This is a genomic window from Solidesulfovibrio sp. DCME (genome assembly GCF_049995385.1).
Taxonomy (GTDB): Bacteria; Desulfobacterota; Desulfovibrionia; order Desulfovibrionales; family Desulfovibrionaceae; genus Solidesulfovibrio.
Genome location: NZ_CP188261.1, coordinates 3,616,978 through 3,732,320, shown reverse-complemented (window position 1 = coordinate 3,732,320; position 115,343 = coordinate 3,616,978). Strand labels below are relative to the sequence as shown.

General features: G+C 67.0%; 83 protein-coding genes (1 of these 83 running past the window's edge). 25 read left to right on the top strand and 58 right to left on the bottom strand.

Annotation, left to right across the window (positions count from 1 at the left end; translation table 11 throughout):
• Positions 1–390: 390 nt before the first annotated feature.
• The gene (locus ACP59X_RS16430) at positions 391–1,005 is read left to right on the top strand and encodes a DNA adenine methylase (protein WP_428560370.1); all 615 of its coding nucleotides are present in this window, start codon (positions 391–393) and stop codon (positions 1,003–1,005) included.
• Positions 1,006–1,017: 12 nt separating this feature from the next.
• Here the strand turns inward: ACP59X_RS16430 and ACP59X_RS16425 are convergent, their stop codons facing one another.
• Positions 1,018–2,226, bottom strand: a complete 1,209-nt coding sequence (locus ACP59X_RS16425) for an IS256 family transposase (RefSeq protein ID WP_428558936.1) — start codon at positions 2,224–2,226, stop codon at positions 1,018–1,020.
• A 177-nt stretch (positions 2,227–2,403) separates the two neighbouring features.
• On the opposite strand from ACP59X_RS16425, the gene ltrA (ACP59X_RS16420) reads away from it, so the two are divergent.
• The 4 genes from ltrA (ACP59X_RS16420) (at position 2,404) to ACP59X_RS16405 (ending at position 4,692) form a co-directional block, all read left to right on the top strand.
• The gene (gene ltrA / locus ACP59X_RS16420) at positions 2,404–3,660 is read left to right on the top strand and encodes a group II intron reverse transcriptase/maturase (protein ID WP_428560368.1); all 1,257 of its coding nucleotides are present in this window, start codon (positions 2,404–2,406) and stop codon (positions 3,658–3,660) included.
• Positions 3,657–3,887 (top strand): integrase core domain-containing protein, encoded by a 231-nt coding sequence (locus ACP59X_RS16415; protein WP_428560366.1) that lies wholly within the window; start codon positions 3,657–3,659, stop codon positions 3,885–3,887. Before ltrA (ACP59X_RS16420) ends, ACP59X_RS16415 begins: the two co-directional genes overlap by 4 nt.
• Before the next feature lie 23 nt (positions 3,888–3,910).
• A complete protein-coding gene (locus ACP59X_RS16410; RefSeq protein WP_428569940.1) occupies positions 3,911–4,141 on the top strand; it encodes an ATP-binding protein in 231 nt (76 codons plus the stop codon).
• 326 nt (positions 4,142–4,467) lie between these two features.
• Positions 4,468–4,692, top strand: coding sequence for a hypothetical protein (locus ACP59X_RS16405; RefSeq protein WP_428560364.1), 225 nt, complete (start codon positions 4,468–4,470; stop codon positions 4,690–4,692).
• A gap of 184 nt (positions 4,693–4,876) precedes the next feature.
• Here ACP59X_RS16405 and ACP59X_RS16400 read toward each other — a convergent pair whose 3' ends face one another.
• From ACP59X_RS16400 to ACP59X_RS16360, 10 genes are all read right to left on the bottom strand, one after another.
• Positions 4,877–5,947 (bottom strand): AI-2E family transporter, encoded by a 1,071-nt coding sequence (locus ACP59X_RS16400; RefSeq protein ID WP_428560362.1) that lies wholly within the window; start codon positions 5,945–5,947, stop codon positions 4,877–4,879.
• Between the two features lie 93 nt (positions 5,948–6,040).
• Positions 6,041–6,403, bottom strand: a complete 363-nt coding sequence (locus tag ACP59X_RS16395) for a hypothetical protein (protein WP_428560360.1) — start codon at positions 6,401–6,403, stop codon at positions 6,041–6,043.
• A 224-nt stretch (positions 6,404–6,627) separates the two neighbouring features.
• A complete protein-coding gene (locus ACP59X_RS16390; RefSeq protein WP_428560357.1) occupies positions 6,628–15,282 on the bottom strand; it encodes a GH36-type glycosyl hydrolase domain-containing protein in 8,655 nt (2,884 codons plus the stop codon).
• 218 nt (positions 15,283–15,500) lie between these two features.
• The gene (locus ACP59X_RS16385; protein WP_428560354.1) at positions 15,501–17,027 is read right to left on the bottom strand and encodes a B12-binding domain-containing radical SAM protein; all 1,527 of its coding nucleotides are present in this window, start codon (positions 17,025–17,027) and stop codon (positions 15,501–15,503) included.
• Positions 17,028–17,557: 530 nt separating this feature from the next.
• Positions 17,558–17,833, bottom strand: a complete 276-nt coding sequence (locus tag ACP59X_RS23800) for a transposase (RefSeq protein WP_465250185.1) — start codon at positions 17,831–17,833, stop codon at positions 17,558–17,560.
• A gap of 754 nt (positions 17,834–18,587) precedes the next feature.
• Entirely contained in the window at positions 18,588–18,998 is a 411-nt protein-coding gene (gene gcvH, locus ACP59X_RS16380; RefSeq protein ID WP_428560351.1) for a glycine cleavage system protein GcvH, read from the bottom strand.
• 74 nt (positions 18,999–19,072) lie between these two features.
• The gene (locus ACP59X_RS16375) at positions 19,073–19,519 is read right to left on the bottom strand and encodes an OsmC family protein (RefSeq protein WP_428560349.1); all 447 of its coding nucleotides are present in this window, start codon (positions 19,517–19,519) and stop codon (positions 19,073–19,075) included.
• A 46-nt stretch (positions 19,520–19,565) separates the two neighbouring features.
• Positions 19,566–21,176 carry a sodium:solute symporter family protein gene (locus tag ACP59X_RS16370; RefSeq protein ID WP_428560347.1) on the bottom strand — a complete coding sequence of 537 codons (1,611 nt, stop codon included), beginning with the start codon at positions 21,174–21,176 and terminating at the stop codon, positions 19,566–19,568.
• A gap of 29 nt (positions 21,177–21,205) precedes the next feature.
• Positions 21,206–22,600: a dihydrolipoyl dehydrogenase gene (gene lpdA / locus ACP59X_RS16365; RefSeq protein WP_428560345.1), complete on the bottom strand. Its 1,395-nt coding sequence runs from the start codon at positions 22,598–22,600 to the stop codon at positions 21,206–21,208.
• Between the two features lie 234 nt (positions 22,601–22,834).
• A complete protein-coding gene (locus ACP59X_RS16360) occupies positions 22,835–24,568 on the bottom strand; it encodes a sigma 54-interacting transcriptional regulator (RefSeq protein ID WP_428560343.1) in 1,734 nt (577 codons plus the stop codon).
• Positions 24,569–25,336: 768 nt separating this feature from the next.
• Between ACP59X_RS16360 and ltrA (ACP59X_RS16355) the strand changes: the two genes are divergently transcribed.
• Positions 25,337–26,692: a group II intron reverse transcriptase/maturase gene (ltrA, locus tag ACP59X_RS16355; protein WP_428558878.1), complete on the top strand. Its 1,356-nt coding sequence runs from the start codon at positions 25,337–25,339 to the stop codon at positions 26,690–26,692.
• A 420-nt stretch (positions 26,693–27,112) separates the two neighbouring features.
• Here the strand turns inward: ltrA (ACP59X_RS16355) and ACP59X_RS16350 are convergent, their stop codons facing one another.
• The 5 genes from ACP59X_RS16350 to ACP59X_RS16330 form a co-directional block, all read right to left on the bottom strand.
• Positions 27,113–28,705, bottom strand: a complete 1,593-nt coding sequence (locus ACP59X_RS16350; RefSeq protein WP_428560341.1) for a hypothetical protein — start codon at positions 28,703–28,705, stop codon at positions 27,113–27,115.
• 249 nt (positions 28,706–28,954) lie between these two features.
• Positions 28,955–30,151 (bottom strand): hybrid sensor histidine kinase/response regulator, encoded by a 1,197-nt coding sequence (locus ACP59X_RS16345; protein ID WP_428560339.1) that lies wholly within the window; start codon positions 30,149–30,151, stop codon positions 28,955–28,957.
• Positions 30,152–30,162: 11 nt separating this feature from the next.
• Positions 30,163–30,648 carry an HD-GYP domain-containing protein gene (locus ACP59X_RS16340; RefSeq protein ID WP_428569937.1) on the bottom strand — a complete coding sequence of 162 codons (486 nt, stop codon included), beginning with the start codon at positions 30,646–30,648 and terminating at the stop codon, positions 30,163–30,165.
• A 205-nt stretch (positions 30,649–30,853) separates the two neighbouring features.
• Positions 30,854–31,276 (bottom strand): type IV pili methyl-accepting chemotaxis transducer N-terminal domain-containing protein, encoded by a 423-nt coding sequence (locus ACP59X_RS16335; RefSeq protein ID WP_428560337.1) that lies wholly within the window; start codon positions 31,274–31,276, stop codon positions 30,854–30,856.
• An 86-nt stretch (positions 31,277–31,362) separates the two neighbouring features.
• Positions 31,363–34,953: a response regulator gene (locus tag ACP59X_RS16330; protein ID WP_428560335.1), complete on the bottom strand. Its 3,591-nt coding sequence runs from the start codon at positions 34,951–34,953 to the stop codon at positions 31,363–31,365.
• A 796-nt stretch (positions 34,954–35,749) separates the two neighbouring features.
• Here ACP59X_RS16330 and ACP59X_RS16325 point away from each other — a divergent pair.
• Entirely contained in the window at positions 35,750–36,985 is a 1,236-nt protein-coding gene (locus tag ACP59X_RS16325; RefSeq protein ID WP_428560332.1) for a hypothetical protein, read from the top strand.
• Between the two features lie 168 nt (positions 36,986–37,153).
• Here ACP59X_RS16325 and ACP59X_RS16320 read toward each other — a convergent pair whose 3' ends face one another.
• From ACP59X_RS16320 to ACP59X_RS16310, 3 genes are all read right to left on the bottom strand, one after another.
• Entirely contained in the window at positions 37,154–38,878 is a 1,725-nt protein-coding gene (locus tag ACP59X_RS16320; RefSeq protein WP_428560330.1) for a LysM peptidoglycan-binding domain-containing protein, read from the bottom strand.
• A gap of 393 nt (positions 38,879–39,271) precedes the next feature.
• Positions 39,272–40,069 carry a hypothetical protein gene (locus ACP59X_RS16315; protein WP_428560327.1) on the bottom strand — a complete coding sequence of 266 codons (798 nt, stop codon included), beginning with the start codon at positions 40,067–40,069 and terminating at the stop codon, positions 39,272–39,274.
• The gene (locus ACP59X_RS16310; protein ID WP_428560324.1) at positions 40,062–42,113 is read right to left on the bottom strand and encodes a hypothetical protein; all 2,052 of its coding nucleotides are present in this window, start codon (positions 42,111–42,113) and stop codon (positions 40,062–40,064) included. The genes ACP59X_RS16315 and ACP59X_RS16310 overlap by 8 nt, the downstream gene beginning before the upstream one ends.
• Before the next feature lie 275 nt (positions 42,114–42,388).
• On the opposite strand from ACP59X_RS16310, the gene ACP59X_RS16305 reads away from it, so the two are divergent.
• Positions 42,389–43,990 (top strand): type VI secretion system contractile sheath domain-containing protein, encoded by a 1,602-nt coding sequence (locus ACP59X_RS16305; RefSeq protein ID WP_428560321.1) that lies wholly within the window; start codon positions 42,389–42,391, stop codon positions 43,988–43,990.
• Between the two features lie 21 nt (positions 43,991–44,011).
• Here the strand turns inward: ACP59X_RS16305 and ACP59X_RS16300 are convergent, their stop codons facing one another.
• The 20 genes from ACP59X_RS16300 to tssJ form a co-directional block, all read right to left on the bottom strand.
• Positions 44,012–44,785, bottom strand: coding sequence for a hypothetical protein (locus tag ACP59X_RS16300; protein WP_428560319.1), 774 nt, complete (start codon positions 44,783–44,785; stop codon positions 44,012–44,014).
• 30 nt (positions 44,786–44,815) lie between these two features.
• Complete coding sequence (locus ACP59X_RS16295; RefSeq protein ID WP_428560317.1) at positions 44,816–45,226, bottom strand: DUF4150 domain-containing protein; 411 nt, start codon at positions 45,224–45,226, stop codon at positions 44,816–44,818.
• A gap of 26 nt (positions 45,227–45,252) precedes the next feature.
• Positions 45,253–45,960 (bottom strand): DUF3540 domain-containing protein, encoded by a 708-nt coding sequence (locus ACP59X_RS16290; protein WP_428560315.1) that lies wholly within the window; start codon positions 45,958–45,960, stop codon positions 45,253–45,255.
• A gap of 41 nt (positions 45,961–46,001) precedes the next feature.
• On the bottom strand, positions 46,002–47,057 hold the full coding sequence (locus tag ACP59X_RS16285; RefSeq protein WP_428560313.1) for a pentapeptide repeat-containing protein: 1,056 nt from the start codon (positions 47,055–47,057) through the stop codon (positions 46,002–46,004).
• Positions 47,054–50,863 (bottom strand): DUF2169 family type VI secretion system accessory protein, encoded by a 3,810-nt coding sequence (locus ACP59X_RS16280; protein ID WP_428560311.1) that lies wholly within the window; start codon positions 50,861–50,863, stop codon positions 47,054–47,056. Before ACP59X_RS16280 ends, ACP59X_RS16285 begins: the two co-directional genes overlap by 4 nt.
• A gap of 4 nt (positions 50,864–50,867) precedes the next feature.
• A complete protein-coding gene (gene tssI, locus ACP59X_RS16275; protein ID WP_428560309.1) occupies positions 50,868–53,111 on the bottom strand; it encodes a type VI secretion system tip protein TssI/VgrG in 2,244 nt (747 codons plus the stop codon).
• Positions 53,112–53,158: 47 nt separating this feature from the next.
• The gene (gene tssI / locus ACP59X_RS16270; RefSeq protein WP_428560306.1) at positions 53,159–55,420 is read right to left on the bottom strand and encodes a type VI secretion system tip protein TssI/VgrG; all 2,262 of its coding nucleotides are present in this window, start codon (positions 55,418–55,420) and stop codon (positions 53,159–53,161) included.
• Between the two features lie 49 nt (positions 55,421–55,469).
• Positions 55,470–57,731 carry a type VI secretion system Vgr family protein gene (locus ACP59X_RS16265; RefSeq protein WP_428560304.1) on the bottom strand — a complete coding sequence of 754 codons (2,262 nt, stop codon included), beginning with the start codon at positions 57,729–57,731 and terminating at the stop codon, positions 55,470–55,472.
• 3 nt (positions 57,732–57,734) lie between these two features.
• Entirely contained in the window at positions 57,735–60,644 is a 2,910-nt protein-coding gene (gene tssH, locus ACP59X_RS16260) for a type VI secretion system ATPase TssH (RefSeq protein WP_428560302.1), read from the bottom strand.
• Positions 60,625–61,668: a type VI secretion system baseplate subunit TssG gene (gene tssG, locus ACP59X_RS16255; RefSeq protein ID WP_428560300.1), complete on the bottom strand. Its 1,044-nt coding sequence runs from the start codon at positions 61,666–61,668 to the stop codon at positions 60,625–60,627. The genes tssH and tssG overlap by 20 nt, the downstream gene beginning before the upstream one ends.
• Complete coding sequence (gene tssF, locus ACP59X_RS16250; protein ID WP_428560298.1) at positions 61,632–63,362, bottom strand: type VI secretion system baseplate subunit TssF; 1,731 nt, start codon at positions 63,360–63,362, stop codon at positions 61,632–61,634. Before tssF ends, tssG begins: the two co-directional genes overlap by 37 nt.
• 16 nt (positions 63,363–63,378) lie before the next feature.
• Entirely contained in the window at positions 63,379–63,795 is a 417-nt protein-coding gene (tssE, locus tag ACP59X_RS16245; protein ID WP_428560296.1) for a type VI secretion system baseplate subunit TssE, read from the bottom strand.
• An 86-nt stretch (positions 63,796–63,881) separates the two neighbouring features.
• Positions 63,882–64,364: a type VI secretion system tube protein TssD gene (tssD, locus tag ACP59X_RS16240; protein ID WP_428560294.1), complete on the bottom strand. Its 483-nt coding sequence runs from the start codon at positions 64,362–64,364 to the stop codon at positions 63,882–63,884.
• 70 nt (positions 64,365–64,434) lie between these two features.
• Positions 64,435–65,928: a type VI secretion system contractile sheath large subunit gene (tssC, locus tag ACP59X_RS16235; protein WP_428560292.1), complete on the bottom strand. Its 1,494-nt coding sequence runs from the start codon at positions 65,926–65,928 to the stop codon at positions 64,435–64,437.
• Between the two features lie 12 nt (positions 65,929–65,940).
• Entirely contained in the window at positions 65,941–66,444 is a 504-nt protein-coding gene (gene tssB / locus ACP59X_RS16230; RefSeq protein WP_428560290.1) for a type VI secretion system contractile sheath small subunit, read from the bottom strand.
• Between the two features lie 104 nt (positions 66,445–66,548).
• Positions 66,549–68,255, bottom strand: coding sequence for a type VI secretion system protein TssA (tssA, locus tag ACP59X_RS16225; protein ID WP_428560288.1), 1,707 nt, complete (start codon positions 68,253–68,255; stop codon positions 66,549–66,551).
• A 112-nt stretch (positions 68,256–68,367) separates the two neighbouring features.
• Complete coding sequence (locus ACP59X_RS16220) at positions 68,368–72,039, bottom strand: type VI secretion protein IcmF/TssM N-terminal domain-containing protein (protein WP_428560286.1); 3,672 nt, start codon at positions 72,037–72,039, stop codon at positions 68,368–68,370.
• Between the two features lie 18 nt (positions 72,040–72,057).
• Positions 72,058–72,732, bottom strand: a complete 675-nt coding sequence (locus tag ACP59X_RS16215; RefSeq protein ID WP_428560284.1) for a DotU/TssL family secretion system protein — start codon at positions 72,730–72,732, stop codon at positions 72,058–72,060.
• Positions 72,729–74,117, bottom strand: coding sequence for a type VI secretion system baseplate subunit TssK (gene tssK / locus ACP59X_RS16210; protein ID WP_428560282.1), 1,389 nt, complete (start codon positions 74,115–74,117; stop codon positions 72,729–72,731). Before tssK ends, ACP59X_RS16215 begins: the two co-directional genes overlap by 4 nt.
• A 1-nt stretch (position 74,118) precedes the next feature.
• Entirely contained in the window at positions 74,119–74,667 is a 549-nt protein-coding gene (gene tssJ / locus ACP59X_RS16205) for a type VI secretion system lipoprotein TssJ (protein WP_428560279.1), read from the bottom strand.
• A gap of 308 nt (positions 74,668–74,975) precedes the next feature.
• Here tssJ and ACP59X_RS16200 point away from each other — a divergent pair, with 308 nt between their 5' ends.
• On the top strand, positions 74,976–75,248 hold the full coding sequence (locus ACP59X_RS16200) for an EF-hand domain-containing protein (RefSeq protein ID WP_428560277.1): 273 nt from the start codon (positions 74,976–74,978) through the stop codon (positions 75,246–75,248).
• A gap of 411 nt (positions 75,249–75,659) precedes the next feature.
• Positions 75,660–75,899 (top strand): hypothetical protein, encoded by a 240-nt coding sequence (locus tag ACP59X_RS16195; protein ID WP_428560274.1) that lies wholly within the window; start codon positions 75,660–75,662, stop codon positions 75,897–75,899.
• 96 nt (positions 75,900–75,995) lie between these two features.
• On the opposite strand, the gene ACP59X_RS16190 is transcribed toward ACP59X_RS16195, so the two are convergent.
• The 8 genes from ACP59X_RS16190 to ACP59X_RS16155 form a co-directional block, all read right to left on the bottom strand.
• On the bottom strand, positions 75,996–76,724 hold the full coding sequence (locus ACP59X_RS16190; RefSeq protein WP_428560272.1) for a response regulator: 729 nt from the start codon (positions 76,722–76,724) through the stop codon (positions 75,996–75,998).
• Positions 76,721–79,408 carry a DUF4118 domain-containing protein gene (locus ACP59X_RS16185; protein ID WP_428560270.1) on the bottom strand — a complete coding sequence of 896 codons (2,688 nt, stop codon included), beginning with the start codon at positions 79,406–79,408 and terminating at the stop codon, positions 76,721–76,723. Before ACP59X_RS16185 ends, ACP59X_RS16190 begins: the two co-directional genes overlap by 4 nt.
• A 230-nt stretch (positions 79,409–79,638) precedes the next feature.
• Entirely contained in the window at positions 79,639–80,232 is a 594-nt protein-coding gene (gene kdpC / locus ACP59X_RS16180; protein ID WP_428560268.1) for a potassium-transporting ATPase subunit KdpC, read from the bottom strand.
• A 19-nt stretch (positions 80,233–80,251) separates the two neighbouring features.
• Positions 80,252–82,327 carry a potassium-transporting ATPase subunit KdpB gene (gene kdpB / locus ACP59X_RS16175; RefSeq protein WP_428560266.1) on the bottom strand — a complete coding sequence of 692 codons (2,076 nt, stop codon included), beginning with the start codon at positions 82,325–82,327 and terminating at the stop codon, positions 80,252–80,254.
• Positions 82,328–82,351: 24 nt separating this feature from the next.
• Positions 82,352–84,166, bottom strand: a complete 1,815-nt coding sequence (gene kdpA / locus ACP59X_RS16170; protein ID WP_428560264.1) for a potassium-transporting ATPase subunit KdpA — start codon at positions 84,164–84,166, stop codon at positions 82,352–82,354.
• On the bottom strand, positions 84,163–84,246 hold the full coding sequence (kdpF, locus tag ACP59X_RS16165) for a K(+)-transporting ATPase subunit F (protein WP_428569934.1): 84 nt from the start codon (positions 84,244–84,246) through the stop codon (positions 84,163–84,165). Before kdpF ends, kdpA begins: the two co-directional genes overlap by 4 nt.
• 186 nt (positions 84,247–84,432) lie before the next feature.
• The gene (locus tag ACP59X_RS16160) at positions 84,433–85,392 is read right to left on the bottom strand and encodes a hypothetical protein (protein WP_428560262.1); all 960 of its coding nucleotides are present in this window, start codon (positions 85,390–85,392) and stop codon (positions 84,433–84,435) included.
• A gap of 112 nt (positions 85,393–85,504) precedes the next feature.
• Complete coding sequence (locus tag ACP59X_RS16155; protein WP_428560260.1) at positions 85,505–85,918, bottom strand: hypothetical protein; 414 nt, start codon at positions 85,916–85,918, stop codon at positions 85,505–85,507.
• A gap of 309 nt (positions 85,919–86,227) precedes the next feature.
• Between ACP59X_RS16155 and ACP59X_RS16150 the strand changes: the two genes are divergently transcribed.
• The 7 genes from ACP59X_RS16150 (at position 86,228) to ACP59X_RS16120 (ending at position 95,651) form a co-directional block, all read left to right on the top strand.
• Positions 86,228–86,593 (top strand): translation initiation factor Sui1, encoded by a 366-nt coding sequence (locus ACP59X_RS16150; protein WP_428560257.1) that lies wholly within the window; start codon positions 86,228–86,230, stop codon positions 86,591–86,593.
• Between the two features lie 390 nt (positions 86,594–86,983).
• Complete coding sequence (locus tag ACP59X_RS16145; protein ID WP_428560254.1) at positions 86,984–89,398, top strand: glycyl radical protein; 2,415 nt, start codon at positions 86,984–86,986, stop codon at positions 89,396–89,398.
• A gap of 118 nt (positions 89,399–89,516) precedes the next feature.
• A complete protein-coding gene (locus tag ACP59X_RS16140; protein WP_428560252.1) occupies positions 89,517–90,485 on the top strand; it encodes a glycyl-radical enzyme activating protein in 969 nt (322 codons plus the stop codon).
• A gap of 103 nt (positions 90,486–90,588) precedes the next feature.
• On the top strand, positions 90,589–91,248 hold the full coding sequence (locus ACP59X_RS16135) for a response regulator (protein WP_428560249.1): 660 nt from the start codon (positions 90,589–90,591) through the stop codon (positions 91,246–91,248).
• 36 nt (positions 91,249–91,284) lie between these two features.
• The gene (locus ACP59X_RS16130) at positions 91,285–92,976 is read left to right on the top strand and encodes a PocR ligand-binding domain-containing protein (RefSeq protein WP_428560247.1); all 1,692 of its coding nucleotides are present in this window, start codon (positions 91,285–91,287) and stop codon (positions 92,974–92,976) included.
• Positions 92,977–93,323: 347 nt separating this feature from the next.
• The gene (locus ACP59X_RS16125) at positions 93,324–94,790 is read left to right on the top strand and encodes a DUF1254 domain-containing protein (RefSeq protein ID WP_428560245.1); all 1,467 of its coding nucleotides are present in this window, start codon (positions 93,324–93,326) and stop codon (positions 94,788–94,790) included.
• Between the two features lie 222 nt (positions 94,791–95,012).
• A complete protein-coding gene (locus tag ACP59X_RS16120; RefSeq protein ID WP_428560243.1) occupies positions 95,013–95,651 on the top strand; it encodes a LysE family translocator in 639 nt (212 codons plus the stop codon).
• Positions 95,652–95,740: 89 nt separating this feature from the next.
• Here ACP59X_RS16120 and bioB read toward each other — a convergent pair whose 3' ends face one another.
• Positions 95,741–96,739 (bottom strand): biotin synthase BioB, encoded by a 999-nt coding sequence (gene bioB, locus ACP59X_RS16115; protein WP_428560241.1) that lies wholly within the window; start codon positions 96,737–96,739, stop codon positions 95,741–95,743.
• Between the two features lie 279 nt (positions 96,740–97,018).
• Between bioB and phnX the strand changes: the two genes are divergently transcribed.
• The 5 genes from phnX to eutC all read left to right on the top strand — a co-directional run bounded on the left by phnX (position 97,019) and on the right by eutC (position 102,664).
• Positions 97,019–97,849 carry a phosphonoacetaldehyde hydrolase gene (gene phnX / locus ACP59X_RS16110; protein ID WP_428560239.1) on the top strand — a complete coding sequence of 277 codons (831 nt, stop codon included), beginning with the start codon at positions 97,019–97,021 and terminating at the stop codon, positions 97,847–97,849.
• On the top strand, positions 97,846–99,282 hold the full coding sequence (pbfA, locus tag ACP59X_RS16105; protein ID WP_428560237.1) for a (R)-1-hydroxy-2-aminoethylphosphonate ammonia-lyase: 1,437 nt from the start codon (positions 97,846–97,848) through the stop codon (positions 99,280–99,282). Before phnX ends, pbfA begins: the two co-directional genes overlap by 4 nt.
• A 4-nt stretch (positions 99,283–99,286) precedes the next feature.
• Entirely contained in the window at positions 99,287–100,402 is a 1,116-nt protein-coding gene (gene phnW / locus ACP59X_RS16100; RefSeq protein ID WP_428560235.1) for a 2-aminoethylphosphonate--pyruvate transaminase, read from the top strand.
• Between the two features lie 65 nt (positions 100,403–100,467).
• Positions 100,468–101,850: an ethanolamine ammonia-lyase subunit EutB gene (locus ACP59X_RS16095; RefSeq protein WP_428560233.1), complete on the top strand. Its 1,383-nt coding sequence runs from the start codon at positions 100,468–100,470 to the stop codon at positions 101,848–101,850.
• A complete protein-coding gene (gene eutC, locus ACP59X_RS16090) occupies positions 101,843–102,664 on the top strand; it encodes an ethanolamine ammonia-lyase subunit EutC (RefSeq protein ID WP_428560231.1) in 822 nt (273 codons plus the stop codon). The genes ACP59X_RS16095 and eutC overlap by 8 nt, the downstream gene beginning before the upstream one ends.
• Positions 102,665–102,676: 12 nt before the next feature.
• Here the strand turns inward: eutC and larB are convergent, their stop codons facing one another.
• The 8 genes from larB to ACP59X_RS16050 form a co-directional block, all read right to left on the bottom strand.
• Entirely contained in the window at positions 102,677–103,453 is a 777-nt protein-coding gene (gene larB / locus ACP59X_RS16085; RefSeq protein ID WP_428560229.1) for a nickel pincer cofactor biosynthesis protein LarB, read from the bottom strand.
• A 27-nt stretch (positions 103,454–103,480) separates the two neighbouring features.
• The gene (gene larE, locus ACP59X_RS16080) at positions 103,481–104,305 is read right to left on the bottom strand and encodes an ATP-dependent sacrificial sulfur transferase LarE (protein ID WP_428560226.1); all 825 of its coding nucleotides are present in this window, start codon (positions 104,303–104,305) and stop codon (positions 103,481–103,483) included.
• Entirely contained in the window at positions 104,302–105,849 is a 1,548-nt protein-coding gene (gene larC / locus ACP59X_RS16075) for a nickel pincer cofactor biosynthesis protein LarC (protein WP_428560223.1), read from the bottom strand. The genes larE and larC overlap by 4 nt, the downstream gene beginning before the upstream one ends.
• A 136-nt stretch (positions 105,850–105,985) precedes the next feature.
• Positions 105,986–107,194 (bottom strand): aldo/keto reductase, encoded by a 1,209-nt coding sequence (locus ACP59X_RS16070; protein ID WP_428560221.1) that lies wholly within the window; start codon positions 107,192–107,194, stop codon positions 105,986–105,988.
• A 402-nt stretch (positions 107,195–107,596) separates the two neighbouring features.
• Positions 107,597–109,120, bottom strand: coding sequence for a sigma-54-dependent Fis family transcriptional regulator (locus ACP59X_RS16065; RefSeq protein ID WP_428560219.1), 1,524 nt, complete (start codon positions 109,118–109,120; stop codon positions 107,597–107,599).
• A gap of 155 nt (positions 109,121–109,275) precedes the next feature.
• Positions 109,276–109,593: a hypothetical protein gene (locus ACP59X_RS16060; RefSeq protein ID WP_428560217.1), complete on the bottom strand. Its 318-nt coding sequence runs from the start codon at positions 109,591–109,593 to the stop codon at positions 109,276–109,278.
• A 418-nt stretch (positions 109,594–110,011) separates the two neighbouring features.
• Positions 110,012–110,620, bottom strand: coding sequence for a transglutaminase-like domain-containing protein (locus tag ACP59X_RS16055; protein WP_428560215.1), 609 nt, complete (start codon positions 110,618–110,620; stop codon positions 110,012–110,014).
• A gap of 13 nt (positions 110,621–110,633) precedes the next feature.
• Positions 110,634–111,173, bottom strand: coding sequence for a class IV adenylate cyclase (locus ACP59X_RS16050; protein ID WP_428560213.1), 540 nt, complete (start codon positions 111,171–111,173; stop codon positions 110,634–110,636).
• Between the two features lie 107 nt (positions 111,174–111,280).
• Here ACP59X_RS16050 and ACP59X_RS16045 point away from each other — a divergent pair, with 107 nt between their 5' ends.
• Complete coding sequence (locus ACP59X_RS16045) at positions 111,281–112,135, top strand: DMT family transporter (protein WP_428560211.1); 855 nt, start codon at positions 111,281–111,283, stop codon at positions 112,133–112,135.
• Here the strand turns inward: ACP59X_RS16045 and ACP59X_RS16040 are convergent.
• The gene (locus ACP59X_RS16040; RefSeq protein ID WP_428560209.1) at positions 112,132–112,299 is read right to left on the bottom strand and encodes a hypothetical protein; all 168 of its coding nucleotides are present in this window, start codon (positions 112,297–112,299) and stop codon (positions 112,132–112,134) included. The two genes, ACP59X_RS16045 and ACP59X_RS16040, sit on opposite strands and share 4 nt — an antisense overlap.
• Positions 112,299–112,850, bottom strand: coding sequence for a hypothetical protein (locus tag ACP59X_RS16035; RefSeq protein ID WP_428560207.1), 552 nt, complete (start codon positions 112,848–112,850; stop codon positions 112,299–112,301). Before ACP59X_RS16035 ends, ACP59X_RS16040 begins: the two co-directional genes overlap by 1 nt.
• 235 nt (positions 112,851–113,085) lie before the next feature.
• Between ACP59X_RS16035 and ACP59X_RS16030 the strand changes: the two genes are divergently transcribed.
• Positions 113,086–114,726: a glutamate synthase-related protein gene (locus tag ACP59X_RS16030; RefSeq protein WP_428560205.1), complete on the top strand. Its 1,641-nt coding sequence runs from the start codon at positions 113,086–113,088 to the stop codon at positions 114,724–114,726.
• A 128-nt stretch (positions 114,727–114,854) separates the two neighbouring features.
• Positions 114,855–115,343: the 5' portion of a sensor histidine kinase gene (locus ACP59X_RS16025; RefSeq protein ID WP_428560203.1), read on the top strand. Its footprint extends 660 nt past the window's final position; 489 of the gene's 1,149 nt are visible here — the first part of the coding sequence; the start codon lies at positions 114,855–114,857; its stop codon lies beyond the right edge, outside the window.

The following is a 115,343-nucleotide window of genomic DNA, read 5'->3' as shown; positions in this document are numbered from 1 at the left end:
GCCCGGCCCTCTGGAGACTCCTCGGATTCGCGTCCTACGGCCCCGTCCTGGGGCTTTCCCCCTTTGGGATGGGTTGCCCTGGTCCCTGGCCCCGGAATCGCGAGGGTGGGCCGCCTAGGCCCAATGTCCGATTCAAACGGCGGTGCTGCCAATTGCCCTGGCCTTAGCTGAAACCACACAACCCGCCCTAATGGAGGATCAGCTTTTGACGGCTCCAGGGGGCTACTTCCTGATGTTGTTTGACATTCGTCCCGCCCACTTCCACGAATATTCTTGCAGGGCCATCGTTCCCTTTAAGCCGCCAGTTCTAACGAACCAGTTAGACAAACGGTATCTTGCTTATTCTGAATTTGCCTTGACATCATCGCCAAATCTGGCGATGATCGTGTCATGCGATTTGCTGGCGGCAAAGAGGTTTGCTTTGCGCAAATCATTAATCTTATTCCTCCCCATAAGAGGTACATCGAGACTCATTTGGGTGGCGGTGCCGTTATGAGGAATAAAAGACCAGCACTTGAACAGATTGGAATCGATATTGATCCAACAGTGATAAATAAATGGAAATCAAGTAAAACGAAATACTGCACATTAATTAATGAAGACGCAATATTAGTATTGAAGAGAGTTAAATTAGATAACGACACTGTCGTTTATGTTGATCCGCCGTATTTGCCGACGACTCGCAGAAGGTCTAAGGTTTACAAATTTGATTATACAATTGATGATCATATTGGCATGCTTAAATTTTTAGCTTCTTTGGCATGTAAGGTTATAATTTCAGGGTACTATTCTGAGCTTTATGTAGATCTACTTAGGGGTTGGAATACATATTCCTACAAAGCTCAATCGCATAGTGGAATACGTGATGAATATCTTTGGTATAACTTTGTAAAGCCAGATGTATTACATGACTCTCGATATGTTGGAAGCAATTTTCGAGAGAGAGAGGTCATTCGTAGGAGAGGGTCACGTCCGTCAACGTGGTGTAAATTCTGGTGTGCTTGAGGTGGCCCTCGGTCAGGCTGCTCTTGGTGGAATTTGGGCTGGCTGCGCCTCGTTTGGTTGGGTGTTGAGTTCGGCCATGGCCTCGACCTGCATGTAGCGGCTTTGCAGCTGCCACTCGTCGTTTTGCTCCAGTAAGATGGCCCCGATGAGCCGGATGATGGACTGTTCGTTGGGGAAGATGCCGACTACGTCCGCCCGCCGCTTCACTTCTTTATTGAGCCTTTCCAGCGGATTGGTGCTGTGCAGCTTGACCCGATGCTGCGCCGGGAAGGTCATGTAGGCCAGCACGTCGTGCTCGGTTTCGTCCATGAAGCTGGCGAGCCGTGGCCATTTTCCACGAAGCTGATCGGCGACATGCCGCCAGGTCTGGCTGGCGTTGGCCGCATCCGGCTGTAAAAAGGCCTGGCGCAGGGCGGCCGAGACCATGGCGTGCTGGGACTTGGGAACCCGGGCCAAGGCGTTTCGCATCCAGTGGACCCGGCAGCGTTGCCACGTGGCCCCGAACGTCTTGGCCATGGCGGCCTTGAGGCCTTCATGGGCGTCGGAGACGACAAGCCTCACGCCGCCAAGTCCCCGACGAAGAAGGCTTTTGAGGAAAAAAGACCAGAACGGCTCGGCCTCGCTGGGGCCGATGTGCAGTCCCACGATTTCTCTGCGGCCTTCGGTGTTCGCCGCCACGGCGATTATGGCGGCGACGCTGACCACCCGGCCGCCTTCGCGCTGCTTGAGGTAGGTTGCGTCCAGCCACAAATAGGGCCATTCGCCGGTCAGCGGCCGAGAAAGAAAGGCATGGACCCGTTCATCAATGTCCTTGCACAGCTTGGACACCTGGGACTTGGAGATGCCGGAAAGGCCCATGGCCTGGACCAGATCATCCACGCGCCGCGTGGAGATGCCGCCGATCCAGGCTTCCTGGATGACGGCCACCAAGGCGCGTTCGCTGGTCTTGCGTGGCTCCAGGAAGGGCGGAAAGTAGCTGCCCTGGCGCAGCTTGGGGATGCGCAGTTGCAAGGAGCCGATGCGGGTATCAAGGCTGCGGTCACGGTAGCCGTTGCGGTAGCTGACTCGCTCGGGGCTTCGCTCGTGGCGGCTGGCCCCGATGAGGCCGTCCACATCGGCTTCCATGAGAAGCTGCAGGACGGCTTCCGCCAGGGAGCGGAGAAAATCGCCGCCGTCGGCCTTTTGCATCAGCTCGATTAATGCCATGCTGTCCTCGGCCATCGTGGTCTCCTTTGGTTGCAGGTGCGGCGTCGTAACTTCACCTTACAGCCAATTGACCCGATGGCCACCTCGCCCATTCCGTCCGGGCCGGAGGCTCTCCCCCGGCCTGGACGACTTCAGAATTTACACCACCTCCGTGGACGCTACCTAGCGGAGCTGGCCAAGCAAGCACCGGATATGGTCTTTACGACGTTGGCCCACGATGTTGATGTCATCCTTCTGAAGGAGGCATTCCACCTCACCAGAAAGGATGGGGCATCAGGTGTGGATCAGCAGACAGCAGCGGAGTATGAGGGACAGCTGGATGAGAACCTGACATCCCTCTTGGATCGCTTCAAGGGCGGGACGTACAAGGCTCCTCCGGTCAAGCGGGCGTATATCCCCAAGGCAAGCGGGGCCGCCCGCCCAATCGGCATCCCGACCATCGAGGACAAGGTGCTGCAACGCGCAGTGGCCATGGTTCTGGGGGCGGTCTATGAGCAGGATTTTCTTCCCTGCTCGTACGGTTTCCGCCCCGGCCGGTCATGTCACCAGGCATTGGAGACGCTGTGGCGCGGCATCATGGGGATGAGAGGCGGGTACGTCTACGAAGTGGACATCCGCAAGTTCTTCGACACGCTGGACCATGGACATCTCCGGAGCTTTCTTGACCTGCGGGTGCGCGATGGTGTGATACGACGGGTTATTGATAAGTGGCTCAAGGCTGGGGTTCTCGAAGCAGGCCAGCTTGCGTATCCAGACGCCGGCACGCCACAAGGAGGAGTGATCTCGCCCCTTCTGGCGAACATCTATCTCCACGAAGTCCTGGACAAATGGTTTGAGCACGTCGTCAGACCGCGTATGCGGGGCGAGTCATTCCTCATCCGCTACGCCGATGATTTTGTCATGGTCTTCAGCAATGAGATGGACGCCCGGAAGGTCGAAGAGGTACTGCCGAGGCGACTTGGTCGGTTCGGTCTTGCCGTCCACCCGGAGAAGACACGCTTGATACGATTCCTCCCGCCGGGTGGCGGATCGGGGGGCAGTGGACACCCTCGGCTCAGTTTCGATCTGCTGGGCTTCACCCACTATTGGGGTAAGTCCCTGAAAGGGAACTGGGTTGTCAAACGCAAGACGGCAAAAGATCGTCTTGCCAGGGCCTTGAAAGCGGTAGGGGAGTGGTGCCGGATCAATCGACATAATAATGTTGCGGATCAGTACCGGACTCTCGTACTCAAGGTCAAGGGCCACTACCAGTACTACGGGATCACCTGTAACGCTCGCAGGCTCAATGCATTCCGAGAAGGAGTGCAAAAGCTGTGGTGGAAATGGCTTGGTCGACGATCACAGAGGAGCGACATGAGCTGGCAAGACTTCGACCTCTTGAGGAAGACTTATCCATTACCATTTGCAGTAGTGGTACACTCGGTCTACCGTCGCGCAGCAAGACCATGAACAGAAGAGCCGGATGCCTTAAAGGGGCATGTCCGGATCTGTGGGGGGCGGGGGAAGGAGACTTCCCTCGTCTACCCGACCGGGAATTCGAAACCGGCAGTCAGGCTCGCCAAGCGCTTGGAGACTGGTTCCGCTTCTACAACGAGCAGCGGCCGCATACGGCTTTTGACGGTCGCCGCCCCATGGACGTATACCGGGATGGCCACTCGGCCTCCAAGGCGGCATGAGCACCAACCGGACTATAGCTTAACTGCGCCGCCAACCTGTCCAACCTACCCGGACCACCTCAGTCGCAGGAGACGGTATTTCTACCTCGACTGCTATTGATCAACTCTCTGGTAGAGGTGTTGGGCTTGCAGCTGTATATGCTGCAGTTAAGTGCATTGGAGGGGATATGCAAGTTTTTAGCACGCGCGGGCATGGGACAACGTTCCAATTCCGTTGTCCTTTTATCGAGAGCTTGCCGACAGAGGGCGAGTAAAACTATGGACGCTTGTTGCTGCAATTGTAAAAATAACTACGTTTTTTGTGTCTTTCCAAGATTTTCGATGCTTCTTGTTCCAGGCCTAAGGTGTGATCGACAGACAGGTCCATTACAAACGAATTTGTCAAACAGGTGCCGCTCAAAAAAACCAGGGTAACAAAGTATTGCTCGTGTGCGCGACCAATTACATCCGTTAGCTGGATGCTGCTCTGCTGCGGCCCGGACGCTTCGATTGCATTATTCCGGTGGGAACCCTGGATGACGACGGAAGAAGAACCATACTGGAATACTATTTGGCAAAGATGAACACCGGGATTATTGATATGGACCGTATCGTGCCCTTAACGGCGAAATTCACTCCGGCGGATATCGAGTATCGCTTTCAGATCGTCGCCCAACATGCTTTTGAAATGGAATGCGAGAGCAGGAGCAATATCCCGGTGACGACGGACATGATCACCGAGGAAATCGCCGCCTTCAGACCTTCCCTTACGGAAGCCATGGTCGAGGAATTCAAGGAAGACGTCGCCACCTATTCGCGGGTCTAACGCGCCTGAAACCTCGCGGGCGGCCTCCCTCGAAACCCGAATGGAAGAGAGAGACCGTCCGGCGGTAAAAAAACGTGCTGCCTGCTCCCGGCAACGCATCACCACCAAGCCCAGGGCATGTTTCCGAAGCGTGTCTTCCTGTCCCATTCTTTTCACCATTGCAACGCGCTCCACCAATCCGGTGTCATGGTTGGGGCGACGCCGTGTCGTCCGCCTCATTTTGGGCATCGAAAAAGATTTCGAGGAAGAGAAACGAGATACTCAGCGCCAACGGTCCATACAACAAGCCAAGGGGGCCGAACATAAGTACCCCCCCGATAATGGAGACAAAAACCCAGACCAGGGACATGCGCGCCGTACCACGCATGAAAAGCGGGCGCACGACGTTATCGACCGAACTGACGATCAAAAGCCAGTACAGCGCAAGGAAAATCGCCATCTTGAACGAGCCTGCGGCGACAAGGTAAAGAAGGGCCGGAAGCATGATCAGGCTGAGTCCCACAACGGGTATGAGCGATGCAATGACCGCGACGGCTCCCCAGAGAATGGGGCTTATCCCCGCAATCCAAAGCCCGATGCCGGTGACCACCCCAATGGCCACGCTGGTGCCCAGACCGCCCAGGAGTACCGCCTGGGACACGGCCTTGAATCGTGCGATGATCGCGTTTTCCTGGTCCCGCCGCAGCGGTGACGCCTTACGCAGCAGATCCGTGAGATGTTCCCCTTCGACCAAAAGATAAAAAAGGAACATGACCAACACGAGCAGTTGCAACCCGATGCTGGCAACCCCCTTCCCGGCCGCGAGAAACCAAAGGCCGATGTCTCCTCCGGAAGACAAGGCCCAGGACTCGATTTTGCGAAAATCAATAGACGAAGGGTCCAGATAGCTTTTGGCCCAGTCCGGCAGGGGAAGGGCGTGGACCCAGGCGACGGCTTCGACGGGCCCGCCGGCCTTGAACCAGGTAATTGCCGTATGGATGAAGGCGACGGCTTCGCTGGTCAGCAGGGTCACCAGGCCAGCCAGGGGCAGAAGGACAAACAGGATCGTGAGCAGGGTCAACGTCGTTGCGGCGAGGAACCGCCGCGTGCGTATGATGCGAGGGAGCCGCCCCCGCAAGGGGTGTATCAAGGTGGCCAGGACCAAGGCGAGGACCATGGCGTGTCGAAACGGCCACAGAAGCGTCGCCATGATGATAAGCGCCGCCATAAAGATGGCCAGGAGAAAAGGCCGGTAGAAACCCGGGAATTGTGCCATGTTTTTAGCCAGCTGCGTTACCGTCGCGCACCGTCAAGAACGGCGTCCCCAGTCCAGGTGAAAACACATGAAAGGCGAGGCCCGCCTGCGCGCCTACTTCCCGATACGGAAGGCAAAGCGCTCGGCGCCGATCGTTCCGGCTCCGCTTCCCGAGAATCCGGCCGTGACGAACTCGAAGGAGCCCAGACGGCCATCTTCGCAGCTGACCGTGCCGCTGCCTTTTTGCTGTGAGGCATGAACAAAATCCCCTGTGCACGTCACGCCGTTGTTCGTCGTGAGGGTCAAATTTCCATCGCCCCCAAAATGCACGGTCGCCTTCCCGGTGAAGGTCTCGGTGCTGTTGAGCACCGCGCCATGAACGGGGAGAGTCATCGAATATACAGGGAATATTAAAACAACAAAGATAACTGCGAAAGCAGCTGTCAACTGGAAGCAGAATTTAATTGAGCGATACATAACAGCCTCTTGCTAGAGTATTTCAAAATAACCATTTTTCGTGGGACAATTACGGAAATTGTCTCCATGGGTCTTTGGCTACTATTACTATATATTGCATGGATAAGGTCCTGTCCATCCTGTCGGCACATCTTTGTTCCGTAAGTTGCGGAGAGAAAAGTCCGCCCCTCCTTGCGGATCGTTTCCGAAGAGACAATGCCTGGATGCCTGGAATGGCGCTGCCGTCAGCGTAAATCCACCGCAACATGGTGCTCCCGGTGGTCATCCGCCAGGGGGATCAGGCCTTGCGCCCGTCCCGCTCCCGTCTCGATCGTTTCGGTGACCATGACGCCGTCCAGGATCACCTGGATTTCCCGGGTGGCTGTTACGCCAAGACGTCTGACCGTGATATGATACACGGTTTCCCGGTGGCGGTAGTGGATTTTGTAGGAATCCCACTGCGCCGGCATGCACGGCGCGATGCGCAGCCGGTCCACCTCCAGGGTGAGGCCGAGCAGCGTTTCCACTGCCAGCCGGTACATCCAGCCGGCCGCCCCGGTGTACCAGGTCCAGCCGCCCCGGCCCGTGTGGGGTGGCGAGGCATACAGGTCCGCGCTCATGACGTAGGGCTCGACCTTGTAGCGGGCGATGGCTTCCGGAGAATTTCCGTGACTGACCGAGGTGAGCATGGAGAAGTACTCCCAGGCGCGTTCCCCCTCCCCAAGCCGGGCCAGGGCCATGGCGGCCCATATCGCGGCATGGGTGTATTGGCCGCCGTTTTCCCGCACTCCGGGCACGTAGCCCTTGATGTAGCCGGGGTCGAGGTCCGAGGCGTCAAACGGCGGGGCGAGCAGCTTGATGCACCGTGCGTCGCGGTCCACGAGACGCTCGTCCACCGCCGCCAGGGCCTGCCTGGCCCGTTCGGGATCGCCGCCACCCGAAAGGACCGCCCAGCTCTGGCTGATGGAATCGATCTGGCAGTCCCTGTTTTCCGAGGAACCAAGCGGCGTGCCGTCGTCGAAGTAGGCGCGGCGGTACCAGTCGCCGTCCCAGGCCTGGGCCTCGATGTTCTCGCGCAACCGGGCGGCCTGCGCGGCGCATGTCTCCGCCATGGCCGCATCCCCCCGCCCGCGCGCCATAATGGCGTACAGCTGGAGGTTCTCGTACAAAAACCAGGCCAGCCAGACGCTTTCGCCCCGGCCGCCCCGGCCGACGCGGTTCATGCCGTCGTTCCAGTCGCCGCAGCCCATAAGCGGCAGGCCGTGCGCGCCGAAACGCAGCCCGTGGCGAATGGCCCGGGCGCAATGCTCATAGAGGCTGGCCGTTTCCAACGAGCGTTGCGGCTGATCGTAATACGACTCCTCGTTTGGATCGAGTTCGCGGCCTTCCAAAAACGGCACGACCTCGTCGAGGACGCCCGTGTCCCCGGTCGTTCGCACGTAGCGGGCGGTCGCGTAGGGCAGCCACAGATAATCGTCCGAGAAATGGGTGCGCACGCCCTGGCCGTTGGGCGGATGCCACCAGTGCTGCACGTCGCCCTGGGGGAACTGGCGTCCGGCGCAGCGCAGCAGTTGTTCGCGGGTAAGCCAAGGCGCGGCATGGACCAGGGCCATGGTGTCTTGCAACTGGTCGCGGAATCCGTAGGCCCCGCCGGACTGGTACAAGCCGCTACGGCCCCAAAGCCGGCACGACAGCGTCTGGTAGAGAAGCCAGCCGTTGGCCAGGACGTCGAGAGCTGGATCGGGGGTCTCCACGTTGACCGCGCCGAGCGTGCGGTTCCAGTGCTCCCACACCGTTTCCAGGGCCTGGCGCGCGCCGGCCGGGCCGCCGAAGCGTTCGATGAAGTATCGCGCCTCGTCGGCATCCCGGGCCGCACCGAGGAGAAAGACGATCTCCCGCTCCTCTCCTTCGGCCAGCTCAATCCGGGTCTGGAGGGCGGCGCACGGATCGAGGCCGGCCCCGGTCCTGCCCGAGAGAGACTTGCGGCCAAGGGCGGCGGGATTGTTCGGGCTGCCGTTTCGGCCGAGGAATTCGGTCCGGTTTCCGGTCACCGTGCGTTCCCGCTCGCTGACCTGGGCAAAGACGATCCGGCCGCCGCATTCCCGGCCGTAGGCGTTGCTGGCGAAAACCGCCCCGGTCAGGGGGTCTTTTTCGGTCACGATGTGCGGGATGTTGGTATGACGCCACTCCCCGAGCACCAGTTCGAAGTAGCCGGTCAGCGACAGGCGGCGCGGCCGCCCAGAATGGTTGCGCAGCCTCGCCACCAGGAATTTGACCGGAGCGTCCATGGCGACATAGGTGGAGAGTTCCGAAAGGATGCCTCCCGCGTCATGCTCGAAAACACTGTAGCCGAAGCCGTGCCGGCAGACATATCCGGACCGGCCTCGGGCAGGCAGTCCCGTCGGCGACCAAAACGCCCCTGTCCGCTCGTCGCGCAGGTAGAGCGCCTCGCCGCCGGCGTCGCCGACGGGGTCGTTGCGCCAGGTGGTCAGCCGGAATTCGTGGGCGTTTTCCGCCCAGGTGTAGGCGCTGCCGCATTCGCTTACGACCGTGCCGATGTGGGGGCTGGCGATGACGTTGACCCAGGGCGCGGGCGTGGTCTGGCCGGGCTCCAGGGTGATGACGTATTCGCGTCCGTCGGGCGTAAATCCTCCCAGGCCGTTTTCCAGAATGCGTTCGCGCGCGGGAAGCATCCCGACCGGTTCGGGAGTCTGTCGGGACGGGGCCTCCAGCCGTTGCGACAAACGCCTGGCCGGCGGGCGGCGCTCCACCTGCTCGGCCAGGGTCTCGGCGGAATCGGTCAGCACGACCCGGGCGACCGTCTGGAAAAGCACCCGGTCCTCCTCGGAGAGTTCCTCGGCCCGGCGTACGAAAACCCCACCCGGCCGGTCGATGACCGCCGCTTCGGGGCCGGCGTGGACAAGCCCCATGATCCGGTCGTGAAGCACCGCCCGGTAGCCCGAGAAATCCTCGTTTACGATCACCAGGTCCGAGGCCAGTCCCTTCATGCGCCAATAGGCATGGGCCGCGAGCATCTGTGCGACCAGATCGATACGGTCCATGTCGCCGATGCGCACCAGGACGATCGGCAGGTCGCCGGAAATGGCGAAACGCCACAGCCCGGACTGGCCCAACTGGTTGCGGGCGATGACGCTTGGAGCGGTGCGGTGCAGGGCGTTGCCGAAAACGACGCAGGAGGCCAGGCGTCCGTACACCTGGGCGTCGGCTTCGGCCGCACCCAGGTGGCGCAGCACTTCCTGGCTTTGAAACCAGGCCATTTCAAAGGCCCGCTCGACGAAGTGCCGGTCGCCATACTTGTCGATGACGGCCAGGGCGGCCTCGCGCGTGTCCGCGACGCCGGAGATGATCTGCACGGTCACCGAGGCGTCGGGGGACAAGGGTATGGCGCGACGGATGGCGACGATGGGATCGAGCACCGCGCCGGCGGTATTGGAGAGCGCCTGCGGGCTGCCGTCGCCGGACAGGGCCAGGGGATTGGCCGCCGTTCGCCCCCGCCCGATGAAGGCGGCCCGGTCCGTTTCGTAGGAGGGTTCGCCGGTGGCCACGCCGGGGGCGGCGAACAGGTGGAACAGCCACGGCGTCCGTTCGTCCGGCGTGCGGGGCCGGCGTGAGCACAGGATTGCCTGGCGCTGCGGCAGAATCTCGGTCTGCACGAAGAGGTTGCTGAAGGCGGGGTGGGACAGGTCGGCATTTTGCGGGGCGAGCACGACCTCGGCGTAGCTTGTCACTTCGATATGCCGGGGGAGCGCGGACAGGTTGGTCAGCGTGAGCCGACGGATCTCGACGTCGTCCTCGGGCGAGACACTGATTTCGGTGTGGGTTTCGATGCCCTGGTCGCGTCGCCGGTATTCGGCCCGCGCCTGCACGAAGGCCGCCTCGTAGCGTTCGGCCGGGCGCAGCGTCGGCTGGTGGGCGCTGGACCAATACCGCCCGGAGTCGCTGTCGCGCAGATAGATGAACGTGCCCCAGTCGTCGCAGGTGGCGTCCTCGCGCCAACGGGTGACGGCCAGATCCTGCCAGCGGCTGTAGCCGCCGCCGGCATGGGTGGCCATGACGTGATATCTGCCGTTGGAGAGCAGATGGACTTCAGGCAGGGGCGTATCCGGGTCGGTGAAGACGCGCATGATCGCGCCCGCTTCCGTGGCCGGAGGACGGGCGGCGGCGCTCACTTCGGCGGTGTGCGGGTGCAGCGTGGCTTCGTTTTTCGGCACCCGCTCCTGCAACAGCGACTGCGTTGCACGGATGGAGGGCGCGGCCATGAACCGGCGTTGCATCGGCTCGTCCAGCAAGACCTGGGCGAAAGCCAGCAGGCTCATGCCCTGGTGGTGCGCCATGAACGCGCGGATGACGGCGTGATTTTTTCCCCGGGGCACGCGCGCGGGGGTGAAATCGATCGCCTCGTAGAAGCCGTAGACGCCCTGGAAGTTCTCGGCGGCCAGGCGCTCCAGGTTGCGGCAAGCTTCCCGTGGCGCCACGAGCAAGGCCAGGGCACTGGCGTAGGGCGCGATGACCAGATCCTCGCCGAGTCCCCGCTTGAAGCCCAGCCCGGGCACGCCGAACGCCCGGTACTGGTAGGCCTGGTTCAGGTCCACGGCGTTGTAGCAGGATTCGGAAATGCCCCAGGGCACGGCGCGCTGCCGGCCGTATTCGATCTGACGCGACACGGCGGCCTGGCAAGTCTGTTCGAGCAACGTATTGGCATAACTCGGCATGACGAGTTGCGGCATAAGGTACTCGAACATCGAGCCGCTCCAGGAAATCAGGCTCGGATCGCCGCCATGGCTCGTCAGCAGGCGGCCCAGGGAAAACCAGTGCTTCTGCGGCAACTGCCCTTCGGCAATGAGCAGGAAGCTGGTCAGGCGCGCTTCCGAGGCGAGCAGGTCGTAGCAGGACGGGTCGCGCCGCCGTTCGCCCACGTCGTAGCCGATGGCCAGCAGGTCGCGCGACGTGTCGTAGAGGAAGGTGAAATCCATGGTCGCCAATTCGTGGCAGCGCTCCATCAAATCGTCGATGACGCCAAGGCGTCGCCGTGCTTCCCGGGCCTGGGGGGGCGTTTCGGCGGTGAGCGCGCCCTCCCCGGCCAAGGCCGCCAGGGTCGGGTGATGCTCGTGCGCCGCTGCCCCTGGCGCAAACAAGCGGAGCTCTTCGCACAGGGCATGGACCTGCCGGTTGAAGGCGTGCACCCAATCATGCAGCGCGGCGTCGACGGCGTCGTCCCGGGGCAGTGCGGCCAGCAGGCCATCCCCCATGGCCTTGAGCGCCGCCAGGACCGCGCCGACGGCCGTCAGGCTGCCTGGCGGGACCTGCTGCCTGGCCTCACGCAACGCGTCTTGAAGCTGCGCCACCTGCCTGGCGATATCCGGAGCGCGCGAGGCGGAGACGTGTTCGGCCAGCACCCGCACGGTATCCTCGAGCCCTGCCAAGGCTCGGGGGGACAGCACCGGCCGGTCCTTGAGCTCGGCCAGTCCCGCCTGCAAGGTAAGCAGGCAGCCGGCCAGATTGCCGCTGTCGACCGTGGAGACGTATTGGGGACGAAGCGGGGCGAGCGAGCGCGTGTCGTACCAGTTGTAGAAATGGCCCCGGTAGCGTTCCAATTTTTCCATTGCCGCCAGGGTGGCCTCGGTGCGGCGCAGCAATTCTCCGGTGCAAATGTACCCGAAATCCCAGGCGGCCAGGTTGGCCAGGAGGGCCAGGCCGATATTCGTCGGCGAGGTGCGCGAGGCGAGCATCTCCGTGGGGTATTCCTGAAAGTTGTCGGGCGGCAGCCAGTTGTCACGCGGGCCGACGAATTGCGCGAAGAAGTGCCAGGTGCGCCGGGCCGCTCCCCGCAAAAACGTTCGCTGGTCAATGGTCAGCGCCTGTACCGGGGCCGCAAGCGGCCGGCTGATCCACCAGGCTACGATCGGTGAGACCAGCCAAAGGAGCAGGACGGGCGCGCAGGAGAGCAGGGCCGCCGGTTGGCCAAGCGTCAGCGCCAAGGCCAGGACCGCGGCCAGGCTCGGCGCGAACCACATCTCCAGGGCAAAATCGGCCAGGGAGCGGCGTGCGTTGCGCCGCGCATAGGCCGGTCCGTGCCACAGCAGGAGGCCGCGCCGCGTGAACAGCATGCGCAGGCCCGAGCCGGCGATGGCGTCCAGATAGACAAGCGCCTCGTAGGGCAAGAAGGCCAGGGTCAACAGCGTCAGCAGCAGCGGGCGGCCGGCCGATTTGCCGGTCTGGCGCAACTGCGCCAGCCAACCCCGATCCCCGGGCTTGCGCACGAGTTCGAGCAAGGCTCCCGGCAACACGGGCAAAATGACCACGCCCACGACCAGCAGCGTCCAGAACCAGGCCGGCCCGGGCCCAAAGAGCCAGCCCGGGACCAGCAAGGCGCACAGCGAAGGCGCGACGAGACTGCGGCGCAGGTTGTCGCACAGCTTCCACACCGACAGGGCCGTCAGCGGATTGGGTTGTCGCCGCGCTTTTCCGCCGCCCGTTGCGGCGGGCCCGGGCACGCGCGGCATAAGCCAACCGGCCAGTTGCCAGTCGCCCCGTATCCAGCGGTGCCGCCGGCTGACGTCCATGGCGTAGCTGATCGGGTGCTCCTCGATGAGGTCCACGTCGGTCACCAGGGCGGAGCGGGCATAGCCGCCTTCCAAAAGGTCGTGGCTCAGGATGAGGTTTTCCGGAAAGCGCCCGTCCACGGCCTGGCGGAAGGCGTCCACGTCGTAGATGCCCTTGCCGATGAACGATCCCTCGCCGAAAATGTCCTGATAGGCGTCGGACACCTCGCGGGTATAGGGATCGATGCCGGCCTCGCCCGCGAAAAGCTTCGTGAAACGAGACTGCCCGGCGCTGGCCAGGCTGATGGACACGCGGGGTTGCAAAATGGCGTGTCCGTCGATGATGCGCCCCTTGGCGGCGTCGTAGACCGGACGGTTGAGCGGATGGGCCATGTTGCCCACAAGCGCCCGGGCCGCGTCCCGGGGCAGTTGCGTGTCCGTGTCCAGGGTGATGACGTAGCGGATCGAAGAGAGGATGGACGTATCGCCCACGATCTCCGAGAAAGCGGACGCGGCTTCCCCCCGCAGCAGGGCGTTGAACTGCTCGAGCTTGCCGCGCTTGCGTTCGTGGCCCATCCAGGTCCGCTCGGAAGGGTTCCACTCCCGAGGCCGATGGAACAGGAAGAAGAGGCTTGGCCGGTCGTCGCGGTAGGTGGCGTTCAGCGCCTCAAGCGCCGCGCGGACATGGGCCAGGGCGGCGTCGTCGGTGGGCTGCACCCGCTCGGGCGCATCGGGGAAATCCGTCAGCAAGGCGAAAAACAGATTGGGGTCGCGATTGCCGAGGTAGCGGATCTCCAGGGCTTCGGCCAGTCTGTCGATGTCTTGGGGGGAGCCGAGCAAGGTTGGAACGACCACCATGGTGCGGTGCTCGGCCGGGATGCCTTGGGAAAAATCCAACCGGGGCAGGGTGCGCGGCGGCAAAAGCCAGGTCGCGGTCAGGTTGACCAGCGGGACGGCCAAGGCCGAACCGCCGAGCGCGCCGGTGATCGCGGCAAGCCAATACCGCCATTCTCCCGGCGCGAACCCGCCGAAAGCGGTCAACGCGACCCAGACTGTAAGGCTGGTCAGCAGCAGGATGGAGCCGAGGTACAGGGCCAGACGGACCGTCCGGCTCATCCGTCCTGCCCGGGCCGCCAGCGACAGGCGGCACTCGACCGCCCGTTCCAGCAGGGGGCGTCCCTTATCGAGCAGGTAGTAGCCGACATGGGCGGTGCGGTCGTCGGGGCCGAGGTGCTGCGCCGCCGCGCGCGCCAGCGAAAGGATCTGTCGGGTCACCGCCAGTTCGCTTTGTGAGCTGCCCCTGGCCACCTCCTCGACGACATGCCGGTATCGGTCGCGGGTGGCGAAATCCTGGAGGGCGTGCATCCCGGCCGGATCCTCGCGCAAGGTCTGTTCGACGAGGCTTAAGGACTCGACGTATTTTTTCCAGTCCATGGCCCCGATGAAACGCAGGCTGCCGATGCTGTTGGCGATGGAGAGCTGATTGGTGGCGGCGGTTCGGCCGGCCGCCTCGGAAAGCTGGGTGGCGGTCGCCCCTTGTTCGAGAAGTTTTTGACCGATCCACGTCTGAATGAAGGCCATGGAGGCTCCCTGGGTATGGAGCCTGGCATGAAATTCCTCCACAAAGGCCGCGGTCAGCGGCACATCGGCGTTGGCGAATTCGGCCAGCAGCAGGATAAGCTTTTTCGGTTCCTTTTCCGCCGTGGCCTGCATGCGTTGCGCCCAGGTGATGGCCGCGTCGCGCTCCTCGCGCCGACGCGCGATGCGGATGGCGATGCGGCGGATGTTTTCCAGCAGCGCGAGCTGGAGCATGATCGGGAAGGCCCACAATTCGCCCAGCATCAAGGGGGTGACGGTCTGGTAGGCGGCAATGAACTGGGTGGCGTTGTCGTTGTCGACGCGGCCGTCCATGTGCGAGATCAGTTCCAGCGCCAGGTCATAGATGCGGGGAAATCCGGCCGACGGCCCCTCGGCCAGTCGCGGCAACTGCCGGCTGTAGCCTCGGGGCAGGTGCCGGCGGGCCAGACTGATCTGCTGCTCGATGAGATAGAAATTATCGAGCAACCAGGCCTCGGCCGGCACGATCCGCCCCCCCGGCATGGCCGTGACCGTCACGATGTCGTAGGCCGCCCGCAACGTCCGCGCATTGTCCGCGAGCCGAGGCAGCAACATGTCCGGACCGGGGTGCGGATCAAGGGCGTGCAGGCCGGCCAGTTTGGCGGCGTGAAGCGTGAGCTGCTTGAGACTATACAGTTCCGAGCGCAGCAACTCGGTATTCTGCTCGTTACGCAGGGCGTGGCGCGCCCGGGTTTTCAATCCGAACTCTTTCATGCGCATGTGCATTCCTTGATCGAGCCCGAGATCTTGCGCGCAGGCGTGGCCTTCCGTCCTCTGTCTGCTGCGATCTTAAGCCTGGTTGTCACCCTCGTGTTTGGTCTCAACATTCGGTGAGAATGCTGTGCGTTATTGCCAAGAAACCGGTGCCTGCGGTCGCTGCGACGCTGCCACAAGGAATTACGCGTCCTCGGCCGTTGTTCCCTTTCGCCGATCCTGCCTCACAGGGGATGGGAGGTGTTCTCCGCAGGCTCGTCGGCCCACGCATCCTTGGCCTGCAAGGCCCGCTTGGCGACCAACTGAAAGTGCCGGCCGAGGATGGCCAGTTCCACGGCCACGGGCAGGGCCTTCCGCTTGGTCAGGGCTGTTGTTATAATAAGCTTCCAATACCAGATCCTGGCCCGGGACAGGATGCCGATGCGCCACAGGCTCTTGAGAAAGGCGCGGAAATCGCTCCAGACAAGCTTGCCCCGGGCTGTCGGATTGTAGTTTTTTAGAAATGTATTGATACGGTCATAGTAAAACTCGGGTGTGTAAAGCGTGGACAGAAGGTTTTTGTAGCCGTTGATCAGGGTTTTGCGGCGCATGGTCGGGATGAAGTTCAGGCTGGCATCCGTGTTCTCGCCCGTGGCATTGCCAAGGAGCCGGTTTTCGGCCTTGAGTCGGCTCCACAGCCGTGTCTTGGGCATGGCGGTAAGAATGCCGACCATGGCTGTGACCACCCCGATTTTCTGGATGAAGCGGATTTGCTGCTCGAAGATGCCTTCCGTGTCGCTGTCGAACCCGACGATGAACCCGCCCATGACCTGCAAGCCGTTTTGATGCAGGGTCTTGATCGCCTGGGAGAAATCCGTGGCCACGTTCTGTTTCTTGCCGCATTCCTTGAGGCTGTCTGTGGAGGGCGTCTCGATGCCGATGAAGACCTTGTGGAAATTGGCTTTGCTCAGCAGGCGCACCAGTTCGCCGTCCTGGGCCAGATTGATGCTCGCCTCGGTCATGAATTTGAAGGGATAGCCGTGCCGAACCTGCCAGTCGACGAGCCGGGGCAGGAACTGTTTCACCGAGGCGATGTTGCCGATGAAATTGTCGTCCACGATAAAGACCGGACCACTCCAGCCGGCCTCGTGCAGGCTTTCCATTTCACACAACATCTGGTCGGTCGACTTGACCCTGGGCCGACGGCCGTTTAGGACCACGATGTCGCAGAATTCACAGTCAAACGGGCAACCGCGCGAGTATTGCACGGACATGGTGACATAGTCCCGGAAGTCGATCAGATCCCATTGCGGGATGGGCGTGCGCGAGATGTCCGGCCGCTCGGTGGACGTATAGAGGGGCTTGGGTGTTCCCCGGCTTAAATCCTCAAGAAAGGGCGGCAACGTGATCTCGGCCTCGTTGAGGACGAAATGGTCCACGCCCGGGAAGCGCTCGGGCTGGGCGGTAAAGGCCGGTCCGCCGGCCACGATGCGTTTCCCCATGGCCTTGGCGCGGGCGATGACGTCCTTGGCTCCGGCCTCCTGCACGACCATGGCGCTGATAAAAACCATGTCCGCCCAGGCCAGGTCCTCGCCGCGAAGGGGCGCGACGTTGGCATCGACAAGTCGCTTGTCCCACTGCGCCGGCAGCTTGGCGGCGACCGTCAGCAGGCCCAGCGGAGGAAAGGCCGCTTTTCGGGAAATAAACGGCAATATATGTTTAAAGCTCCAGAAGGTGTCTGGATATGTTGGATAAACAAGGAGAATTCTCATGATAAAGACCTCCTCCTCTGAGCGTGTCTCGAATCTGTATCCGATGATTCTTCCCTGTATAACGCAATAGCCACGAAAGGTCGCTATTAATTATTGTCGCCCCCCTCCCGCCTTCTTCGCGAAACAGTGTTTAACCACGCAATTATTGATTTTTTTGTGTAAATATTACTTTTTAACATGGCGCTATTGCTTAACTATCTGGTGGCACGGGCGTATGTTACAGACCAGAGGGCCACATTTTCGTGGCCCTTGACATTTTGGCGATATGGGGAGCGTCCTTTGACCAGACGAACAGGCGTGGGTGAGGCGTGGGGAAATTACGTTTTTCAGGACCGCCGAGACTGACCTGCCCGGCTCGACTCCCTTGGCATTGGCAAACTTTGGAAGGCCATACGTGGAGGCCTTCTCTTGTTGCTCCCGGCGTTTTTCCGCTTCGGCCCTACGCGTTTTCTGCTCGTCGGAGAGCATATGGCCGGTCGCTTTCCAGTTGGCCTTTTCGCCAGACTTGTGGTTCTGGATGAATCCGGCTGTCAGCAGGCTACGGTATTCATCGCACAACGTCTCTTTCCATGCCGCGTCGCTGCGATTATCCAGTACTGTAGAATGAGAGCTTTGAACATGGCTCGCGGAGGATAGGCTGGATTGTCGACAGCGTTGACGACCCGCTCAAGCGTTTGCTGTAAGACATTCTCGAGAGGTTTCCAGTCGGCGAGGCGACTTATTTTGTCCAGGAAGCACTCTTTATGCTTGCGGCTGGCAACACCGTAGTCCGCAATGCAATGCCTCCTCGATGCGTACCCGCTCATGATCGCCGCCAGTACTTTGGATGAAAGTAATGTGTCTTAACTCTTCAAAATAACAATGTATATCGGCTGCGGCCGTGCATCGGTCTCAAGCAGTGGGACAGAGCGCCAACGTATTCGCTAAACACTTACCAAAAGAGCGCCAACAGTTCAATTCAGCGCGGGGATATTTTATCGGCTACCCGCAAACAAAGCAATTTGGCTGTGCCAATACAATAACATGACTAGCCAAATTCTGAGGCTTCGTAAGCTGCAGGTCGGGAGTTCGAATCTCCTTGCAGGCTCTATAATTTCAATTGGTTAGAGTCGATGATCCGGGCCCATTTTTCTATGTTCAGCGGGTCGTGCCTGTTGGCTCCGTTGGCGGACCCCATTTATCCGCAATCCTCCACGTCCCTTTTGTTGTAAGCATACAAGCGAAAGGGGAGTTCATTTCAAGCAAAATGAGAAGGGCCAGACAGCACTGTTACGCACTGGTTCTTCTCTTCGCTTTGCCTTTTAACCCGCCATTTTTTGCCATCACTTTCCGGCCAAGTACCACAATAGGCCTGGAGCATATCTTGTCTATTTGCCTGCCCAGCGCATCCAATAGACTTTTCAGTTTTTTCATGCCTACAAAGTTTAAAGGGGTCAGGATGTAAATCCCAACCCCGTTGCACTGTTGGCGGGTCGTGCCTGCCCGCGCCGTGGTCTGCTGGCAAACCCTGGCAAGCGGGCTGGCCCGGAAAGCCCCCGCGCCTGCGCGAACGCGCCTCCTTCAGCCCTGCCGCAACAATGCGGCGTAGCCGGGCGGGGTTAGGAGCGTGTCCAGGTGCTCGAGGTCACCGGGATTATCCGGCGTCACGCGGAGCATCCATCCGCCGGTATAGGGCTCGCTGTTGACCAGGTCAGGCGATTCCTCGAGGACCGTGTTGATGCCGGCCACCGTGCCGGACACGGGCATGAACAGTTCGTTGGTCGATTTCATGGACTCCACCGTGCCGAAGCTTTCACCTGCGGCAAAGGCGCTGCCAAGCGCGGGCAGGCCCACGTAAACCACCTCGCCGAGCTGATCCTGGGCGAAATCGGTGATGCCGCAAACCAACTCGCTGCCGTCGCGCATGACCCAGATGTGTTCGTCGGTGTAACGCCGGTCGTCGGGAATCCGGCTGCCTGGCATTTCCTGCATGGGTGCTCCCTCCTCGCGATTTCGTGTATGGGCCCGGCCCGGGGGAAGCTCCACCGGGCCGGGGTACGTCGGGATCAGGCCTCCTGCCGTTCGTACTCGTGCCGCTCGCCGTTGACGGAGAAGGCGTAGGCCACCTCGCAGGCTTTTTTGACCATGTTGGCCACGGAGCAATACTTGATGGCCCCCAGTTCGAAGGCCTTACGGAACTTTTCCAGGCTCAGGCCCTGGCCGGTTACGACGTAGTGCACGCGGATGACGGTGAAGACCTGGGGGATCTCCTCGCGGCGGTCGGCTTCGACATGGACGGCGAAGGAGTCATAGGAAAGGCGCATCTTGTTCATGGCGTGGCAGACTTCGATGGCGGTGCAGCCGGCAAGGGAGATGAGCATCAGCTCCATGGGCCGCACGCCTTCGTTGTTGCCGCCGTAAATTGCCGAAGCGTCCATGGCGACCACGCGGCCGTCGGCATCGGTTCCGTCGAAGCGCATCTTCCCTTTCCAGTCGACATTCACGGTGTACATGGCGATTCTTCCTTGTGGTATGGGATGGGTGGTTGGTGCGTTGTGCTTACTGCGCGGGAGCCAGCTTCGTGGCCTGCGCTCGCGGGGCGGTGCAGGCGATGGTGACGAGCCACAGGAACAAGATGATGATGAAGAGGAACATGCCGATAAGCCCGGTCGCGCGCAGCCAATCCGAGGCCGCGAAGCTGATGGCGGTAAACAGCACGGCCCCGGCCGCGCCGATGTCGCGCAGCCAGCGCTTGCCGTTTTGCGGCGTGACGAAGCTCCAGCCGCCGTCGAACAGGGTGATGAGCGCAAGCGTCGAGATGTTCACGCCCATGGCCACCCACACCGGGTGGGTGTTGAGGTAGAAGTGCCCCACGGCCCAGCCGCCCAGATGGTTCCACAGCAGGCCCGAGGTGAACCCGGCCACCAGCGCCCAGGTCGCGCCGCGCTGTCCGGCCAGGGGCCAGAACAGCGCCGCCACCACCGGGGCGAAGGTGGAGCCGTTGCGCGCCGTCCAGGCGAAGATGTTCCACCAGGCCGCCTGTTCCGAGCGCATGAAGCCGAAGACCACCATGAGCACGGTGAGCAGGATCAGCGAACCCTTGGTGTAGCGCACCAGCGTCGCGTCCGAGGCGGCGGGATTGAGCGCGCTGCCCACGTCGCGCCCGAGGCTCGTCGCGCCCGAGAACTGGCACGGCGCGCCCCAGCCCAGGGCGCAGGCCCAGATGCCGAGCGTGAAGATGCCGACCAGGGGAGCGGGCATGTTGGCCATCAGGTACTTGGGCACGGCCACCAGGCCCCGGGCGTCACCGGGCATGACCGCCGCCGCGGCGATGCCGATGGCGATGCCCATGACGATGAAGATGACGTTGAAGCCGGCGGCGATGTACAGGCCCTTGCGGCCTTCGTCGGGGGTGCGGCAGGAGAGCGCCATCTGGAAGGCCGCCTGGGCCAGCAGCACGTTGATCCAGAAGGTGCCGAACCAGGCCAGGATGGTTTGCAGGCCGACCCCGGTCATGTCCGCATATTGCGGCTTGGCGGCCATGAAGGCGGTCAGGCCGTCGAGGCCGGGGTTTTGCAGCACGGCGTAGATGCCCACGGCGAACATGGCCATGTAGGCGAAGAAATTGGCCGTTTGCGTCATGGCCACGGACCACATGCCGCCGGCCTGGAGGAAGACGTAGAGCAGGGCGGCGGTGATGATGACCGCGGTCATAAGGTCGATGCCGGTGATGGCGTTGATGCAGGAGGCGAAGGCCAGGGCCGTGGCCACGGACCACATGGGGAAGGTGAAGGCCGTGATGGCCCCGGCGATGCCCTTGGCCACGCGGCCGTACTTGTCGCCGATAAGCCCGGAGATGGTGACCATCATCTTGCGGCGAAACGGCCCGATGAGCACGATGGCGATGATGAGCACGTGGCTCATTTCGGCCACGCCGTACCACATGGCCGAAACGCCCTTGAGATAGGCCAGTTCCAGGATGGCGATGAAGGTGGAGCCGGAGAAAAGGCCGGTGATGCAAAAGGCCACCGTCCAGCGCCCGAAACAGCGGCCGCCGACGAAGTAGTCGTCGCCTTTCTTGGCCCGCCGCTTCATGATGTGCCCGAGCGTGACGAGAAGGATGGTATAGGCCAGGGCCAGGCCGAACATCCAGAGCGTGTAGCTTTGCATGGTGCTCTCCGTAGGTGCGCGCGGCCGCCTCAGGCCGCGTGCGAGGGTGCGCCGAGAAGGTCCTGGGCCGCCTCGGCGAGGGTTTCGGACAGGGAGGGATGGCTGTGCACCGTCTGGGCGAGCTGGCGCACGGTGAGCCGGTTTTTGACGGCAAGGGCGGCCTCGGCTACCAGTTCGCTGGCCTGGGCGCCGAACAGGTGCACCCCGAGCAGCCGGCCGTCGGCGGCGTCGGCCACGAGCTTGACCAGCCCCATGGGCTCGCCGAGCGTCTGCGCCCGGCCGTTGGCCCCGTAGGCGCTACGGCCGATGCGCACGGACAGGCCGCGCTCCCGGGCCGCTGCTTCGGTGAGGCCCACGCCGGCGATTTCCGGCGCGGTGTAGATGCAGGCGGGGATGGCGTCGTAGTCCATGACGGCCTGGCCGCCCAGGGCGTTTTGCGCGGCGACCAGGCCCTCGGCCGCGGCCACGTGGGCCAGCATGGGGCCGGGCACGAGGTCGCCGGCGGCGTAGAGGCCGGGGATCGAGGTGCGCATGCCCGCGTCCACGGCGACGAACGGCCCGTTGCGTTCGAGCCCCGGCAAGGCCACGACGCCCTCGACGGGCATGGGGCGCCGCCCGACCGCGGCCAGCACCTTGCGGCAGGCCGCCTCGCCCGGGCCGGCGCGGCCCGTGTAGCGCACGGCCAGCCCGTCGCCTCGCCGCACGATTTCGCTGACGGCCGCGCCGCGCTCCACGGTCACGCCCCGGCGCTTCCACAGGGGAATGAGGCGCTTTTGCAGTTCCTCGTCCACCATGGGCAGGATGCGCTCGGCCGCCTCGATGACCGTGACCTTGGCCCCGAGCCCGGCGTAGAGGCTGGCGAACTCCATGCCGATGACGCCGCCGCCGATGACGGCCAGGGATTCGGGGATGTCCGTGGCGGCGAGCAGGCTGTCGCTGGTGACGACGCCGGGCAGGTCCAGGCCCGGGATGGGCGGCATGGCCGGGCGTGCGCCCAGGCACAGCAGGATGTTGCGCGCCGCCAGGCGCTGTTGCCCGTCCGGGCCGGAAACGGTGACCGTCTCCGGGGCGGGCACCTGTCCCAGGCCCTGGTAGACGGTCACGCCGCTTGCGGACAACAGCTTGGCCACGCCTTGGGCAAGGCCGGCCACGATCGCGTCCTTTTTGGCCTGCAGCGCCGCCATGTCCAGGGTCGGCCGGTCGCAGGCCACGCCCCAGCCGGCGGCCGCGACCACGGTGGAGAGGACCGAAACGCCGTGGATGAGGGTTTTGGTGGGGATGCATCCCCGGTTCAGGCAGGTCCCGCCAAGGCCGTCCTTTTCGATGAGGGCGACCTTGCCGCCGAGCTTGGCGGCCCTGGCGGCGGCGAGATAGCCGGCCGGCCCGCCGCCGATGACCACGAGATCGAATGTTGTTTCCGCCATTGCTGGCAATCCTCCGCGTCGTTTGTGCAGAAAAGAACTTGTTCCGCTGTGAAACAACAATCGGGCCAATGGCGGATACTGTTTTTATTGCAGCATGTTAGTCGGCAAGAAGGCCGCAGGCGGCACAGGGCGGGCAAAAAAGCAGCGCAGAGTGCTTTTTAGGAAGAATTAAATAATTCGATAGGATAAAGAGAGACGGCGCAGGCGACGGATGGTCCGTTTTCGGACCATGGTTCATTTTTGGACCGATAGGCCGTGCTCACGCATTTTGCGCAGCAACGTGCTGTGCGGGATGCCGAGGCGTTTGGCCGCGCCGCGCAAGCTGTCGGCGGCGGCCAGGGCGGCTTCGATGCAGGCGCGTTCGAAACGGCCGACCGCTTCGCGCAGCCCTTCGCCCGGGGCAAGGTGGTTCGTTTGTGAACCATCCGGCAAAGGCCGGTGGGCGGCCGCGGCCAGGCATTGCCAGACCGGCCCCGTGCTTTCGGCAAGGCCGGACAGGGCCACCAGGCGTTCCATCATGTTGGCCAGTTCGCGGACGTTGCCGGGCCAGGGATAGGCGAGGAGCAAGGCGCGCTGCTCCTCGGTCAGGGTGGAACGCCGTCCCAGGCGGCGGGCGAACTGGGCCAGGAACCGCTCGGCCAGGGGCACGATGTCCTCGGGCCGCTCGCGCAGGGGGGGCACGGTCAGGGGCACGACATTGAGGCGGTAGTAGAGGTCCTCGCGAAAGGTTTTTTCCTGCACCATGCGGCCGAGGTCGCGATTGGTCATGGCGATGACGCGCACGTCCACGCGGATGGGGACGCGTCCGCCGATGCGGTGGATGACGCCCTCCTGCAGGGCGCGCAGGAGCTTGACTTGCAGCCCCGGCCCCATCTCGCCGACTTCGTCGAGCATGAGCGTGCCGCGGCTGGCCACTTCGAACAAGCCGATGCGCCCGGCCCGGTCCGCGCCGGTAAATGCCCCTTTTTCGTAGCCGAACAGTTCGGCCTCCTGGAGATGCTCGGGAATGGCCCCGCAGTTGATCTGGATCAGCGGCCCGTCGCGACGGGGGCTGTGGTGGTGGACGTGCATGGCCACCACTTCCTTGCCCACGCCCGTCTCGCCGGTGATGAGCACGGTGGAGTCCACGCGCCCCACGCGCTGCGCCTGGGCAAGCAGCCGGACCATGGCCGGGCTTTGGGCCACGGGGACGTCGTCGAAACGCGCGGTGCGCAGGGCCTCGATTTCACGGCTTTTGCGGTCGGCCTCCCGGCGCAGGGCGTCGGTTTCGCTCAAGTCACGCAGGGTGGCCACATAGCGAAACGGTATGTTGTCCGGGTCGCGCAGGGGCGAGACCGTCAGCACCATGCGCCGCCCGCCGTTCTCCTCGTCCACCAGCCTGGCAAAGGGTTTGCCTTCCGCCCGGCACGTGGCGATGGCCCCGGCGACGATGGCGGCCGGCGTGTTCGTGGCCGGGGCCGCCTGCCCGGGCCAGTCCGGCAACAGTGCGGCGAAGCGCTGGTTGTGGGAGAGCTCGCGGCCTTCGTGGTCCAGCACGAGGAGGCCGTCCATGGCGCAGTCGATGATTTGCCGTAGTTCCAGGGTCCGCCGCTCGGCGGTGTCGAAGGCGTCGTAGACCTTGCGGATCAGCTCCATTTTGGTGAGCACGCCCACCAGCCTGTTCTGGTCGTTGAGCACCAGCAGGCGTTCCATGGGCATCTGGCGGCAGACCACCTCGAACTGTTCGTTGTCGCGTACGGACACGATGTCCGGGTCCATGACGTCGCGGATGACGGTATCGGTGTCGAGGCCCTGCTTGAGGGCATGGACCACCCGGAAGATGGTGAGGATGCCGGCGGGCGTGCCGTCCTGGTTCAGTATGGGAACGCAATTGACGCCGGTGCGTTTGTAAACGGCCAGGGCGTCCTCGATGCGATGGCCCGGCGTGAGGGTTTCCGGCGAGGCGTGCATGACTTGATCGACGCGCATGGTCTCCCCCAGGGGGCGGGCGCTGTGCTGCCCGCGTCGTGTCCTCGCAATCCGTCCCTGCGGATGTTAAGGGGGGCAGGTCGGCTGGCGTCCATGAAAAAGGGCCGGATTTCGAAGAGCTCCACGGTTTGCCGCACAGGGTCGACCCTGAAGCCCCATTGCAGTTGATCACGGATATGGGCTGGCGGCCCCTGCGCATCGCAGAATTTCTGGTGCGCCAGGCCAAGCCTGGAGAAGGAGGATGTAAGGAATGCTGAAACCTTCTTTGAAACCCTACGGGTACCCAAGCCCGTCCGGCCAAGTGTGCTGACAGCCGGAACCGAGTGTTGCGCGGACTGGAGCAATCCAGGACGTGAAGCGTACACAGGGAGTTTGTAGGCCTTGCTATTGAGCCCCGAAATTGCGTTCCCGCGGGAGCTGACGACTTCAGAATATCGGAAGGCACCATCTGGGGGCAAGACAGCATCGCTCTCAGGTCCCGCCGGGGTCGAAGAACAAGGCATGCGGACAGGGGGTTTCCCAGGAACCTGGGAGACCCTGTCGTCTCCGCTTGAGAATACGGAAGGGAAGAGCCGGTAATTTCTTCCAGGCCTATCCCGGGTTCGTCTGCTCGGGAACAGGAGCGAAAATCCAGACGACAAGCGGTATCCGAAGGCGAAGGAAACGAAGTCTGAGGAGATGGACGGCAGGGAGTCGGAACGCCTCATAGTACCGATGAATCAGGGGAACCCACCCGGGGACCCAGAGGAGGGAAGGAGGCGTCTGTTCATGGAACTTCTGGAGGGAAAGATGCATGGGAAATCGAGCCCGGAAAGCGTCTCAACGAAACTGCAGAAGGTAGCGGATCTGGCCAAGCAAGCGCCGGAAATGGTGTTCACGACGTTGGCCCACCATATCGACCTCGTCTTTCTGAAGGAAGCATTCCACCTCACCAGGAAGGACGCGGCGTCAGGCGTGGATCAACAGACAGCAGCGGAGTACGAGGAACAGCTGGATAGGAACCTGACGTCGCTTTTGGATCGTTTCAAGAGCGGAACGTACAAGGCCCCTCCGGTCAAGCGGGCGTATATCCCCAAGACAAACGGGGCGGCCCGTCCGATCGGCATCCCGACCATCGAGGACAAGGTACTGCAACGCGCGGTAACCATGGTTCTGGGAGCGGTCTACGAGCAAGATTTCCTCTCTTGCTCATACGGTTTCCGTCCCGGCCGGTCCTGTCACCAGGCGTTGGAGACGCTGTGGCGTGGCATCATGGGCATAGGTGGCGGGTACGTCTACGAAGTGGACATCCGCAAGTTCTTCGACACGTTGGATCATGGACATCTTCGGAGCTTTCTTGACCTGCGGGTGCGCGATGGTGTGATACGACGGGTCATTGATAAGTGGCTTAAGGCTGGAGTTCTCGAAGCAGGCCAGCTTGTGTATCCAGACGCCGGCACGCCACAAGGAGGAGTGATCTCGCCCCTTCTGGCGAACATCTACCTTCATGAAGTCCTGGACAAATGGTTTGAGCACGTCGTCAGACCGCGTATGCGAGGTGAGGCGTTCCTCATCCGCTACGCTGATGACTTTGTCATGGTCTTCAGCAACGAGATGGATGCCCGGAAGGTCGAGGAGGTGCTGCCGAAGCGACTTGGTCGGTTCGGTCTCGCCGTTCACCCAGAGAAGACTCGCTTGGTGCGATTCCTGCCGCCTTGTGGCGGATCAGGAGGTACTGGACACCAAGGGTTCAGCTTCGACCTGTTGGGTTTTACCCACTACTGGGGCAAGTCGCTCAAGGGAAATTGGGTTGTCAAGCGCAGGACGGCAAAAGATCGTCTTGCCAGGGCCTTGAAATCGGTAGGGGAGTGGTGTCGATTCAATCGGCATAGTGATATCGCCGATCAGTACCGGACTCTCATACTCAAAATCAAAGGTCATTGCCAATACTATGGGATAACCGGTAACTCCCGCAGGCTTAACGCCTTCCGTGATGGAGTGCAGAAGCTGTGGTGGAAGTGGTTGAACCGGCGATCGCAAAGAAACAACATGAGCTGGCAAAACTTCAACCTCATGAAGAAGACTTATCCATTACCAATTCCCGTAGCAATGCATTCTATCTGCCATCGTGTAGCAAGACCATGAACAGAGGAGCCGGATGCCTTAAAGGGGCACGTCCGGATCTGTGGGGGGCGGGGGAAGGAAACTTCCCTCGTCTACCCGACCAGGAGGCTTTCCAGCCGGTGCCCTTCGAACTCGCTGAGAGCCATTGGATCCTCGAGGGTGATTCGCTGTCCGTCCGCGGCCTTGCTTTAGCCGGCAAATGGCTTGATCGGCAAGCCGTTTCGGGTGGAGATGCTTTTCATGAATCCTTTCGGGCCGGGCACAGCGATCTGTACGGCCGCTGGGCGAGGCTTGAGCGCCACAGCCGAAGGCGGCCCGCCTCCCTTGGGAAGCAGTCCGCCTTCGCGCCATTTTCGCTTGAATTGACCGCCGCGGGCGGCTTGATGCCAGCGCGCCCGCCCATCGGGTCCCGATACCTCCTGCGCGGTTTGCCGACGGGACCTAATTGTTGAGCAGCAGCAGCTCCGTAGCCGCGGGCAAGACAAAGGATGGCGCGGTGACCGGAGCCCCGACGCCGATCACCCAGTAGCCGACGTTCGTCGTTCCGTCCGGGGCCAACACCGTATTGACCAATGGCCCCGAGCCGAACCGGTCGCTGTACGGTACCCCGTACACGGTGTTGTTCGAGGTGGTCCAGATCACGTTGGCGTAGCGGTTGTAGTTGCTGGGGTCGGTTTGGATCTGGGAAAACCCCACCAGGGGGTCGAGTTGCCACCAATCCGCGCTCGGCAGGCTGCCGATGGCCGTGGTCGTGGCCTGGAACGTCACTTGGTAGGTGCTGCCATAGTAGCCGCCGAGTAACCCCGTGGTCAGTTCGCCGATGGCCATGTTGAGGGTGGTCAGGTAGGCGCTGAGGTCCTGGAGGGAGGCGTTGGTGCCCGGGTTTTCGGGCAGGCTCGGGTTGCCCAGCGTATTGATGCAGAAGGTCTGGAAGTTCTCCCAGTCCGGCCCGAGGGTTATGGCCTTGTTGTTGAGCACCCATTTGGACGCGTTGTCGGGGTCGGGCACCGGGCTCCCGGATTGGCCATAGATGACGGCATTATAATCGCTTACGCCGTTGGTGCCTGTCGTCGGGGACACGGTGATGCTGGCATTGGTCCAGGCGCCGCCGGCAGGAAGGGCGGGGTTGGGGCTTACGACCGTGCCGGGATTGATCACCGAAGCCGTCAGTTTGCCCGTGGCCGTGATCGTGCCGTCGCTGGCGGTGGTGGCCTGCATGTCGATGCCGAAGGTGTAGGTCTGGGTCGACGCCCAGGTGGCGTTGCCGGCGCCGAAGGAGTTGGAACGCTGCAACGTGGTGGTGGTGCCGACCAGCCACTGGGCGTACGGGACGAACGAAGGCCAGGGGTTGGGCATCTGGGCATTGCCGGGGTCGAAGATCGACGGGCCGATGTAGCGGAGCAACTTCCCGTTCCCGTCCGTCTTGACGGCAGCGCCCGTCGCCCCGGCATTGACCAGGAGGACCGCGATCTGGTTTGCGGTTTTGCTGCCGTAGCCGGTGCTTTGCAACACGGGCTCGGAGGGGTTCGTCAGGGGGTTGTTCTGGTAGCTCTGGATGCTCAGCGGGGCGGTGAAGGCGTCGATGTTGGTGAGGTTGCCCTGGTCGCCGCTGCCGCCGTTCATGGTCAATTCGAACTGCTGGTAGCGCTGGAGCGTCGTGAATACGGAGGGGGCCGTGGTGAGGTAGCCGCTGCCCGCGCTCGGGTCGTCGTAAAACAGATAGAACACGCAGCTGATGGACTTGGTGATGTTCAAGCCGCCCGACCCGATGGCCGAAAGCTGGACCGGGTTCGACATCAGGTTGGTGACGGTCTGCGGTGGGTTGTCGGTATTCTGGTGGGTGCCGTAGGTGATGGCGGATTGGCCGTTGTTGTAGGTGGCCTGCAAGGCGCTGCTCGTGCCGGCGTTGGGGTCCTGAATCTGGAGCCAGACGTTGTCGGGATATTGGCTGGTGTCGAAAATCACCGTGAGCGAAGCGAACACCCCGCAGGGCATGGCCAGCATGGCCAGGGCCATGACGGCCGCAGCGCCCATTTTGCCAAGGAACCTGTTGTTCCTGAAAAAACTGCCGTTTCGCCGGCTTCTCGATCGTTCGATCATACCGCATCCCCCGTAGGCTTTTTCGGTTTTCCCATGGATAAACCTTATCCGCCGCACCCTGTCAAAGGTCAAGGGCTACTTGGGGTTCGCCTCGAGATACCGGGCTTCCCCGGGCTCGCCGCGGTGCGGCGGCCTGTCCGCCTGCCGGCCGCGGCCAGGCAGCCCGCACAGGCCGCGGGACCCTTATGAGGCGACCGCCTCGAAGGGCAACTCCAGGCAAAACAGGCTGCCCACGCCCGGCGTGCTCTCCGCCGTGATCCGCCCCCCGTGCAGGGCGGCCAGTTCCCGGGCGATGCTGCAACCCAGGCCGGCGCCGCCCAATTCCTTGGTCAAAAAATCTTCGGCAATGACAAAACTGCGGAAGATGCCAGGCAGCTTTTCCGGTTCGATGCCCAGGCCGGTGTCGCGCACGCAAAAGCGCAGCCACCGCTGCAAGGGCATGCGTTGCGTCGGCGTCTTCGCTTCCTTGGGCGGCGTGGCCATGGGGGCCGCCCGCAGGGTCACGCTCCCCTGGTTCGTGAACTTGACGGCATTGCCGAGGAGGTTGACCAGGGCCTGGGCCAACACGCCCTTGTCGCCGACGACCGTGCGCGGCAGCGCCGGATGGAGGTCCAGCCACAGGGCCAGCCCTTTGGCCGACGCCTGGCGGGAAAACAACTCGGTGATGCTGGCCAGCGTCGCCGGCAGGTCGTAGGGCTTGGGCGAGAAGGGCAAAGCCCCGGCGTCCAGCCTGGACAATTCGAGCAGGGCGGTCACGAGGGTCAGGAGCCGGTTGGCGGACGTCCTGAGGTAGGCGGTGAATTCCTGTTGCGGGGCGTCCAGCCCACTGTCGGCCAGCAGCTCGATCATGCCGTGGATGCCGTTGAGGGGCGTGCGCAATTCGTGGCTCATGTTGGCCAGGAACACGGTCTTGGCCTGATTGGCCGCTTCCGCCTCCTCCTTGGCCCGCAACAGGTCGGTGGTGCGTTCGGCCACCATGGCCTCCAGGACCTGCTGCTGCCGGTAGAGCTTCAGGTGCGTCAGGACCCGGGCCGCCACCACCGCGGGCTGGAAGGGCTTGGTGATGTAGTCCACCGCCCCCAGGCGCAACCCCCGTTCCTCGTTCTCGCCGGCGCTCAGCGCCGTCACGAAAAGCACGGGCACATCCCGGCGCGCGGGGTTTTCCTTGATGCGCCGGCAGACCTCGTAGCCGTCGATGTCCGGCATCATGACGTCGAGCAGGATCAGGTCCACGGGCAGGGGGGATGCCAGCAGGTCCAGGGCGTCGCGCCCCCCGGAGGCGATGCTCACGTCGTGCTCGGCGCGCAGCATCTCGTTGAGCATCAAGAGGTTCGAGCGTTCGTCGTCCACCACCAGAATGCGAAACCGAGCGTCAGGCATGCAATGGCTCCTTACGGCCCGGGGATTGCCGGAACCGGGGCAAGGGCGACGCGTTCGAGGTCGCAGTCCGCATAGGCCAGCGCGATCTCCCGGATGCGCTCCGCGTTGCCCAAAAAGACGTCGACGATGGCCGGATCGTAGTGCGTCCCCCGGTTGCGGGCGACGTAGCTTACGGCCTCGGCGTGGGGAACCGGGGGCTTGTACACGCGCTTGCTGATCAGCGCGTCGTAGACGTCCACCACGGCCATGATCCGACCGGCCAGGGGGATGGCCTCGCTTGCCGGGCCCTGGGGATAGCCGCCGCCGTCCCAGCGTTCGTGATGGCTGTAGGCGATGTCGCTGGCCAGGTGCACGAACGAGTCGCCCCCCAGGCGCCGTTCGGCCCGGGCCAGGATGTCGCGGCCGTGGACGGTATGCTGCTTCATGATCTCGAATTCCTCGGGCGTGAGTTTGCCGGGCTTGAGCAGGATGTGGTCCGGGATGGCCACCTTGCCCACATCGTGCAAGGGATGGATCTGTAGAGGACCTCGATGGAGGTGGTGCGGAAGGAGTCCGCGTGCCGGGGCTGCTGGGACATGCCCCTGGCCAGCAGGCGCGCCACGCGCTGGGTGCGCCGGAAATGGCCGGGCAGTTCGTTGTCCCGCGACTCGGCCAGGGCGGTGAACAGTTCCCGGGGGGCGATGGGCTTGCCCACGTGGTCGTTCATGCCGGCGGCCAGGCTTCGCCGCTGGCGGCCAGGCGTTCGTAATAGGGCATGACTTGCGCGAAAAGCTCCCTGATCTCCGGGGAATTTTCCCGAGACGGCAGCCCCAGCCGGGCATCGCCCCGTTGCAGCCCGGCCTCGGCCGTTGTCCATTCCGACAGGGCCTGGCGCAACTCCGTGACCGTGGGGGCCTGGCCGTCCGTGTCCCCGGCCAGGCCCATGGCCAGGACGCATTTGGTCAGCCGCTGGTTCAGCACCCGCTGGCGGCCGGACAGGTTGACGACCCGGGAATCGCTTTTCTCCTGGCGGATGGCGTGCTGCATGAGCAGGGAAGAGGCGAGCAGGGTCAGGGCGACAAAAGCCAGGGCCAGGGCGTAAATCCATTTGAGCCGCCGGATGTTGCTTTCAGTGATGGCGCGCATCGCCCCTCCCGGAGCACGCACCGGTTTCGGTTGGGCACAAGACGCGCCAAGCCGCGCGCCATCCGGCCAGAGCCAGTCGCGGCCGTCTAGCGGGCATCGGTTTCCTCCTTGGCGGCCAGCCGGCCGAGCAGGGCGCCGCAAGCCTCCCGTGCGGATTTGAAATGGAATGTGCGCAGGGCGTTGGCCAGGGCATCGGCCAGGCCCGCATCGATCTGGCGGGCGCCGGGGCTGAGGCTCGCGAAGACGTCCAGGGCCCGGGTGTCGTTGTGGGCCAACAGGACCTGCAGTTCCTGCACCAGGGGGAGGAGTTTGGCTGGCGGGATCGGGTCGGCGCTGCCGCCGGCGGCGGCCCCCCCGGTGTCCGCATGCAGGTAGGCGTCGATGCGTTCCTGGGTCGCCGCCAGTTCCCGGCCGAGCTGTGCGACCAGGCGTTCGCACCGCTGCGGCCTGGTCGTGATGCAGGCCTCGACCTCGGCTGCCACGGTGTACAGGGCCATGGCCCCGATATTGCCGGCCACGCCCTTGAGGGTGTGGGCCTGCCGCCGCGCCCCGGTCAGGTCGCCCTCGGCGAGGCGCTCGGTGATCGAGGCCACGATGTCGCCGAATTTTTCGGGGAACTCCGCCAAGAGCTTCCGGTACAGCGGCTCATTGCCCCGCAGCCGCGACAGCCCCAGGCGCACGTCGAGAAGGGGTTTTTCGGTCGTATCGGCCAAGCCGGTTTCCGCCGCCGGCTTTTCCCGCCCGGGGGACTCCGCCGCCGGCGGTTCGCGCCCGGGGGGACCCGCAGCCGGCTCTTCCCGCCCGGTGGCCTCCGCCGTCGGCCGTTGCCGCCCGGGGGCGTCCGCGCCGCCGTCCGGGAGCAGCCAGCGGGCCAGGGTGGTGTAGAGCTCCTTGGGGTCGATGGGTTTGCCGACGTGGTCGTTCATGCCCGCCTCCAGGCTTTTGCGGCGGTCCTGGTCCGTGGCGTGGGCGGTCATGGCGATGATGGGCAGGGAGGCGTACCGGGCATCGGCGCGGATGCGGCGGGAGGCTTCCATGCCGTCCATCACGGGCATCTGGATGTCCATGAGCACCACCGCATAGGAGGCGGCCTCGAGCATGGCCAGCGCCTTTGCGCCGTCCGGGGCGATATCCACCACCAGCCCGGCCCCTTCGAGCAGCTCCCGGGCCACCTGCTGGTTGATCTCGTTGTCCTCGGCCAGCAGGATCCGGCTGCCGCGAACCGGCGCCAGCCGTTCGATGCCGTCCTCGGACGCGTCCGTCCGGCGGGGGCGGCAGGCCTCCTTGCCGGTCGAAAGCCCGATGGCGGCGGCGATGGTGTTAAAGAGCACCGAGCGGCCCACGGGTTTGAGCAGGAAGCCGTCCACGCCGATGTTCTCGGCTTCGCGCCGGACTTCCTCGCGGCCGAAGGCCGTGACCATGATGACGACCGGCCGGCGTTCCAGGTCCATGGCCTGGATGTGCTTGGCACAGGTGGTTCCGTCCATGCCGGGCATTTTCCAGTCGAGGAGCACCACCCGGATGGCGCTGTCCATGCGGTGCAGCACTTCGAGCGCTTTTTCGCCGCTTTCCGCCGTGGTCACGGTAAAGCGCATGGACAGCAGGTCGTCGCTTAAGATCTGGCGCGAGGTGGCGTTGTCGTCCACCACCAGCACGCCCATGCCGGCCATGGCCTCGGCATTCTCCCGGCAGTACGTCTGGGTCGCCGGGGCGAGCGGCAGCTCGAGGGTAAAGGAGAACTCGCTGCCAAGCCCCGGCGCGCTTTCCACGTCGAGGCTGCCGCCCATGAGCTCCACCAGTCGCCGGCTGATGCTCAACCCCAGCCCCGTGCCGCCGAAGCGCCGGGAAATCGAGCCGTCGGCCTGGGAAAAGGGGCTGAAGAGGTTGTTGCGCTGGTCAGGGGACATGCCGATGCCCGTGTCGCGCACGGCAAAGCGCAATTGCGCGCCCCGGGCGGTGGCCCCCACGAGGCGCACCTCGAGGATCACCTCGCCCGCCTCGGTGAACTTCACGGCGTTGCCGACCAGGTTGAGCAGCACCTGGCCCAGGCGCAACGGGTCGCCCAGGACGCCGGAAGGCACGTCGTTGCCCACCGACAGCAGGAATTCCAACTGCTTTTCCGCGGCCCCCGTACCCATGATGTCCACCACGTTGCCAAGGACCGTGTCCAGCTCGAAGGGGATGTGCTCGATGACGAACCGGCCGGCCTCGATCTTGGAATAATCGAGGATGTCGTTGATGACGCTGAGCAGGGTGTCGGCGGAGGCCCTGATCTTGTTGAGGTAGTCCTCCTGCCTCGGGGTCAGGTCCGTTTTGAGCGCCAAATGGCTCATGCCGATGACGGCGTTGAGCGGGGTGCGGATCTCGTGGCTCATGCGGGCCAGGAATTCGCTTTTGGCCTGGTTGGCCTGCTCGGCCTCGTGCTTGGCGGCGTCGAGTTGCCGCTGGGCGTTCTTGCGTTCGGTGATGTCCCGGGCCACGCCCCTGCGGCCGAAGCACAGCCCTGCGGGGTCATGCATGGGCACGCAACTGATCTCGAGTTCCTTGCCGCCGTCCCCGGCCTCGGGGCATAAGGTCTCCCAGGTTTTGATGGCCCCGTCGCAGCCGTCGCCGTCCGGCGGCACGAACTGGCGGAGCACCGTGCCGAGGACCTGCTCCGGGGGCCGTCCGAGCAGGCTGGCCGTGCGCGGGCTGGCGTAGGTGAACACGCCGGCCGTGTCCGTTTCCCAGATCAGGTCCGGCGACGTCTCGACCAGGCCGCGAAACCGGGCCTCGCTTTCGCCGATGGCCCGGGCGGCCGCGCGGCGTTCGCGCTGGCGGCTGGCATCCAGGTACGCTCCGAAGGCGGCCAGCAGCAACACCAGGCCCGCACCGGCCAGGTACAGGGGCCACTCCTTCCAGCGCACCTCGGTCAGGTAGGCGTTGGAGGTCCGCGACACGACGACCCAGGTCTGCCGGAATCGCGGCGGGACCGTGCCCCGGCGGATGTCGGAGCCCGGCAGCCTGTCCGGGGTCAGGAGGATGGTGGCGAAGGTGTACAAGCCGTCCTCCCCCATGACCTGGCCCGAGGGGGAGGCGTTGATGGCCCGCCAAAGGTCGGGGTGGCTGGCGGCGAAGGTCTGCCCGGCCCGGTCGGGAAACATGAAGGCCCAATCGGCATCGCCGCCGCCGTGCAGCCAATAGCCCTCCTGGTTGAGCACCATGACGCTCTGGCCGGCAAACTCCAGCCGGTTGTTGAGCTTTTTGAGGAGCACGTCGCCCAGGTAGTTGAGGACCAAAACGCCTTCCATCTGGCCCGCGGCATTGCGCAACGGCGCCGCGATGCGCAACATGGGCTTGTGGGGCTCTTCCAGTTTTCCGAACTCGACGTTGAGGTCCAGGGGGGAAGTATAGATTTCACCGGGCGGCAGGTTTATGGAATGTTTGAAGTAGTATCGGTCACCCTTCATTTGCAGTTCGTTGCCCGGCACGGCCCAGGATCGCCCGTTCAAGGCGTTGATGCGCAAAATCTCCTGTCCTGTCTTGTCGAGCAATCGTAGTTGATCATACTGTTGATTATTCTGGCTGAATAATAGATAGGATTCCTTGACTTCGTTGAGCGTTTCCACATTGCTATTTTCCAGGAAGTGAGTCATCGTCCGACGGTTTATCAATCCATCGAGATCGTCGAATAGCATCGCCAGGTCATAGGAAAGTATGCTTGCTACATAGTCGAGTTTTATACTTTCCGTGTTTCGAAAAAGTTTCTCCCTGTTGCTGGCATCCAGATATGCAATGAACGTCATTATTCCGACCAGTAGGATCGCTATCGGAATAAACCGTATCAAGAAAGGCTTTGCGATGTCGTCGGTCGTTTTTCTCATTTCGATAACGCCCTCATTCCGCTTTCCAGCACCTTCCTTACCCCCTCTCCCGCACCTCGGAAGGATTGGGGGTTCTCTCTCATAGGACATTCGTACGGCTTTCTCAATACGCCCGGGAAAAATCCGGTCAGCGGCAGGACCTGCCCGCTTTCGGGTGGCATTGCCGATTCTGTGAAAAAAACTTATAATAATAGCAGGATGGCCAGCATTCAGGGGCGCGGGGCCTGCCCGGGGCGGTCGGTCCGAGGCCGCGCCGCCTGGGTGGCTTCCGGCCCGGGAAGGCGGCCAAGACAGGCTCGGTTGGTTTGAAGAATAAATATTTTATTTTCTTTACAGACTGCTGACTATTTTTGGCTTATGGGAATGGTTTAGGCGTTTTCTTTTTTTTGCATCAATACCCCTTGCTCGCTCCCGGTGATGCCAGGCAATGGAGAAGGGCCCAGGCGGCTGGACGGGCTGGCGGCATCGGGCGTTCCCGTGCGCCGCCAGACGCCTTGTCTCGAGACTTGAGGCCATGGTAACGACGTAACCGTAGCCAGCCGCCGATGGGTGGGGCTGGTCCGCTTGGGGATTGCCGCCGCGTAACAAGTACAGCCTCGGGGGGTGCCGTATGACCCAGTCGTTTCGCAACCGGGCAACGCTTTTCCTGCGGGCGCGCCATGTTGCCAAGGCCGTTGCGCTCCTGGTCCTTCTTGTCTGGGCCGTTTCCCTGGCCGGGCCGGCCGCGGCCGGCTCGGCCGCCCGGACGGCGGCGAAACCAGCCGCCCCCCCTGCCTGGGCGTTCGACCTCATCGGGTTCAAGGGCGTGCTGTATCCGTCGTTCCTGGTGGCCATCTCCAAAATATGGCTGGATATACAGCATAACAGCGACGAGTTGGGGAACCGCAGCGGCCTTGTGAGCGTCAACGTGGTCGCACCGCGCGCCGGCGCCAAGGCCATCGTGGAAATGACCACCACCTCCCCCCTGATCCGTTCCGGCCGGGCGGAAGTGACCTTGCCGCGCAAAGGCAAATTATATCACATCTTTCCGTTTCTTTCCATCGCCGATGCCATCGTCCTGGTGAAAAAGCCCGTCACGGCGGACGTGACGGCCAAGCTATGGCTGGACGGTGTCCCCCAGGGTGAACGCACAACCCAAGTCACCATCGCTTCGGCCAACGATTGCGTGCGCTGGTTTGTGGACGACGGCGTGCTGTACAATACGGACTGGATGTTCGCCGCCTACGTCAACGAGGACGACCCGGCCGTGGACCAGATATTGCGGGAAGCCCTGGCCACCGGGGAGGTGGCGGCCTTCACCGGCTACAAGGCCGACGACGACGGCGTGCGCAAACAGGTCAAAGCCATCTGGCAGGCCTTGCGCCAGCGCGGCATCCGTTATTCGCACCTGCCCACGCCGTCGGTGAAACCCGACGATGTCTGGGTGCAAAACGTGCGCTTGATCAGCGAGGCCCTGGCAGGGCGGCAGGCCAACTGCGTGGAGGGCAGCTGCCTGTTCGCTTCGGTGTTTTTCAAGCTCGGCCTGGAAACGACGCTGATCCTGTTTCCCGACCACATGCTCGTCGGCGTCGCCCTCGATCCCGCGGGCGAGCGGCAATTGTACCTCGAAACCACGATGATCGGGGATTCCTCCTTCGAGGATGCGGTCGCAACCGGCGAGGCGGAGGTGGCGGCGGTTTTGGAAAAGGCCCGCCAGGCCGAGGCGCGGCAACAAGACGGTCAAGGCGATGCCCCGGATGACGCGGGGTATGCGCTGTTCGTCTCCGTCAACGCGGCGCGCAAGGCCGGTGTCGTGCCGATACCGGACAGCAACGCGGCCCGCCAACATTTTTTCCAGACCAGATAGCCGCCGCGCGCCCCGCCGGGGCTGCTTTACGGGCGACAACCGCCTCCTGCCGGGACGGCCGCGCCAGGGCCTGCGCCAGGCCTCGGGGTGGATGGCGGATGCCGGCGCGGTAGGGGCGACAGGCGCCCCAACTGCCGGCTGGTGGGCGCCGCCCGGGGGCGTTCGCGGTTATTGCCCCGGCGCGGCCGGCGCGGCGGCGGCGAAGGGGCCGGCCGGCACGGTCCGGTCAGGGCGGTAGGGCGTTAATGCCACCGACTTGGGGCGGGCCGGCTGGGGCGGTGTTGCCTGCCCGAGGCCACGAGGGGGGCGCGTGGGCGCCGGGGCCGCCTTGTCCGGCCCCGGTATGGTCAGGACGTCGCCCGGGCGCAGCCGGGTCAGGGCCTGCTTGTTGGCGGCCACCAAGGCCTTGGCGTCGAGGCCCAGGCGCTGGCAGATCGAATAGAGGGTTTCCCCGGGCCGCACGGTGTAGGTGCCGCCGGGAAGGGGCGTGGCAGCCATGGCCTCGGGCGCCGTCGCGACGGCCGTGGCCCCGGGGGGGGCGTCTCGGCCGGGGATGCCGAAAGGGCGGGTCCAGGCGGTTGCCGTGGGCCGCCAGGCCGCCCATTCCGACGCGCCACCCGAGCCGGCCTCGTATTTGCCGGCAATGGCGGTCGCGGTCGCCACGGGCTCGCTGCGCCGCGCCGGCTTGGCCGCGGCCAGGTCGGCGGGGCAGGAGGCGCGTTCGCCGATCAGGCCGCCTGCGTCGAGGCGCGTGGCATGGTGGGCCACGCGCAGGGGTTGGCCGGCGTCCAGGGCCTCGGGCAGGGCGGCGTTGAGCCGGCGCAGGGCGGCCACCGGCATGCCGGCGCGCCGGGCGACGGCCTCCCAGGTCTCGCCGGCCCGGGCCGCGACGGTTTGCTGGCTTTGGCCCTCCGGGCCTGGCGGGGCGAGGAGGAAGGCCTGGGCCAGGGACGCCTGGGAGGCCGGCACGGCCACGGTGGAGGCGGCATCGGGCGGGCTTACCTGGCGGCGAAAGGCCGGGTTGAGCGCCTGGAACTGTTCCCAGCCCAGGCCGCAGGCCCGGGACAGGGCGAGCAGGTCCGTGCCCCCGGGCACCTGGAGCGTGGCCAGCGCCGGCCCGGTCGGCCGGTCGGCCCGGCCGAAGCCCAGGGTGTCCAGGTTCTGGAAGATCTTGAGCATGGCCAGGAAGCGGGGCACGTAGCGGCGCGTTTCCTCCTTGAGCAGTGTCGGGTCCTTGGCGAGGTCGAAGAAGTCGCATTGGCCGCTGGCGGCCATGGCCCGGGAAACCTTGCCCTCGCCGGCGTTGTAGGCGGCCAGGGCCAGGTTCCAGTCGCCGAACAGCTGGTGGAGCTTGGCGAGGTACTTGGCCGCGGCCACGGTGGATTTGACCGGGTCGCGGCGTTCGTCCAGCCACCAATCCACGGTCAGCCCGAAACGGCGGGCGGTCTCCGGCATGAACTGCCACATGCCGCCCGCGCCCACGGGCGAATAGGCCATGGGGCTGTAGCCGGATTCGATGAAGGGCACCACGACCAGGTCCGGCGGCAGGTTGTAGCTGGCCAGCACCGCCTGGACCAGGCGCAGGTGGGGCGCGGCCCGGCGCAGCCAGGTTTCCATGGTGGGGCGCTTGTCCAGGGAGAAATACTGCAACAGGACCCGGGTTTCCTCGGACTCGTCCTTTTCCAGCCGAAACGGGATGGTCCCCTGGGTGGCCAGGGCTTTTTTCTCCGGCTCGGTGACGGGGCGGTCGCGTTTGGCCTTCTCCAGGACGCGGCTGCTCCAGACCAGGGGCTCGCCGTCGGCCTGCGGCTCGGCCGTGGCCGTGCCGTGCCCGACGCACCCGGCCTGGGCGAGCAGCAGGAGCGGGATCACGAGGAGGTGCCAACGGGCCATGCGCCATCTCCGTACTTAAGGGCGAAACGTCGCCCCGGGGACGCGCGGCCGAAAGCGCTGCCTGCGGCCGCCTGATTGTCTCACAAAATGAACGTGCCCTGCGCCGGGGGCGGGCGACGCCAGCCGGCCGGGGAAAACGGTGTCGTTGCGGTCGGTTCGCTGTGGTCGCCGCAACAGGGCGCGCCGGCCTTGGCCCCTGGGTGTTTGAAAAGGGCAACCACGCCGCGCGCCGGGGCGTCGGCCTCGGGGCGATTTCCGTAATTTTGCCAGAATCATGCCAGCAAAAGGACGCCTGGCGCCAGGCTGCAAGGCCGGCAACGGGCGCGTGGTGTGCCCGTTGCCGGTCTTTGGTCACGGCGGTGGAAGCGGTGGCGAAGGTGGTAGGACGCGAAACTAGTGCATGGCGTCGAGGTTGGGCTGGCCGTCGGGGTTGAGGGTCATGCCCACCGTGAAGGAGTCCTGGCCGCTGGTGGTGACCGGGACCACGTAGGCCTTGGGGGTGAGCAGGCTGCCGGTGATGCGGAGTTTGCCGGGGGTGGTCTCGGTGGTCAGGGTCTGGAAGACCTGGTTGGGCGGCACGATGATGGGCTGGGTGTAGTCGGCGAAGTCGCCGTCGAGTTCCAGGGTCAGGCGGGGCGGCGTGGTGAAGGTGAAAAGCGCGATGCGCGAAACGGGCGCCGAGGTGGCGACCCGGATGGTGGCGCCGTCGGTGGTGGGGCGCACGGTCAGGTCCGTCAGCCGGAGGGGGCCCGGCGCCGGGGGCTTGCGGGCCGGGCGCGTGGTCCGCTTGCGGGCCGGGGCCTGGGTTGGGGATTGCACCAGCTGGCCGGGGACGAGCACGCCGCCGGGCCCGGGCAGGTCCTTGGCTTCCAGGTCCGTGACCACGGCATTGAGGGACGTTACCGGAGCCAGGATGGAGCGGCGGTTGGCCTGGGCCAGGCTGGCCTCGTCGCCCGGGGCGGTCGAGGTGGCCTGCGCCGGTTGGGTCGAAGCGCCCGACGTCGCCTGCGCGGGTTGGCCCGAATCGGCCGGCGGGGCGGCTTGCGGCCGGAAGGGCTGCATGAACCACAGCGGATGGGAGCGGTCGATGCGCCTGGCCGCGCCCGGCGTCAAATTGAGCTGCCCCAGGAGGAAGGCGGCCAGAAGCAGGGCCAGTACCCCTTCGATGCCGACGATGGATTTCTTAATCATGGCCTCCTCCGTTGCCAGCCGGCGGCGGCGCGGCCTTGTTGAGTTCCCGTTCCTTGAGAGCGGCTTTCTGGGCCTTGTTTTCCCGGATGATCGACAGGTCGCGCACGAGCACGTCGTAGAGGCGTTCGTTTTGCCGCAGCACGACCTTGACCGCAGTGATGGCGTCGCCCATGGTGCGCTCGTTGCGAACAAACTCCCCGTTGAAAAAGAACCGGACCAGGTCCTTTTCCTTTATCACCTTGTACTCGTTGAAGTCGAGGGCGTTGTTCCAGGGCCGGTAGTCCGTGGACACGGTCCAGTTCATGGCCTCGCCGCCCATGCGGTTGATGAAGTAGCGGCTGTTCCAGACGAACTTGTCGTTGCGGCTGAGGTTTACGGTATAGATTTCCTTGATGCCGTTTTTGTAGCTGATGGTGAACAGGAAGAAGCTGTCGGTGCGGTTATTGCGTTCGCTTAAGACGAAGGCGTTTTTGATCAGGATGTCCACGGAGTAGTCGGTGGCGGCATCGACCGGGAACAGGACGTCCGAGCCCTGGGGCGAGGTCGAGGCCACGTACTTGCCTTCCTCGTCGTCGAGCACGACCAGGTTCTGGTTGAACGTGCCGACGGGCATGCCGCTGGACAGCCGGCTGACGTCGATGCGGGTCAGGCCGTCCTTGTGGCTGATGGTGGCCGGGGGCAGGGGCTGGCCCAGGGCCTCGGCGGTGTAGAACTGGCCGGGATGGGGCGAGCCGGGTTCGGGGGTGTCGGGCAGCCGGGTCAGGGTCACGTCCGAGACGAGGGTGCGGGCGTTGACCAGGTCGGCCGTGAATTCCGTCAGGGCCAGGGACGGGTCCAGGGGCGAGGTGCAGATGAGCTGGCCGTCGTATTCGAAACGCAGGCCGGCCGCCTCCTTCTTGACGACCAGGTCGGACACGGCCCCGGGCAGGTCTTCCCGCCAGCGCACGGGCTTTTTCGAGCACAGCATGTCCGGGGCCAGCGACGGCCCGGCCAGGGAAAAGCGGGCCATGGGCGGTTCGGCCTCGGCCTGGGTGATGGTGACCGCCAGGCGGCGCTGGGCCGTGGGGCCCAGGGTGAAGGTCATCAGCCGCGCCGTGACCGTGCCACCCTCGTGGATGGGGAAATTGTAGGCGATCTTGGTGTTGATCTCGAAGGTCTTGAAATCCATGCCCGGAAAATGGGCCACCGAGTCCTCGACGCCGTTGAGCCCCAGGCACTTGTGGCCGTCCTCGGCAGGCACCACGGCCAGGCTGGGGCCGAACTGGTCCAGGGGCACGCCGATGTCGAGGTGCTGGATGTTGAGCCCGAAGCTGTTGGCGTCCTTTTTGACCGGCGAATCCGGGTCTGCGGCCCCCATGGCCTCGGTGGCCGGGGCGGCCGGGGCGGGGTGGGCGACGGTGGCGGCCGAGGCGCTCGAAGCGGCTGCGACCACGGCGCCTGGCTGTGCAGTGGTGGCGGCCGGAGTGGACGAGGCGGTCGGAGTGGCTGCGGGGACCGGAGCAGCTGCAGCGGCCGAAGCGGCTGGGGCGGTCGGAGTGGTTGCGGCGACCGTGGCGGCTGCGGCCACGGCGCCCGGCTGTGCAGGGGTGGCGGCCGGGCTGGCTGCGACCACGGCGCCGGGCTGCGCGGGCGTGGCGGCCGGCGACGTGGCGGTGGAGGCGGTGGCCGGGGGCGGCGTGGCGGTGGACGGCGTGATGGCCGCCGGCGCGACGGGCTTGGCCGCCTGGAACGGCTTGGGTGTCGGCCCGGTTGCGGCCTTGGTCGCGGGGGGCATGGGAATGAATACGCCTTCGCTGGCGTCGGCCCGGGCCTGGGCCGTGTAGCTTCCCGGGGCGCGGGTGGCGCGCGGCGCGGGTTGCTGGGGAAAGGCGCTTTGGGCCTGGGCCATGACACTGGCCGTGGCCGACGGCGTCCGTTCGGCCGCGTCGAGCTTGGCCCGGGCCGAGGGACTGGCCGGCGGGGCGGAGGGCGACGTGGGGGCGGTCGTTGCCGCGGCGGCCGGCGCCGCTTCGGCCGTCGGGCCTGGGGCCGGGGCGGTCGGCACCAGGGTTTCCTGGTTCGCGTCCGGTTTCGTGCCGGCGCAGCCTCCAAGAAGCAGCGTGGCGGCCGTGACACACGACAGAAGCGCACGGGCCGCCTGCCGCCCGAGGAGGCGGGGCGTGGGGGCTGGCTGGCGCGGGCGGTTGGAAAAATCCGTCATTGCTGCAAACCGAAACCGTGTGTCACAATGGGGGCGAAACCGGGGCGGCCGGTTGCACCCGCTGGAAACGTCCGTCGCCATCTGGTTTAAAAAATATAAAAACCATGAAGGAAATCCATATGGTTGTCAATGAAGCCGACTATGTGGCCCAGGTGCTCGCCCCCTTCGGCCCCGCCGTCGGCAGCGGCAAGCCCGTGTCCCTGGCCGTTCCCGAGGACCTCGATGCGGCCGTGGCCGAACTGGCCGGCGTCTTTGCCGTGTCGGTGCCCCGGCAGGACTGCCCCGAGGGCACGGTCAGCGTTCCCGTGGCCCGGTTGGCCGATTTCAAGCCGGTCAACATCGCGCGCGCCTGTCCCTGGCTGGCCCGGGTCGGCGCCGCCCGCGGCTATCTGGACGCTGCCGCCAGGGACGGCCAGGCCCCGGACGTCGTGGCCGCCGGATTGCGGACCGCTTTTCCCGATCTGCCCGTCGATTTCACCCTGCCGGCCGCCGCGGCCGCCCCGGCCGGCCCCCCGGGCGAGGCCGCCGGGTCGGCCGCGGCCATCGACGCCATCCTCGGCATGGTGGCCATGCCCGAGGCCGGAGCGCGTCCCGCCCCGGGCGCAGCTGGCCCGGCTGCCTGGAAGGCGGCCCTGGAAGGGCTGACCGGCCGGGTCATGGCCGCCATTTTCGCCGATTCCGCCTTCCGGGCCGCCGAGGCGGCCTGGCGCGGCCTGCGCCTGATCGTGCAGCAGGCCGGCGCGGACAGCCCCCTGCGCCTGCGGCTTTGCCCCGCCGTGGCCGCGACCCTGCCCGAGGCCCTGGAGCGGCTCGTGCGGGAGCCCGAGGCCGCACCACCCAACCTCATCCTGGCCGACGTCGCCCTGGACGCCGCCGCCGCCCGCCTGGACACCTGGGCCGCCCTGGCCGACACGGCGGACCGGCTGCTGACGCCCACGGCCGTTTCCCTGTCGCCGGCCTTTTTCCATCTCGCCGGCTTTGGCGACGTCTCGCGCATCGGCTACCCGGCCCGGGCCCTGGACGACGCCGCCTATGCCAAGTGGCGCAAGCTCGCCGCCGGTCCCGGCGGCGGTTGGCTGGCCGCGCTTTTCGGCCGCTTTGTCCTGCGCGCGCCCTACGGCCCGGGCAATCCGGCCCGGGGCGCGGCCGTGAGCGAACCCGAGGCGTTGTGGGGCTCGCCGGTCTGGGCCTTGGGCGCGGCCGTGGCCAAGTCCCTGGCCCGGTCGGGCTGGCCTCATCGCCTGGGCATCGCCGACGGCGTGGTGCTCGAAAACCTGGATGTGGTCAGCGATACCGGTGGGGCCAGGGCCGTGGAAAGCCTGCTCGCCGACGACCAGTTGCTGGATTTCGCCGCCGCCGGCCTGACCCCCCTGGCCGGCCGGGCCGGCGGGGACAAGGCCTTTTTCCGCCAGGTGGCCTGCGTCGACCGCTCGCCGTTTGGCCCGCGCCTGGTGCTCAACCGCATCCTGTCGTTTTTTTTCCGCAGCCGAAACGACGACGCCTGCCGCGAGGCCCTGGCCGCCTCGGGGCCCGAGGCCCTGGCCGCGCTGCTGACAAAACGCTTGGCGCTCTTTTTCCAGGCCACGGGCCTGGAAGCGCCGGTCGACCTGGCCCTCGCGGCCACGGCCCGGGGCGACGGCGCGCAGCTGGCCATCGGTTTCACCCCGCCGCCGGTGCTCGGGCTGGGGCCGCGCCGGCTGGAATTCGACTTTGCCTGGTAGCCGGCCGCCGGCGCGGCCGGCCTACGTCAGCGAGAGGGTATAGAGGTCGGCCGCCTCGCCCGTGGGCAATTCGCCGAAAACGAGCCCCGAGGGCGCGCCGACCGTGCGCACGAAATACGATTCCGCCGCGGTCAGCGGGTTGGCCAGGCCCCAGGCCAGATAGGCCGTTTCCCCGGCGGCCAGGCGCATGTCCTTGAAGGGGTAGCGCAGCACGGCCCGCTCGGGCAGCTTGCCCTGTGGCCCCACGCCGTGGGCGTCGATGGCCGCGTCGGCCACGCCGAAAAGCGCGCCCTGCCAGGTCGCCTCCGCCGCCGGGCCGACCTCGAACCACAGCCCCAGGCCGGGCAGCGGGTAGAGCTTCAGGCGGTAGCCGGCCTCCTCGGGCTTCCAGGGCAGGTTGGCCAGGGCGGCCAGCTTGGCGCCCAGGGCGGCCTCGGTCACGACCTGGGCGCCCCGCAGGGGCGTGGGCAGGCCGGCCGGGTCGAGGCTGCCGGAAAAGGGGCAGATGACGGTGGGAAAGCCGTGCCCGCGCTGGCCGGCCACGAGCAGGGCCAGCAGGGACAGGCCCCGCCGGACGCTGTCCTTGGCGAAGTCCTCGGCCGCGCCGGTCACGAGCCACACGGCCGTGCCCGGGTCGAGCAGCGACTCGGCCGCGCCGGCCCAGGCCATCTTCCCCAGGTCGTCGATCCAGAAATGGCCGTTGGTGGCCAGGCCGTAGGTATGGACCTTGCCGAACAGGGCGGCGGCCTTTTTCTCGTCCTTGGTCAGCGATGTGATCCAGACGGTTTTTTGCATGGCGTCCTCGCGGCGGCGACGGGTGGCGGCTCAGCCCAGGGCCAGGACCGTGGTCTGGCTCGGGCTGACGCAGTCGCCGGGGCAGTTGGGCATTTTGCTGATGGCGTTTTGGCCGGTGACGCTGGTCAGCCGCTGGGCCGGCGCGCCTTCGACCATGATGGTGATGCAGCCGACCATGTAGCAGGTGCCGCCGGAGATGTCCTCGTCGATGAGCCCCAGTTCGATGCCGGGCTCGTCGCCCACGGACACCAGCCCCTCGGACATCTGGTTGATGACCGGCATGGCGTCGACCAGCACGGTGTAGGCGGCCGGGTCGGTGGTGGCCGTCATGGCCGTGTTGGGATAGGGGATGGGCACCGGCTCGCCGACCGGCGGCAGGGGCGTCTTGCAGACGTCGGGAAAGCCGAAATCCATTCCGGGCCCCAGGGTGAGCATGTACATGGGTGTCCTCCGCGTTCGTGGCCGGTTTATCCCAGATGGACCTGGCCGGCGTCGATCTTGACCACTTCCTCGGCCAGGTGCACGGCGTTTTTGGCCTGCATGGTCAGGGTATCCTCCACCAGGTAGCGGGCGCTGCCGGCCTGGGATTCGTCGTGGCCGGCGACCAGGCGCACGGCCTCGGCCAGGCGCTGGGTCAGCCGGGAGACGATGTGCTCCACGGCCTCGGCCACCAAGGTCAACGCCCCGAGCTTGGCCGTGGCCGCCTGGGCCACGAGCCCGACCCGGCCGAACGCCAGTTCGCCATGGGCGGCGGCCACGTGCAGGCCGTCCCCGGCAACCAGGGCGGCGTCGCCGTCGGCGCTTATGTTCAGGTCGCCGGCCGCGCGCAGCCGCAGGTCGCCGGGATAGGCGATCTCGCCCGGTGTCCCCGGGGCGCGCCGCAGCACGGTGAGCACGTAATGCTCGCCGCCGGGGTCGAGGCTGGCCAGCACCAGGTCGCCGGGGCGCGGGGCGAGCAGGCAGCCGGCCGCCCGGGCGGCATGGGCCGGGCCGTGGGCCGTGTCGAGGACGCAGCTGTCGTTGAGCACGGCCCGGACCCGGGCATGGGCCAGGGCCGGCGCGGCCGGTTGGCGGTGGATGGCGGCATGGGGCATGATGGTCTTCTCCTTGTCGGCCGGGGCCGCTGGTGTGGCGTCCCTTGAAAACAATGCTGCATCGGTGTCGGGCCGCAACACGTCCCTCTCCTGTGTACGGGCGCGGCAGCCGTGGCCGGGTGTCAGGCCGGCGGCGTCCAGGTTTCGGCTTCCTCGAGGTCCTTGTCGTGGCCGCGCAGCCTGGTGTCGCGGGCGTCCTCCCAGTAGGTGTTGTCCGTGAGCACGCCGTGGAGCTTGGCCATGTACAGCCGCGCCCCGGCGAAATTGGCGAAGGTCAGGTTGGCCTGGGAGAAGTCGGCATAGCCGAGGTCGGCTCCGCCAAAGCGGGTGCCCCGGCACAGGGCCCCGGCGAAGGAGGCCGCGCCCAGGCTGGCGCCGGTAAAATCCGCGCCCGTGAGGTCGGCCTGGCCGAAAAAGGCCTGGCGGCAGTCGGCCCCGGCGAACACGGCCTTTTGCAGGGACGTTTCCTTGAAAAGCGCGTGCTGGGCCACGGCCCCGGTGAAGTTGGCCCGGTCGGCCCTCGCCTTGAGGAAGTTGCTCATGGTGATGTCCGCGCCGGAAAAATCGGCGTCGCGCAGGTCGCATTCGTCGGCCAGGACCGTGTGCCAGCGCTGGCCGCGCAGGCTTTTTTCGCGCAGGTCGCACTGGCGCAGTACGGACTTAAAAAACGAGGCGCCCGTGAAATCGGTGCTTGTCAGGTCCGCCTTGAGCACCACCATGCGGCTGATGGACGCCTTGGAGAAATCGGCGCCGGTCAGGTCCGCGTCCTGGAGCAGGAGTTTTTCCACCGTCGCCTCGCGGCAGTCGGCCCTGGTCAGCTTGGCCCGCTGCATGACGCTCCAGCGCAGGGCCGTGCCGGAGAGCTTGGCCTCGGTCAGGTTGGCGCCGCTGAAGTTGGTCATGAAGATGGTCGCGCCGCGCAGGTCCGCGCCGGTGAGGTCCACCTCGCGCAGGTCGAGTTTGGTCAGGTCGGTGCCGGCCAGGCGGACGCCGGCCAGGCGGCAGTCGCGAAAGCCCGTCTTGAGGATGTTGGCCCCGGACAGGTCGGCCCCGGACAGGTCCACCCCCCAGAACCGGCCGCCGGTGAGGTCCGCGCCGGACAGGTCGAGGCCGGCCAGGGACAGGCCGTCCAGGGTCTTGTTGGCGGCGATGGCCGCCAGCACCTCGTCGCGCGTCATCGCAGCAGGTCCGTCTTGCCGGCAAGCAGCGTGCGTTTCATGTTGGCTCCCTCGAAATTGGTCCGGCCGACCACGCAGTTGAAAAAATCCACGCCGTAGAGGTTGGAGCGCCCCAGGTTGGCCTCGGTCAGGCGCGACTTGCGCAGCGACCCCAGCAGCAAATTGATGCCATACAGGTCCGCCCCGGCCAAATCGGTCTTGATGAGGGAACAGCGCTTGGCCGAGACCCGGTTGCAGACGATGCCCCGGGCGTCGCACAGTTCGAGCATGGCCCGGTCGAGCACCGCGCCCCGGAAATCCGAGCCCGAGACGTCGGTTTCGCGCAGGCAGGCACCGACGAGCCGCGCCTTACGGAAATCCGTGCCGGCCAGGCGGCAGCCGTTGCCCATGTTGCATTTGGTCATGTCCGCCCCGGCGAAAACGACCTTGCGGCCCGTGACCTTTTGCAGCGACAAGGTGACCAGGTCGGCGCCGGTGAAGTCCGTGCGGTCCAGGCTCAGGTTGCGCAGGACCGTCTTGCGCAGGGAGGCGCCGGCGCAGTCGGCCTTGGTCAGGTCGGCGGCGTCGACGATGGTCAGGGTCAGGCTGGCCCCGCCGAGCTTGGCCTTGGCCAGTTTGGCCTCGGACAAAACGGCCAGGTGCAGGCGCGCGCCGGTCAGGTCGGCCTTTTCCAGGTCGGCCCGGCGCAACAGCGTCTGGCGCAGGGTCGCTCCGGCGAGCCTGGCCTTGCGCAGCTTGGCCCCGGTCAGCACGGCCATGGTCAGGTCGGCCTCGGCCAGCGAGGCCTTGGAAAAATCCGCCTCCATGGCGAGGGATTTCCTGAGCCTGGCCCCGTCGAGCCGGCTGCGCGCGAAGACGGTCTTGCGCAGGATGGCCTCGGACAGGTCGATGCCGGACAGGTCCAGGTCCGACAGGTCGACCCCGGTCAGGTTGCGCCTGGCGAAGGACAGGCCGTCCTTGTGGCGCGCGATCACCTGCTCGCGGGTCATGATCCGGCCCAGTTCCGGGTCCAGGCCGGCCTCGGCCATATCCGCGGCGCTCAGGCCGGGGATGGTTCTGGCGGCGATCTTGTCCCGCGCCGCGGCAAAGGTGGCCTTGGCCGCGGCGATGCGGGACTGGCCGGCCTTGTGGCGGGCCTCGGCCGCGTCCAGGGTCTGGCGGGTACGGGCGATGGCTTCGTCGTACTGTCCCGCCGCCTCGGGGGGCAGGGCGTCGTATTCGAGCAGCAGCCGTTTCTTGGCCAAAAGCTGCCCCATGGCGTCCTCGCAGGCCTCCTTTGGCGAGCCGCTGTCCTGAAGCGGGGCCAGCAGGGCCTCGGGCGTGGTGTTGCGCTTGGCCAGGAGCGGCTCGGCGGTGCGCAGCAGGTCCTGCTTCATGCCCTCGAGCGCGGCGCGAAGGGGGGCGGCCTCGGCCTTGGCCTTGGCCATGGCCCCGGATATGGCCTGCCCCAGGCCCAGGGAGCGCAGGGACAGCGGCGGCAAAAAGCCCGCGCCCGGGGCCTTGCCCGGCTCGGGCAGGCTCGGTTCGATGACATGGCGGGCGGCGAAATCCTTGGGCAGGGCCTCCATGACCAGCGCCCGGATGTCGACCCCGGCCGCCCGGGCGGCGAAGACCGTGGCCCCCTTGGGCAGGATGACGGGCACGGCCTCGGCGTAGGCCGCCTTCCAGGCCGCCCAGGCCTCGCCGGTCGGGCTCGTGCCCTCGGGCAGGATCACGGCGAAGGCGCCCGAGGCGGCGATGGCCTTGGCCGTATCGGGGCCGGGTTTGTCCGTTGGCGCGGTCAGGGCGACCACGCCGCAGGCGTCGCCGACCTCCTCTTCCAGGAACAGGGCCTGCAAGGGATCGGCGGCGCGCACATAGTGGCCGCCGGGCTCGGCCGGGGGCAGGTCCAGGGGTGCCCTGTCCGAGCCGGGCACCGCGACGTCGCCGTCGGGGCTGGCGAAATCGCCCGTGGCCGCGCCGGGGCGCAGCCGCAGGCCGGTGAGGTGTGCTCCGTCGAAACGCGGCAGCACGAGCCCTGCCGGCAGCGCGACGCGCGGCGCCGGGGCGCCGTCCGGACCCTGGGCCAGGCCCCAGGGCTCGCCGGGCTCGTCGCGGGCTTCGGGGTTGATTCCGAGCCAGGCCCGGTTGACCACGGCATCGGGCAAGCCCAGGCGGCGCAGGGCCTCCCGGGCCGGGGCGTCGGCCCGCAGGGCCCGCCGGCAGGCCACGACAAAAGGGAAACCGGCGTCGTGGAAGGGTCTCCCCGTGCCCGCCTTGTCGGTGAATCGCTGGTTGGGGTCCCAGCCGGCCTTGGCGAGTGCGGCCGGGTCGAAGCCCCGGGCAGCCAGGTCGGCGGCGCTCGGGGCTTCGTCCAGGGCGGCGTTGGCCTCCTTGAGCAGATCGGCCTTGGCGGCCGCCGCCTTGCCCATGGCCGCCGTCACCTGGCCGGCCGTGGTTTCGATGCCCGCCACCAGCCCGGCGAGCTTGGCGCGCAGGGTTGCGATCCCGCCGCCGTCGATGGCGGACAGGTGGCCGAAACGGCCCTGGAGGCCGCGGACCAGGCCGTCGAGGCTGTCCAGGGTGGCCATGCCCGTGGCGGCCGTTTCCCGGGCCGTGCCCAGGACGTCTTGCGGGCCGGCGGGCATGACCGGCGTTTGCCCCTGCACCGCCGCCAGGGTCCGGGCCAGGGTCTTGGGGGCGTTTTTGGCCTGCTTGACGGCCTGGGCCAACTGCTTGCCGGCGGCCTGGAAGGGGGCCAGGTCGATGGGCACGGTCAGGTCCTGGGCCCGGCGCATCTTTTCGGCGTAGGCCTCGATGGTTTCCGGGGCCTCGGTCAGCTTTTCCCAGGCGAGGTAGGCCCGGGCGATGTCGCGGGCCTCGTCGTCGGCGTTTGGCACCGAGCCCCGGTACAGGGCCAGCCCGCGCAGGATGGTCGGGAACAGCCAGACCGTCTCCAGCCGGGCCGGGACCTCCACGAACGCCTCGGGAAAGGTCGGCGGATCGGCGTAGAGCTTGTAGCCTTGGCGCATGGTCAGAAACATCCTGGCCCGCAGCCCCGGCAGGGCGCCGGTGATGACCGGCAGGTCCGGGTGCATGTTCTCGAGGGCGTAGGCCTCGTCGCCGCGGAAAAATTCCCCCGCCCACTGGTCGGCCGGGGCGCGGTTGAAAAGCAGGTAATCCGTGTCGTCGGGCATCCCGGGCCAGCGTTCGGCTTTCCAGCGCTCGTCGTAGGTGCCGTTGTAGCGGGCCCGCTGGGGCCAGGTGATCTCCAGGGGGCCGAAACCGGCCGGTTCGGGGCGGTCGCCCGGTGCGGCCACCAGCCGGTCCGGGGCTTCCACCGTGGGCAGGGCGACGAGCTCCCGGCCGTCGGGCAGCCTGGTTGCGGCCAGGCCCTTGCCCGTGGGGTTGGCCGGGAAATCCGGGCCGCCGAAGGCGTTACCGTAGGTCAGGGGCATGGCCGCAAACGGGCGCGGCGGCGAGATGGCCTGGCCCGGCAGCCAGAACCGCTCGCCGAAAACGGTCAGCCGCTTGTCCAGGGCGCCCAGCCGGACGCGCACGGCCAGGCCCGTGACCGTCTGGCCCCGGGGGGCGCAGGCGCTGCCCGCGACGAGGACCTCGCCGCGCGGCTTGGGCATGCCCGGGTCCAGGATGCCGCCCGGCCCCAGGGCCTCGGGCACGGCCTTCCACAGTTCCTGTTCGGTCAGCAGGCCCTTCGGCGCGGTCAGGTCGAAAAAGGCCATGGCCGCCAGGCCCACGTGGGGCCGGCCAGCCAGGGCGAAGGGCTTGACGGAGAAGGCCAGGTCCCGGGGCTTGGTGATCTTCATGGCGTCAGTTGATCTCCTGTTCGCCAATGACCTTGGAGATCATGTCGGCGATGACGTCGCGCTGGGTGCCCATGCGGCGGAGTTGGTCGCCCACCTTGGTGTTGTTTTCGGCCAGCAGCGTCTTTTGCTCGGCCATCTTGTTGATTTGTACCTGGATGGCCTCCTTTTGCTGGGCCAGGGTCGTCTCCGTATCGTACACCTGCGTATGTTGTTCGTGCATTCTCTGGATGTCCTGCGCCATCTGTTCCACGGTTTCATTCAATGTCGTCCGGTTGCCGGTAAGCCGTTGGCGGGAATTGATCAACTCCTGCCTGGTTTCTTCCAGGCGGTCGCGTTTCGCGGTCAGTTCGTTTTTCAACTGGTTGAGTGCCATGACGTTTGCCCCCATCTTTTTCACTTCGCCGGCGATCTTCATGCAGGTTTCGTCCAGGGCTATCCGGCTTTGGACCGCTTTCTGGGCGACAAACCGCGCCCGCAGGGTGGACAGGCTGAACTCCTGCTTCCTGGACATGGAAATGAGGTTTTTGAGCCCGAAAAAACAAAAGGCTTCGAGTAGATTGAATTGGGTGTAGTTGCCGAGGTACTCCCATTCCACCGTGCCGATGACCACGTTGTCGGTCAGGCCCGCCCGCACCAGCATGGTGTCGCTGGTGTTGAGCTTCCAGCCCAGCATGTCCGTGGCCCGTTGGGGCGGCGGGTCGTTGGGGTGGCCGCAGCGCACCCAGCTGTTGGCCGTGGGGCTTTGCAGGAGAATGCGTTCGGAGCCTTCCTGGTCCTCGATGTGGATGAGGTTGCCGCCGCCGGTGGTGAGCAGGTTTTTGGTGTTGTTCTCGCTGGTCACCTGGCTTTTGTGCGCGGCGTCGGGCACGGCGGCCTGGATGACCGGCCGGTCCGGGTCGCCGTCCATGAAGGCGAGCAGCACGCCGCAGCCTTTGTGCAGCGGAAAATGGAAGCCCATGCCCGATCCGCCGTAAGGCTGGTTCATGCGCAGCCACGAGGAGGCCTTGCCGTCCTTGCGGCCGGACAGGTCGAAGGGCAGGATGACCTTGTAGCGGCCCTGGTCGTCCAGTTCGGCGTACTGGCCGGACTGGGCGGCGTCGATGGTGGCGTTGAGCACGCCGTAAAAACGGGGCTTGGCTGTTTCCCGGGGCGCCCGAAACTGCACCGAGGCCGGGATGGCCGTGAAGGTGTTGCGGTAATAGGGCCGGTCCGGGGCGTTTTCCAGGGGGATGCCCAGGGCCTGGGCCAGGTAGGCTTCCTGGCCGCCTTCGTGGCGGGCCGCGATGGTCAGGTAGGTCGTGTTCAGGGCGTCGCGGAAATGGCTTTCCAGGCGGAACAGATAGCCGGCGCGCACATGGGGCGCGGCGCCCGCGCCTTCGTAGACGGCCTGCCGGCAGGCCAGTTCCTCGGCCCGGACCTTGGCCAGGGCGGCGGCCTCGGCGTCGTTTTGGGCGTGTTCGGCGTAGATGGCCTGGTCGCCGTGGCCCGTGGGGCAAACAACGCTTTCCCCGTGGGGGCGGGCGCTTGGCGTGCGGTAGTTGTAGTCGCTCACGGTCACGCGCTGCGGCACCTGGCGGCGCACAGCCCGAAAGGCCGTGACCGCGCGGCGTTCCTCGGGCCAGGCCAGGCCCGACGGGGGCAGGTAGCGCAGGGTTTCGGCCCCGGCCATGGGGGCGTGGCTCGTGCGCACGTCGGTAATGACGAGCTTCTCGCCGTGGTCGGCCTGCTCGAAGAAATAGTACAGCCCGTCGCGTTCCATCCAGCGGGAGACGAAATCGAAATGGGTTTCCCGGTACTGGCAGACGTACTCCCGCCGGGGATAGGACCGGGACAGGCGCAACGCGAAGTCCTCGCCCGGGGTCAGGCCGCCGTCGCTCAGGGCCTGGCCGAGAAAGCCCGGGAGGTCCTGGTCGAGGAAGATCTGGTTGTGGCGGGTGAGGGTGAGCCACCACAGTTTCGGCACGAGCCGCACCCGGTAGAACACCTGCCCCTGAAAGGCGTTTTGCATTTCGAAGGAGGCCGGGATGCCGTGGATGGGCAGGTCGCCGTCGTCCAGCTTCAGGCGCAGGGTGCACGGGCTTTGGACCAGGGCCGCGAGGTCGAGGTCTTTTTTCGAGGACAGAAGCTCGATGTCGAAGGCATAGAGCCTGGACAGGCCTTCCTCGCCCGTGAAGCGGACCACCTCGAAGGCGTCGGCCGGGGCGGCCTGGGAGGCGAAGGCATAGGTATGTTTATGGGCTGTGGCCATGGGCTCCCGGTTCCTTGCCAGGCGGGGCGGTTGCTGGGGCGGCGTCGCTAGAGGATGATTTGCAACGTGCTGAGTTGGTTGAATTCATCCGCCTTGGTGTTGATGCTGGTGAAAAGCAGTGACCGGTCGACGGCCAGCGTCGTCGCCTCACTGTACGTGAGCGTGGCTTCGTCCGCCACCTCGTCGAAGGTGTCGAGCAGTTCGATATTTGACTGGGTCGTCTGTTGCCTCTGACCGGCGAGATGCGTGATGTTTTGGCTGAGGCTTAACTTTTCCTCGGCCACCACCTTCATCTGGCCGTTGAAGATGTTTTCATTGTCGGCCAGTTCGGTCAGGGACTGGGCCATTTCATCCACCTGGCCGGAGAGTTCGTTGATCTGCTGGGCCAATTCCTGCACCTCGACGTCGAGGGTGTTGACCCGGCCTCTTGTTTGGATCAGTTCGTCGGCCAGTTCGGTCTTGCTATCGCCTATCTGGTCTTTGTGACCGTAGAGCCACTTGGCCAGAAAACCGATCTGGCCTTCCCATCTGGTGAACTTGAAGGTATGGCCGCATATGGTTTGGGAAAAGCCCACGTTGATGCCGATCTGGGTGAGGAAGTACAGTTCCTGGAGTCCGCCGAGGACGGTGAACAGGTACGCGATCAGGTAGGTGGACAGCGACGCGCCGCACAGTATGGTTATGTCCGCCGGCGTGTTGAGGACCGTCCCCGATTGGCCTTCGGCGGACGCCGGGGAGAACAGGCCCGGCGGGTCGTTGGGCGTTCCCAGGCGCAGGAAGGTCTTGTTGGCCTTGCTTTGCAGCAGCACGCGCTTGGCCCCTTCCTTGTCCTCGAAATAGATCTGGTTGCCGCCGGCGGTTTGCAGGTCGCAGCGGGTTTGGTTGGCGCTGGTGACCACGCTTTTGTTGTTGGGGTTGGGCGCGGCGCCGAGGATGACGGGCCGGTCCGGGTCGCCGTCGAGGCAGGCCAGGGCGACCTCGCAGCCCTTGTGCAGGGGGTAGTGCAGCCCGAAACCCGAGCCGCCATAGGGCTGGGCCATGCGGATCCATTTGGAGGCCTTGCCCTCGCCACGGCCGGAGCGGTCGTAGGCCAGGATGACCTTGTAGCGGCCCTGGTCGTCCAGGGAGGCGTATTTTCCCGAGCCCGGCCCGTCGACCACGGCGTTGAGGAGCCCTTCCTGGCGGGGCCAGGGGGTGTCGCGGGCGGCCCGGAACTGCACGCTGGCCGGCTGGGCCGTGAACGTGTTGCGGTAGAAGGTCTCGGCCTGTCCGTCCGTGGCGCCTGCCGGGGATAGGCCGGCCGTCAGCGGCGTGAACTGGCGGCCTTCGTGGCGCACGGCGGTGATCAGGTAGTCCTGGTTGAGGGCTTCGCTGAAATGCCGGGTCAGGCGCATGAGCCGGCCGGCGGTCAGGGCCGGTGAGGCGGTCTGCCCCTGGACGGTGTCGCGGCGGCAGGACAGCTCCTGGCTGCGGATTTCCGCCAGTTTGCGGCCGGCGGCCACGGTGGGGAAGTGGTCGCCGTAAAAGCGCATGACCCCGCGCCCGTCGGCCAGCACCGGGGCCTCGGCCGAGAGGTCCAGGGACGGCGTCTCGTAGTTCCAGTCCTTGAGCTGCACCGTTCGGGGCAGGGGGGCGAGGCGGCGGACGAAATCGAACACCGCGGTTTCGTCCGCCGCCTCGACCATGCCCGAGGCGGTGGCGTAGCGAAAGGTCACCTCCCCGGGCAGGGGCTCGTGGGCCGACTTGTCGTCGACGATGACCATCTTGGCTCCGCCGGGCCCCTGCTCGAAGAAGGAGTACATCCCGTCGCGTTCCATCCAGCGGCTGGCGAAGGCGAAGGACGTTTCCCGGAACTGGGCGATGGAGGGCCAGGGATCGGCGGCGCTCGTCAGCCGGAATTCGAAGTCCACCCCCGGGGTGAGGCCGGCCTCCCGGAAGGCCTCCTCGATGCAGGCCTGGGGGCTTTTGTCCAGAAACAGGCGATTGTTTTCCCCCAGCCGGGTCAGATGGGCCTTGGGCACGAGGCTGGCCCGATAGAAGGCCAGTGCGTCCGCCTTGCCGGTCAGCTCGAAGGCGTCGGCGATGCCGTGGTAGTCGAAGGAGCCGCCCAGGCCGCGCAGGGTCAGCACGGCCGGCGCGCCGATGACGGTATCGAGGTCCACGGCGTCGTTGGGCGAGGCCAGGACGATGTCGAAGGCGTACAGTTCCGACAAGGCCTCCCGCCCGGCGAAGGACACCACGGTGAAGGTGTCCCGGGGAAGGGCGTTGGAGACGAAATCGAAACGGCGCGTCTGGTCGTTTCCGGGCATGACGGGTCCTGTGTCTGCTGCCGGTTGGGTTGCGCCGCCGCGCGACCGGTCAGTTTTGTTTGTAGACGATCAGGGCCATGGCCTGCTCGTCGGCAACCATTTCGACCACATTGGACACGGTGACGATGCGGCTTTCGGCCATCTCGGTCCTGTTGGCCACGGTCTGGGTCAGCCTGGTGACGGTGACGACGTCTTCCTGGGCCAGGGTCGTCCGTTGGCTGGCGGTTTCCATGAGCCGCTCCAAGCTCCGCACCGCGTTCTGCGTGGTTTCCATGGCCTGGCCGGCCAGGACGGACTGGCTGCGCACGGTCTGGAAACTCTCCTCGGCCGTGGTCACGTGGTCCTCGGCCGTGTCCACATGGCTGTCGACGACCCGCAGCCTCTTCTCGTCGACGTTGCGATTGGACAACGCGGTGTCGGTTTTCTCCTGGGCCACTTGGATTTCTTGGCCCGTGATGACGCTGTTGTTCGAGCCGGCGTATTGGACCGTGGTCTGGGCCACGTTGAGCTTGCGATTCTTGACGGCCTCATAAATCGATTCGAGGGTATAGGATTTGCCGATGAGGAAATTGAGCTGGAAGGTTTCGTTGAGTTCCAGGTCCACGACCGCATTCTCGTTGTAGACGCCGAGGTAGAGGTAGAGCGTCTCGCCGAGGACGGTCAGGAACTGGTTTTGGCAGGTGACCTTCATCCAATTGCTGGGCGGCGTGTAGATGGAGATGCCCTGGGGGCTGAAATAGCTGCCGGAATCGGTGGGCCCGGGGTCGTTGTGGGCGCCGATGCGCAGGTATTCGCCGGTGGAGGACTTGAGCAGGATGCGCTGGGAGCCTTCCCGATCCTCGATATGCAGCGCGTGGCCGCTGGCGGTGGTCAGGCGGCATTGGGTCTGGGTGTCGTTTGTAACCGGGCTTTTGTCCTGGGGATTGGGGGCCGCGCCCACGAGGACCGGCCGGTCCGGGTTGCCGTCCACGTAGGCCACGGCCGCCTCGGCGCCCTTGTGCAGGGGGTAGTGCAGGCCGAAGCCGGCCCCGCCGTAGGGCTGGGTCAGGCGCACGGCGCTGGAGGCCTTGCCCGCGGCCAGGCCGGACTGGTCGAAGGGGAACTTGACCTTGTAGCGGCCGGCGTCGTCGAGTTCGGGGTAGGTGCCGGAGCCGGCGGCATCGATGTGGGCGTTCATGATGCCGGGCAGGACGGCCCGGGGCCGCAGGGGGGGCCGGTACTGGACGTCGGCCGCGATGGCCGTGAAGGCGTTTTGGTAATGGGGCCGGCCGGGCTCGCCCGCGCCCTGCGGCTCCCTCAGCCCGGAGGTGCCGGCCAGGGCGCTGCGCCCCTGGTGGGCCACGGTCACGGCCAGGTAGCTGCGGTTAAGCGCCTCCTGGAAGTGCCTGGTCAGGCCGAAGGTGAAGCCCGGGCGCAGGCCGGGGACAAAGCTTTGGCCGGCAAAGGTCGTGGCCGCGGCCGCAAGGCCCTCCACCCGCAGCTTGGCCAGTTTGCGGCCCGCCTCCGGGGTGGGGTAGTGGTCGCCGTAGACGTAGGTTTCGCCCGCCCCCTTGAGGCGGGCCTCCTCGGTCACGGTCAGGTCCAGGTCGGGCTTGCGGTAGTTGTAGTCCTTGAGCGTCACCTTGCTGGGTGTCAGCACCCGCCTGGCCCCGAAATCATGGACCGTTTGCTGGAGGTGGGCCGTTTCCAGGCCCGAGGTGCGCCAATATGTCAGTTGCGAAGCGCCCGGGGCCTCCACATGGGCCAGCTTGGTGTCGGTGATGACCATGGTTTCGCCGGCCTCGCCCTGCTCGAAGAAGAAGTACATGCCGTAGCGGGCCAGCCAGCGCACCAGGAAGTCGTAGAGGGTCTCGCCGTACTGGCACACGAATTCCCGCTGGGGGTAGGACTCCTTGAGGCGCATGGCCCAGGCGTTCGCCGGCAGCGCCCCGTCCCGCAGGACCTGTTCCAGCACCTCCGGGATGGCCTTGTCCACGAACACCTGGTTGCGCCGCTCGAGTGTCAGCCGCCAGGCCCGGGGCCGCAGCACGGCCTGGTAGAAGTAGCGGCCGTTGACCTCCCGGTCCTCGGTGAACGACTCCAGGATGCCGTGCCAGGGTACGTCGCCCTGGGGGCGCGAGACGGTCAGGCTGGCCGCGCTGGCCAGCAGGGCGTCCACGTCGCAGTCCTTGACGTCGCTGACCAGGTCCACCGTGAAGGCGTACAGTTCGCTTAAGCCTTCATGGCCCTCGAACGCCACCACCTCGAAGGTGTCACCGGGCGCGCCGCCCGAGGTGAAGCGAAGGCGCAACTCGGCGAAGCCGTCGTCCACGGGCTAGCCCTTGTCCGCCGTGGGGCCCGTGCCCGTCGGGGCGTCGCCGGGGCCGCCGCCTGCCCCCGGGCCGGCCGGGTCGACCGGGGCCGGCTTGTCCGGGCTTGCGGGGGCTTGTGCGGCCGGGTCCGTGGGGGCGCCTGGGGCCGCGCCGGCAACCGTGTCGGCGGCTGGCGTATCCGGGGCCGTCGCAGTGTCGCTGCCGGGGGGCGCGGGGGCGGTGTCCGGGCCGGTCGCGTCCGGGCCGCTGGTGGAGGCGGGGCCGGCATCCGGGCCGGGCGCCTCGCCGGGGGCGTCGAAGCCGACGGTGAATTCCCCGTCCGGGCCCACGCCCACCCGGCAGTGCTGGGGCATGTCGCCCCGGGCCAGGCTTTCGAGGATGGTCTGGGACAGGCGCGGCAGCACGTTCTCGTCCAGGATGGCCTGGATGTTGCGCGCGCCGGTTTCCACCTCGGTGCAGCGGGCGGCGATGGTTTCGGCCACCTTGTCGTCGAAGGCCAGGCGCATCTTGTTGTTGGCCAGGATCGTGTCGGCCAGCCGGGCCAGCTTGAGCCGGCTGATGGCGGCCAGGACCGACGGCGGCAGGCTCGCGTAGGGCACGATGCGCATGCGGGCCAGAAGGGCCGGCTTGAAATGCTCGGACAGGATGGGCCGGATGGCCGCTTCCAGGGCTTCGGCCGGGGGAACGGCCCCGTCCTTGGTCATTTCCTGGAGCACGTCCGAGGCCAGGTTGCTCGTGAGCATCATGACGGTGTTCTTGAAGTTGATTTCCTTGCCCTCGCCGTCGGCCAGCACGCCCTTGTCGAAGACCTGGTAGAACAGCTCCATGACGTTGAGGTGGGCTTTTTCCACTTCGTCGAGCAGCACCACGCTGTAGGGTTTCTGGCGCACGGCTTCGGTGAGCCGGCCGCCTTCGCCGTAGCCCACGTAGCCCGGGGGCGAGCCGATCAGGCGGCTGACGGTGTGGCTTTCCTTGAATTCGCTCATGTTGATGGAGATGGCGTTTTTTTCGCCGCCGAAAAGCAGGTCGGCCAGCACCAGGGCGGTTTCGGTCTTGCCCACGCCGCTTGGCCCAACGAGCAGAAAGACGCCCTGGGGCTGGCCGGGGTCCTTGATGCCGGCCTTGGCCGCCTTGATTTCCGTGGCGATGACGCCGAGGGCCTGGTCCTGGCCCTTGATGCGCTCCCGAAGCAGCCCTTCGAGGTCGAGGACCGTGCGGGTCTGCGCGCGCATGAGCTTGCCCAGGGGGATGCCGGTCCAGTCGGCCACCACCTGGGAGACCACGTCCGGCGTGACCTCGATCTGGATGAGCCCGGCCCCGTCGCGGGCGGCGGCAAGGCCCTGCCCGGCCGCCTCCAGGGCGGCGGCGGCGGCTTGTTTGTCCTCGGGCTTTTGCGGGTCGGCCTGGCCCAGGGCCTCGCGGGCGGCGAGCACGGCCTTGGCCGCGTCCAGTTCCTTTTGCCAGCGCGCGGTCAGGGCTTCCAGGGCGGCCTTCTTGTCGGCCAGCCCGGCGGTGATGGCCGTGGCCCGGTCCTCGTCCACCGGGGAACCGTTTTCCCGGTCGCGGTCCAGGGCGGCCCGTTCGCGGCCGAGGGCCTGGATGGCCCGCTCCAGGTCCTCCACCGGGGCCGGCTTGGCCGAGAGGTTGATCTTGACCCGGGCGCAACTGGTGTCGAGGAGGTCGATGGCCTTGTCGGGCAGGAAGCGCCCGGTGATGTAGCGGTCGGCCAAGGTGGCGCAGGCCTCGATGGCGTCGCTGCGCACGAGCACCTGGTGGGCCTTTTCGTAGCTGGCCCGCAGCCCCTGCAGGATCATGGCCGCGACCCGGGCGCTGGGCTCGGCCAGCTTGATGAGCTGGAAGCGCCGGGCCAGGGCCGGGTCTTTCTCGAAATACTTCTTGTATTCGCTCCAGGTGGTGGCGGCCAGGGTGCGCAGCTCGCCCCGGGCCAGGGCGGGCTTGAGCAGGTTGGCCGCGTCGCCGCCGCCGGCCGTCCCGCCCGCGCCGATCAGGGTATGGGCCTCGTCGATGAAAAGGATGATGGGTTTTTCCGAGGCCTTGATTTCGTTGATCACCCCGCGCAGGCGGTTTTCGAATTCCCCCTTCATGCCCGCGCCGGCCTCCAGCGCCCCCATGTCCAGGCCCATGAGCGTCACGCCGCGCAGCATCTCCGGCACGTCCTCCTCGACGATGCGCAGGGCCAGCCCCTCGACGATGGCCGTCTTGCCCACGCCCGGCTCGCCGACCAGGATGGGGTTGTTCTTGCGCCGCCGGGCCAGGATGTCCACGGCCTGGCGGATCTCGTCGTCGCGGCCGAATACCGGGTCGATCTTGCCGGCCCGGGCCGTGGCGGTGAAGTCCTGGCAGAAGCGGGCCAGAAACGTCTCCCCCTCCCGGCCCGGGGCACCGGTCGGGGCGGCCTCGGTTGCCGGGGCGGCCTGTTCCTCGGAGGACGCGACGATGCGCGCGAACTCGCCGCGCAGGATGTCCCGGTTGATGGGTTTGAGCAGGTCGGCGTAGGCGCCCGAGGCGTAGGCGGCCGGCCTTTCGGCCAGGGCCAGCAGGACCGCCCCGGAACGGATGCGGGCCAGGCCCATGTCCACGGAGGAGACCAGCCAGGCGTCGGCGAACAGGTCGGTTAAAAGGGGCGAAAACACGGGCTTGCCGGCGTTGCCGCTGCGGGCCTCCTCCAGGGAGGCGTTCAGGGCGGCGGTCAGGGCGCCGGGGTTGACCTCGAAGCGGGCCAGGATCAGCGGGATGTCGCTGCGGGGCGATTCCAGGCACTTGAGCAGGAAATGCTCCACCGCGACCTCGTAGTGCGTGCGCGACACGCACAGCCCGGCGGCGTTTTGCAGGGCGGTGGCGCAGAAACCGTCAAGACGCAGCAACAAGGCCTTAAGATCGACGTGAATCATGGTAGGGCTCGTGGGGTTTGAGTTCGAAAACGGCCCGGCAGGTTTGGGGCGGGGTGCCGGAAAAAACCCAGGTGTCGAGGCCAAGCGCCCCCCATTTGGCCGACCCGAGCCGGGCCGGGCGGGCTTCGTCGCGGCAAAGCACGATTTCCAGGCGGCAGTCCACGGGTTCGCTGGGATACAGGGCGATCAGTTCCAGGAGCCAGCGGAAATTGGACTGGCCGGGCAGGCAGCCGTGGAAGGTCGTCTCGTCCAGGGGGCCGAGGACGAGGCGGATCTTGCCGGTGCGGTCCTTGATGCGGCTGCCGAGGTGGGCATCCTCGCCGAGGGTGGCGCACTGTTCGCCGAGGATGAGGCGCTGGTCGTCGGGAATGGCCACCTGGCGGGGGATGTTGGGTTCGACGCGGCTCGGCACGCCGCCCAGGGCGTCGGCCACCAGGGTGCGCAGCCCCATGGCCGAGCGTGGCCATTGGGTGAACAGCCCGATGTAGCGCAGCAGCCGGGACACCTTGGGGATGCGGCGGCGCAGCTCGGGATGGCCGTAGCCGAGCAGGCAGTACAGCCGCTCCAGGGTGGCCAGGTGGCCGACCTCGAGCTGGTAGAAGAGCCGGTACTTGACCACGCTGCGGATGATGAGCGGGTAAAACGGCGAATTGACCACGTCGAGGAAGTCGCGGGTGACGGAGACGTCCTCGTTTTGTTCCTCCAGCAGGTCCTCGGTGTAGAAGGTGGGCAGGGGCGAGGAGGAACCGTAGAGGCCGAGGAAAGTGGCCGTCATGCGGTAGACGGGGTGGGGGCCGCTGGTGTCCTCGACGATCTCAGTCAGGTCCGTGCCCGGGAAGGCCAGGGACAGGTGGGGCCGCACGCGCAGGGCGTCGTAGATGAAGGCGAAGTCCTCGGGGGGGACGTTTTCCTTGTAAAAATAATGGCGCAGCAGCAGCACCGCCTGGAAAAAGGAATACCGGCCGGGATGCGCCAGCAGGTCGTCTTTTAGAGAAGGCGTTGTTCCCCGAGTCGGATCGGCCATATGTGCTTCTCGCCGGTGTTGTAATCGGTGATGGTGCAGGAGGTGTAGCAGTTGATGCCCGAATAGCCGGCCAGGAAGAAGTCGAGGACGGACGAGAAGACGTAGAGGTCGCCCGGGCTGGCGAAGTTCTGGCTGTTGACGGTCAGGGCCAGTTCGTAGCCGCGGATGACGCTGCCGGCGAACAGCCGGTTGGCCACCCGGGTGGTCATCTTCAGGATGCCGTCCACGCGCTTGTTGTTGGCCACGATGGAGGCCTGGTCGCGGCTGTCGGGAAAGATGTAGAGCCGCAGCAGGCTGGCCAGGCTTTTTTCGTCGGCCAGCGGCATGTAGTTGAGGGAGATGTGGGACAAAAGCCGCCACAGCAGGTTGTCGCCGATGGGCGGCTGGACGGTGGCCGTCGGCCGGGAGATGTTGGTGAACTGGCAAAGCTCGGGCGAATTTTCCGTGGCCTGGCCGATGTCGCCGACCTGGAGCCGTTCGGGCAGGCGGAAGTTGGTGCACACGAGGTCCACGGACAGGGTTTCGGGCACGATGGCTTCCTGGTGTTCCGTGGAGACCTCGATGTACTGGTCCATGGTCTCGCCGAGCGGCGAGGGCTTGAGCTGGAGGTTGTAGGAGGCCTTGCTTTCCTCGCCGCCCGTGAACATCTGGAAGGGCACGTACTCCTTTTGGCGCACCGAGCCCTGGGCGAAGCCCGTGACGTTGCTGACGGCAAAGACCTGGTAGTTCTGGGCCTGCATGTCGCTTGGCCGGATGCGGTAGCCCGAGGTGCGGCGGTCGAGCACGATGGGCTCGGCGCTGTGGGGAAAGGTGTTCACGGCCGGCGTGGCCCCGAGGATGAGGTGCTCGGCCCGGAATTCCGGGGGCGTGTCGGGCAGGGCGTCCATCTCGAAGACGATGTCGAAGGCCGCGCCCTCGCCCCGTTCGCGCACCGCCGTGAGGCCCGTCACGTCGAAAAAGAGGAACTTGTGGGGCAACAGGAAGAATTCCTGGAGCACCCGGTAGCCCGGAAAGGACTGGCCCGGATAGGGCAGCAGGGCCTCGTCGTCGGCAAAGCCCACGGGGTGGAGGTTTTTTCGCGGCAGGGTGGTGGGTTTGCCGTCCTTGCCCGGGCGCACCACCAGGCGCTTGGTGTAGCGCATGAGCAGGGCGAAGCGGTTGGCCGCCTCGCCGTAGCCGCCGCCGATCAAAAAGCGCAGGCACGACGGGGTCCAGTCGGCGAAGCGCAGGCCGGTCAGTTCCAGGGAGACGGTCAGGTTGGGGCGCAGGCCCGGCCGGCGCTCCAGGCTGGCCGACACCACCCGCAGGGGCTGGATGTCCACGTCGAAGCAGGTGGTGAACAGGCACTTGGTGCCGTCGACGGGCACCGAGGCCACCCGGGTGCCGGCCTTGGCCGTGACGACCTCGAGCAGCCCGGGCTTGGGCGAGAACTGCATGATGACCGAGGACGGCACCGGGCGCAGGTAGTGGGGAAAGATGAGCTGCAGCAGGTTGTGGACGACCTCGGGCAGTTCGTCCTCGAGCTTTTCGCGCACAAGGCCGGTGAGGAAGGCCGTGCCCTCGAGGAGGCGCTCCACGTCGGGGTCGGTGCTCGGCCCGGACAAAAGCGGGGCCAGGGCCGGGTGGGCCTTGGCGAATTCCACGGCCAGCACCTTGAGGTGGGCCAGTTCGCGTTGGTAGTGGGCGGAAATCATGTCTGGGGTGCTTTTCTCAGGAAGTGACGGAGATTTTGCCGCTGGGCTCGACGACGCTTTCGAAGATCACGGGCAGGCGCAGGCCGTCGTCGTTGACGCGGCCGCTGATTTCGAAGCGCAGGGCCAGGGAGTCGTCCTGGCGGCGGGAAAACCGCACCCGGACGTCGGCCAGCCGGGGGTCGTACTTGGCGATGACCTTGGCCATCTTCTGCTCGATCTCCTCCATGTTGTCCGGGGAAAAGGCCCCGGGCATCTCGGTGAGGTCGGCCAGGCCATAGTCCTCGGCAATGGGCACCGAGCCCTGCTTGGTGTTGAGCATGCGCCGCAGGTGGGACAGCACCGAGGCCAGCAGCACCGAGGGGTCGACCTCGCCGCCGCGGCCGCGGTCCTTTTCGTAGTCCCGGATGCGTTCCAGAAGCCTTTTTTCGTGCATGCCACCCTGCCGGTCGGGGCCGCGCGGCCGTCCGCCCGTTGGGGGCGGTCGCGGCCGCGCGGCGCCGCGTGCTCACGTGAGGCCGCCTAGTTGTTCTTCCAGTCGTCGGTGGCTTCGATGTTGCCGTCGTGGTAGGTCCAGGTGATCTTCGAATAGGTGAAGGAGACCTCTTCCATGTCGTGGTAGGGCTCGTTGTCCGCAACGAAGGTCATGGGCTTGAAGTGGCGGTCGCCGACGATGATGGCGTCGCTGAGTTTGACGGTGTAGTATTTCTCTTCCGAGCCGTCTTCCTTGATGCGGTAGTAGTCCACCGTCACGTCGCAGTGCTCGCCCTTGGCGCACATGTCGTTGAGCTTGGGCGTGGCGTTGTCGATGTGTTTGGTGACCCGGAAGGGCTCGTGCACGCGCTGGCCGGTGGGCAGGCCGGTATGGGTGTCGCGGGGGATGTGCAGCTTGTGGTCCACGGCGTAGACGAGCATGCTGTCCTTCTTGTCGCCGCTTTGCTGGCAGTCGCCCTTGACTTGGCCGGATTTCTTGCCTTGCACCTTCATGTAACTGGTAAGAGCCATCGCCATCCTCCGTGCGGGGGGTTAGGGCGCGGCCGGCCGACCGGGGCGCGGCCGCGCGTTCGCTGCGGGCTTACTGCTTGTCCAGCTTGCCGACCAGGGACAGGGTGAAGTAGGCGCCCATGTACTTGAAGTGGGGGCGCATCTTGATGGAGACGCTGTACCAGCCCGGGTCGCCTTCCACGTCGTTGACCTCGATCTTGCACAGGCGAAGCGGCCGGCGGCTGCGCACGTCCGGGCCGGGGTTGTCCATCTCGGTGACGTACTGGCTGACCCACTTGTTGAGTTCGCTTTCCAGGTCCTCGCGTTCCTTCCAGGTGCCGATGTTCTCGCGCTGGATGACCTTGATGTAGTGGGCCAGGCGGTTGACGATCATCATGTAGGGCAGCTGGGTGGACAGCTTGTAGTTGAGCTCGGCCTCCTTGCCCTCCTTGGAGATGCCGAAGTACTTGGGCTTCTGGCAGGAGTTGGCCGAGAAAAAGGCGGCGTTGTCGCTGCCCTTGCGCATGGTCAGGGCGATGAAGCCCTCCTCGGACAGCTCGTACTCCCGGCGCTCGGAAATGAGGATCTCGGTGGGGATCTTGGTCTGGATGGCGCCCATGGCCTCGAACTGGTACAGCGGCAGGTCCTCCACCGCGCCGCCGCCCTGGGGGCCGATGATGTTGGCGCACCAGCGGTACTTGGCGAAGCTGTCGGTCAGGCGCGAGGCGAAGGCGAAGGCCGTGTTGCCCCAGCAAAAGGCCTCGTTGCCCGAGGAGACGTCCTCGTTGTAGTTAAACGTCCTGGCCGGCAGGGTGTCCTGGCCGTAGGGCAGGCGCAGCAAAAAGCGCGGCAGGGTCAGGGCCACGCTGCGGGCGTCCTCGGATTCGCGGAAGGCCTGCCACTTGGTGTACTGGGGCGACTCGAAGATGGAGTGCAGGTCCTTGAGGTTGGGCAGTTCCTCCCAGGAATCGATGCCGAAAAAGGCCTTGCCCGCGGCCGCGATGAACGGGGCATGGGCCATGGTGGAGACGCTTGCCATGTACTGCAGGAGTTTGACGTCCTGGGGCCCGGGGCCGAAATCGTAGTTGCCGATGATGGCCCCGTAGGGCTTGCCGCCGAACTGGCCGTACTCGGCGGTGTACACGGCCCGGTACAGGCCGGACTTGGGCACCTCGGGGGCGTCCTCGAAGTCGTCGAGGAGGTCGTCCTTGGTGGCGTTGACGATGTCGATGCGGATGTTTTCCCGGAAATTGGTGTGGTCGACCAGGTACTTGAGCGACCGCCAGGCCGATTCGAGCTTCTGGAAGTCGCCGTGGTGCATGATGGCGTCGACCTGGCGCGAGAGCTTCTGGTCGATTTCCGCGATCATCTGGTCCACGGCCTGGCCGGAGATCTTTTCGCCGGCTTTCTCGGGCTTGAGCATCTCTTCCAGAAAGGCCTGCAAGCCGGCCTTGGTGACGGAATAGTATTCGTCGGTGGGTTTGAGCCGCGTGGCCTGCACGATGTCGTCGAGCAGGGATTCGCCCGCGGCCGCCTCGGGCGCCCCGGCCTGTTCCTGGGCCTTGGTGGCTTCGTCTTGACTCATGTCCGCTCCCGCCTATTGCTGATCCTTTATCCCGAGTTCCTGCATGAGCCGCTCGCGCGCGCCCTCGTCCTTGACCAGTTCCTGCACCTGCTTGCGAAATTCCGGGATGTTGCCCAGGGGCGCCTTGACGGATTTGAGGGCCTCGCGCAACTCCATGAGCTTTTTGAGTTCCGGCACGTGCTGCACGATGGCGTCGGGCTTGAAGTCGTCGAGGCTTTCAAACTTGAGGTCCACGGCCATCTCGCCCGCTTCCTCGCCCGCTTTGGGCGCGGAAAGCTTGTCCGCGACGTTCATCTTCAGTTCGAGGTCCTGGGCTTTCAGCACATCGTTGAAATTGTCCTTGTCGATGCCGATGGGCTCGCGGTCCTCGATGCGCCGGTTATCCTGCTTGAGCGTGAAATCGCTCATGACCAGCAACTTGAGCGGGAGTTCGACCTCTTCCTGGGCATCGCCCGTTTCCGGCTTGTAGGTGATGTTGACCCGCTCCTTGGGAGCGACGGATGATTCCTTGGCCATTGCAGCGCCTCGCTTGTTGAAAATGCCGGGCGGAGAGCCCGTTTTCCAGTCTTGCCTGACCCCTAGCACAAGGTGACGGAAAAATCGCCTAAAAATTGCTTTCGTTAGGTAATTCCGGAAAGGCGCAATCCTTGCGCCGGGTTAAGGCGCATGATCCGGGACAGGACCTCGGCCGCCCGGGCCTTGCCGGCCTCGTCCTTGGCCGTGGCCAGGGCCTGGCGGGCGGCCAGCAGCCCGGACAGGGCCAGGTCCGGGTCGAACTCGTCGAGGGTGTGGGCGTCGATGGCGGCCAGGATCTGTTCGGCGATGGGCCGGGCCGCTTCCGGGTAGCCAGAGGCGGCCAGGATCTCCACCAGCCCGATGCGCCAGCGCAGCCGCCGCCGGCCCGAGCCGGCCGAGGCCAGCTTGTCCTGGAGCAGGGTGACGGCGGCCACGGCCTGGTTTTGGGCGGCCAGGTCCCGGGCCTGGCCCAGGGCCGCTGCCACCGCCGCCCCGTCGGCCTCCCCGGCCGGGGCGGCGGTGGCCGGGGCCGGGGAGGGCGCGGTCAGCCGCGACAGCCACAACCGGGTCTTGTCGTCGGCAAACGGCATGCCGTCGGCAAAGGTCAGTTCGGCCAGCCCGGGCAGGCGGCGCAGGAAAAAGGCCGTCTCGGTCTCCAGCGCGTCCAGGGCGGCCTCGTGGCCCGGGGCCAGGCCACGCAGGCCGTCGGCGCTGATGCGGGAGAGGTCCAGCCAGAAGCGGTATTCGCGCACGTGGGATTCGGCGCCGACGATGGCCGCGGCGAAGTTGCCCGAGGCCATGGCCTGATTCAGGGCGGCCCGCACGGGCGGCGGCGGCGGCGGGATCATGGTCTTGCCGTTTTGGGCCGGCGGCGGCGCGGTCAGCGGCAGCCAGGCGGCCAGCCGGGCCAGGCGGTAGGGCTGGGGCGACTTGGGGTCGGCCGTGAGCAGGCCGTAGGAAGCGGAAAAAAGCAGGTCCAGGCCGGCCTTGAGCTGTTCCTGGGCCTGGTCCGGGCTGCCGCCGCCGGCACTGGCGGCCGCTGGCGGGGCCGGGGGGGCCTTGGCCGGCCGGGGCGCCACGGCCGGGGAAGGCGGCGGGCCGGGCGCGGTCGGCGGCGCCGGTTCGGTCAGGGAGGCGGCTTCGGGCGCGGCCGGGGTGCCAGGTGGGGCGCCGGGCGAGGCGTCGGGTGGGGCGTCGGGCGGGCCGGCGGCATCGGGTAACGGGCTGGCCGGTTCCTCCGGGGCGGCCTGGACCGGGAAGCGGCGCACGGTTTCGAGCAGCGGCCGCAGGGACGGGGCCTCTTCGGCTTTTTCGGCCAGGGCGGCGTCCAGGGCGGTCAGGTCGTCCACCAGGGCGTCCACGACGGCGGCGGGCAGGGGGTCGGGCTCGAACCCCTCGAGAAAGGCCCGGGCACGGTCGTTCCACCAGCCGATGGCGTTGAGGCGGCCGCGCAGGCGCTTGAGTGGCGGAAAAAGGTCCGGCCAGTACGCCTCCACCATCTGGCGCAGGACATGGGTGCCGCAGGCCAGGCCATCGAACCCGGACGTCCTGGTCAGGGCTTCGCTCAAGTAGGCCGCGACCTTGAGGTCCTTGGACTTGCCGGCCAGGATCGATACGGCCAGGCTGGCCGAAAGCGGCCAGTCCGTGCTCTGGCCGGCGGCGGAGACCATGGACAGCTTGTCGATCTCGCGCTGGAGCGCCTCGTAGTCCGGGTCGTAGCTGGCGTCCGCGCCGGCCGGGGCTTCGGCCGAAACAGGGGCCTTGCCCAGGTCGGCCAGGTCGGCCAGCCGAGGCAGCTCGGCGGCGGCCATGCTACGCCCCTCCCGGGGAAACGGGTTGCCGGCGGCGGCGCGGGGTCGGGGGAAGCTCGGCGGCGGCCATGGTGCGCGTCTCCTGGGGGAAAGGGTTGCCGGCGGCGCGGGGTCAGTACTGCCAGGCGTTGGCGATGGTTGCGGGAACGGTGTAGTGCTCGGCCTTAAGCAGCGCGATCAGCGGCACGCCGCCGGAGAGCTTGTACTGCACGGTGATGGACCGGACGTTGAAGATGGCGCAGTCGCCCTTGGCCTCGGGAAAGTCGTCGGAGCTGAATTTCTTGGTGTTGTATTCGAATTCCTTCAGGAAATGGGCGAAACCCATGGCCCCGTGGTAGGTGCGGGAGGCGGTGAAGGAGGGGAAGCGAATCTTGAGCGTGGTCTTGCCGCAGGTGGTGGGGTTCCACTGGAAGACCTGGGACAGGGGATAGTTGTAGTTGATGAGCTGCTGCACCTTTTCCTGGCAGTCCAGGGTCAGTTCGGTGGCGTAGGGGGCCTGCTTGGCGTCCTTGTTGACGTCGGTGGGCAGGGCCGTGGCCGCCACGTCGTAGCTGGGCATGATTTTTTGGGTCTGGGTCGAGCCCTTGTTGAGGAATTCCAGGAACTGCGGCGTGAAGGGAAAGGTCGTGCCGTTGGCCATGGCGGCGGAATAGCCGTCGGCGCTTTTGGCCAGGAAGGGCTTGGCCGGCCCGTCGGCGAACTTCCAGACCAGGCCGCTGGTTGGGTCGAACAGGGCGCCGGGCAGCTTTTCGGCCGGCATGTTGGTGACCTTGACCAGCACGCCCTCGGCCCACATGTCCTGCAGCCCGGCGGCGGCGTCGAGGACGCCCACGCCCCAGAAAAAGCGCAGGGGGCCGACCAGGAGGTCGTCGAAAAGCGGCGCGTTGGCCCCGCCCAGGGCCGTTTCCAGTTCCTTGACCGCGGCGTTGGCCGCCTCGAAGGGGGATTGCGCCGCCGCCGCGGCGCCGGTCCCGGCCGCCCCGCTGGCGGGCGGCGCCTGGGAGGCGCCGGGCTGGGGCGAAAAGCGGGAACCGATCAGGGCCACGGACGAGGCCGGCGACTGCATGGCGTCGCGCAGGGCCTTGAGGGCGTTGAGGTACTTGACGAACGAGGGCTCGGCCTTGATGGCCGACGCGGCCGCGCCGAGGGTGCCCGGAACCACGGCGCCGGTTTGCCCCGTTTGGCCGGCCTGCCCCGTTTGGCCGGCCTGCCCCGGCGTGGCCGAGGCCCCGGCCGGCGCGTCGGATGCGCCTTGCGGGGAGGCGCCGGGCTGGCCCGTGCCGGAGGCGGCGTTTGGCTGGGGCTGGCCGGCGAAGCGGCTGTGGGCCAGTTCCGTCACGGCCTTGAAAAAGTTCGCGACCCTGGACACGTCCGAGGCCAGCTTTTCCTCGATGGTGGCCCGTTGCGGGGCCATGGCCTGCAGGCGCATGAAGTTGAAGTGCATGACGGGCGCGACCCAGGTCGGGTTGTCCCGGCGGTCGGCGAAGGGGGCGAGCTGGTCGCCCATGACCGCCAGGAGCATGAGGTAGGGGCTGTCGGGCTCGCACATGCGGGCCACGGCGCTGTGCCACTGCTCGCGGTTGCGGTCCCACTGGGTGGCCGAGGCGAATTGCTGGGCGAAGCGCTCCCAGGCCGCCACGTACTGGCCGCCGTACCAGCGCTTGAATTCGGGCAGCCAGTCCTTGCCCTCGTTTTCCTGGGACAAGGTGTCCTGGATCCGGCCGGCCATCTCCATGATCATCTTGTAGCCCGGCAGGGTGTAGGCCGGGGCGACGAAGGCCAGGTTGCGCTGCTCCAGGGCGCTGCTCCCCCAGAACTGGTCCATGGTGACCGGGGCCAGGCCGGGCAGCTCGTTGGCCCAGCTGACCAGCCAGTCGAGCTTGATCCGGTCGGCCTGGAGTACCCGCTTGAGCATGCCGGAGAGCTCGTCGCGCTCCTTGACGAACCAGTCCTTGTTGGTGTTCCAGAGCAGGTAGCTCTGGTGGAGGGTTTCGTAGCGGTCGGCGAAGGCCGGGTCGATCCGGGCGTTCTTGAAGAGGAGACGGCCGAGGTCGTCGTAGACCGTGGCGGCGGCCTTGGGGTCCACCTGGCCGTTTATGGCCGTATCGACGAGGCGGATGCGGTCCACCACGTAGGCGGCGAAGCGCAGGAACTGCTCGGGCGGGGTGGAACTGGAAAACGTCCGGGCTTCGTCGGCCACCAGCCGGTCGAACTCCACGAGCATGCCGCGCCGGAACAGGTCGCAGAAAAGCTCCTTGAACTTGGCTTCGGCGACCTCGCTTTGGCGCAGGCCCATGCGCGGCAGGTCCCAGTTGGCGTTGGCCTGCTCCATGTCCACGATGACGTTTCGAAACCGCAGCATCATGTCCGCGTCGGTGCCGAGGTTGCGGGTGAGCTTGGGCGTTTCGGTGAAGGCCTTGGAAAAAGAGGCCAGGGTCCGGGCGTTGTCCCGGTAGGAGGCCACGGCCAGGCCGAGCAGGCAGATGGCCAGGGCCAGCACCGCACCCAGGGCGGAAAACCGCGTGATGTCGCGCCAGGACAAAAAGGCCGGCAGCGGGGCGTGCAGCTTGCGGTCCTGGGGCAGGACGCGGGCGAACAAGTCGTGGAGGAAAAGGCCGCCCGGACGGCTTGCCGGCGTCGGGGCGGGCGCGAACCGGCCGACGGGGCCGTCGGGGGGAAGCGGTGGCTCGTCGCCGCCGGCGCTGGCGAAAAAAAGCCCCCGGAACAGGGGCGTTTCCAGGTAGGGCGTGGGCTGGAAAAGCTCCCGGCAATAGAGGCCCACGGCCTGTCCCAGGGCGGCGAAGGCCTGGGGGAAAAGCGGCAGGCCGGGCGTGGGCGCCCCGGGGCGGCTGGCCAGGGACAGGCGCAGGGCCTTGAGCCGCTCGGCCACGGCGTCGAGGATTTCCTCGGCCCGGTCCAGGGGCTTGTCCGGGGCCGCCGCGTTGAGTGCCCCCATGGCCTGCAGGGATTCCTCCTCGTCGAGGCGGGCGCAAAAGCCCTCGAAACCGGGCACCCGGTCGAGCTTGGTCACCAGGACGTAGACCGGGAAGCGCGCCCCGAGCACGCGCATCAGTTCGTCCAGGCGCCGCCGCACGGCCCGGGCCGCATCCGTGGCCTGGCCGGGGTCGCCGAGCAGCCTGTCGGCCGGCATGGTCGCCACCAGGCCGCAAAGGGGCTCGCGGCGGCGGTGGCGGGCCAGCAGGGAAAGGAATTCACGCCAGCCGTCCGCGTCGCCAGCCGTGTCCACCAGGTTGCCGGAGAGGTCCAGCAGAACCACGCTTTCCAGGAACCACCATTCGCAGGCGCCGCTTGGGCGCGGCGAACCGGGGGGGACGGGGTCGCTGACCGTGGCGTTGAGTCGGGCCGCGCGCAGGGCGCTGGTCTTGCCCGAGCCCGACTCGCCCGCAAGCAGCACCCAGGGCAGGGCGTAGACCGGGTTGGCGAAGCGGGTCAGGCGCGAACGGCGCAGGATTTCCAGGGCCTTGGCAAAGGAGGCGCGCAGGTCGCTGACGGCCGTGCCGCGCGAAGCGGCCTGGGCCAGGGCCAGCTTGTCCGGCTCCTGCTCGACGATGCGCTCGACGTAGCGCCGCTCCCGCCGGCGGGCCAGATGGCGGCGCACAAAGACCACGGCCATGAGCAGGCCGATGGGCCCAAGCAGGATGACCAGGCCCGTCCACAGCGGCCAGCCTTTCCAGATGACGAGCAGGTAGGTTCCGCCGGCCAGGGCCACGAAAAGCAGCAGCCAGAGGAAGAGCTTGAGGGCCAGATAGAGGATTTTGCCCATGTCCGGCCGCACTCCCGTTTAGCGCAACGACCCGAAGAAGCCGAGCAGTTGCACGTTGAGGTCGTTTCGCAACAGCAGGTACGCTTCGGCGGCGATGACCACCGCCAGCAGCGGAATGAGGAAAAACCACCAGTCGAAGGCCCAGGGGTTGAAGCGTTTGCCGTGGGCCGCCGCGGGTTGATAGGCTTCGGGGAAAAGCGGGCGGTCGAGGTCCCCCCCTGCGGCTGGGGCTTCGCCCAGGGCGTCGCGAATCGCCTCCTGGCGCACGGCGTCCAGTTGCCCGGACTGGCTCGGGTCGAAAAACTTGCCCTGGAAGCCGAGGCCCAGGCACAGGGCGTAGGTTTCCCGGGCCGGGGCCTGGCCTGGGGCCAGGGCGGCCAGACGGTCGTAGAAGCCCACGCCGGCGTTGTGGGTATTGAAAAACAGCTGCTGCAACTGGGCGGTCTGCCAGCGTTTGGCCCCTTCCCAGGCCGAGCGCAGCACGGTCTCGTCGGCCCAGGCGGCCACGGCGAAGGTGGCGGCGTCGCTGTCCGCCGGGTCGAAGCCGGCCGCGGCGGCCTTGGCCTGCGCCGCCTGGAAAAGCCCCAGCAGGTCTTCGCGGGCCTGATCGTAGCCCGTGCCCGCGCCCGATGGGCCGAGAAGGGCCAACACGTAGGCGAAGATGTCGCAGAAGTAGTCGTTGACGTGGGTCATTGGCGTATGACCGCGATTTCCGCCGCCAGGTCTTCCGGGGCTTCCGGCCAGTACATGGCGATGGTACGCGTTTTTTCGATTTCAAGCCAGGCCGGGCTGAGCCGGTCGATGCGGAAATACGTCACCGTGGTGTCCATGGGCATGCCCGAGGGCGGGTCCTCGGAATACTCGAGGCCGGCGCCGGGCACGGCCATGGCGATGAGGGTGGCGATGGTCGTGGAGGCGCCGAGCTTGACGTGCTGGCCTATGGCCGCCCGGATGGGGCTTACGTCCTGTTCGGTCTTGAGGATGAGCCAGTAGGCGCGGTCGGGTTTGAAGACGCCCTCCGGCGGCGCGGCCACGTGAAATTCCTCCTTGCGTACCAGCGGGATCAGGTATTCCGGCCCGAGGATGATGCCTTCGAGCAGTTCGCCGCACAGTTGCCGGGCGGCGGCAAAACAGGCCCATAAGTCGAGGTGGTTGTAGGGCGGCAGCAGCAGCCGGCCGTCGCGGGCCTCGCCGGAGGCGTTTATCGTGGCGGAAAAGGTGGAAAGCTCGCCGATGAATTGGCACAGCAGCCCGTAGGCCGGCCAGGGATGGACCCGGGTCGCGGTCTGGAGGTGGTTGAGGGCCGGCAGATGGCGGTTGAGCGTGGCCAGGGCCATCAGATAGACCATGTAGCGCAGGTCCATGGCCGTGCGGCGCATGGTGTTGGGGCTTTTGTACTGTTCGAGGACGCGGCAGCGGGCGGCGGTCAGGTCGCGGATTTCCTGGACGAGGTCGGCCAGGGCCGGCCAGGCGTCGAGGGCCAGGCTTGGCGGGATGTGGCTCGGCGAGACCACCACCTTGTCGCCTTCGCGCACCAGCCGGGCCAGGCGGATGACATGGTAGTCGTTCATCCGCTCGCGTTCGGGTTCGAAAAAGATTTTGAGCGAATGGCTCAGGCGCTTGACCTGGGCGGCCGGGCCGTCGGCGTGGAGGTCCGGGGCCTCTTCGGGGTCCTGGCCGGTGACGTAGCGGGTGGGGGCCAGGGCGGCCGCCTCGGGGTCGGCCACCTCGGTCACGTTGCTGCCGAAGGGGTTGAGGCGGTGCAGGCCGACGAAGACGGCCATGGGCTTGTCCGAGGCCGTCCACAGGCCGGCGAACGAACGGGCCAGGGGCTGGGCCGTGGCCGGGATGGACACGAACTCGCCGTCGTCGAAAATCAGTTCGGCCCGGCGGATCTCGAAGCTCTGGTTGGCCAGGGCCGCCTCGTTGATCGCGAGCTTGCCCACCCCCCAGAAGTGGTTGTGCCCATAGGCCTGGAGCACGGAAAAGCGCGCCCGGGTACCCTGGTCCGTCAACTGGAAGTGCTGGGGCTGCAAGAAGACGCCCTGGCTCCAGTACAGGCTTTTGAGGACGTCCATCTTACTGTGACCCGACCTTTTGCACGCCAAAGGGCCCAAGAAACAGGTTGATGAAGATCTTGCCCGGCTGGCGGATCGTGGTGGTGGTGAAAAACCCCTCGGTCTTCTCCTCCACGGGGTACTTGAAAAGCCGGGTCGACTGCTGGGGGTTGAGTTCGTTGTAGCCGGCCACCACGCCGAGGTAGGTGGCGTTTTCCGCCCGGTCCATGTGGGTCACCTTGTCCTGCCCCGGTTCGACGAAGATGTTTTCGTAGGAAACGACCGTGGCGTCGAAGGTCTTGCATTCGAGCAGCTTGAGCAGCCCCTCCGAGGACTTGGCCAGGGTGTTGAAGGCGTTGGGCTGGGTCAGCTGATAGACGCACAGGGCGACGGTATGCCCTTCGCCGTCATACTCGTTGAGTTTTTTATCCGCGCGGTACCGCAATTTCACCGCCCCGGGCTCGTAGACCCATTGCGGCTCGGACAGCTTGGGATTGGGCGGCGAGCCGCCGCAACACGTCAGGCTCACGGCCATGGCCGCGAGCAGCAAGCAATACAACCGCCGTTTCATGAATACGCCGCCACTTCTCTCCCGCGCGCCGGTCGGTTGCCGCGTCGCCTGCCGCTTGTCGCGTCGGGGCGCGGGCCGTAAGCCCTTTAATCCGGCAGGTCCGACCGGGTGTGCCCAAAAGCCCGCCCCGTTGCCGCGACTCCGAAGAGTCTGCATGGAACACTATGGAATTGATCGCAAAAACGCAAGCGTTTCCCGGGTTCCCTGTTTGCGTGGGCCAGGTCGGCCCCAAAAAAGCTTGTCAAACCAGCGGTTCCAGGTATTTTCAAAACAAGGATTCTTTCCGGCATGCCATCCAAGGAGGCCCCATGTCGCGGATGTTGCCCCTCGCTTTCCTGCTGGCCTGGCTGGCCCTGCCCGGGTTGGTGCTGGCCGGGGACACGGAATTCGGCCGCCTGGACCGCAACAAGGACGGCAAGGTCAGCAAGCAGGAATTCATGCGCTGGTATCCGGTCACGGTCTGGAAACGGGTCGATGGGGCCGGCAAGGGCTACGTGACCGAGACCGAATGGGTTCCGGTGCGGGAAAGCGTGGCCAAATACAAGCGGGAGAAGGCCCGGGACGCCCGGGTCACCAACTGACGTCGCCGCCTGGCGCGGCAGCCGGGGCATGGCCTCCGGGGCCACGGGCCGGGCGGGGAAACACGGCGGGAAACGGCAAGGGGTCCGGCGCGTTGGCCGGACCCCTTGCCGTTTGAGGGTGTCGGGCGGGGCAGGAGGCGTTCCTGGCGCCTGGGCCGCAAGACGGTCACGCCACGGTCCCCCCTGGCCAAGTGAGCAAAAACTGCCGCCGGCGGGCTGTTGTGTTTCAGATATATCACATCAGAATAATGGATTATTTTCTGGCGGGATGGTTCCTGTGCCATGGCTCGGGTTATGCATGCGGCTGGGAAGCCTCTGGAACGGCCGGCAGGCCGGGAATCGGAACAGGTCATTTTGGTCATGCACGCCGAGAGGGCCTGTTTCGAGGCGAGAGCGCACAGGAGCAACAGGATGTCCCACAGCAGCGGCATATCGAATGCGATACCGCAACATTCCCTGATCGCGGCGATAAACAAAAACGACGCGAGAGGATTGAAGGCAAAGAAGAGCAAAAAGGTTGTTTCCACAGCGGAGAACAACCTGGACAACGAATCGAGCAAGCTCAGGAGCTTGCTCAAGGAAAAGGCGAGCACGTTCGGTCAAGCCGCCGCCAATACCGCCAAGGGGAAGATCCTCAATACCGTGGCTTAGCCTTGCGCCCCGTAACAATACGGTCGGTTTTGTTACTGGAAGAGGCCCGTGTTCTCTTCGAGGCTGCGGCACGGGCCGGCTGTCGGGAGCGACGCTTCACGGCGCCGTTGTATCCGGGGCGGCCGCGTCGTCGTGCAGGAGGAACCGGTAGCCCACGCCGGGCTCCGTGCGCAGGAACCGGGGACAGGACGGGGTCGGTTCGATCTTGTGGCGCAACTGATGGATATAGATGCGCAGGTAGTGTTCCCTGTCCGCGGCGCCCCCCCCCCAGACGGCCTGGAGCAGTTGCCGGTGGGTGATGACCTTGCCGGCGTTTTTGGCCAGGTAGGCCAGCAGGTTGTATTCGATGGGGGTGAGGTGGACTTCCTGGCCGTCCAGGCGCACCTGGCGGTGGGCGAGGTCGACGCGCAATGCCCCGGAGACGACCTGCTGCGGGACCGGGCCGGCTTTGGCCGCGGCCAGGCGCAGGGCCACCCGGATGCGGGCGGACAGCTCGCCCACGCCGAAGGGCTTGGTGAGGTAGTCCACGGCGCCGCCGTCCAGGGCGGCGACCTTGGCTTCCTGGGTTTCCCGGGCCGAAAGGACGATGACCGGGACATCGGTCACGGCGCGCAGCAAAGGCAGCATCTCCAGGCCGTCCAGGTCCGGCAGGCCCAGGTCCAGCAGGACCAGGGCCAGGCCCGGGCTTGTGGCCATGGCCAGGCCCTGTTTTCCCGTCGCCGCTTCCGAGACCGTGTAGCCCTGGTCCTCCAGCACCGTGCGCAGAAAGCGGCGGATGGGCTGTTCGTCGTCCACGACGAGGATTTCCCGGGCATTTGCGGTCATGGCGCTTCCATGGTCGGGTGGGCCGGGATTGTCAAGGCCAGCCGCAGCCCGCCCTCGGGGGCGTTTTCGGCCACGATCTCACCGCCGTGGATGTGGGCGATCAGCCGGCAAATGGCCAGCCCCAGCCCGTAGCCGTCCGCCCCGGCCCCCCGCCGGACCCGGTAGAAGCGCTCGAAAATGCGCTCCAGCTCCTGCGGCGGCAGGCCTTCCCCGCGATCCGTGACTTCGATGAGCACCCGGTCCTTGAAGGCGGTGGCCGCGATGGTCACGGCCGTGCCGGCCGGGGTGTGCTTGGCCGCGTTTTCCAGCAGGTTGACGAACAGTTGCTCCATGAGCACCTCGTCCACGGTCACCAGGGGGAAGTGGGCCGGCACGGTCACGGTTACGGGGTGTTGGGCCAGTTGCGTGCCAAGCCTGGTTCGGGCCGCGCCGATGACCTCCTCCAGGGGCACGGCCTGGAAATGGGGTTTGCTTTTGCCCGACTCCAGCCGGGCCAGGCGCAGGAGGTTGTCCACCAGGCGGCTGAGGCGCCCGGATTCCTGGCGGATGTTTTCGGCCAGGCCGCGCACGGTGGCGAAGGCGGCGTGTTCCCCCAGCACCACGATGGCCTCGGCCGAACCGGAAATGGCCGCCAGGGGCGTCTGGAAATCGTGGGTCACCGAGGAGAGCAGCGAGGACTTGAGCTTCTCCGATTCCATGGCCACGAGCGTGGCCTGGGCCGCCTCTTCCAGCCGGTCCACCTCCAGGGCCTGGGCGATTTGGGCCAGGAAGGCTTCCAGGAGCCGTTGCTCGTCGGGATAGAGCAGCCGGGGTCGGGCCTGCTGCGCCTCGCCGGTGTCCAGGGCCACCACCCCCACCACCCCGCCGGCGCCCTTGAGGGGCAAGAGGAGCGTCTGCGCGTCGGGCAGGGTCTGCGTTCCCGGGCCGGCCGCCTTGCCGTTGGTCAGCACCCACTGGGCCATGCCGAGTTGCTTGCCGCGCAGGGCCGGCGTTCCCGGGGTCCTGGCCCGGACGACCAGCGTGGCGGACTCGTCGGGAAGGAGAAAGGCCACGCCGGCCTTGAAGACGTCCTCCAGGTGGCGCTTGGCCACGGCCAGGAGGTTGTCCGTGCCGCGCGCGGCCACCAGTTCGCGCCCCAGGGCGGCCAGGGCGGCGCTCTGGCGGCCGGCGCTGACGGCCGTGTCCGCCTGGCGCTTGAGCTTGCCGGCCATGGAGCTGATGACCATGGCCACCAGGAACATGACCACGAACGTGATGAGGTGGCGGACGTCCGAGACGGCGAAGCTGAAGCGGGGGGGTACGAAAAAGAAGTCGAAGGCCACCACGCTCGAAATCGAGATGAAGATGGCCGGTCCCCGGGACAACCACAAGGCCGCGGCCAGGACGCCCAGCATGTAGACCATGATCAGGTTGGCCAGGTCGAGTACCGGGAAAATGGAAAAGCAACCGCCCGTGCACAGGGCCAGGATGCCCGTGGCCGCCAGGTATTGCCGCCAGGGCGGCCTGCCCGGGGGGAGTTTCTGTGCCGCCGGCGGCGCGGCCTCGCCGGCTTCGCCCCGGATGACGTGCACGTCGATCTCCTCGGATTCCCGGATGAGCCGGTCCACGGGGCTGCCGAGGAGATAGTCGCGCAGGCGCCGCCGCACGGGCTTGCCCACGACGATCTTGGTCACGTTTTGCTGCCGGGCGAAGGCCACGATTTCGCTGGAAACGCTCGCGCCCGAAATGACGAACGTCTCCGCGCCGAGTTCCTCGGCCAGCTTGAGGTGGCGCAGGGCGCTGTCCCGGGCCTGCTGCGGCAGGTCGGCCTGGATGGACAGGGCCAGCCAGGGGGCGTGGAGTTCCGAGGCCAGGCGCTTGGCCGCCCGCACCAGCCTGGCCGAACTCGGCGACGGCCCCACGCAGACCAGGATGCGCTCGGACGTGGGCCAAGTGGTCCGGATGGAGCGGCCGTGGCGGTAGACCAGGACCTCGGTGTTGGCCCGCTGGGCCGTGGCCCGCAGGGCCAGCTCCCGCAGGGCCATGAGGTTGCCCTGGCGGAAGAAGTGGGCCGAGGCCCAGTCGGCCTGTTTGGGCAGGTAGACTTTGCCTTCCTTGAGGCGCTGGCGCAGGTCGTCGGGCGGCAGGTCGACCAGGACCACGGAATCGGCCTGTTCGAGCAGGGTGTCCGGCACGGCCTCGCGCACCCGCACGCCGGTGATCTGCGCCACCACGTCGCCCAGGCTCTCCAGGTGCTGCACGTTGAGCGTGCTCCAGACGTCGATACCGTTGTCCAGCAGCTCCACCACGTCCTTCCAGCGCTTGTCGTGGCGGCAGCCCGGGGCGTTGGTGTGGGCCAGTTCGTCCACCAGCAGCAGTTCCGGGCGGCGGGATAGGGCCGCGTCCAGGTCGAATTCGGCCAGCTCGTGGCCGTGGTAGGCGATGGGCCGGCGCGGCAGGAGGTCGAGGCCCGAAAGCAGGGCCTCGGTTTCGGCCCGGCCGTGGGTCTCGGCCAGGCCGACCAGCACGGCCAGCCCTTCGGCCTGCTTGAGGCGGGCCGCTTCGAGCATGGAATAGGTCTTGCCGACCCCGGGGGCCATGCCGAGAAAGATGCGCAGTCGTCCCCGGCGCTTTTTGTCCTCCTCGCGCTGGACATATTCCAGGAGGCGGTCCGGATCGGGGCGGTGTTCGTCATTGGGGGGCACGGGGGAAGCCTCCGGCGGTAAGCGGTTTTGCGCCTGGCACACCCGGCGGGGTTGCGGGCGGCCGCGGCGCCTCGGTGACGCGGCCCGTTTCCGCACGCCCGCAGGCCTCCCAGCCAGGGCCGCGCCCTGGCGGGAGGCCGGATACCGACGGGCGCGGGCTGCGTTGACGCCCCTGCGGCCAGTCGGCCCGGGCGCGCGGGGCCGGCCACAACGCCCGGGCGCGCGCGCCTTCAGTTGTGCTTGTTTGCGGCCAGGGCGTCGAGGGCCAGGTTGAGGGCTAGGACATTGACGCGCTCCTCGCCCAAAATACCCCACTGCCGCCCCTCCACGTGCCGGGCCACCAGGGCGCGCACCGCCTCGGGCTCGAGCCCGGCGGCCTTGGCCACGCGCGGGACCTGGTAGAAGGCGGCGGCCGGGGAGAGGTGCGGGTCGAGGCCGCTGGCCGAGGCCGTGGCCAGTTCCACCGGCACCGGCCCCGGGCCGTTTTCCCGCCGCAGGGCGGCGGCCCGTTCGGCCACCGTTTCGAGGTAGTCGGGATTGGTCGGCCCGAGGTTCGAGCCCGACGAGGCGGCGGCGTCGTAGGGCCTGGGGGCGGTGGCCGAGGGGCGGCCTTGGAAATGGGCCGGGTCGGCGAAGGGCTGGCCGATAAGCGCCGAGCCGACGATGCGGCCGTCTTTTGAAAGCAGGCTGCCGTTGGCCTGGTTCGGGAACAGGGCCTGGGCCAGGCCGGTGACGCAGGCCGGGTAGACGACGCCGGTGAGCAGGGTCAGGACGACCAGCACCAGCAGCGCCGGCTTGGCTTGTTCGAGGAAGCGGGCAAGCATGGGTTTCTCCTTTTTCCGGTCAGGCCAGGCCCAGGGCGACCAGGACGAGGTCGATGGCCTTGATGCCGACGAAGGGCACGACGAGGCCGCCGAGGCCGTAGATGAGCAGGTTGTCCCGCAGCGCCCGGGCCGCGCCCACGGCCCGGTAGCGCACGCCGCGAAGGGCCAGGGGGATGAGCGCCACGATGATGAGCGCGTTGAAGATGACGGCCGAGAGGATGGCCGAGGCCGGGGTGGCCAGGCCCATGACGTTGAGCGCCCCGAGCTGGGGGTAGATGCCGACGAAGGCCGCCGGGACGATGGCGAAGTACTTGGCGATGTCGTTGGCGATGGAAAAGGTGGTCAGCGAGCCGCGCGTCATGAGCAGCTGCTTGCCGATGGCCACCACTTCCAGGAGCTTGGTCGGGTTGGAGTCGAGGTCGACCATGTTGCCGGCCTCCTTGGCGGCCTGGGTGCCGGAATTCATGGCCACGCCCACGTCGGCCTGGGCCAGGGCCGGGGCGTCGTTGGTGCCGTCGCCGGTCATGGCCACCAGGCGCCCCTCGGCCTGGGTTTTGCGGATCAGGGCCAGCTTGGCCTCGGGCGTGGCCTCGGCCAGGAAGTCGTCCACCCCGGCCTCGGCCGCGATGGCCGCGGCGGTCAGCGGATTGTCGCCCGTGACCATGACCGTCTTGATGCCCATGCTGCGCAGCTTGGCGAAGCGTTCCCGGATGCCGCCCTTGACGATGTCCTTGAGCCAAATCGCCCCCAGGATGCGGTCGTTTTCGGCCACGAGCAGGGGCGTGCCCCCGGATTCGGCGATGGTGCGCACCTGTTCGTCCACCTCCGGCGGCACCGGGCCGCCTTGGCGGCGCACGAAGCGGGCGATGGCGTCGGGCGCGCCCTTGCGCACGGCCCTGTTCGCGATGTCCACGCCGGACAGGCGGGTCTGGGCGGTAAAGGGCACGAAGGCGGCGCCGAGCGCCCCCAGGTCGCGGCCCCGGATGCCGAAACGCTCCTTGGCCAGCACCACGATGGAGCGGCCTTCCGGGGTCTCGTCGGCCAGGGAGGCCAGCTGGGCCACGTCGGCCAGCTCCTTTTCCGCGACCCCGGGCAGGGGCAGGAAATCGTCGGCCTGGCGGTTGCCCAGGGTGATGGTGCCGGTCTTGTCCAGCAGCAGCACGTCCACGTCGCCGGCCGCCTCCACGGCCCGGCCCGAGGTGGCGATGACCCCGGCCTGGATGAGCCGGTCCATGCCGGCGATGCCGATGGCCGAGAGCAGGCCGCCGATGGTGGTGGGGGCCAGGCAGACGAACAGCGCCGCCAGCACGGTGATGGACACGGCCGCGCCCTGGCCGGCCTGGGCCACGGCGAAGGCGGAGTAGGGCAAAAGCGTGGCGCACACGACCAGAAAGATGAGCGTCAAGGCGGCCAGCAGGATGTTCAGGGCGATTTCGTTGGGGGTCTTGCGGCGCTTGGCCCCCTCCACCAGGGCGATCATCCGGTCGAGGAAGGTTTCGCCGGCCTCGGCCGCCACCCGCACGACCAGCCAGTCCGACAGCAGGCGCGTGCCGCCGGTGACGGCGCTGCGGTCGCCGCCGGCCTCGCGGATGACCGGGGCCGACTCGCCGGTGATGGCGCTTTCGTCCACCGAGGCCACGCCCTCGAGGATCTCACCGTCGCAGGGGATGAAGTCGCCGGCCTCGACCAGGACCAGGTCGCCTTTTTTGAGGCTCGTCGAGGGCACGGTCCCCACTGCGGCCTCGCGGCGGGGCGCGGCCAGTTTCTTGGCCTGGATGTCGCGGCGGGCCTGGCGCAGGGAATCGGCCTGCGCCTTGCCGCGCCCCTCGGCCATGGCCTCGGCGAAGTTGGCGAAAAGCACCGTGAACCACAGCCAGACGGCGATGGCCAGGATGAAGCCCGCCGGCGCCTCGCCGTGGCCGGCCAGGGCCTGGGCGGCCAGGGCCGTGGTCAGCAGGGAGCCGACGTAGACCGTGAACATGACCGGGTTTCGCAGCTGCTTTTGGGGGGCGAGCTTGCGCAGGGAATCGACGATGGCCCGCTTGACCAGCGGGGGATCGAACAGCGGGCGTTTTTCGTGGGCGTGTTTGCTCATGGCGATGCTCGTTGGGAAATCGGATTAGCGGCCGATCATGGCCAGGTGTTCCGCGACGGGCCCCAGGGCCAGGGCCGGGATGAAGGTCAGGGCGCCCACCACCAGGACCACGGCCACGAGCAGCCCCACGAAAAGGGGCGTGTGGGTGGGCAGGGTGCCGGCCCCTTGGGGCACGATCCGCTTGGCCCCCAGGGAGCCGGCCATGGCCAGGACCGGGACGGCCAGCCAGAAACGGCCCAGGAACATGCAGGCCGCGCCGACGAGGTTGAAATAGGGCGCGTTGGCAGAAAGCCCGGCAAAGGCGCTGCCGTTGTTGTTGCCCATGGACGAGAAGGCATAGAGGAGTTCGCTGAAGCCGTGGATGCCCGGGTTGGCCACGGCCGCCCGGGCGCCGGGGGCCAGCACCGCCCCGGCCGTGGCCACAAGCACCAGGAAGGGGGGAATCAGGATGACCAGCGAGGCCATCTTCATTTCGAACGGCTCGATCTTCTTGCCCAGGTATTCCGGGGTGCGCCCGACCATCAGCCCGGCCACGAACACGGCCACCACGGCGAAAACCAGCATGCCGTAGAGCCCCGAGCCCACCCCGCCGAAGACCACCTCGCCCAGTTGCATCAGCAGCATGGGCACGAGCCCGCCCAGGGGGGTGTAGGAGTCGTGCATGGAATTGACCGAGCCGTTGGAGGCGGCGGTGGTGGCCGTGGCCCAGAGGGCCGAATCGGCGATGCCGTAGCGGACCTCCTTGCCCTCCATGTTGCCGCCGGCCTGGGCGAGCCGGCCCTCGGCCGGGGCCTGGTCCAGGCCGGCCGCGGCCAGCCCGGGGTTGCCGGCCTGTTCGGATACGACGCAGGCCCCGAGCAGGACGACGAAGATGACGGTCATGGCCGCCAGGACGGCCAGGCCCTGGCGCCTGTCCCCGACCATGAGGCCGAAGGTGACGCACAGGGCGGCCGGGAGGAGCAGGATGGCCAGCATTTCCAGGAAATTGGACAGCGGCGTAGGATTTTCGAAGGGATGGGCCGAGTTGACGTTGAAAAACCCGCCGCCGTTGGTGCCGAGCTGCTTGATGGCCACCTGGGAAGCCACCGGCCCCCGGGCGATGACCTGTTCGGTGGCGGTGGCCGGCTCGGTTTTCGGCTTGCCGGCGGCGTCCAGGACCGGCGCGCCCGAGGCGTCCTTGACCGGGCTGTCATAGCTCGTCGGCTCCAGGAGCGCGGCCGTGGCCGCCCCCTTGAAGGTTTGCGGCATGCCCTGCCAGACCAACGCCAGGGACAGGGCCACGGACAGGGGCAACAGGACGTAGAGGGTGGAGCGGGTCAGGTCCTTCCAGAAGTTGCCGAGGGTGTGGGCCTCGCGCCGACTCAGTCCCCGGACAAGGGCCGCCAGCACGGCCATGCCGGCGGCGGCCGACAGGAAGTTGTGGGAGGTGAGCCCGAGCATCTGGGTCAGGTAGCTCATGGTCGTTTCGCCGCCGTAGGCCTGCCAGTTGGTGTTGGTGGAAAAGCTCACGGCGGTATTGAGGGCCAGATCGGGCGCCACGGCGGCCAGGCCGTCCGGATTGAGCGGCAAAAACGCCTGGAGGCGTTGCTGGAGGTAAAGGAGCACGATGGAAAAGCCCGAAAAGGCCAGCAGTGACACGGCGTAGGCCTTCCAGTCCATTTCCCGCGTCGCGTCCAGGCCGCAGACGCGGTAGATCAGTCGTTCCACCGGCCCGAGGATGCGGTCCAGGCCGCAGGGCCGGTCCGTGTAGACCCGGGCCATGTAGGCGCCCAGCGGCCAGGCCAGGCCGAGCAGGACGACCAGGTAGAGGGCGATCCGGGCAAGGGTGTTCGCGGTCATTGAAACATCTCCGGTTTGAGCAGGGCCAACACCAGGTAGGCGAACAGGCCCACGGCGAGAATGGCACCGACGATTTCCATGGCTACCCCCGCCGCAGCCGGTCGCAATACCCGACCAGGGCAATGGTGACGGCCACGGCGGCGAGGATCGAACCCAGGAACGCGATATCATCGAACATGACGCAGCCTCCGTTAGAAGTTGCCCGACCATAGCCCGGCCGGTGTAAAAAAGGTGTTAAGATGCGCCGGGGGGGTGTAAAAATTTCGTTAATCCCTTCGTTGGGGTTTGCCGGCCGGCCCTTCCTGGCCGAATTTCCCCCTGACCGGTCCGGGTTCGGACAGAATGTCCTGCAGTCGAGCCAGGTTCGCATCGCATACGGCGAAAGCCTTGCGTTTCTGATCGAGCGACAGAGCCAAGGAACGCACGTTGGTGTTTTCGCGGGAAAGCGCCAGGATGCGTCCGGTGATCTCCTGGAACCGCGCGTAAGCGCCAGTGGCCTCGCGGAGGGCGGCCGGGGCTTTGAGGGTTCGCCGCGCCGACAACTCCGCCAATGCCCCATCGATTTTTTGTGTTTCGAGCTGCAGTCGCGTCTCCAGGTCGTCCATTTTGGCCTCGCTGCTTTCGGCGATGTGCGGCGCAAACAGGGTTTGCACATGCAAGGCGCCTGTTTGTATGGCGAAGGCCAGTCTGGCCACCTGCCCCGCCTGCCGTCCCCCCGCCTCGGCCATGACCAGATCGGAAAGACTGTGTTCAAGGTCGCGTAACGCCTGGGTGGCCGGGCCGAACGCCAAATCGTAGGCTTTGATGTTGCTGTTCTTGACGGCCAAGTCCAACAGCGTGTCGTCCACCTGGGTCAATGCGGCGAAGGAGGCCGAATATTCGTCGAAAAGCGCCTGTTCCCGAACGTTGCCCCACGAACGCAGCAGGCTTCCCAACTGTCGACGACGGTGTTCGGCATCGGCCAATGCGGCCCGGGCTTCTTGCGCGTATCGAACGGATGCCCCGTCCTCTTCCGTCATCACGGCGCTTTTTTCCGCTTCGGATTCACGGGCCAAGTCCAGGCGCATCCCGGTTACCAGTTTGTATTTTGCATTTCTGACCGAATGGTCCTCCCGAGAGATGTTTCCGGGTTGAACCAGCCCAATCCCGGCGAAAATGGCCAGCAAGACGACCGTTCCGGCGGTCAGCCACAGGATGCTCGCCGGAACGCGTATGGTCTTCATCATTGTTCCCTCCGGGCGGCAGGCACGCTACCGGGCAGACGGGAGGCGAAAGTGTTTCTTTCGCCTCCCCCGGACAGACCGGCCTTGCTGCCTGGGATGAGCCAAGGATCATCCGCTACGACGCCGCCCAATCAATTGGAAAGACCTGAGGAATGAGGCAGAGCCGCATATTCTTCATTCCCGCGTCCTTGGCCCGCTGTTTGATGGCTTCGACAAACGGCGCAATCGAATCAACGGGAACGAGAAATTCGAGCTTTATCCTTTCAGAAAAAGGAGTCGTGTATTCGACGCCACGATAGGAAGCCGTTCGCTCCTGTTTTCCGCCATGGCAGAGCAGACTGCTTTCCAGGAATTCCTCAACGCCCATCTGTTGCAAGGCAGATTTGAGAGCATACAGTTTACCGACAGCCTCGCTGCCCACAATGATTTCCAGTCTTGCTTTTTCAACGAAATCAGCAAGATAGGAAGTTCCAGAAAAAGGCATGGCCATCCCTTCCCGGGGGCCATGATCGCGGTAGGTGCGTTCCATGAAGTGTGCCTCCACTTTTCGGGCGTGCGGCAATCGCATCCCGGTGGGGCCTAGGTATCAGGGCGAATGTAAAAATGGTGTAAATTACTCTTTGGTTCGCATAAAGATAGTATTAATATTCCGCAGGGCGCGTTATGGCCCTCGAAGTCGCGCAGGCGCTGCGGGAACGATATTTGGCGAAATGACAGGAGGATCGTTCGTTATCAGAAGATATCGAAGGCCTGTCACAACAGAAGGCCTTGACGGATCGCCTTTCGCTGCCGGCCGAAGCCGGAGGGCATCCGGCGGGCCGGGGGAGGGCGGGAAGGTATGACAGCGCACGGCAAAGGCGATTCCGTTCCGGTCTATTCGACGGAGCAGGGCCGGATATGCCCCGGTTGCGGCAAGCCCGTGGCGGCCTGCGCCTGCGCCAAGGGGCGGCCCGTGGCCCCGGGCGACGGCATCGTGCGCATCGCCCGGCAGACCAAGGGCCGCAAAGGCAAGGGCGTGTCCGTGATCACGGGCCTGGCCCTGGCGCCCGAGGCGCTCGAAACCCTGGCCAAGCAGCTCAAGCAGCGTTGCGGCGCCGGCGGCGCGGTCAAGGACGGCGCCATCGAAATCCAGGGCGACCACCGGGAAGCCCTGGCCCTTTTTCTGCAAAAGCTCGGCTACAAGGTCAAACTCGCCGGGGGCTGATCGTGCCCCTTGCGCGGGCCGCCCCGGCGGGGCGCCCGCGCGGCCGCCATTTCCGAGGCGGCGACAACCCCATGGGAAAAGAGGCCAGGGGGCCGTACCTGCCGCCTGGCCGGGCAACTGCGCCGGGTGTCGCTTGGCCGGTCTGCCGCCGGCTGGCGGCGCCTTGCCAAAAATACTCCGGCCGGGGGAGGAAGGTCACCCTTATAGGTGATAGCGTGATGGAAAAAAACGCCTATGCTCCGGCATACTCGATATGGAAACGGTTTGGCGCCCACGCCAGGGGCGCCGCCAACGCCGCGCACGGCTGCCGTCCGGGGGATCGGGGGCGGTGTGCCAACGCCTACGGGGTTTTGCGAGCATCATTTTATTTTCATACAGGAGGACGGCATTATGACCAGCATGGCCGAGCAAGAACTGTTGAACAAAATCGACGTATTGCAACTGCCTGGCCCGACCGCCCGCGTGGAGGCGATCCGGGAGCGTTTCATCGCCATCACCCCGGAGATCTGCGTGGAGCGGGCCCAACTCATCACCGCCTCCTACAAGGAGACCGAGGATCAGCCCATCCTCATCCGCCGGGCCAGGGCGCTGGAGAAGATCCTGGACAACATGGTCATCTTCATCCAACCCGACGAGATCATCGTCGGCAACCAGTGCACCAAGCCCCGTTCGGCCCCGGTGTTCCCGGAATTTTCCTGCAAATGGCTGGCCGACGAACTCGATCGCCTGGAAAAGCGCACGGGCGACGTGTTCCTGATCTCCGAGGAGAAAAAAGCCATCCTGCGCGACCTGTTCCCCTACTGGGACGGCAAGACCACCAACGAGCTGGCCACGGCGCTCATGACCAAGGAAGCCAAGGACGCCCAGGCCCATGGCGTCTTCACCGTGGGCAACTACTACTTCAACGGCGTGGGCCACATCGGCGTGGACTACGCCCTGGTCCTGGACAAGGGGCTTGCCGGCATCATCGCCGTGGCCGAGGCCGAGATGGCCAAGCTCGAGCTGGCCAATCCGGCCCACATGGCCAAGCACGTGTTCCTTTCCTCCGTGGTCATCGCCAACAAGGCCGTCATCCGCTTCGCCGAGCGCTTCGCCGCCCTGGCCGAAGGCATGGCCAGCCAGGAAACCGACGAGGCCCGCCGGGCCGAACTGCTGGAAATCTCCCGGGTGTGCGCCAAGGTGCCGGCCGCGCCGGCCGAGACCTTCGCCGAGGCCCTCCAGTCCTTCTGGTTCGTCCAGCTCGTCTTGCAGATCGAATCCAACGGCCATTCCATCTCGCCCATGCGCTTCGACCAGTACCTGTTCCCGTACCTGCTGGCCGACAAGGACCTCACGGCCGAGAAGGCCCAGGAACTACTGGACCTGCTTTTCATCAAGTTCAACGAGATCAACAAGGTGCGCGACGAAGGCTCGACCAAGGCCTTCGGCGGCTACCCCATGTTCCAAAACCTCATCGTCGGCGGCGTGGACCGGGAAGGCGAGGACGCCACCAACCCCCTGTCCTACATGTGCCTGCAGGCCACGGCCAACACCAAGCTCTACCAGCCCTCCATCTCCATCCGCGTGCACAGCGACACCCCGCGCGCCCTGTACGAGAAAGCGGCCGAGGTCACCCGGCTGGGCCTTGGCATGCCGGCCTACTACAACGACCGCTTCATCATTCCGGCCCTTTTGAGCCGGGGGCTCACCCGCGAGGACGCCCGGGACTACGGCATCATCGGCTGCGTGGAGCCGCAGGTGGGCGGCAAGACCGAGGGCTGGCACGACGCGGCCTTTTTCAACATCGCCAAGGTGCTGGAACTGACCCTCAACGACGGCGTGGACCCGCTGACCGGCGACCGCCTGGGGCCGGCCACCGGGGAGCTCACCTCCCTTGCCACCTACGACGCCCTCATGGCCGCCTACCGCACCCAGATGGCCTATTTCGTCACGCTCCTGGTGCTCTCGGACAACGCCGTGGACGTGGCCCATGGCCAGCGGGCGCCCTTGCCCTTCCTGTCGTCGCTCGTGGCCGACTGCATCGCCAAGGGCAAGTCGCTGCAGCAGGGCGGCGCCCATTACAACTTCACCGGTCCCCAGGGCGTGGGCGTGGCCAACGTGGCCGACTCCCTGGCGGCGCTCAAAAAGCTCGTCTACGAGGATCAGGCCGTAAGCCTTGCCGCCATAAAGGACGCCCTGGCCGACGACTTCGCCGGGGTGGCCGGGGAAAGCCTGCGCCAGATGCTGCAAAACCGCGCCCCCAAATACGGCAACGACGAGCCCTACGCCGACGAGATCGCCCACGAGGCCGCCCTGACCTACTGCCGGGAAGTGGAAAAATACACCAACCCCCGGGGCGGCAAGTTCCAGCCCGGATTGTATCCGGTTTCGGCCAACGTGCCCTTGGGCGCCGTGGTCGGCGCCACCCCGGACGGCCGCAAGGCCGGCACTCCCTTGGCCGACGGCGTCTCCCCGGTCTCGGGCATGGACCACAGCGGCCCCACGGCCTCGGTCAAGTCCGTCACCAAGCTCGACCACGTCATTGCCTCCAACGGCACGCTGCTCAACATGAAGTTCCACCCCAACGCGGTCAAGGACGAGCGGGGGATCGCCAACCTCATCGCCGTGACCGAAACGCTGTTCAACGGCGGCGGCACCCACATCCAGTACAACGTCATCGGCAAGGAAACCCTGCGCGACGCCCAGGACAACCCGGACAACTACCGGGGCCTGGTGGTGCGCGTGGCCGGGTACAGTGCGTTTTTTACCTCCCTTGACCGGGCCATCCAGGAGGACATCATCTCGCGCACCGAGCAGATGTTCTAGGCGAGACCGCAAAACGACACGGCGCTGCCCGCCCCCGGTGCCGCCCCCCGAAACGCCGGCCGGCGTTTCGGGGGCGCGGCGCCAGGCGGGCGGCGCCCCGGCCAGGACAGGGTTGCTCATGACCATGCGCAAACGCTTTCAGCTTTTTCGGCCCAAGGCCGCGGACAATGGCCGGCTCCTCGGCGTTGTCAGCGATTTCCAACGGTTTTCCATCCACGACGGCCCGGGCATCCGGACCATCGTCTTCCTCAAGGGCTGCCCCCTGCGCTGCCAGTGGTGCCAGAACCCCGAGAGCATGCTGGCGCGGCCCGAAATCCTCTACATCCGCAACAACTGCATCGGCTGCAACCTGTGCCAGGAGGCCTGCCCGACGCACTGCATCGAGGCGGTTTCCGGCCGGGGCATCGTCATCGACAAGGCCGCCTGCCTGCTGCCCCTGTGCGGCGCCTGCCAGGCCGTGTGCTACGCCAACGCCATCAACATCTGCGGCCGCTACCTCGGCGTGGACGAGGTGCTGGAGGAGGTGGAGCTCGACCGGGAGTTCTACGACCGCTCGGGGGGCGGGGTGACCTTTTCCGGGGGCGAACCCTTCGCCCAGCCCGGGTTCCTCCTGGCCCTGGCCGCGGGCGCCAAGGACAGGGGCCTGCATACGGCCATCGAGACCTGCGGCCAGGCCGACTGGGAGGTCATGGAGCCGGTGCTGGCCCACCTGGACATGGTGCTCTACGACCTCAAGCACATGGACCCGGAAACCCACCGCCAGCTCACCGGGGTGGACAACCGGCGCATCCTGGACAACCTCCGGCGCATCGACCGCCTGGGCCTGCCCATCCGGGTCCGCCTGCCCCTGGTCCCGGGGCGCAACGACAGCCCGGAAAACCTGCGGGCCACGGCCGCCTTCGTGGCCGAGCTGACCCATGTCGAGGCCCTGGACGTGCTGCCCTACCATCGCATGGGCGAGCCCAAATGGGGGCAGCTGGACAAGGACTACCCCCTGCACGGGTTGGCTCCCTATACCAAGGACGCGGTCTTCGCCCTGGCGGCGATCATGGAGGCCTATCCCATCGAGGTCACGGTCGGCGGTTGAACCGGCCCGGCCATCGACAATCGCGCAGGCCGGGCGTAGGGTGACGGCAACGCCCGGCAGTGGGCATCCATCCGGCAACCTTTCAAAAAACGGACGGCCGTTCATGGACAGCCAGCGGGAAAACCAGCCGATCAAGGTCTTTATCGCTGACGATCATCCGCTGTTGCGCATCGGCCTGCGCCTGGCCTTCGAGACCATCGCCGCCATCGCCATCGTCGGCGAATCGGACAACGGTTTCGACACCATCGAAAAGATCCAGCAGACGGTGCCCGATGTGGCGCTTATCGACATCGACATGCCGGGGCTGTCGGGCATCCCGGCCATCCGCGTCCTGCGCAAGGCCTTTCCCGGCATGAAGCTTTTGGCCCTTTCCACCTACAACGACACCAACTACATCAAAAACGCCATGAAGGCCGGCGCCGACGGCTACGTCCTCAAGACCATCGACATCGACAGCCTGGTGAAGCTCATCACCGCCTTTCATATCGGCCAGCCCATCGTTTCGCCCTACCTGGTCAACCTGGCCACGGACATGGAACCCGAGGCCCCGGCCCACGAGCGCGACCTCGACAGCCTGACCAACCGGGAAAAGCAGATCCTCAAGCACATCTCCGAAGGCAAGAACAACAAGGAAATCTCCGAGGGCCTGTTCCTCTCGGTCCAGACGGTCAAGACCCACGTGAAGAACATCTTCAAGAAGCTCAACGTCAACAGCCGGTTCGAGGCCGCCATCATCGCCCGGGAAAGCGGCCTGTTCGAATAGGCCCTTGGAAAAACGCCGACGGCACTAGGCTGCGTCATGAAAGAATCCATCCAGCTCGTGGACCTTATCCCCAAGGAAAAGCTCGACGAGATCCTCCAGGCCGTCAACGAGGCCTGCGGCATCGGTTCGGTCATCGCCGACACCCAGGGCCGCCCCATTTCCAGCGAATCCAACTTCTGCTCGTTTTGCAAAAACTATTGCCGGGCCACCCCGGAAGGCCGCACCAAGTGCTACGCCAGCGACGCCTACGGCGGCCGGATGTCGCTGGATTCCAACGAGCCCTACGTCTACGACTGCCTCAACGCGGGCCTGGTGGACTGCGCCACGCCCATCATCGTGGCCGGCCAGCACATCGGCAACCTCAACGGCGGCCAGGTCCTGGAGGAATCCATCTCCACGGCCGACGCCGTGGCCCGGGCCAAGGGCATCGGCATCACAGACATCGACGGCTACTTGCTGGCCTTGCGCAAGATTCCCCGGGTCAAGCGCTCGCGCCTGCAAAAAATCGTCAACCTCATGTCCGTCATCACCCAGTCCATCAGCGACATGGCCCTGCAACGGATCATGCTGTCCCGGCAATCCCAGGAGTACCTCAACAAGCTCATCAACAGCGTCTCGGACTGCATCATTTCCGTGGACACCGATTTCATCATCGACATGAGCAACGACCGCTGCTCCGAGGTCTTCGGCTGCGGCCTCAACGATTTTTGCGGCCAGTCCCTCATGCGCTTCGTCCAGGACCACAAGGTGCTGGCCGCCTACAAATCGAGCCTGGAGCAGGGGGGGCAGGACAATTTCCGCTTCGAGCTCACGGCCCTGACCACCCGCAGGACGCCCTTTCCCGTGCAGATCTCCATCTCCCGGGTCAACGACGAATCCGGCAAGGCCGTAAGCTACGTGGCCATCCTGCGCGACATCACCGAGGAAAAGCGCATCGCCAAGATGAAGGAAGACCTGGTCGGCATGCTCACCCACGACATGCGCAACCCCATCCTGGCCATCGACCGGGCTCTGGAACTCCTGGCCGGCGGCCGGCTCGGTCCCATCACCGACAACCAGGAGAAAATTCTCAAGCTGGCGCTCAATACCAACGACCAGCTCGGCAGCATGGTCAACGCCTTCCTCGACATCTTCCGCGACGAGAACGGCCGGTTCGAGCTGCACAAAAGCCACTACGACATCAACAAGATCATCAACCAGTGCATCGAGGAGCATTCGCTTCTGGCCGAGGAAAAGGGCCTCGACGTCCGGTTTTTCCAGCGCGGCCAGCACCTGGGCCTTTTTTGCGACCTCTTCCGCGTCAAGCGCACGATCAGCAACATCCTGTCCAATGCCATCAACTACAATGTCGTCGGCGGCAACATCCAGGTGAGCACCACCAGCCTCAAGGGCGGCCTCATCGAGGCCAGCCCCTTCCTGCCCCGGCAGTACAAGCGGCGGCTGGTGGACAGTCAGAACTACGTCTGGATGGTCATCGCCGACACCGGCTTCGGCGTGCCGGAAGCCTACCAGGAAACCATTTTCGAGAAATTTTTTACCGTCCAGACCGAGGCCGGGCTGGGCCGCCGGGGCATCGGCCTGGGGCTGGCCTTCAGCAAGCTGGTGGCCGAGGCCCACGACGGCTTCATCTTCTGCCGCACGCCCTCGCGGGCGCCGGCCCAGTCCCGCACGCCCGGCGTGGAATTCCACCTGGTCCTGCCAAGCGGCGGCCCGGCCCAGCCGCACTGAACCTTGGCCTTCGCCGCGACAGGCGCGGCCAAGCCAGCCTGGCAAGGTCGCGATGCCGCAGGCGCAACCGGCAGGCGAGGCTACGCCCGGTCACGTGCAACCGGCCCCGCGACGCTGTCGCGCCACACGATCACCACCTGGCGGCCACGCGGCGGCTGACGTCCATGGCCGCCCGAGGTCTCCTTTGCCGGCCGCCGGGGCAGGGCGCTCCTGTTGTCCTGTCCCCGCCATTTGACCGGGCCGTCCGCAACGGTTACCGTAATGCTGCTGTGTCGTACCAGGCAGGGATAACCGCAACGGCAAACCCGAGCCGGGACGCGTTGACGCGTCCGGGAGGCGAGAGCACCATGAAACGCATCGGTCCGGCGATCTTCGTTCCAGTCCTGCTGTGGGTGGTTTGTGCGATGCTTTCCGTTGGCCCGGCCCTGGCCAAGGACACCATTGCTCAGGCGGCGCGGGGAGACAAGAATGCCCCGGGCATCGTCGAAACGAAAAACATTGCCGAGGAAGGCTTCATTTACGGCCTGCCCTTGGTCATGAACTACGCGGTCATGTACGACTACTTCATCGACCGGGCCTCAGGTCAGTGGAAGGCCGCCTTCAACGAGGTCTACAACGAAAGCCGCGTGTTCACCTACGAGGATACGACGGTCATTACCCCCAACAGCGACACGCCGTATTCGATGGTGGAGATGGACCTGCGGGCCGAACCCGTGGTCCTCTCCGTTCCGGCCGTCGAGAAGCAGCGCTATTACTCCGTGCAGCTCGTGGACTGGAACACCTTCAACTACGGCTACATCGGCAGCCGGGCCACGGGCAACGAGGCCGGCGACTACCTGATCGTCGGCCCGGACTGGCAGGGCGAGACGCCGCCGGGCATCAAGCGGGTGTTCCGCTCCTCGACCTGGTTTTCCACAGCCGTTTTTCGCACCCAGCTCTTCGACCCGGCCGATATGCCCAACGTGGTCAAGGTCCAGTCCGGCTACAAGGCCCGGCCCCTGTCCGCCTACCTCAAGGGGCCGGCGCCGGCCAAGGCCCCGGCCCTGACCTGGCCGGTCATCGACAAGAAGCTCGTGCGCACGAATTTCTTCGCCTACCTCGATTTCGTGCTGCAATTCGCGCCCGCCGGCCCGGAAGAGCGGGAGATCCGTGAAAAGCTCGCCCGCATCGGCATCGGCCCGGGCAAATCCTTCGAGTTCAAGGACCTCTCCCTGCTCCACAAGGCGGAAGTCCTGGTCGGCATGCGCCAAGGGGAAAAGAAGGTCGCGGCCATGGCCCAGGGGTTCGGGAAGAATTGCAATGGCTGGCATGTCGGCTCGGCCTTTGGCGACCGGGCCTTCTACAACGGCGACTGGCTGCTGCGCGCCGCCGCGGCCAAGGCCGGCATCTACGGCAACGACGCCGTGGAGGCCGTCTACCCCATGACCCGAAACGACCGGGACGGGCGCCCCCTGGACTGCCGCAACCACGACTACAGCCTGACCTTCCCGGCCGGCCAACTGCCGCCCGTCAACGCCTTCTGGTCGGTGACCATGTACGACGGCAAGACGGAGCTGTTGATCAAAAACCCCCTCGACCGCTACTTGGTCAACTCGCCCATGCTGCCCGGGATGCGCACCAATCCCGACGGCTCGCTGACGATTTTTATCCAGCGCAAATCCCCGGGCAAGGACAAGGAGCCCAACTGGCTGCCGGCGCCCAATGGGCCGGTCTATCTGGTGATGCGCCTGTACTGGCCGAGGACCGACCCGCCCTCGATCCTGCCGCCGGGTTCCGGGACCTGGAATCCGCCCGGGATCGTCCGGGTGCGCTGACCCGTGCCGGCGCGGCAGCGAGAACGCGGCGTGGCTTCGGGAAAGTCGCGCCGCCTCGGGGCGTGCGGCCATGATCGGGACGGCTTGTCTGCCGTAGCGGTGGTGGGGCGGCCGGACCGTGCCCGGGGCCGGCTTTGCGGGCCGGCGCGTTGACAGGCGGCTGGGGTGGGCCTAGCCTGAGCCTTCCGTGCGGCAGCCGCGCCGCGCACGGAAGGAGCAAGCATGTTCGGCATCCACGACCTGGGGCTCTTCGTCGTTTCGGGCATCCTCTTCAACCTGGCCCCGGGGCCGGACGTTTTCTACGTGGTCAGCCGCAGCGCCAGCCACGGCGCGCGGGGCGGGATCGTGGCCGCCCTGGGCATCGGCACGGGCTGCTTCGTGCACATCCTGGCCGCGGCCGTGGGCCTATCGGCCATGCTGGCCGCCTCGGCCACGGCCTTTACCGTGATCAAGTACGTCGGCGCCGCCTACCTGGTCTACACCGGTGTGCGCATGGCCCTGGCTTCGGGGATAGGCGGCGACGCGGCGCCGGCCGCCGCCCCGCCCCGGCGCGGCCACCGCGGCGTGTTCGTCCAGGGGTTTCTCACCAATGCCCTCAACCCCAAGGTAGCGCTTTTTTTCCTGGCCTTCCTGCCCCAGTTCATCGACGCCGGTTCCCCGGACAAGGCCTTGGCCTTCGCGAGCCTTGGGCTTCTCCTGGACGCCACGGGCACGGCCTGCAACATGCTCCTGGCCCTGGCCACGGCCCGGCTGGCCTCGGGCTTCGACCGGGGCGGCCGGACGCGGCGGCTGTTCAGCCGGGGGGCCGGCGCGCTGTTCGTCCTGCTCGGGGTCCGGCTGGCCCTGGCCGACAGGGTCTGAGGCGGCCGGCCCGCCTCGAAGCCGTGGGGCGCGCGCAGCCCCCTCCACCCGGCCGACGGCGGCTGCGGCGGCCCGGCCCGACGCCCCGTTCATACGCCCGTGAAACCCAGTGCCGCCAGGCCCCGCCGGTCCGCCTCCAGGGAGGCCCCGGCCGTGGTCAGGTAGTCGCCGACCATGAGCCCGTCGGCCCCGGCGGCCATGGGGGCCAGGGAAGCCTGCCGGCCGAAGACCTTCGGCCGGCCGCCGCAGATGCGGATGTGCCGGTCGGGCAAAAGCAGGCGCAGCAGGATGACGATGCGCCGGGCCTCGTCGGGCGACAGCACCGGCCGGTCGGCCAGGGGCGTTCCCGGGATGGGGCATAAAAAGTTCACCGGGACCGACGTCACGCCGGCCTCGAGCAGGGTCAGGGCCAGGTCGGCCCGGTCGGCCCAACCCTCGCCCAGGCCGAACAGCCCGCCCGAGCACACGGCGATGCCCAGGCGCCGGCACACCCGCAGCACCTCCAGATTGTCCTCGAAGCGCCGCGTCGTGCAGATTTTCGGGTAGAAGCCCCGCGAGGTCTCCAGGTTGTGGTGGTAGGCGGCCAGGCCCCGGGCCTTGAGGGATTTGAGTGCCCCGGTGTCGAGGACCCCCAGCGACGCATCGGCGGCCAGGCCCAGGGCGGCGATGCCGGAAAGCGCCTCGGCCACGGCCGCGAGCTCCTTGTCCGGCAGCGACCGGCCCGAGGCCACCACGCCGAAGCGGGTCACGCCGCACCCGGCCATGGCCGCGGCGCCGGCGACGATGCGGGGCGGCGAGAGCAGGGCATGCTCGGGCGCGGCGGTGGCGTAGTGCCCGGACTGGGCGCAGAAGGCGCAATCCTCGCCGCAGCGCCCGGATTTGGCGCTGATGATGGCGCAAAGGGAAACGGCCGTGCCCATCCGGGCCCGGCGCACGGTGTCGGCGGCGGCGGCCAAGGCATCGAGCAGCGTTCCGCTGGCCTCGGGCAGGATCGCCAGCAGGCGGTCGCGGGCGGTATCGGACAGGAAGCCGCCGGCCAGCAGGGGCCGGACGAGTTCCCGGGCAAAGGCGGTGTCGGTTTGGGGCATGGGGACATCCGGTCGGTGGTTGTGGACGGAAAAAGGCGGAAACGCAGGCTAGCGCCGAAAGCCGGCCGGGGCAAGGGTGCCGGGGAGGGCTCCGTGGCGGCCACCAACAAATCGTCACCATCCCGCTGTCCAAAAGAGACGCTTCGGGGCAAGAATGCCTGTTTGCGGCAAACGCGCACCAGCCCGGGCTCGGTGCGCGCGGGAGCGATTCCGCGCCGCTGGCCGGCGCCCGCCCGGGGCTCCCGGGGCCGCAACAACCGCTGACGCGAAGGAAGCGCCATGAACCTGCCGCAGTTACAGCACGTCAAGGCCGTCGTCCTCGATTGGGCCGGCACGGTGGTGGACCACGGCTGCCTCGGGCCGGTGGCCGTGTTCCTCGAGGTCTTCAAGCGCCAGGGCGTGGCCGTCACCGCCGCCCAGGCCCGCAAGCCCATGGGGCTGATGAAAAAGGACCACGTCCGGGCCATGACCCGCGACCCCGAAGTGGCCGCCGCCTGGCGGGCCGTCCACGGCCGGGCGCCGGACGAGAACGACGTGGAGGCCATGTACCGGCTGACCGAGCCCCTCATGGTCGGCTGTATCGCCGCCCACGCCGAGCCCATTGTCGGGGCGCTGGAGGCCGTGGCCGCCTTCCGGGCCATGGGGCTTGGGATCGGCTCCACCACCGGCTACACCCGGCCCATGATGGACGTCATGACCCGGGAAGCCGCGGCCAGGGGCTACGTGCCCGACTCCATGGTCTGCTCCTCGGACGTGCCCGCCGGCCGGCCGTCGCCGTTTATGTGCTACCGGGCCGCGCTAGATTTGGCCGTCTATCCCTTCTGGGGGATGGTCAAGATCGGCGACACCGTGGCCGACGTGGCCGAGGGCAGAAACGCCGGCATGTGGACCATCGCCCTGACCCTTCGCGGCAACGAGATGGGCCTGACGCAAGGCGAGCTCGCCGCCCTGCCCGCCGCCGAAAAAGCCGCGCGCCTGGCCGTCGTCGAGGATAGGCTTCGCGGGGCCGGCGCGGACTACCTGGCCCCGGACCTGGCGGCCTGCCCGGCCATCCTGGCCGCCATCGAGGCCCGGCTGGCCCGGGGCGAGCGCCCGGGCTGCGCCCCGTGACGGCGCGCCCGGGCGGCGGCGATCAGGCCACCGGTGGCCGCCAGGACGCGACACGACCCCTGGTCGCCGCGCCGTCCGCTCCGCCGCCGGGCGAGGGCGACGCCAACACCTCGCCGCGCCGGGCGGCCTGGCGGGCCGGGCTGTCCGCGGCCACCCGCGCCCTCCTGGACCGCGACGCCGCGGTTTTCCTGTGCCAGTCGCTGTCCACGCCCTGCCTGGACGTGCTCACCGGCTGTCGCGGCGCGGTGCTGACCACCCGGGACGGCCGGGAGCTCCTCGATTTTCACGGCAACTCCCTGCACCAGGCCGGCCACGCCCACCCGGAAATCGTGGCCGCCATCAAGGCTCAGCTCGAGGCCATGGCCTTTTGCCCGCGCCGCTTCACCAACGAACCGGCCGTTCGTCTGGCCGAGGAACTCGTCGCCCTGGCCCCGGGGCGGCTGGGCAAGGTGCTGTTCGCCCCGGGCGGCAGCCTGGCCGTGGGCATGGCCCTCAAGATCGCCCGGCTGGCCACGGGGCGGTTCAAGACCGTGTCCATGTGGGACGCCTTCCACGGTGCCTCCCTGGACGCCTGCTCCGTGGGTGGCGAGGCCCTTTTTCGCGGCCGCATTGGGCCGCTTTTGCCCGGCACCGAACACGTGCCCCCGCCCGAGCCCTACCGTTGCGTGCTCCGCCCCGGGGGCTGCGACGGCTGCGACCTGGCCTGCGCCCGCTACCTGGACTACGTGCTGGAAAAGGAGGGCGACGTGGGGGCGGTGGTGGCCGAACCCCTGCGCTGCACCACGGTCAACATCCCGCCCCCGGGCTACTGGCCGGCCGTGCGGGCCGCCTGCGACCGCCACGGGGCGCTGTTGATCCTCGACGAGACCGCCACCTGCCTGGGCCGCACGGGCAGGGCGTTTGCCTGCGCGCATTTCGGGGCCGAGCCGGATCTGCTCGTGTGCGGCAAGGGCCTGGGCGGCGGCATCCTGCCCCTGGCCGCCGTCCTCGCCGACCCGGCCTTGGACGTGGGCGCGCAGTTGGCCATCGGCCACTACACCCACGAGAAAAACCCCACCGCCTGCGCCGCCGGCCTGGCCATGCTGGCGATCCTGCGCCGCGACGACCTGGCCGGCCGGGCCGCCAGGCTCGGGGCGAAGGCCCTGGCGCGGCTGCGGGCGATGGCCCAACGCTTTCCCGTGATCGGCGACGTGCGCGGCCTGGGCCTGTCGCTGGCCGTGGAACTCGTGCGCGACCGGGCGACCCGGGAAAAAGCCTCGGACGCGGCCGACGCCGTGCTCTACCACTGCCTGGAAGACGGCCTGTCCTTCAAGACCTCCCACGGCAACGTCCTGACCCTGACCCCGCCCCTGACCATCGCCGAAACCGACCTGGACCGGGCCTGGGACATCCTGGAGCGCGCTTTGGCCCGGGTTTGTCCGCCCAAGGAGTAACGCCATGGACCTGTCCCGCTCTCCCGACAACCCCTACCTCCTGCTGACCCCGGGGCCGCTTTCCACCTCGAAATCCGTCAAGGCCGCCATGCTTCGCGACTGGTGCACCTGGGACGCGGACTACAACGCCATCGTCACGGACCTGCGCGCCCGGCTGGCGGCCCTGGCCAGCCGCGAGCCCGGCTACACCGCCACCCTCATGCAGGGCAGCGGCACGTTCTGCGTGGAAGCCTGCGTCGGCACGCTCGTCCCCGAGGACGGGGGCCTGCTGGTGCTGGCCAACGGCGCCTACGGGGCGCGCATCGCCACCATCGCCCGGGTGCTGCGCATCCCGGTGGTGGAGGAGGATTTCGGCGAGGTTTCCCCGGTGGACCCGGACCGGGTGGCGGCGCTGCTTGCGGCCCATCCCGCACTGACCCACGTGGCCGTGGTCCACTGCGAGACGACCACCGGCATGCTTAACCCCATCGAGGCTATCGGCGCCGTGGTCAAGGCGGCCGGCAAAACCTACCTCGTCGATGCCATGAGCAGCTTCGGCGGCATTCCCCTGGACATGGCCGCCATCGGGGCCGACGCCCTGGTTTCCAGCGCCAACAAGTGCATCCAGGGCGTGCCCGGCTTCGGCTTCGTCCTGACCCGGCGCGGCGTGCTCGAAGGCTGTGCCGGCCGGGCCCGGTCCGTAAGCCTCGACCTCTACGACCAGTGGCGGGCCATGGAGCAGGGCGGCGGCAAGTGGCGCTTCACCTCGCCCACCCACGTGGTGCGGGCCTTTGCCCAGGCCATGGACGAGCTGGCGGCCGAAGGCGGCGTGGCCGCCCGATTCGCCCGCTACGCCGAGAACCAGCGGCGGCTGGTCGCGGGCATGGCCGCCCTGGGTTTCGACACCCTCCTGCCCCGCGCCCTCCAGTCGCCCATCATCACCGCCTTCCTCAGCCCCAGCCACCCGGACTACGCCTTTAAGCCCTTCTACGAACGCCTCAAGGCCAAAGGCTTCGTCATCTACCCCGGCAAGGTGACCGCGGCCGATACCTTCCGCATCGGCAACATCGGCGAGGTTTATCCCGCCGACATCGAACGCCTGCTTTCGGCCGTGGCCGAATCCATGTATTGGATGGGCTAGCCCGTCTTCCCGCTGCCACGGTCCCGGCGGCGCCCGTCGCCGGGACGGACCACGGAGGTTCCGCCATGCCCGGCGTCACCCTGGGAAACCGCCGCTACGCCTTTGCCGACCTGCGCGAGGTCATGGCCAAGGCCACGCCGCCGCGCTCGGGCGACGTGCTGGCCGGCGTGGCCGCCGGCTCCGACGAGGAGCGCGTCGCCGCCCGCTACGTCCTTGCCGATACGCCCCTGGCCGCCTTTGTGGCCGAGCCGCTGATCCCCTACGAAATCGACGAAGTCACGCGGCTTGCCTGCGACAGCCACGACCGGGAGGCCTTCGCCCCGGTGGCATCGCTCACCGTCGGGGAGTTGCGCGAGTGGCTGCTGGCCCGGGCGGCCGCGGGCGAATCAGAGGTCTTGCACGCGCTGGCGCCCGGGCTTCTCCCGGAGATGGCGGCCGCCGTTTCCAAGCTCATGCGCAACCAGGACATGATCCTGGTCGCCTCGCGCATCCACAATACCGCCGCCTTTCGCGACACCATCGGCCTGCCCGGCCGCCTGGCCACGCGGCTGCAGCCCAACCACCCCACCGACGATCCCCGGGGCGTGCTGGCCTCGGTCCTGGACGGGCTGCTACTCGGCAGCGGCGATGCCTGCATCGGCATCAACCCGGCCACGGACAGCCCGGCCGCCGCCGCCGAGCTGCTGCGCCGCCTCGACGAGGTCCGCGAGCGCTACGCCATCCCGACCCAGACCTGCGTGCTGGCCCACGTCACCACCACCCTTGCCGTCATCGAGGCCGGCGCGCCCGTGGACCTGGTCTTCCAGTCCATCGGCGGCACCGAGGCCGTCAACGACAGCTTCGGCGTCAACCTCGCCCTGCTCACGGAGGCCCGGCAGGCCGCGTTATCGCTCGGGCGCGGGACGGTTGGGCAAAACGTCATGTATTTCGAGACCGGCCAGGGCAGCGCCCTGTCGGCGGGGGCACACCACGGCCTGGACCAGCAGACCGTCGAGGCCCGGGCCTACGGCCTGGCCCGGGCCTTCGACCCCTTGCTGGTCAATACCGTGGTCGGGTTCATCGGCCCGGAATACCTCTACGACGGCCGCCAGATCATCCGGGCCGGCCTGGAGGACCTTTTTTGCGGCAAGCTCCTGGGCCTGCCCATGGGCGTGGACGTCTGCTACACCAACCACGCCGAGGCCGACCAGGACGACATGGACGTGCTGCTGACACTCCTCGGCGCCGCCGGCTGCGCCTACATCATGGGCGTGCCCGGGGCCGACGACGTGATGCTCGGCTACCAGAGCACGTCCTTCCACGACGCCCTCTACCTGCGCGCCCTGTTGGGGTTGCGCCCGGCCCCGCGCTTCGAGGCCTGGCTCGTCTCCATGGGGCTTTTCGATGCCGGCCTGCGCCCCGCGCCGCTTTCTGCCCGAAACGTCCCCCTGGAGCCGCCCCATGCCTGAATCGCCGCCCAAAGCCCTGGCCGCCGAGGCCTCGCCCGCGTCGGTTGCCCCCTGCCCCCTGCCCGGGCTGGCCGGGCTGACCATGGCCCGGGTGGCCCTGGGCCGCGCCGGCGTCAGCCTGCCCACCCGCGAGCATTTGCGCTTTTCCCTGGACCACGCCCGGGCCCGCGACGCCGTGCGCATCCCGTTGGAGGCGCCGGCCATGCTGGCGGTCCTGGCCGAAACGGGCCTGCCCGTTGTCAATCTGGCCAGCCAGGCCATAGACGAGCGGCAATTCCTGCTGCGCCCGGACCTCGGCCGGCGCCTCGACGCGGCGTCGCAGGCCCGGCTGCGGGAACGGGCGGCCGCGCCCGGGCCGGACCTGGTGCTGGTGGTTTCGGCCGGGCTTTCGGCCGTGGCCGTCGGGCGGCAGGTGCCGCCGTTTCTGGCCGCCTTCCTGCCCCTGGCCGCCGACCGGGGGCTGGCCCTTGGGCCGTTGTGCCTGGTGGCCCACGGCCGGGTGGCCGTGGGCGACGACGTGGGCGAGGCCCTTGGCGCCCGGGCCGTGGCCGTGCTTATCGGCGAGCGCCCGGGCCTGTCCGCCCCAGACAGCCTGGGCATCTACCTCACCTACGGCCCCAGGCCGGGCCGCACCGACGCCGAGCGCAACTGCATTTCCAACGTGCGGCCCCAGGGGTTGGCTTTCGACCGGGCCGCCCGCACCCTGGACCGGCTCCTGGCCGGGGCCCTGGCGCGCGGCCTGACCGGCGTGGCCCTCAAGGACGACGGCGAGGAGAGCCTGCCCGAAACGGCCCCCGGGGCGCCGTTGCCGTGAGCGACCGGCCTGTCAGGCCTGGCCTGGCGCGGCCGCTGTGTTGGCCAGGTTGTTGATTCGGCAGGCGGCGCAGGCCGCGCCGAAGCCGTTGTCGATGTTGACCACGGTCACGCCGCTGGCGCACGAGGTCAGCATGCCGCACAGGGCCGTGAACCCGGCCAGGGCGGCGCCGTAGCCAATCGAGGTGGGCACGGCCACCACCGGCTGGGACACGAGCCCGCCGACGACGCTGGCCAGCGCCCCTTCCATGCCGGCCACCACGATGAGCGCCCTGGCCCGGCGGATGACCTCCATGCAGTCGAGCAGCCGGTGCAGCCCGGCCACGCCCACGTCGGACACGAGAAAGGCCCGGTGGCCGAACATGCGGCAGGTGGTCAGGGCCTCCTCGGCCACGGGCAGGTCCGAGGTGCCGGCCGTGATCACGCCGATCTCGCCCTCGCCATAAACGACGTCGTCTTCGCCGAGCGTCAGGGTACGGCCCAGGGCGCCGTGGCGGGCCTCGGGACAGACGGCCAGCACGGCGGCGGCGGTTTCCTCGGGAACCCGGGTGGCCAGGACCGGCCCCCGGCCACGCAGGCGCAGGAAGATATCCACCACCTGGCCCGGCGTCTTGCCGGCGGCGTAGATCACCTCGGGAAAGCCGTTTCGCAGCGGCCGGTGCAGGTCGATCTTGGTGTGGCCCATTTCCAGAAACGGCAGGTCGCGCAGCCGCGCGATTCCCGCCTCGACAACCAGTTCGCCGTCTTTGACGGCGCAAAGCAAGGCGCGCAAGGATTCGTGCATGTCCATTAACCGATAGGGTGTGGTTTTTCCGCTTCAGGCGGGTTCGTTGAAACTGCCCATGGTGTAGCCGGCCAGGTCGGCCGTCAGGTGGCGCAAGCCCAGTCGGCGCAGGCGGTCGAGGAGATCGCCCGACTGGCAGGCCGCCACCAGGTCGGCCAGGCGGCCCTTGGGCACCTCGATGCGGGCCAGGTCGCCGTGCAGCCGCAGCCGCACGGCGGGAAAGCCGGCGGCGCGCAGCAGCGCCTCGCCCCCTTCGATGCGCCCAAGGGCCGCCTCGTCCACGCGCGCCCCGTGGGGCAGGCGCGAAAGCAGGCAGGCCGCCGACGGCTTGTCCCAGGTGGGCAGTCCTGCCCGGCGCGACAGCGCGCGGATGTCGGCCTTAAAAAGCCCGGCCGCCAGCAGCGGGCTGCGGATGCCCAGTTCCGCCAGGGCCTTGCGTCCCGGCCGATGGTCGCCCAGGTCGTCGCGGTTGGTGCCGTCCAGGACGGCCGCCTGGCCGAACACGGCGGCCCGCGTCAGCAGGCGGGAAAAAAGCAGGCGCTTGCACAGGTAGCAGCGCTCGGGCGGATTGTCGCGCAGTGCCTCGGGGAAGGCGACGGGGACGACCTCGTGGGCCGCGCCCAGGTCGCCGGCCAGCCGGACGGCCTGCGCCACCTCGGCCCGGGAGGCATAGGGCGGGTCCAGGGTCACGGCCAGGACGTTTTGCGGCCCCAGGGCGGCCAGGGCGGCCCGCAGCAGGAAGGTGCTGTCCACGCCGCCGGAAAAGGCCACCAGCACCCGCCCAAGGGCCGTCAGCTCCCGGGCAAGGGCCTCGGCCCTGGCCGCCAGGCCGTCGGCCTCGTCGTGCGGCCCGGTCATTTCCGGCAGGCCCCGATGGCCGCGTAGACCGCCGACAGCGGCAGGCCGTGGGCGGCGGCCAGGCGGCGGCAATCCTCGAACTCGGGCTTGGAGCGGATGACCGCGCCGCCAAGGAGCGCGTTTTTCATGGTCACCGGCCCCAGGGGCGTTTCCAGGGTTTCGAAGGCGGTGTCCAGGGTCGCCTTGTCCAGGGGGAAGCGCTTGATGCCGAGTGTCGTGGTGTGGCGAAAGAGCAGGTCGGTGAAGCGGGCCTCGTCGGCGGCGGCGCACAACAGCGACAGGCAGGTGGCCGGCCGGCTTTTTTTCATGACGATGGGGGTCAAATGCACGTCCATGGCCCCCGCCTCCATGAGCAGTTCCAGGGCGGCGCCGAGCATCTCGGCCGTCATGTCGTCGATGTTGCACTGCAAGAGCCTGCCCGGCCCCGAGCCCGCCCCGTAGGCAACCTGGCCGGCGCTGCCCAGGTGGACGCGCAGCAGGTTGGGGATGTCCAGGTCGCGGTGGCCGATGCCGTAGGCCGTGCGTTCCATGACCATGGCCGGGGTGGCGGTGAAGGTGTCGACGAGGGTCGTCAGGATGGCCGCGCCGGTGGGTGTGGTGGTTTCGGCCGAGGCGGCCCCTCGGGTGGTGGGCACGCCGTGGAGCAGTTCCACCGTGGCCGGCGCGGGGACGGGGATGACCCCGTGGGCGCAGCGCACGAAGCCGCCGCCGAGCTCCACCGGCGAGGCCCAGACCGCGTCCACGTCCAGGGCGTGGCGGCATACGGCCGCGCCCACGATGTCCACGATGGCGTCGATGGCCCCGACCTCGTGGAAATGGACGTCCTCCATGGACACGCCATGCACCGTGGCCTCGGCCCGGGCCAGGCGGCGGAAGATGTCGATGCTCGTGCGGCGCACCCGTTCGTCCAGGCCGCTGGCGTTGATGCGGGCCTCGATGTCGGGCAGGCGGCGGTGGTGGTGCCCCCGGCCATGGGGCTCGTGTCCGGGGGCTTGGGGCGTGTGGCCGTGGTGGGCGGCGTGGTCATGGCCATGCGGGCCGTGGTGGCCGTGTTCGTGCCCGTGTCCATGGCCGTCGTCCTCGTGGCCATGACCATGGTGGTCGTGCGTATGCCCGTGCCCGTGGCCCTCGTGCTCGTGCCCATCATGACCGTGGTCGTGGTGCCCGTGGCCATGCTCCTGGTGCCCGTGCTCGTGGCTGTCGTGCTCGTGCCCATGGTCGTGGTGCCCGTGGCCGGGCCCGTGGGCATGGCCATGCCCATGGGGCGGGTGGTCCGGGCCGTGGTGGCCATGGCCCGGCGCGTCGGCCTGCCGGCCGTGGGGGTGGGCGCCGGCGTGGTCGGCCTCGAGCAGGTCCACGTCGACACGGATGCCGGTGATGCCGTTTTTGGCGGCGGCGGCGGCGCGCAGGTCGTAGTGCGCCGCCAGGCCCAGCTTGGCCAGTTCGGCGCGCAGGTAGCCCTGGTCGACACCCAGGTGGAGCATGGCGGCCAGGTTCATGTCGCCGCTGATGCCGCTACGGCAGTCGTAATAAAGGATTTTCAACGTCCTGTTCCTTTTTTTTCGACCCGGCCGCGGGGCGCGGCCTGCGATGGCCCGTCCCGCGGCCGGCGCGCCAGCATGGCCCGCTTGTCTGCCGTTGCGCAAGCGAAACCATGCCCAAACGCCCGAAGGCACGGCCTCAGTCGGGCCTGACCGTGAACATCCGCTTGGCCGTGGCCAGGCGCTGCTCCAGGCCGGCGTCTTCCATGGCGGCGGCCACGGCCGTAAGGACCTCGGGGATCGCGATGTGCTGGGGACACTTCTCCAGGCACTCGCCGCAGGCCACGCACTTGGAGGCGAAGCCGGGTTCGCTGGCGCCCAGGGCGCCGCCCACGCTCAAGGCGTAGAGGAACTTGGCCATTTCGGCGTCACCGGACAGGTGCAGGCCGTTGTAGGCGTCGAAGCATTTGGGGATCTGCACGCCCTGGGGGCAGGGCATGCAGTAGCCGCAGCCCGTGCAGCCGACCTGCATGAGTTCCTTGTAGGTGGCCGCGGCCCGATCGATCAGGGCTTTTTCCTCGGCGGTCAGGGAATCGGGCAGGGCGTCGGCGGCCACGGCCAGGTTCTGGGCGATGTGGCTTTCCTCGTTCATGCCGGACAGCAGCAGCGTGACCTCGGGATGGTCCCAGACGAAGCGCAGGGCCCATTCCACCGGGGCGCGCGGCGTCGGGGCCGCCTCCCACAGGGCGGCCACGGCCGGCGGCGGGGTCGGCCGGCCGAGCAGGCCGCCGCGCAGGGGCTCCATGATGACGACGCCCAGGCCCCGCTCGGCGGCATAACGCAGGCCTTCACCGCCGGCCTGGAAGGCCGTGTCCAGGTAGTTGTACTGGATCTGGCAGAAGACCCAGGGATAGGCGTCGACGATGCGCTTGAAGTCCGCCAACAGGCCGTGGAAGGAAAAGCCCGCGTTGACGATGCGCCCGTCGGAGCGGGCCGCGTCCAGGAAGCCGGCCACGCCGTATCCGGCCACGGCGTCCCACAGCGGCCCGTCCAGGGCGTGGACGAGGTAGTAGTCGATGTGGTCGGTCTCCAGCCGGGCGAGCTGGGCATTGAGGAAACGGTCCATGTCCGCGCGGTTGTTGATGAGCCACGAGGGCAGCTTGGTGGCGAGTTTGACCTTGTCGCGGTAGCCGTCGCGCAGGGCCTTGCCGAGCAGGGGTTCGCTGGCCCCGGCGTGGTAGGGCCAGGCCGTGTCCACATAGTTGACGCCCGCGTCGATGACGCTGCGAATCTGGGCGATGGCCCGGCCCTCGTCGATGGCGCCTTCCGGCGTCGCGGGCAGGCGCATGCAGCCGAATCCCAGTATGGACAGCTGGTCGCCGTTTTTGGGCATGGTCCGGTAGCGCATAATGGATGCTCCTCTCGATGCGTGGATGCGGTTGCCGGTCCCCGGATCGGGGACAGCTTCGGACCTGGACTCAATAGTCGATTTGTGGCGATGGAAAAACGCCTAATCGGGGCAAAATCGTGCCTGATCCTCCAAATCGGGAGAAACCGGGCCGCTACAGGCCCGGACGGCGGGCAGCGGCGCCGGCGCGGGCACGGGGAGCGGCCGCGAACGGGCTGGCGGAGGCCATTCCCCCGGCCGGTGGTGTTGCCGGCTTCCGGCGGGCGTGGGCGGGTGTGCCCCTGCGGCGGTTGCGCCGATGACCGGCAACCGCTCGCCGTGGCAGGCGCTGGCGGGCGTGGTCGATGCGCCGCCTGGGGCGGTGCCGGCCCGGGCCGCGTCGCCTGGGGGACGGCCCCGGCCTCATTCCTTGGTGATGCCGAGCTTGCGCAGCCGGGAATCGAAGGTGGAGCGGTTGACCCCGGCGGCCTTGGCGGCCTTGGTCACGTTCCACTTGAACTTGTCCAGGAGGGCCAGGGCGTAGGCGTGTTCCAGGGACTCCCAGGTGAAGGCCGTCAGGTCCGGGGCGGCCGGGTCGCCTTCCCGGGCCGCCTGGGCCGGGCCGGCCTCGCGGGGGCAGCGCAGTTCGCTTGCCGGCGGGATGTCGCCGGCCTCGATGGTCTCTTCGGCCACGGTGGCGAGCAGGTAGCGCACCAGGTTTTCCATCTCCCGGACGTTGCCGGGAAAGGGCCGCTTGCGCAGCGCGGCCAGGGCTTCGGGCGAAAACCGCCTGGGGCCCAGGCACAGGCGGGCGGCGTCGCGCGAAAGGAAATAGTCGAGCAGTTCCGGGATGTCCTCGGCCCGGTCGCGCAGGGGCGGCAACGGCAGCGGCAGCACGTTGATGCGGTAGAAGAGGTCCTCGCGGAAGGTGCCGGCGGCGATGGCCCGGGTCAGGTCGTTGTTGGTTGCGGCGATGACGCGCACGTCCACGGTGCGGGTCTGGGTGCCGCCCAGGGGCTTGATCTCGTGCTCCTGGAGCACGCGCAGGATGCGGGCCTGCAGCGACAGCGGCATGTCGCCGATCTCGTCGAGAAAGACCGTGCCGCCGTCGGCCGCCTCGAACAGGCCGGCCTTGTCCTTGTCCGCGCCGGTGAACGCGCCCTTTTTGTAGCCGAAAAGCTCGGATTCGAGCAGCGTGTCCGGGATGGCCGAGACGTTCTGGACCAGGAACGGCTTGTCCTTGCGGTCGCTTAGGCGGTGGATCTCCCGGGCGAAGAGTTCCTTGCCCGTGCCGGATTCGCCGGTAATGAGCACCGGGTAGTCGGTGCGCGAGTAGTTGCGCGCCGCTTCCAGGGCCGCCTTGAAGGCCGGGCTTTTGCCCACCAGCGGGCGTTCGCCCTTGAGCCCCCCGATGATCTTGCGCAGTTTCTGGGTTTCGTTTTTCTGGTCGGCGAAGGCAAAGGCGTTGCCCAGGGCGATGGAGCCGATGGCCACGAATTCTTCCAGCAGCTCCAGGTATTCCTTGCCGAGGTTGAGGCGGCTGCCGGCGTGGGCCGTGTCGATGATCTCCACCGCGCCGTAGACCTCGCCGTTTTTGAGCGCCAGCGGATAGCACAGGATCAGGGTGGACTTGACGTCCAGGCCCGATTCCGCCTCCTTGAAATGCCGTTTGTCCTTGCCCGGCTCGGCGATGGTCATCTTCCCGTTCTCGATGACCCAGCCGACGATGCTCGGCTTGTCCTTGGGCACGACGAACCCGACCAGGCGTTCCTCGTCCTCGCCGCCCGTGGCCTCGATGCACTGGTAGCCGTCCTCGCGCTTGATCCAGATGGAGCCGCGCTCCACGTTCTGGAATTCGAGCAGGGCTTCCAGGAAGCGCCGGCGCAGCTTGTCGGCATCGAGTTCCTCGAAAAGCGCCTTGGGAAAATCCGGGATGTGTGGGGACATGGGGAGTTCCGGCTGTGGTGGTTTTTTGCGTCGGGACCCGCGTTTCCCCGGGCGCGGGGAAGCAGGAGAAACGGGCAAACCATGCCGGAAAAGCCGTGGCGGGGCAAGCCGGGCCGGTCCGCCAGGGGAAAGCGCGGACCGGCCGGGGAAAACGCCTAATGCGTGGCCTGGGACAGTTCGCGGATGCGCCAGAAATCCTCGGGGATCTCCAAATACAGATCGTTTTCCGGCAGCGGGATGACACACAACAGCGTCCCCGTGGCTTCGACCCAGTACATATGGCCGCTTAAGCCATGCATGACCTCGTTGTAGCTGACTCCGGTCTGGGCGGCGACTTCCTTCATGGCCCGGCGCATGGTGGACATGGCCCCGTGCACGATCTCCACTTCCAGGATGGAGACATGGTGGATGGCGAGCGAACCATCCGACAATTCGGGAGGAGCGGTTTTACGCAGCGTCAGTGCCGATTCCATGGCGACCTCCTAGCGGGATTTAAGCCCCAACCGGCGCGAGGTCCGATTCGGGCTATCGCTAGGTATAAGCAATTGCCGTGCAATGTACACCAACTTCGTGGAGAAAGATGACAGTTTTTCTGTAATCAATTGATTTTGTATGTTATTATTTTGAAGAGACCGTGCGCCCCGTTAACCAGGCCCGGCCAGAAAACACCGCCAGGCTGCAAAAAGGAAGGTAGAACGACAAAAACGTCCCTTGCCTGACGGAAGTGTGGCCAGCGCGCCGGCCAGGCCCGTCAGAAAAGGTGGTCGGGTGGGTCGGGGGGCAGCGCACACGGATTGGCGGTGTTTCGCGCAAGCAACGCGTCACAAAAGGCGGTCGGGCAGGGTGGCCGGCAGCGCAAACGGCTGGGCGGTGTCGGCGGGACGCGGCACGTCAGCGGGGGCGGTCGGGCAGGTCGGCCAGCAGGGCGTCCCAGGTGTCGTGGCGGCGCAGGGCGGCCACGACCTCGGGCAGCGGCGCGGCATGGATGCCGGGCAGGTCGGCTTCCCCGGGCGCGGCCAGGGGAAAGGCCAGGCATTCCACTGGCGGGGTGAACCGGGCGTCCACACCCGGCTTGTTGCCGCGCGCATCGATGCGGTACCAGCCGAGGCCGCGCAGATGGACCGCCACCAGGCCGTGCAGGCAAAAGCGCCCGGTGTCGGCGGCCGGGTCGAGGAGCAGGCGCTGGTAGCACAACCCGGCCGGGATGCCCCGCGCCCGCAGCAGCGCCGCCAGCAGGTGGGCCTTGGCGTAGCAGTAGCCCGTGCCGTGGCGCAGCACGTCCGAGGCGGCGCAGGTGACGGGGTTTTGGCGGTGGTCGAGGCTGTGGCGGATGGCGTCGCGCACGAAAAGGAAGCAGGCCTCGGCCACGGCCGCGTCCGAGGCCGTCTTGGCCGCCAGGGCGTCGGCCTTGGCGGCGACCATGGGCTGGTGGAAGTCGAGGATGTCCGAGGCGGCGAGGTAGGGCACGAGGGTCGCATCGACGGGGGAAACAGGGGACATGGCGGTGCCTCCTTCAGGTTCCTGGGGCCTTGGCCCGGCTGGCCGTAAACAGGTCGGTGTAGGCCTGCCGGCACTCCCGGGAAAGCCCCAGGCTGGCGGCATAGGCCCGGATGACCGGCAGGGCGGCCAGGGCGGCCTGGCGGCTTGGGGCCAGGTGTTCGATCTCGACGAACACTTCCGGGGAAAAATCCACCGCGACCACGGCGATCTCCAGGGCAAGCCCCCGGAAGGTGTCGCGAAAGCACCGGCAGCGCTTGGCGTAGGCCTGGCGGGGGACGAAACCGAGCTGCCCCAGCAACGCCGCCATGGCCGGGCCGTCGGCCACGAGTGTTTCCAGCTCCTCCTTGGAGCCGGTGGCCGCGTCGAAGGGCGGGTGCTTGTAGGTCAGCCGGCTGCGGCCGTCGGCCTCGCGCAGCCGCAGTTCCCGGCCCGAGGCGGTAAACGCGCCGTCCGGGCTGTCGAAATAGGTGTCCCGGTAGACCGCGTCGGGCAGCCCTTCCCCGGGCGGTGTGACCGGCCCGTCGGCCAGGTATTTGATTTCGGCCTCGAACATGGCACCCTTGTATCCGCTCCGTTTTGGGTTCATGGTGCCGGGCTTGGGCGCGTAACCACTTGCCGGCCAAGCCGGGAGCCCGGGCAACGGGGAAAAGGACGGACGCCATGTCGCAGCGGGCGCGGGCGGCGCTGTTGCTGGCCGCCACGGCACTTTTGTGGAGCACGGGCGGGCTGGCCATCAAGCTCGTGCCGGCCTCGCCCATGGCCGTCACCGGCGGGCGCAGCCTGCTGGCCGCCGGGCTGTTGGCCGTGCTGTTCCGGGGGCGCCTCGATTTCCGGCCGAGCCCGGCCTTCCTCTGGGCTGCCTGCGGCTATGCCGGCCTGCTCGTGACCAACGTGGTGGCCACAAAGCTCACCACGGCGGCCAACGCCATCCTCCTCGCCTACACGGCGCCGGTCTACGTGGCCCTGTTGGCGCCGGCGATACTCGGCGAGCGCACGCGCCCGGCCGACTGGGCCTTTGTCGCCGCCTGCCTGGGCGGGATGGCCCTTTTTTTCCTGGACCAGCTTTCGGCCCAGGGCCTGTGGGGCAACCTCGTCGCCTGCGGCACGGGCTTTTGCTACGCCGTCTTCACGTTGGCCATGCGGGCCGGCCGGGGCGGTTCGCCGGTGTCGGCGGTCATCGCCGGCCATGGGCTCACGGCCGCCCTGGGGCTGCCCTTTTTGCTGGCCGAACTGCCCCTTTCCGGCACGGCCTGGCTGGGGCTCGGCTATCTGGGGCTCGTACAGCAGGGGCTGTCGCTGGTGCTGTACGTCTGGTGCATCAAACGGCTGCCGGCCCTGTCCGCCATCTGCATCATGACGCTGGAGCCCATCTTCAATCCGGTCTTCGTGGCCCTGGGCTATGGCGAGCTCCCGGGCAAATGGGCCGCTGCCGGCGGCATCGTGGTCATCGGCGCGGCCACGCTGCGGGCGCTTCGCGAGGCCACGCGCCCGCAAGCCGACACTACGGCGGCTTAATACCATTTGGTCTTGTCGAAAAGCCCCCGCTGGTTGAGTTCGCGGTTTTTGTAGATGTCGAAATCGAAATCGCGCGGCAACTGCCGTCCGCTGGACCGGGCGATGCCGGTGCAGCAATGCCACAGGGCCAGGCCGGCCACGATCAGGCCGATCGCCCACACCATCACCGCCCCTCCTTGCGCCGCGCGGGCCTGGGGGCAAGCCCCTGCCGGTAGGCCGCGACCAGCGCCTCGAAGCCGGGCCCGGCCCCGCGAAGCCCCACCCGACGCCAGCGGCCGTCCCGGGCCATGTGCCGGCCCAGGCTGTTGACGAGGCTGGCCGCCTCCGGGGACGGCGGCGCTTCGCCCAGGACCCACAGCACGATGTGCGTCGCCCCGGCGGCGAGCGCTTGCACCAGCCGGTCGCCGAGGCGGACCGCCCGGGCCGCGTCCAGGTCAACGGGCAGGCGCACGTCGAGGCGGGGGCCGCGATGTCCCACCGCGTAGCGGCCCTGGGCTTCCCCGAGGGCGTTTTCGGGAGGCTGTGGCCGGTCCGTAGCCGTTTCCGGGGCGAAGCCCCGGGGGCCAGGCGGCAGGGCCGCCACTGCCTGGCCGGCTCCGGCCTCGGGGCGGCACGGGACCGGGCCGGCCGAGCCGGTGCGGCCATCCGCCCCGGACGGTCGCGGGTTGTGGGTGCGGGCCGCCGGGGTTGCCCGGGGCGGGGTGTCGCTGGCCATGCTTGCCTCGCTTGCGGTTCTCGTTTGCTGTCCGGTCTATGCCAGGCGGCGGGTTTCGCAATCGGCCGATCGCCCGTGACGCATTGGGAAGATCTCCCGGATTGCCGGGAGGTTTTTCCCGGATGGAGCGGGAGTACGCCCCTCGACGGGCGGGAGTTTTCGGGGTTTATGTTGCCGATTTGGCGGGCACGGCCAACACGCCCGCGCTATTGCGCGACAAATCGAGAGGGGAATCATGCTGCAATGGAACAAGACCAATGATGTGCTGGGAACGGCCAACCGGGGCACGCCGGTGGAATCGGGGCTGTGTAGCCTGTGCCGGGCGGATTGCGCCGGGCGTTGCGAAACCTGGCTGTCGAGCCTGGTCGGCCGGGCCGCGCTCTATCCGCGCGATTTCGGCCTCGTGACCGCCGGCGCCGGCAATACCTGCCAGGTGGGCGTGTCCTACAACGCCCTGCGCATCGTCGGCCGGGCCAACGGGGCCACGGGGCGGGCCCAAGGCGCCCTGGCCGACGCCGACGAGCGCCTGTTCACCAACGTGGGCCTGGCCACATCCTTCGGGGCCAAGGGCCAAACCAGGGCCAGGCTGCCGCTTCTGACCGGGGCCCTCGGGTCCACCCTGATCGCCGCCCGCTACTGGGACCCCCTGGCCGTGGGTTGCGCCTTGGCCGGCATCCCCATCGTGATCGGCGAAAACGTGGTGGGCATCGACCGGGCGGCGGTGCTGGAGAAGGGGGCCATCGTCAGCGCCCCGGAACTCGACCGGCGCATCGCCGTGTACAAGCGCTACGGCGACGGCCACGGCGGCATCATCGTCCAGCTCAACGTCGAGGACGCCCGCAACGGCGTGGCCCGCTACGTCATCGACCGCTTCGGCCCGGAGGTGGCCATCGAGCTCAAGTGGGGCCAGGGGGCGAAAAACATCGGCGGCGAGATCAAGGTCGCGGACATCGCCTACGCCCGGTTCCTCAAGGCCCGGGGCTACCTGGTCGATCCCGACCCGGACGACCCGGCCGTGGCCGCGGCCTTTGCCTCGGGCGCGGTCCGGGAATTCGCCCGCCACAGCCGGCTGGGCCATACCGCCGCCCGGGACGCCGGGGCGGTGCGCGAGGCGTTTTTGGAAGACGTGGCCCACCTTCGCGGCCTGGGCTTTGCGCGCATCACGCTCAAGACCGGGGCCTACGGCATGGAAGGCCTGGCCATGGCCATCCGTTTCGCCAGCGAGGCGAACCTCGACCTGCTCACCATCGACGGCGCCGGCGGCGGCACGGGTATGAGCCCCTGGAACATGATGGAAACCTGGGGCGTACCCTCCGTCCTGCTCCACGCCAAGGCCCGGGAGTACGCGGCCCTTGTGGCCGCAACCGGCCGCAAGCCGGCGGACATGGCCTTTGCCGGCGGCTTCGCCCGGGAGGACCACGTCTTCAAGGCCCTGGCCCTGGGCGCGCCCTACGTGAAAATGGTCTGCCTGGGCCGGGCCATGATGATTCCGGCGTTTCTGGGCTCCAACATCGAGGGCGTGCTTTTCCCCGAGCGGCGCGAGACGGTGTCCGGCAACTGGGACAGCCTGCCTCGGGCCGTGGCCGCCCTGGGCGCGCGGCCCGAGGCGATCTTCGCCGGCTGGCATATGCTGGCCGCGCGTCTGGGCAAGGAAGCCATGGGCGAGGTGCCCCTTGGCGCGGTGGCCGTGTGCACGCTGCTCGACAAGCTCGGGGCCGGGTTGCAGCAGCTGCTGGCCGGCGCCCGGAAGTTCGACGTGGCCGATATCGACCGCGACGACATCGTGGCCGCCAACCGCGAGACCGCGCGCGAGACGGGCGTCGCCTTCGTCACCGAGGCCGGGGACGAGGCGGCCAGGCGGATCCTGCTCGCCTGACGGGCAACGGGGACGCGGCCCGGCAAGCCGTGTCCCCGTTGGCAAGGTGTTTTTTTCCCTTCCTTGCCTTCCGGGCGGCATTTTGAAATACGGCGGAAGGCAACCGAGGCATGGCAAGGGTTATGGGCATGAAAAAGACGATTCGGGCCAGGGAAGCGGCCGCCGCACCGCCGGCCGCCACGGCACCCGCCGACGGCGGGCATGCCGCCGTCGTGGCCGCGCTGCGGGAGCGCGTCAAGGAACTGGACTGCCTTTACGCCATCACCCGCTTGTCCCAGCGCGCCGACCTGGCCCTGGACGACATCCTCGGCGGCGCCTGCCAGGTGGTGGCCCGGGCCTGGCAGTATCCCGAGACGGCCTGCGCCCGGGTGACCATGGGCGGGCGCGCCCGGGCCACGGACAATTTCCGTCGCCCGGTGGACAGGCAGGCGAGCCCCGTGACCGTCGACGGCGAAACGGTCGGCCGCCTGGAAGTGGGCTATCTGGAGCGGCGCCCGCCGGCCGACGAGGGGCCGTTTCTGCGCGAGGAGCGCCACCTGCTCGATGCCGTGGCCGACCACCTCGGGCGCATCGTCGAGGCCCGGCAAAACGAGGAGCGCCTGCGCGCCCTGTCCCGG

Bases quoted from the DNA above. Each gene is read 5' to 3' on its own strand.
- ACP59X_RS16430 (WP_428560370.1), top strand. From the start codon at position 391: ATGCGATTTGCTGGCGGCAAAGAGGTTTGCTTTGCGCAAATCATTAAT.
- ACP59X_RS16425 (WP_428558936.1), bottom strand. From the start codon at position 2,226: ATGGCCGAGGACAGCATGGCATTAATCGAGCTGATGCAAAAGGCCGAC.
- ltrA (WP_428560368.1), top strand. From the start codon at position 2,404: ATGGTCTTTACGACGTTGGCCCACGATGTTGATGTCATCCTTCTGAAG.
- ACP59X_RS16415 (WP_428560366.1), top strand. From the start codon at position 3,657: ATGAACAGAAGAGCCGGATGCCTTAAAGGGGCATGTCCGGATCTGTGG.
- ACP59X_RS16405 (WP_428560364.1), top strand. From the start codon at position 4,468: ATGGACCGTATCGTGCCCTTAACGGCGAAATTCACTCCGGCGGATATC.
- ACP59X_RS16400 (WP_428560362.1), bottom strand. From the start codon at position 5,947: ATGGCACAATTCCCGGGTTTCTACCGGCCTTTTCTCCTGGCCATCTTT.
- ACP59X_RS16395 (WP_428560360.1), bottom strand. From the start codon at position 6,403: ATGTATCGCTCAATTAAATTCTGCTTCCAGTTGACAGCTGCTTTCGCA.
- ACP59X_RS16390 (WP_428560357.1), bottom strand. From the start codon at position 15,282: ATGCGCATGAAAGAGTTCGGATTGAAAACCCGGGCGCGCCACGCCCTG.
- ACP59X_RS16385 (WP_428560354.1), bottom strand. From the start codon at position 17,027: ATGAGAATTCTCCTTGTTTATCCAACATATCCAGACACCTTCTGGAGC.
- ACP59X_RS23800 (WP_465250185.1), bottom strand. From the start codon at position 17,833: ATGAGCGGGTACGCATCGAGGAGGCATTGCATTGCGGACTACGGTGTT.
- gcvH (WP_428560351.1), bottom strand. From the start codon at position 18,998: ATGCAGGAAATGCCAGGCAGCCGGATTCCCGACGACCGGCGTTACACC.
- ACP59X_RS16375 (WP_428560349.1), bottom strand. From the start codon at position 19,519: ATGTACACCGTGAATGTCGACTGGAAAGGGAAGATGCGCTTCGACGGA.
- ACP59X_RS16370 (WP_428560347.1), bottom strand. From the start codon at position 21,176: ATGCAAAGCTACACGCTCTGGATGTTCGGCCTGGCCCTGGCCTATACC.
- lpdA (WP_428560345.1), bottom strand. From the start codon at position 22,600: ATGGCGGAAACAACATTCGATCTCGTGGTCATCGGCGGCGGGCCGGCC.
- ACP59X_RS16360 (WP_428560343.1), bottom strand. From the start codon at position 24,568: ATGCGCGTCGATCAAGTCATGCACGCCTCGCCGGAAACCCTCACGCCG.
- ltrA (WP_428558878.1), top strand. From the start codon at position 25,337: ATGGAACTTCTGGAGGGAAAGATGCATGGGAAATCGAGCCCGGAAAGC.
- ACP59X_RS16350 (WP_428560341.1), bottom strand. From the start codon at position 28,705: ATGGGCGCTGCGGCCGTCATGGCCCTGGCCATGCTGGCCATGCCCTGC.
- ACP59X_RS16345 (WP_428560339.1), bottom strand. From the start codon at position 30,151: ATGCCTGACGCTCGGTTTCGCATTCTGGTGGTGGACGACGAACGCTCG.
- ACP59X_RS16335 (WP_428560337.1), bottom strand. From the start codon at position 31,276: ATGCGCGCCATCACTGAAAGCAACATCCGGCGGCTCAAATGGATTTAC.
- ACP59X_RS16330 (WP_428560335.1), bottom strand. From the start codon at position 34,953: ATGCTATTCGACGATCTCGATGGATTGATAAACCGTCGGACGATGACT.
- ACP59X_RS16325 (WP_428560332.1), top strand. From the start codon at position 35,750: ATGACCCAGTCGTTTCGCAACCGGGCAACGCTTTTCCTGCGGGCGCGC.
- ACP59X_RS16320 (WP_428560330.1), bottom strand. From the start codon at position 38,878: ATGGCCCGTTGGCACCTCCTCGTGATCCCGCTCCTGCTGCTCGCCCAG.
- ACP59X_RS16315 (WP_428560327.1), bottom strand. From the start codon at position 40,069: ATGATTAAGAAATCCATCGTCGGCATCGAAGGGGTACTGGCCCTGCTT.
- ACP59X_RS16305 (WP_428560321.1), top strand. From the start codon at position 42,389: ATGGTTGTCAATGAAGCCGACTATGTGGCCCAGGTGCTCGCCCCCTTC.
- ACP59X_RS16300 (WP_428560319.1), bottom strand. From the start codon at position 44,785: ATGCAAAAAACCGTCTGGATCACATCGCTGACCAAGGACGAGAAAAAG.
- ACP59X_RS16295 (WP_428560317.1), bottom strand. From the start codon at position 45,226: ATGTACATGCTCACCCTGGGGCCCGGAATGGATTTCGGCTTTCCCGAC.
- ACP59X_RS16285 (WP_428560313.1), bottom strand. From the start codon at position 47,057: ATGACGCGCGACGAGGTGCTGGCGGCCATCGCCGCCAACAAGACCCTG.
- ACP59X_RS16280 (WP_428560311.1), bottom strand. From the start codon at position 50,863: ATGAAGATCACCAAGCCCCGGGACCTGGCCTTCTCCGTCAAGCCCTTC.
- tssI (WP_428560309.1), bottom strand. From the start codon at position 53,111: ATGGCCACAGCCCATAAACATACCTATGCCTTCGCCTCCCAGGCCGCC.
- tssI (WP_428560306.1), bottom strand. From the start codon at position 55,420: ATGCCCGGAAACGACCAGACGCGCCGTTTCGATTTCGTCTCCAACGCC.
- tssH (WP_428560302.1), bottom strand. From the start codon at position 60,644: ATGATTCACGTCGATCTTAAGGCCTTGTTGCTGCGTCTTGACGGTTTC.
- tssG (WP_428560300.1), bottom strand. From the start codon at position 61,668: ATGGCCGATCCGACTCGGGGAACAACGCCTTCTCTAAAAGACGACCTG.
- tssF (WP_428560298.1), bottom strand. From the start codon at position 63,362: ATGATTTCCGCCCACTACCAACGCGAACTGGCCCACCTCAAGGTGCTG.
- tssE (WP_428560296.1), bottom strand. From the start codon at position 63,795: ATGCACGAAAAAAGGCTTCTGGAACGCATCCGGGACTACGAAAAGGAC.
- tssD (WP_428560294.1), bottom strand. From the start codon at position 64,364: ATGGCTCTTACCAGTTACATGAAGGTGCAAGGCAAGAAATCCGGCCAA.
- tssC (WP_428560292.1), bottom strand. From the start codon at position 65,928: ATGAGTCAAGACGAAGCCACCAAGGCCCAGGAACAGGCCGGGGCGCCC.
- tssB (WP_428560290.1), bottom strand. From the start codon at position 66,444: ATGGCCAAGGAATCATCCGTCGCTCCCAAGGAGCGGGTCAACATCACC.
- tssA (WP_428560288.1), bottom strand. From the start codon at position 68,255: ATGGCCGCCGCCGAGCTGCCTCGGCTGGCCGACCTGGCCGACCTGGGC.
- ACP59X_RS16220 (WP_428560286.1), bottom strand. From the start codon at position 72,039: ATGGGCAAAATCCTCTATCTGGCCCTCAAGCTCTTCCTCTGGCTGCTG.
- ACP59X_RS16215 (WP_428560284.1), bottom strand. From the start codon at position 72,732: ATGACCCACGTCAACGACTACTTCTGCGACATCTTCGCCTACGTGTTG.
- tssK (WP_428560282.1), bottom strand. From the start codon at position 74,117: ATGGACGTCCTCAAAAGCCTGTACTGGAGCCAGGGCGTCTTCTTGCAG.
- tssJ (WP_428560279.1), bottom strand. From the start codon at position 74,667: ATGAAACGGCGGTTGTATTGCTTGCTGCTCGCGGCCATGGCCGTGAGC.
- ACP59X_RS16200 (WP_428560277.1), top strand. From the start codon at position 74,976: ATGTCGCGGATGTTGCCCCTCGCTTTCCTGCTGGCCTGGCTGGCCCTG.
- ACP59X_RS16195 (WP_428560274.1), top strand. From the start codon at position 75,660: ATGTCCCACAGCAGCGGCATATCGAATGCGATACCGCAACATTCCCTG.
- ACP59X_RS16190 (WP_428560272.1), bottom strand. From the start codon at position 76,724: ATGACCGCAAATGCCCGGGAAATCCTCGTCGTGGACGACGAACAGCCC.
- kdpC (WP_428560268.1), bottom strand. From the start codon at position 80,232: ATGCTTGCCCGCTTCCTCGAACAAGCCAAGCCGGCGCTGCTGGTGCTG.
- kdpB (WP_428560266.1), bottom strand. From the start codon at position 82,327: ATGAGCAAACACGCCCACGAAAAACGCCCGCTGTTCGATCCCCCGCTG.
- kdpA (WP_428560264.1), bottom strand. From the start codon at position 84,166: ATGACCGCGAACACCCTTGCCCGGATCGCCCTCTACCTGGTCGTCCTG.
- kdpF (WP_428569934.1), bottom strand. From the start codon at position 84,246: ATGGAAATCGTCGGTGCCATTCTCGCCGTGGGCCTGTTCGCCTACCTG.
- ACP59X_RS16160 (WP_428560262.1), bottom strand. From the start codon at position 85,392: ATGATGAAGACCATACGCGTTCCGGCGAGCATCCTGTGGCTGACCGCC.
- ACP59X_RS16155 (WP_428560260.1), bottom strand. From the start codon at position 85,918: ATGGAACGCACCTACCGCGATCATGGCCCCCGGGAAGGGATGGCCATG.
- ACP59X_RS16150 (WP_428560257.1), top strand. From the start codon at position 86,228: ATGACAGCGCACGGCAAAGGCGATTCCGTTCCGGTCTATTCGACGGAG.
- ACP59X_RS16145 (WP_428560254.1), top strand. From the start codon at position 86,984: ATGACCAGCATGGCCGAGCAAGAACTGTTGAACAAAATCGACGTATTG.
- ACP59X_RS16140 (WP_428560252.1), top strand. From the start codon at position 89,517: ATGACCATGCGCAAACGCTTTCAGCTTTTTCGGCCCAAGGCCGCGGAC.
- ACP59X_RS16135 (WP_428560249.1), top strand. From the start codon at position 90,589: ATGGACAGCCAGCGGGAAAACCAGCCGATCAAGGTCTTTATCGCTGAC.
- ACP59X_RS16130 (WP_428560247.1), top strand. From the start codon at position 91,285: ATGAAAGAATCCATCCAGCTCGTGGACCTTATCCCCAAGGAAAAGCTC.
- ACP59X_RS16125 (WP_428560245.1), top strand. From the start codon at position 93,324: ATGAAACGCATCGGTCCGGCGATCTTCGTTCCAGTCCTGCTGTGGGTG.
- ACP59X_RS16120 (WP_428560243.1), top strand. From the start codon at position 95,013: ATGTTCGGCATCCACGACCTGGGGCTCTTCGTCGTTTCGGGCATCCTC.
- bioB (WP_428560241.1), bottom strand. From the start codon at position 96,739: ATGCCCCAAACCGACACCGCCTTTGCCCGGGAACTCGTCCGGCCCCTG.
- phnX (WP_428560239.1), top strand. From the start codon at position 97,019: ATGAACCTGCCGCAGTTACAGCACGTCAAGGCCGTCGTCCTCGATTGG.
- phnW (WP_428560235.1), top strand. From the start codon at position 99,287: ATGGACCTGTCCCGCTCTCCCGACAACCCCTACCTCCTGCTGACCCCG.
- ACP59X_RS16095 (WP_428560233.1), top strand. From the start codon at position 100,468: ATGCCCGGCGTCACCCTGGGAAACCGCCGCTACGCCTTTGCCGACCTG.
- eutC (WP_428560231.1), top strand. From the start codon at position 101,843: ATGCCTGAATCGCCGCCCAAAGCCCTGGCCGCCGAGGCCTCGCCCGCG.
- larB (WP_428560229.1), bottom strand. From the start codon at position 103,453: ATGGACATGCACGAATCCTTGCGCGCCTTGCTTTGCGCCGTCAAAGAC.
- larE (WP_428560226.1), bottom strand. From the start codon at position 104,305: ATGACCGGGCCGCACGACGAGGCCGACGGCCTGGCGGCCAGGGCCGAG.
- ACP59X_RS16070 (WP_428560221.1), bottom strand. From the start codon at position 107,194: ATGCGCTACCGGACCATGCCCAAAAACGGCGACCAGCTGTCCATACTG.
- ACP59X_RS16065 (WP_428560219.1), bottom strand. From the start codon at position 109,120: ATGTCCCCACACATCCCGGATTTTCCCAAGGCGCTTTTCGAGGAACTC.
- ACP59X_RS16060 (WP_428560217.1), bottom strand. From the start codon at position 109,593: ATGGAATCGGCACTGACGCTGCGTAAAACCGCTCCTCCCGAATTGTCG.
- ACP59X_RS16055 (WP_428560215.1), bottom strand. From the start codon at position 110,620: ATGTCCCCTGTTTCCCCCGTCGATGCGACCCTCGTGCCCTACCTCGCC.
- ACP59X_RS16050 (WP_428560213.1), bottom strand. From the start codon at position 111,173: ATGTTCGAGGCCGAAATCAAATACCTGGCCGACGGGCCGGTCACACCG.
- ACP59X_RS16045 (WP_428560211.1), top strand. From the start codon at position 111,281: ATGTCGCAGCGGGCGCGGGCGGCGCTGTTGCTGGCCGCCACGGCACTT.
- ACP59X_RS16040 (WP_428560209.1), bottom strand. From the start codon at position 112,299: ATGGTGTGGGCGATCGGCCTGATCGTGGCCGGCCTGGCCCTGTGGCAT.
- ACP59X_RS16035 (WP_428560207.1), bottom strand. From the start codon at position 112,850: ATGGCCAGCGACACCCCGCCCCGGGCAACCCCGGCGGCCCGCACCCAC.
- ACP59X_RS16030 (WP_428560205.1), top strand. From the start codon at position 113,086: ATGCTGCAATGGAACAAGACCAATGATGTGCTGGGAACGGCCAACCGG.